The organism is Streptomyces sp. CAU 1734, assembly GCF_039888735.1.
Lineage (GTDB): Bacteria > Actinomycetota > Actinomycetes > Streptomycetales > Streptomycetaceae > Streptomyces.
In genome coordinates, this window is record NZ_JBDQQP010000009.1 from 268,860 (window position 1) to 381,789 (window position 112,930).

Genomic DNA, 112,930 nt, shown 5'->3' on the forward strand with positions numbered 1-112,930 from the left:
GACGGCGGGGCCGGACCCTTCGACGGGTCCGGCCCCGCCGTCGTACGCGCTCAGCGTCTGAAGCCGGCCGGTTCCTCGGGCTCGGTCGTCGTGGTGGTCGTCGGGGTCGGCCGGCCGGTCGGGCTCTGGCTCACCGGCGGCTTCGCCGAGGACGGCGGCGGGGTCGGCGTGGCGGGCGGCTCGGTGGCCGGAGCGGACGACGACTGGCTGCTGCTCGGGGCGGACGGCTCCTGGGAGGCGCTCTTCGACGGCGTCTCCTCGGCCGTGGCGGTCGACGAAGCCGTCGGATCCGGCAGATCCCGCGCGGGCTCCTTGACCTTCAGATCGAAGCGGGCGTCCGCGTCGCCGCCGATCGCACCCGTGGTGTACGCCCTCCAGATGGCGGCCGGTACGCCACCGCCATTGGCGCGGCCCTCGTTGACCGTGTTGTTGAGGGTGACCTGGCGGCCGTCCTCCGGGTGCTCGCCGTACAGCGCGACCGCCGTGACCAGCTTGGGCGTGAATCCCACGTACCAGGCCGAGCGGTTGTTCTCGGAGGTGCCGGTCTTGCCGGCCGCGTCATAGGGGCCGGCCGCGGCCCGGCCGGTGCCGGTCGGCTTCTCCACCACACCCTCCAGGGCGGCGGTCACGGTGTCCGCGGTGTCCCGGTCGAGCACCTGCCCGCCGACCGACTTCACCGGCGCCACCTCGCGGAGCTGGTGCTCGGCGGATTTCACGATGGACGGCGTGACCTTCTTGCCGTGGTTGTCGAAGGTCGCGTAGACCCCCGCCATGTCCCAGGTGGAGGCGCCCATCGTGCCCAGCGACATGGCGGGCTGCTCCACCCACGTCGGCTCGTCCCGCATGCCCAGGTCGAGCGCGGTCTCCTTGGTCTCCTTCGGCCCGACGTCCACGATCATCTGCGCGTAGACGGAGTTGACGGAGCCCTCGGTGGCGCGGGCGACGGTGATCGGGCCGAAGCTGCGGTCGCCGTCGTTGCGGGGGTTGAAGGGGATGTCGCTGCCCTTGACCGGAGTCTTGGTGTCACCGTCGTAGACGGTGTTGAGATTGATCGGGCGGGCGTCCTGGGTCCGCGCCTCGTTCTCCAGGGCGGCGGCGAACACCACGGGCTTGAAGGTGGAGGCGGGCTGGTAGTCGCGGCGCGTGGCGTTGGAGAGCCAGTGCTCGGTGGCGCCGATTCCGCCGTACAGCGCGACGACCTCACCGGTCTCCGGGTCCACGGAGGTGGCCCCGGCCTGGACGGTGGCGTCCTTCTTGTCCGCCTTGCGGTCGAGCTTGGTCTCCAGCTCCCGGTCGACAGCCTTCTCCAGCGTCCGCTGCCGCTTCTTGTCGATGTTGAGGGTGATCGTCCAGCCGCCGGCCTTGATGTCCTCCTCGCTCACCCCCTGGCGGGCCAGCTCATTGTTGGCCGCCTCCACGAGATAGCCGATCTGGCCGGCCATGCCGGGCGCCGCCCTGGGGGCCCTGGGCTCGGGGAAGGTGAGGGGCTCGCGGGCGGACGCGTCCAGCCAGTTCTCCTCGACCATGTTGTCCAGGACGTAGTGCCAGCGCTCGGTGACCAGTTTCTTCCCGGTCGGCGAGGCTATCGCCCAGTCGTACTGGTTGGGGGCCTGGAGCAGCGCCGCGAGGTAGGCGCCCTGGGCGACGTTCAGCTTGGCGGCGTCGATGCCGTAGTACGCCTGGGCCGCGGCCTGGATGCCGTAGGCGCCGCGGCCGTAGTAGCTGGTGTTGATGTAACCGGCGAGGATTTCCTCCTTGCTCCGGTTCCCGTCCACCTTCAGCGAGATGACCAGCTCGCGGAGTTTGCGGCTGAGCGTCTGGTCCTGGTTCAGGTAGTAGTTCTTGACGTACTGCTGGGTGATCGTGGAGCCGCCCTGCTTGCCCTTGCCGGTGACGGTGTTGAACACACCGCGGGCCGTGCCCTTGAAGTCGATGCCGCTGTCCTGGAAGAACGTCTTGTTCTCCGCCGCGACGAAGGTGTCCCGGACCTGCTCGGGGATCTCCTCCAGCGGGATGATCTCCCGGTTGACCGTTCCGGTGCGGGTGAGGATCGAGCCGTCGCTGTACTTGTAGACATTGCTCTGGAGCTGCGCCTGGGCATTGGCCTTGGGCACCGGGACCATCAGATAGACGACATAGAACGCGCCCAGGGCGAGCAGGCAGAGGCCGAGGAAGGTGCCCAGCATCTTCTTCCAGGTGAAGAGGCGCCGTATGCCCTTGCGTTTCCTGGACTGGCGGGCATCGCGCGCCCGCTCCCGTCGCGCTTCCGCTCGGCCCATCGCTCGTTCCGCTCCGCTCTCGGTTCTCGGTCTCTGCCCGCCGGCCCGTTTCGCGCCGCGCCGTCGCCCGCCCGGCCGTTCCGCGGCGCGGTCCGGCCCTGTCACCGGGGACGCCTCGCGGCCGGCGTCATGTCTTCCGATGCCCTCCCCCTGCCGGAGGCAGCTCAGAAAACTAACACCGGCCGGTATGACAAAGATCCATCGATCCGGACTTTCCGGACGTGAGAATCAGCACCCCCCGCACTGGAACCGACTCCCGACGGGTGCACATGGTTGCGAGAGCGATTAATGTGTAATCACATTGCTAGCCAATGAGCGGCGCGGATCCGGCCGGATCCCTGTGTCATGGCCAAATCCGGTCTCATGACACGTGTCCGCGCAGAGAACGAGTGCGGCCGAGGAAGGCCGCACACCCGCGCACATCCCTGCGCGGGTACGGAGAAGAGCGGGGGAACCACATGTCTGCGAGCACCACCAAGGCGGCGGTCCAGGACATACCGGCGATGCCGGAGCCGAGAGTCCGCGAGTTCGCGGCCCACAGCATCGGCGGCGGGCTCGCCCTGCTGCTCGGGCTGGGCGGGCTGGGCGCCGGGGTGGCGCTGATCGTCCTCGGCGGCATCGCCGAGTCCGGCGGCGCCAAGGCGGCCGGGATCGTCGGCGGAATCATCGTGATCCTCGCCGCGACCTTCGCCATGTGCGGGCTGAACATGGTCGCGCCGGGCGAGGCCCGGGTGGTCCAGCTCTTCGGCCGGTACCGGGGCACCATCCGCGCCGACGGCCTGCGCTATGTCAATCCGCTCACCTCGCGGGCGAAGATCTCCACCCGGGTGCGCAACCACGAGACGCCCGTCATGAAGGTCAACGACGCCTACGGCAACCCGATCGAGCTGGCCGCCGTGGTGGTCTGGAAGGTCGAGGACACCGCACAGGCCCTCTTCGAGGTGGACGACTTCCTGGAGTTCGTCTCCACCCAGACCGAGGCGGCCGTCCGGCACATCGCCATCGAGTACCCCTACGACGCCCATGACGAGGACGGTCTCTCGCTGCGCGGCAACGCCGAGGAGATCACCGAGAAGCTCGCGGACGAGCTGCGGCTGCGGGTCGAGGCGGCGGGTGTGAACATCATCGAGTCCCGCTTCACCCACCTCGCGTACGCCCCCGAGATCGCCTCCGCCATGCTCCAGCGCCAGCAGGCGGGCGCGGTGGTCGCCGCCCGGCGGCTGATCGTGGACGGCGCGGTCGGCATGGTCGAGGAGGCCATCGACCGGATAACGGAACGCGACATCGTCGAACTGGACACGGAGCGGAAGGCCGCGATGGTCTCCAATCTGCTGGTGGTGCTCTGTGGCGACCGCTCGGCGCAGCCGGTGCTGAACACGGGCACGCTCTACCAGTGACACCCCCCTCCGAGCGCAAACAGGTACTGCTGCGGCTGGACCCCGTGGTCCACGAGGCACTGGCCCGGTGGGCGTCGGACGAGCTGCGCAGCGCGAACGCGCAGATCGAGTTCCTGCTGCGGCGGGCGCTGGCGGAGGCCGGACGCCTGCCGGGCGGGGTGGCCCCGATCGCCAGACGGGGCCGGCCGCCGAGGGAGCCGCGCGCCGGGGCCGAATCCGGGGGCGCATCCGGGCCCGGCCCGGCGGACGGGGGCGGGCCGGGCGGCCCGCCCGGCCCCGATGACGCGGAGGCCTCGGAGACCGCGGACTGACGGCGGATGACAGAGGTGCGGCCCACCCGGCGGTGCACGGGCGGGCCGCACCGCGTCCGGGGTCGTACGAGCGGGCCGCGCCGCGTCCCGGGTCCGTACACACGGGCCGTCCCGGATCCCCGGTCCGTACACACGGGCCGCGCGGTCCGCCCGCCGCCGCATACACAGAACGTATACACACCGCGTACAGTGCTGAGCATGTCCATCGGTCACACCCTCCTCGCGCTCCTGGAGTCCGGACCGCGCCACGGCTACGACCTGAAGCGCGCCTTCGACGAGAAGTTCGGTCACGACCGGCCGCTGCACTACGGGCAGGTCTACTCGACCATGTCCCGGCTGCTGAAGAACGGCCTGGTCGAGGTCGACGGGCTGGAGGCGGGCGGCGGTCCCGAGCGCAAGCGCTACGCCATCACCGAGGCCGGGATCACCGATGTCGAGCGCTGGCTGGCGCAGCCGGAGAAACCCGAGCCGTATCTCCAGTCCACGCTCTACACCAAGGTCGTGCTCGCGCTGCTCACCGAGCGCAGCGCCGCCGATCTGCTCGACACCCAGCGGACCGAGCATCTGCGGATGATGCGCGCCCTCACCGAGCGCAAGCGCGGCGGCGACCTCGCGGACCAGCTCATCTGCGACCACGCCCTGTTCCATCTGGAGGCGGATCTGCGCTGGCTGGAGCTGACCTCCGCGCGGCTCGGCAGGCTGGCGCAGGAGCTCAGGGGTACGGACACGGCGGCACCGGCGCGCGGCCGGGAGGACGGCGGAGCATGATCCCCGCCGGTTCCCTCCTCGTCGCCGAGGATCTGCACAAGACGTACGGCCGGAGCGCCGCCCTCGACGGCGCCTCCTTCTCGATCCACCCCGGTGAGGTGGTCGCGGTCCTCGGCCCCTCCGGGTCCGGGAAGTCGACCCTGCTGCACTGCCTCGCCGGCATCGTCACCCCGGACTCGGGCCGGATCACCTACGACGGCCGCGATCTCACCGCCATGACGGACGCGGAGCGCAGCGCCCTGCGCCGCACCGAATTCGGCTTTGTCTTCCAGTTCGGCCAGCTCGTGCCCGAACTGACCTGTACGGAGAATGTCGCCCTGCCGCTCCGGCTCGCCGGGGTCCGGCGCCGGGCCGCCGAGCGGACCGCCCTGGAGTGGATGGAGCGGCTGGAGGTCGCGGACACCGGTGACCAGCGGCCCGGTGAGGTCTCCGGCGGTCAGGGCCAGCGGGTCGCGGTCGCCCGGTCGCTGGTCACCTCGCCGCGGGTGGTCTTCGCCGACGAGCCGACCGGTGCCCTGGACTCCTACAGCGGCGAGCGGGTGATGGAGCTGCTGACGGAGGCCGCCCGCTCCGCCAACACCGCCGTCGTACTGGTCACCCATGAGCCCAGGGTCGCCGCCTACTCGGACCGGGACATCATCGTGCGCGACGGGCGGACCCGAGACCCGGACCACACCCTGTGACGCTGCTCTCCGAGAACCGCGACCGGCGCGACGGTCTGCGCGGCCCGCCCGCCGCACCCGCGCCGTCCGGCCGGTGGCCGCGGTCCTGGGGCCGTGATCTCGCGCTCGGGATCCGGTTCGGGATCCGCGGCGGCCGGGAGGGCTGGATCCGCACCTCGCTCGCCGGGCTCGGCGTCGGGCTGGGGGTGACGCTGCTGCTGCTCGCCGCGTCCGTACCGCAGATCATCGAACGGCAGGACGCCCGGCTGGCGGACCGAACCCCCGCGGGGCTCGGCCTCGGGGAACGCGTTCCCCCCACCGCGTCCAGCGTGGTGGTCGCGGACACCGGCACCGTCTACCAGAACCTCAGGGTGACGGGGACCCTGATCCGCGCGGACGGGCCGGACCCCGTCCTGCCGCCCGGTGTCGACCGGCTTCCCGGGCCGGGCGAGATGGTGGTCTCCCCCGGTCTGGCGGAGCTCCTCGCCGGCCCCGGGGGCGAGCGGCTGGCGGCCCGGCTCGATGCCCGGGTGACCGGCACCGTCGGGGACGCGGGCCTGCTCGATCCGGGCGAGTACCTCTACTACAAGGGCAGCGGGTCGCTGAAGGTCGGGCAGAACACCTACCGCACCGACGGCTTCGGCGCGGAGACCGTCGGAATCGGCGAGATCGATCCGGTTCTCCATGTGCTGGGCTGGCTGATCTGCGTCGTTCTCCTCGTCCCGGTCTCCGTCTTCATCGCCACCGCCGTGCGTTTCGGCGGCGAGCGCCGGGACCGCAGACTGGCCGCGCTCCGGCTGATCGGCGCCGGCATCGGGTCCACCCGCCGGATCGCGGCCGGGGAGGCGCTCTGCGGGACGGTGCTGGGGCTGCTCATCGGCGGAGTCCTCTTCGCCGCGGCACGGCTGTTCGCCGGGTCGGTACGGATCTGGGATCTCAGCGCCTTCCCCTCGGACGTGGTCCCGGTGCCCGGGCTCGCCGTGCTGACCGCGGTGGCCGTGCCGGTGCTGTCGGTGCTGGTCACCGTCTTCTCGATGCGCGCGCTGACGATCGAGCCGCTGGGGGTCAGCCGGAACGCCCGTCCCCGCCGGCGCCGGCTCTGGTGGCGGCTGCTGCTGCCCGTGGCCGGTGTGGTGCTGCTGCTCGGCACGGACATGGTCTCCGACACCGGGGACGCGGTGCCGGCCGGCCCGATCCGGCTGACCGCCGGTGCGGTGCTGATCCTGCTCGGGGTCTCGGCGCTGCTGCCGTGGCTGGTCCAGGCGGTGGTGAACCGGCTGCGCGGCGGCCCGGTCTCCTGGCAGCTGGCGATCCGCGGAATCCAGCTCAGAAGTGACGCCGCGGCCCGCGCGGTGAGCGGGATCATGGTGGCCGTGGCCGGGGTGATCGCCCTCCAGATGGTCTTCGCCGGAATGCTGGCCGACTTCCGCGAGGCCCAGAAGCGTTCCCCGGCCTGGGGCAAGATCCAGGTCTCCGCCCCCGCTCCGGAGAGCTCGCTGGTGGAGCGGATGGAGCGGGAGTTCGGCCGGACTCCGGGGGTGCGTGATGTGGTCGTCACGATCGAGTCGTCGGCGCAGCGCCCGCCGTCCGCGGTGCCGGACGACCGCCCGAGGATGACCCATCTGGGGATCGCCGGCTGTCCGGCCCTGCGGAAGCTGCTGCGCCTCGCCTCCTGCGCGGACGGCGACGTCTTCGTGGCGCACACCGGCGAGAAGTGGGAGGACGAGTGGGTCGACGAGATCGCCCGCAAGGGCGAGGAGATCATGATCGACTCCTTCGGTCCGCGGCCGTGGCGGTGGACCCTGCCCGCGGACACCGAGACGGTGCGCACCATCGGCCGCTCCACGCCCTGGGGTCAGGCAGGCGTGTTCGCGACACCCGGGGCGATCTCCCCGGAGCGGGTGTCCGACGGCAACACCACCGCGACGATCCATGTGGACGGGGATGATCCGCTGATCCACGACCGGGTGCGCGACGCGGCGGCCAGGATCGGTCCCGCCCTGTCGTCGTGGTCGATGGAGTCCTCCGAGCGCGACCGGCAGTACGCGAGCATGCAGACCGGGCTGCGCGCGGGGATGACCGGCACCCTGGCGCTGATCGCGGCCTCGATGCTGATCTCCCAGACCGAGCAGCTCAGGGACCGGCGGCGGCTGCTGTCGGCGCTGATGGCCTTCGGCACCCGGCGTTCCACACTGGCCTGGTCGCTGCTGTGGCAGTCGGCGGTGCCGGTGGTCCTCGGCACGGTGGTCGCGGTGGCCGGCGGGCTGACCCTGGGATCGGTGATTCTGCGGCTGCTCGAGAAGAAGGTCGCCGACTGGTGGCTCTTCCTCCCGGTCGCGGGTACGACGGCGGCGATGATCCTGCTGGTCACGGCCTTGAGCCTGCCGCCGCTGCGGCGGATGACCCAGCCGGACGGACTGCGGTCGGAGTAGTCCCGGACGGATACGGGGAGGTCAGCGCGGCCGGTCCGGTACGCGCACGGAGACGTCGGCGCGGCCGGTCCGGCACGCGCACGGAGACGTCAGCGAGACCGCTCCAGTACGCGTACGGGGAGCGGGCGCAGCGCCTCCCGGAGGGCGTCGGCGAACTCCTCGAACTCCCCCTGCCGGGCCGCGCCGGTGCGCATCGCGAGGGCGATCCGCCGGGTGGGCGCGGGGTCCGCGAAGTATCCGGTGCGCAGCCCGCCGCCGCGTCCGGTCTCCACCGCCACGGCGGTGCGCGGCAGCAGGGTGACCCCGAGTCCGCCCGCCACCAGCTGGACGAGAGTGGCGAGTCCGGCGGCGGTGGTGGTCACCGGGATCCCGTCGGCACGGCCCGCCTCGCGGCAGATGTCGAGTGCCTGGTCCCGCAGGCAGTGTCCTTCGTCGAGCAGCAGCAGCGGCAGCTCGCGCAGTGCCTCGCGGGGCAGGTCGTCGCGTCCGCCGAGCGGGTGGCCGGCCGGGGTGACCAGCACGAAGTCCTCGTCGAAGAGTTCGAGCTCGGTGACGCCGGGGACGCCGAGGGGCACCGCGAGGAGCAGCAGATCGAGCCGCCCCGAGGTCAGTCCGTCGATGAGCGAGGAGGTCTGTTCCTCGTGGACCTGGATGTCGAGCTCCGGATAGCTGCCGTGGACCAGGTGGAGCACCTTGGGCAGCAGATAGGGCGCGACGGTGGGGATGACACCGAGCCGGAGCACTCCGGTGAAGGGGGCGAGGACCGCCTCGGCCTCCTCCATCAGATCGCCGACCGCGTCCAGCACGGCCTTGGCCCGGACGGCGAGCCGCTCCCCGGCCGGCGAGAGCAGCACCTTGCGGGTGGTCCGTTCCAGCAGCTGTACGCCGAGGACGTCCTCCAGCGCGGAGACGGCGCCGGAGAGCGCGGGCTGGCTCATGCCGATGGCCGCCGCTGCGTCCCGGAAGTGCAGATGCTCGGCGACGGCGGCGAAGGCGCGCAGCTGCACGATGCTGGGCTGTCTGCCCCGGCTCATTCCGCTCATGGATACTTCCTCCGATCGGAATGTCTGATTCCCAGCATAGGAGCACGGGCGGGACCCGCCGGGACCCGCCCGTACCGGCCGGGGCATCCGGTCAGGAGCCGGCGGGCGGGGTTTCGCGCTCCGGGGTCTCGTACAGGGCGGCCGTGCCGGTGACCCGGATCCCGGCCGCGTCTCCCGGGCGGACGGCGGGCGGGCCGGGGACGCGGACGGTGACCGGTGTGCCGGCGCCCGGGACATCCACCAGGACCAGGGCGTCATGGCCGTGGAAGCGGACCTCCGTCACCGTGCCGGGGACGGCGTCCGCGGCGGTCGGCGAGGTGAGCCGGAGCTGTTCGGGGCGGAGCACGACCGTGCCCTCGCGGCGTCCGCCGGCCGCCGGACCGGTCAGCGGGATCCGGCCGAGGGCGGTCGTCGCCCCGTCGCCGCCGGCGGTCGCGGCCAGTACGACCGCCTCGCCCACGAAGGAGGCCACCCAGGCGTCGGCGGGCCGGTCGTAGAGCTCCTGCGGGGTGCCGGACTGCACCACCTCGCCGCCGCGCATGACGGCGATCCGGTCGGCGGTCGACAGCGCCTCCTCCTGGTCGTGGGTGACCAGGACGGCGGTGGTCCCGGCGGCCCGCAGCGCGGCGCGGATGTCCGAGCGCAGGCCCGCGCGGAGTCCGCTGTCGAGTGCGTTGAAGGGCTCGTCGAGCAGCACCAGCGCGGGGCGGGGGGCGAGCGCGCGGGCGAGCGCCACCCGCTGCTGCTGGCCGCCGGAGAGCTCGTGCGGCATCCGGTCGCCGAGGTCGCCGAGACCGACCAGGGCGAGGAGTTCGGCGGTGCGCGCCCGGCGTTCGGCGCGGCCGGTGCCCGCGAGGCCGAAGGCCACATTGCGGGCGACGCTCAGATGCGGGAAGAGCGCGCCCTCCTGGGCCATGATGCCGATGCCCCGGCGCTCCGGCGGCAGCCGCACCCCCGGCCCGGTGACGACGCGCCCGCCGACCGCGATCTCGCCCGCGTCGGGGGTGAGGAAGCCCGCGATGATCCGCAGCAGGGTCGTCTTGCCGCAGCCGGAGGGGCCGAGCAGGGCGGCGAGTTCCCCTTGCGGGACGGTGAGGCCGAGCCGGTCGAGCACGGGTGCGCCGCGCCCGTACGAGCTGCTCACCCCGGTCACCCGGAGTCCGGGCACGAGTCCGCCGAGGTGGGTCATGAGCGCCTTCCGAGCAGATAGGAGGGGACAGCGGCGAGCAGGACGATGGCCGCCGCGTACGGTGCGGCACCGGCGAAGGCGCCCGCGCCGGTCTCGGTCCACAGCCGGGTCGCGAGGGTGTCGGTTCCGGTGGGGCGGAGCAGCAGGGTGGCCGGCAGCTCCTTCATGATCACCACAAAGGTGAGCGCGGCGCCCGCGCCGATGCCGGGCGCGGCGAGCGGGACGGTGATCTCGCGCAGCACCCGCAGCGGTGACCGGCCGAGCGAGCGGGCGACCTCCTCCAGGACGGGCGGGGCCTGGAGGACGGCGGCGCGGGCGGAGGCGACCGCGACGGGGAGGAAGAGCACCGCGTAGGCGGCGATGAGGAGCGGGAGTTCCTGGTAGAGCGGGTAGGCGTAGCGGACCGAGAAGAAGACCAGGGCGAGCCCGACGGTGATCCCGGGCACGGCGTGACCCGCCCAGACGGACTGTTCGAGCAGCCGGGCGGCGCGGCCCCGGTGGCGGGCGGAGAGCACTCCGACGGGCAGCGCGAGCAGGGTGGTGACGGCGGCTCCGGCGGCGGCGAGCAGCAGGGTGGCCGAGGCCGCGTCCAGGAGCCGCTGCGGGTCCCGGTCCGCGGAGGTGCCGATGGTGAGCCAGTAGCCGAGGGTGGCCAGCGGGAAGGCCACGGTGACGGCGGCGACGCCGGCGCACCAGGCCAGGGCGGGGGCGGTCAGCGCGCCGAGCCGCAGCCGGACCGGGGGGCGGGCACTGCCCCGTCCGGTACGGGAGTGTCCGGCGCGGCCCCGGGTGCGGTTCTCCGCCAGGACCAGCAGCACGGTGAGGGTGACCAGGACACAGCCGAGCACGGCGGCGGGGGTGCGGTCGAAACTGGCCTGGTAGGAGCTGTGGATGGCGCGGGTGAAGGTGTCGTAGCGGGTGATCGACACGGATCCGAAGTCGGAGAGGACATAGAGCGCGACCAGGATCGAGCCGCCGGCCGCGGCGGGCCGCAGCTGGGGTGCGGTGACCTTCACGAAGGTGCGGACCGGGCCGGCGCCGAGCGAGCGGGCGGCTTCCTCCTGGGCGGGGTCGACACCGCGCAGGGCGGCGGCCACCGGCAGGAAGACATAGGGGAAGCAGGCGCAGGTGAGGGTGATCGCGGCGCCGGTGAAGCCGGCCAGCGACGGCACGGCGGAGATCCAGGTGAAGGCGGCGACATAGCTGGGCACGGCGAGCGGGAGGGTCGCCAGCACCGCCCAGACCCCGCGTCCGGGCAGATCGGTGCGGACGGTCAGCCAGGCGAGCGAGACTCCGAGCACCAGCGACGCGGCGACCACGACGGCGGCCAGCCGGAGGCTGTTGCCGAGGAGTTCGAGGGTGCGGGCCTCGGTGGCGATCTCCCAGGCATGGGCCCAGCCGTGCTCCATGGCGCGCACGCCGAGGTAGCCGAGCGGCAGCAGGGCCAGCAGGGCCGCGGCGCCGGCGGGGAGCAGCAGGACCAGGGGCGGCATGCGCCGGCGCCCGGCCGGCGCGGGGAGCGCGCGGGCCGGGCGGGCGGAACGGATTCTCGTCATGGGGAGGTGACGGAGCGGGATCCGGGTGGGATCAGACCATCCCGGCTTCCTTGAGGAGCTCCAGGGTCTTCTGGAGGGACTCCAGCTTGCCGAGGTCGATCTCGGGGGCCTGGAGGGAGTCGAGCGCCGGGAGGTCCTTGACGGAGCTGGTGACTCCGGCGGCCAGCGGGTACTCCTTGGTCTCGTCGGCGAAGTAGCTCTGGGCCTCGGCGGAGAGCAGGTAGTCCACGGCCTTCTCGGCGGCCTCGCCCTGGCCGCCGTTCTTCAGCACACCGACACCGGCGGCGTTGATGAGCGCGCCCGGGTCGCCGCCCGGCAGGAAGTGGATCTTCGCCTTGACCTTGTCGGCGCCGAGCTCGGCGACCTTCTCGTACCAGTAGTAGTGGTTGATCAGGCCGAGGGAGACCTCGCCCTTGTCGACCGCGTCCAGGACGACGCCGTTCTTGGCGTAGGGCTTGGCGTTGGCCTTGAGGCCCTTCAGCCACGTGAGGGTGGCCTCGTCGCCCTCGATCACGCGCATGCCGGTGACGAAGGCCTGGAAGGAGGCGTTGGTGGGCGCGTAGCCGACCTTGCCCTTCCACTCCGGCTTCACCAGGTCGTGGATGCTGTCCGGCGCCTTCTCGGTCTTGTCGGGGTTGTAGGCGATGACGCGGGAGCGGCCGGAGACGCCGACCCAGTCGCCCTCGCCGCCGCGGAAGGCGGGGTCGACCTTCTCCAGGGACTTCTGCGGCAGCTTCGCCAGCAGGCCGGCCTGGGAGAGCGCGCCGAGGGCACCGGCGTCCTGGGAGAAGAAGAGACCGGCCTTGGTGCGGTCGCCCTCCTCCAGGATCTGGGCGGCGAGCTCGGCGGAGTCGCCGTAGCGGACCTCGACCTTCGTCCCGGTGGCCTTCTCCAGCTTGGCGAGGATCGGGGAGATGAGCTCCTCGTTGCGGCCGGAGTAGATGACGAGCTCGGACGCGCCCTTGGGCTTGTCCGCCTTCTTCTCCGCCGTCTTCTTCTCGTCCTTGTCGCCTCCGCAGGCGGCGAGGACGGGTATCAGCATGGCGGCCGCGGCGAGCGCGGCGGTACGGCGGACGATCGGGCGTGACATCGGGATGCCTCCTGGTGGAACCCGCTGCCGTTGCCGTCTGCGTCGGATGTTGCGGGGAACTGGGGGTGCGTGAACGCCCCTATAGGTATGGGAAGGCTCGCCTAAGTGTCAAGAATCAGCCAAATGACCATACGCAGGATGGCGAGACGCCTCGTCCCGGCTGTAATAGATCATTGCAGTTCAGAAGCATTACGGAGGATTTAATTCCGGTACGGATGATGGGGCTATTGCCTATTTTCAGCCACCTTTCGCGCCGCCGCCGCACGGCTTTCCCGAAGCCGCCGGCCACCCGCCGGTATGACCAGCGCCACGCCCGCGGGGCCGGGCGCGGGGTGCGGAAGAGGCGCCCGGCCGGTGATCCACCGGGGAGCACCGGCGGCCCGCACCCCCCGGGCGTCAGCCCTTCATCGCCACCACCTGCCGGGCCCGCTCATCGAGCTCCCGGACCGCCCGCACCCGGCGGTAGGGGCCGATGCGGCGCCGCATCCGCTCGAAGTGCTCGTCGCCGCGCGCCGTCGACAGCACGCAGTAGTCGTCCAGGAAATCGCCCCAGGTCGCGCAGGCCTCCTCGACGTGCCCGTACTCGAACTGCCGCTGCGCCAGTACGGCATTGAAGTGGAGCCGCCCCTGCCGCTCCCGCGCCGGCTGCGCGCGGATCGACGCCTTCACGGCCTTGATCGATCCGGCGAGATCACGCCCCTCGTAGAGCACATGGGCCACCTGGAACTGATACGCGGAGTGGTTGTACCCCCCGACGGAATCACGCCGTGAATCCGCCTTCCCCAGCGCCGCCTCGGCCTGGGCGAGATGGGCGAAGGCGGTCCGCCGGTCCCCCACCATGGCGGCGGCATGCGCCTGCTGCCCCCGGAGGAAGGCGACCAGCCGCGGCCCGGCGGCGGGCGCGGCCTCGGCCGCGGAATCGGCGAGCTCCAGCGCCTTGGGGCCGTGGCGCAGGCTGGTCGCCTGGAGGCTCATCCCGCGCAGCGTCCGGCAGTACGCCAGATGGTCCTGGGCCTCGCGGGCCAGCCGCAGCGCCTGGACGCAGTACCCCTGGCCGACGCCGTGCGCCCGCTCGTACATCGCCATCCACCCGGTGAGATAGGTGAGATCGGCGGCGGCCGAGAGCATGTCGCGGTGCACCTCCGGGGGCGCGGCGGCCTTCAGATATCCGGCGACGGTGTTGACCAGGAAGGCGGCGGCCATCGGGCGGGCATGTCCGCCGCCCAGCTCGTCCAGGATGTCGGCGACCTTGTCCGTCATCCGCCGCACGGTCTCGACCTCGCCCTGCCCGATCCGGACGGTGGGCCTGGCCGCCCTGACGGCCCGCCCGCCGTCCTCGGCGCGGGCCGTGTCGGCGAAGAGCGGCACCGCCAGCACCGCGGAGTAGACCCCGGCCGCCACGACCCCGCGCCGGGACGGATCCATGTCCGCCCTGCCCAGCGTGAGCAGGGACTCCACCGCGTCACAGCCGTCCCGCCCCGCCTGCGCGGCGGGCCGCCGGAGCCCGGCCTCCGCATAGGAGACCGGGCGCCGGAGTCTGCGCTGGAACGCCTCCACGATCAGCGGCCGGGCCTTCTCGTGCGGCTGTGCGCCGCGCACCCAGTGCGCCACCGACGACTGGCCGTACGTCAGCGCTATTCCGGCCTCGGCGCCCAGCCGGTTCACCACCTGAGCCAGCTTCGACTCCGACCATTGCGCCTGACCAAGGAGGTTCTTGAGCCCCGTGTTGCGCTGATTCTGCGAAGTGTGAGTCACATCAACTCCCCGCGAATTCATGGGATTCATACTGTGCTCTCCCCTTCAACGGTACCGGTCCCGCATCGCACGCGGTTATCTCTGCACATGCCGCTCTCAACGCGCCCGGGGCGCGCGGGGATACGCGGGCGCGGAATGCCGGGAGGGCCGAACATTGCATCGAATCGACATCTCGTTCCTTCCCGATCCGATACATGTTCAGCACATGCGGAGACTCGCGGTCGCGGTCTGCCGCCACAACGGGCTCGACGAGCCCGAGGTGATCGATTCCGTACGGCTGGTGGTCACCGAGATCATCACCAATGCGATCGTGCACGGCGAGGGGCACGACATCCGATTCACCATGATCTGCGACCCGCCGACCGAGGTCGTGGTGGAAGTCGACGACCATGCCATGGGAATACCCGTGCTGAAAGTGTCGGATATCGAGGACGAACAGGGGCGGGGGCTCTTTCTGATCGACGCGCTGTCGAGCGCCTGGGGCCGCAAGGGCACGGCCACCTGGTGCGTGATCCCGGCCCGCACCGGCGCCCCGCGCCCCGCCCGCCGGGGCTCGTCGCCGCCCCGCCTCCCCTGCCCCCGCCGGGGCGAAGGACCCCCGCCGGCCGCCTGACATCCCCCGGCGAATCCGGGACCGGCAAAGCCGTATTCGGGCACCCCGGGGCACGGAATATTCGCGTCCGCATATTGCCGCCGACCCGCGCCGGGACCCGTCCGCCGCCCCTCCGGAATCACCCGGCTCCCGTGTACGCCGCCGAATGCCCGTCGGATACCCGATCGGCACCGCGCGCACGTTCGAAAGCGCTTCCCGGATTGCGGCGGCCGAAGGAGAAGCCGCCCGCGCGAATCGGAGCCGGACCCGGGCGCGGCACCTCCGATTCCGGTACGGAAAGAAATGGGGCCGCCGCCCCGGATATCCCGTGCGGCGGCCGGCCGGCGCAGCCCGGTCGCGCCCGGCATTCCGGGGAACGGTGTGCGGCCCGCGAGGGCCCGCGCCGCGCACCGCGCCCGGTCTACGCTCGGCACCATGACCAACTCCGAGCCCGCCGTACCGGCCAGCCCCGGGCATGTCGTCCTGACCACCACCGCGAACAGCGAGGAGAAGGCCGCCGCCCTCGCCGAGGCGGCCGTCGGCGAACGGCTGGCCGCCTGTGCGCAGATCCACCCCGTCGCCTCCGTCTACCGCTGGGAGGGCGAGGTGGAGCACGAACGGGAGTGGCGCATCGACTTCAAGACACGCGGCGAGCTGACCCGGGCGCTCTCCGCCTTCATCACGGAACGCCACGACTACAAGACCCCGGAGATCATCGCGGTTCCCGTGGTGGCGGGCTCGGCGGCCTATCTCTCCTGGCTGACGGCGGAGACGGCGCAGCCCGTCACAGGTGAGCGGCGGCGCGCACATTCGGTCGATTGATAGGCGCAGCGAATCACACTGACCCGATTGATCGATTTCACCGGAGATCACCTCTGTGACAGGGTGGATTTGTCCAGCCCCTCATGCATCCCTGGAGTAACACCGTGCTCACTGTCGGCGACCAGTTCCCCACCTTCGAGCTCACTGCCTGCGTCTCCCTGGAGACCGGCAAGGAGTTCGAGGTCATCAACCACAAGTCCTACGAGGGCAAGTGGAAGGTCGTCTTCGCGTGGCCGAAGGACTTCACCTTCGTCTGCCCGACCGAGATCGCCGCGTTCGGCAAGCTGAACGACGAGTTCGCCGACCGTGACGCCCAGGTCCTCGGCTTCTCGGGTGACTCCGAGTTCGTGCACCACGCCTGGCGCAAGGACCACGCCGACCTGCGTGACCTGCCCTTCCCGATGCTGGCCGACTCCAAGCACGAGCTGATGCGCGACCTCGGCATCGAGGGTGCGGACGGCTTCGCGCAGCGCGCCGTCTTCATCGTCGACCCGAACAACGAGATCCAGTTCACCATGGTGACCGCCGGATCCGTCGGCCGTAACCCCAAGGAGGTCCTCCGGGTCCTCGACGCCCTCCAGACGGACGAGCTGTGCCCGTGCAACTGGACCAAGGGCGAGACCACCCTGGACCCGGTCGCGCTGCTGGCCGGTGAGTGACCCATGGCCCTCGACACGCTGAAGTCCGCCATACCGGACTACGCCAAGGACCTGAAGCTCAACCTGGGCTCGGTCATCGGCAACAATGACAAGCTCTCGCAGCAGCAGCTGTGGGGCACCGTCCTCGCCACCGCGATCGCGTCGCGCAGCGCCATCGTGCTGCGGGAGCTGGAGCCCGAGGCGAAGGCGAACCTGTCGCCCGAGGCGTACACCGCCGCCAAGGCCGCCGCCGCCGTGATGGCGATGAACAACGTCTTCTACCGGACGCGCCATCTGCTCTCCGACCCGGAGTACGGCACGCTCCGTGCCGGGCTGCGGATGAACGTCATCGGCAACCCGGGCGTGGAGAAGGTCGACTTCGAGCTGTGGTCGCTCGCCGTCTCCGCCGTCAACGGCTGCGGCCAGTGCCTCGACTCGCACGAGCAGGTGCTCCGCAAGGCCGGCGTGGACCGCGAGACGATCCAGGAGTCGTTCAAGATCGCGGCCGTGGTGACGGCCGTGGGCGCCACCCTCGACGCCGAGGCCGCGCTCGCGCAGTAGAGCGGTACAGGATGGACGAGAGCCCCGCCGGTCGGCCGACCGGCGGGGCTCTCGTCCATCCGTGCTGCCGTCAATCCGTTCTGTCGTCACCCTTCAGCCGGGTCATCAGCGACCGCAGATCCGCCAGCAGGGGCTCCCGGACCCCGGTGAGATCCGCCGGCTTCCCCCTGGCCCGGGAGCTCATGAGACCGCCCTGATGGAGCTCCAGCTCGAAGACCGCCTGGCCGTCGAGCACCCGCAGCTTCCCGCCGCCGTCACCCCAGCTGTGGCCGAGCGTCCGCTCGCCGAGCCCGTCGATCCGCTCCAGCAGGGCGCTGTCGCCGTCGAGCGCCATCTCGGTGAGTACGGCCGCCTCGAACTCCGGGCCGGGGTCGGTCTTCTTGTGCAGGGTGTACATCAAGGAGAGGCTCGGCCCGTCGAAGTCCGGGCTCGTCACGATGGCGGGAAAGCTGTACCAGCAGGTCGCCGTGTCACGCGCCTCGTGCTTCCGGCTCCTCGGCTGATTGTCCACGGCCTCGCCGAGAATCGCCGTCAGCCCCTTCATCGGGGCCTCCAGACACAGATTCCCGGTGGACCGGTAGCCGCCGGGATCCGGATCACCCGCGTCGTACACCGAGATGCCGCCCGCCCAGACCGCCGAGGCCACCACCGCTCCACCGAGCGCCCACAGCCAGCGGACCCGGGCCGGAGCGGGTTCCGGGTCGAGGACGAAGCCGGCATCGGGGTCGAAGTCGATCAGATCCGGCTCGCGCCGCGCGCCGGGGAGCTGTGGCGGCCCGGCGGACCCACCGTCCGCGCCGATCAGTTCCGGTTCGGATATCACCGTTGTTCCTCTGTCTCGTCGTCGATCCGCGCCGCCGGGGAGGCACCCACCGCGGTCGCGCCGTGCGGGCGGGGGGTTCCGCGCAGGGCCTGTTCCCTCCCGTACGCGCGGAGGTAGCCGACGACCGTATTGGTGACGGCGACCAGCGGCACCGCCACCACCGCGCCGCCGATACCGGCGGTCATCCCGCCCACCGCGACCGAGAGCACCACCGCGAGGGGATGCACCCGGACCGCGCGGCCCAGGATGAAGGGCTGGAGCACATGGCCCTCGATCTGCTGGACGGCGAGCACCACGATCAGCACCATCAGCGCGGTGAACACGCCCTGGGTGACCAGGGCGACGACCACCGCGAGGGCGCCCGAGATGACCGCGCCGACCAGCGGGATGAAGGCGAAGAGGAAGATGAAGACGGCGAGCGGCACCGCCATCGGGACATCGAGGAACCAGATGCCCAGGCCGATGAAGATGGCGTCGATCAGGGCCACGAGGACCGTGCCGCGCACATAGGCGGTGAGGGTGCGCCAGGCGCGCGGGCCCGCTCCGGCGACGCCCTCGCGGGCCTGGGCCGGGACGAGCTTGAGGGTCCACTGCCAGATGCGCTTCCCGTCGTGGAGCAGGAAGAGCGTGGAGAACATCGCCAGCAGTATCCCGGTCAGCACCTCCACCATCACGGTGACGCCTTGGAGCCCGGCGCTGGTGATCTCCTCGGTGTTGGTGCCGATGGTGTCGCTGAGATTCTGCGCGATGTCGTTGATCTGGCTCTCGGTGACATGGAAGGGGCTGTCGAGCAGCCAGCGCTTCAGCTCCTCGATACCGTCCCTGACCCGGTCGGAGAGATCGCCGATGTTCTCCAGGACCTGCCAGACGACGAACCAGCCGACCAGGCCCATCACCACGAATCCGGCGATGGCGGTGACCGCGGTGGCGAGCCCGTGCGGCAGACCGGCGCGGCGCAGCCGGGCCACGGTGGGCTGGAGCAGTGCGGTGATCAGCAGGGCGGCGAAGAAGGCCAGCACCACGAGCTGAACGGCGCTGATGACCCGCATCAGCACCCAGAGCATGCCCGCCAGCACCAGCAGCCGCCAGGCCGCCTCGGCGGCGACCCGCATGCCCCAGGGGATGGCGGCGACCGGGTCGGGACGGGGCAGGACATCGGGGGCGTAGTCGGGCGGCGGCGGGACGCTTCTGGGGGTGGCTGATTCCGTGTCCCGCTCCCGGCCGTTTCCGGCCGTCATCCCGGCGTCGCGGTCCTCGCGCTCGTCCTGCTCCTCGCGGCGCTCGTCCAGGCGTTCGGAGAACTTCGCGAGCCGCCCGCCCGCGTCCGCCCTCAGCCGGGTGAACCACCCTGGCAGTCGTGACATGTGACTTCCTCTTCCCCCATTGCTCCCCCGGGGACTTCTCGGAGTCCCGGACCGCTGACGCTACACGGGCGGACGCGACGGAGCCTCACACCATGGGGACGGTGTGAGGCTCCGGGGAGTTGAGCGGTATGACTAGTACCAGTTGTTGCCCTGCCAGAAGGTCCATGCCTCGCACGGGCTGCCGTAGCGCTCGTTCATGTACTTCAGGCCCCACTTGATCTGCGTCGCGGGGTTGGTCCGCCAGTCGGCGCCGACCGAGGACATCTTCGAGCCGGGCAGCGCCTGCATCAGGCCGTACGCGCCCGAGGACGGGTTCACGGCCTTGTAGTTCCAGGTCGATTCCTTCTGCACGATGGTGCTGAAGCACTGGAACTGACCGGCGGGGATGATCGACCGGGCGAGGGCCTGGACCTCGGCGACGGTGTACGAGGACTTGCCGCCCATGTTGGCGACGTCGCGGGCGGCTTCGCGGCTGGCGCGCTCGGCCTTCCGCTTCTCCTCGGCCTTGCGCTCCGCCTTGGCCTTCGCCTCGGCGGCGGCCTTCTTCTCCTTGGCGTTCTCCGCGGCCTGGAGACGGGCGGATTCCTCCGCCGCCTTGCGGGCGGCCGAGTCCGCGGCGGCGGCCTGGGCGTCGGCCTGCTCCGTCAGAGAGGCGACCTGGGCCTGCTGGCCCAGGGGGATTTCCGCGAGGAGGGTCGCGTCGGAGGCGGCCGTCTCAAGGGTGTCGCTCGACGACTGGGGGTTGCCGGAGGCGACTCCCACAACAGCTCCGACGGTGGTGACCGCGGTGGCTGACGCCACGGCGAACCCCCGGACCGAGATCCGGCTCACACGCTTTCCTTCCAGCATCGTCCGCACAGGTGACCCCGCGGACGAATCGCGCCCCTGGCACTGGCCTCCACTGCAATGGGTCACAGGAGGCACTGGCCCGTGGTCAACTCCCGGAGGAGCGGCCGGTCACAGCCGGCGGGCGGCACACGACGTCGGTTCTTGAGTTGTTCAATGACGCGGTGCACCACGGATGGTGCGGGTGTGTCGTGTGCGGGGCCTGACGGAAGCAAGACTTTGCCGGACCGGCACACCGCAAGGCAATTCTCTGTTGCGTGGGATAGGTCACACCCGGTTGGGTCAAGGAGTTTTGACCAACCTCCCCCACAACACGGCGCCGCCCCACTACGCTGCTGCGCTCGCGGGGCGGCGTACAACACTCCGTTTCCGTGCTAAATCTGTCCCTCTTCCAGCATTTCGGTCACCAGTGCGGCGATCTGCGAGCGCTCGGAGCGGTTGAGGGTGACATGCGCGAAGAGCGGATGCCCCTTCAGCTTCTCGACCACGGCGACGACTCCGTCGTACCTGCCGACGCGCAGATTGTCCCGCTGGGCCACATCGTGGGTGAGCACCACCCGCGAGTTGGCCCCGATCCGGGAGAGCACCGTCAGCAGCACATTCCGCTCCAGCGACTGTGCCTCGTCGACGATGACGAAGGCGTCGTGCAGCGAACGGCCGCGGATATGGGTGAGCGGCAGGACTTCGAGCATGCCGCGCCCGAGCACCTCCTCGATCACCTCGCGGCCCGCCACGGCGGAGAGGGTGTCGAAGACGGCCTGCGCCCAGGGGCTCATCTTCTCGGCCTCGGTGCCGGGGAGATAGCCGAGCTCCTGGCCGCCCACCGCGTACAGCGGGCGGAAGACCATCACCTTCTGGTGCTGCCTGCGCTCCAGTACGGCTTCGAGCCCGGCGCAGAGCGCGAGTGCCGACTTGCCGGTGCCGGCCCGGCCGCCGAGGGAGACGATGCCGACGTCGGGGTCGAGCAGCAGATCGAGACCGATGCGCTGTTCGGCGCTGCGGCCGTGGATGCCGAACGCCTCCCGGTCGCCGCGGACCAGCCTGACCTGGCCGTCCGGGGTGACCCTGCCGAGCGCCTTGCCGCGCTCGGACTGGAGGACCAGACCCGTGTGGACGGGGAGTTCGGCGGCCTCCGGGACATACAGCCGCTCCTCGGTGTAGAGGAGGTCCACCTGTTCGGCGGAGAGCGAGAGCTCCGCCATCCCCGTCCAGCCGGAGTCGGTGATGGCGAGCTCGGCCCGGTACTCCTCGGCGAGGAGACCGACCGCCGACGCCTTGATCCGCAGTGGCAGATCCTTGGAGACGACGGTGACGTCATACCCCTCGGCCTGGAGATTTCTCGCCACCGCCAGGATCCGCGAGTCGTTGTCCCCCAGCCTGAATCCGGCGGGCAGGACCCCCGGATCGGAGTGGTTGAGTTCGACGCGGAGCGTGCCGCCGAGATCGCCCAGGGCGATGGGGTCGTCGAGACGTCCGTACCGGACACGGAAGTCGTCCAGCAGGCGCAGCGCCTGTCGGGCGAAGTAGCCGAGTTCCGGATGGTGCCTCTTGGCCTCCAGTTCCGTGATGACCACGATCGGGAGCACGACTTCGTGCTCCTCGAAACGGGTCAGGGCGTTCGGGTCGGCCAGCAGAACGCTGGTGTCGAGAACATAAGTGCGCCTGTCGGGCATCCGGCGCTTGGTGCTGTTCACCACGGAAGGACGTACCCCCTCGGATGAGGTCGGCGGTGCGACGCCGTCGCGGGCCAGAGAGTCCACCTGCCAGGGTGCGGCAGGGGACCTCCCCGCCTGGGGCGGGGGAAGGACCGGGCTTCAGGCCACGATGCGCGGGCCGAGCACCGGCCCTCCGCGTGGTCCGCACGGGGGGTGCGTTCCGTCGTGTGCAAAGGGCCTCCCGGGTGAGCGGAAACGGCCGCTCACTGAGATACGACGTTCGTGGATCGGACGTCGACCTGGAAGGGATATGCCCTCGAACACCCGTCACCATGCCGGAACGAGCCACGACACCTGGATGAACAGCGTGTGACCGGGTGGTGTGACCGGCTGTTCATCAGGTGTACGGGGGGGCGGGAGGGGCGGGAAGGCGCTTCCGCGATGGGGTGTGATGCCCCGTAATACGTGTGATGACGCGTGACGGTCCCGCGATCGGGCGGGGGCGGGGCGCGGGTGCCCCCGGGGTTCAGCTTCCGTAACGCCGGTGCCGGGCCGCGTAGTCGCGCAGGGCGCGCAGGAAGTCGACCTTGCGGAAGGCGGGCCAGAAGACCTCGCAGAAGTAGTACTCGGAGTGCGCGCTCTGCCAGAGCATGAAGCCCGACAGCCGCTGCTCCCCGCTGGTGCGGATGACAAGATCCGGGTCGGGCTGGCCCCGGGTGTAGAGGTGTTCGGAGATGTGCTCGACATCGATGATCTCGGCCAGCTCCTCGAAGCTGGTTCCCCGGTCCGCGTGTTCCAGCAGCAGGGAGCGGACCGCGTCGGCGATCTCCTGCCGGCCGCCGTAGCCGACCGCGACATTGACGATTATTCCGGTGTGCCCGTGGGTGGCCTCTTGGGCCTCCTTGAGCACGGTCTGGGTGCGGGCGGGGAGGAGATCGAGGGTGCCCACGTGGTTGACGCGCCAGCGGCCGTCCGACGCGAGGGCGCGGACCGCGTCCTCGATGATGCCGAGGAGGGGGATCAGCTCCACATCGGGGCGGTCCAGGTTGTCGGTGGAGAGCATCCAGAGCGTGACGACCTCGACATCGGTCTCCGCGCACCAGCCGAGCAGCTCCTGGATCTTGCTGGCACCGGCCTTGTGGCCCGCCTCGGGGGTGCTGCCGGCGGCCCTGGCCCAGCGGCGGTTGCCGTCGAGGATGACTCCGATGTGCTTGGGCACCTGGGTGTGGTCCAGTCGGCCTTCCACCCGGCGTGCGTAGAGCCTGTACACCAGGTCACGCAGGTTCACGGAGTCCACCTCTCGGTTCTGTCGGCTCGCCGCCCCGGGCGCCGGGGACGCCGGTGCCATGGCGGGGTTCGCCGGGTTCGTGGTCCAGGGGGTGTGGTGCCGGGGTGCTGCGGCCGGCCGGGGTCCGGCGGCGCGGCGCCGGAAGCGGCGCCCGCCGTGCGGCGATGCTCCGCGCCATGCGGAATCCCCTGAGATCGCCACACTACTGCGCACGGGGCGCGGCGGCCCAACCCGGTCTGTCACAAGTCCGTGATAAGAGGGATCTGTGACTGATTCCTCTTACCACCGCGCCTCACCCGACCGCTACGACTCGATGGAGTACCGCCGCAGCGGGCGCTCCGGCCTCCGCCTCCCGGCGGTCTCGCTGGGTCTGTGGCACAACTTCGGCGACGACCGCACCCTTGATTCCCAGCGCGCGATCCTGCGCCGCGCCTTCGATCTGGGGGTGACCCACTTCGATCTGGCGAACAACTACGGGCCCCCGCCCGGTTCGGCCGAGCTGAATTTCGGGAAGATCTTCGCCCAGGACTTCGCCCCGTACCGCGATGAGCTGATCATCTCCACCAAGGCCGGGTATCTGATGCACCCCGGTCCCTACGGCGAATGGGGCTCGCGCAAGTATCTGCTCTCCTCCCTGGACGCCTCGCTGAAGCGGATGGGCCTGGAGTACGTCGACATCTTCTACTCCCACCGCTTCGACCCGGACACTCCGCTGGAGGAGACGATGGGCGCGCTGGCCTCGGCGGTGCGGCAGGGGAAGGCGCTGTACGCGGGTGTCTCCTCGTACAACGCCGAGCAGACGGCGGAGGCGGCCCGGCTGCTGCGGGAGATGGGCGTACCGGCACTGATCCACCAGCCGTCCTATTCGATGATCAACCGCTGGATCGAGGACGACGGGCTGCTCGACACGCTGGAGCGGGAGGGGATGGGCTGCATCTCCTTCGTCCCGCTGGCCCAGGGCCTGCTCACCAACAAGTATCTGAACGGCATTCCGGAGGGCTCCCGGGCCACTCAGGGGAAGTCGCTGGACCCGGCGCTGCTCTCGGGCGAGGTCGTGCGCCGGCTGAACGGACTCAACGACATCGCGGCGGCCCGCGGGCAGTCGCTGGCGCAGCTGGCGCTGAGCTGGGTGCTGCGGGACTCCCGGATGACCTCCGCGCTGATCGGCGCGTCGAGCGTGCGCCAGCTGGAGGAGAACATCGCGGCTCTGGCGGCTGCCCCGCTGAGCGCGGCGGAGCTGAAGGAGATCGACACCCTGGCCGTGGACACGGCGGGGGCGAACATCTGGGCCGACCGGGGCTGAGCGCCGCCGGTGTCCCCCCGGGGGGGGCTCCCCCGGGCCGGGAAATGAAAACCGGGCCGGTCCGTGGGGGGGGGATACGGACCGGCCCGAGGGGGGGTTTCCACCATAACGCGAGACCGGCGCCCGCGCGCGTCACCGGTGCGGGGGCCGCGTGTCGCCGGTGCCGGGCGGCCCGGCGCGGTGGCCGGCCGGCCTGCCGCCGCACCACCGCCGGGCCCGGGAGCAGGGGCTTTCCCCGGATCCGGGGGCGGTGTGCGGCGGCCTCACTCACGGGTGAACGCGAAGGGGGGCGCGAGGTTGACACGCCGGGGAGCGGCATCCGGGTGACGGGGTCGGGAGCGGCGTCGAGCGGGTGGCGGGCGGTGCACCCCGCGCAGCCGTGGCGGGGGCGGACGGGGCCGGGGTCAGGCGGATTCCTTCTTCTTGTTGGCGATGATCTGCTCCATATAGGTCTCGCCCCACGCGCCGAGCGGCTCCAGTGCGGTGTCGAGCGCGCGGCCGAGCTCGGTGAGGGAGTACTCGACGCGCGGCGGGACCTCCCGGAAGACCTCGCGGTGAACCACCCGGTCCGACTCCAGCTCGCGCAACTGCTGGATCAGCACCTTCTCGCTGACTCCGGCCACCTCCCGCCTCAGCTCACCGAAGCGCAGGGTCCCCCTGCTGCTCAGGGCCCACAGGATCAGCGGCTTCCACTTCCCGCCGACCACATCCACCGCGGCGTCCAGTCCGCACTGGTACTCGGGCTCGGGCGGCTTGCTCCGGGGCACGGCAACTCCTCTGTCTCCACGTTCACTTACCTTTCGGCCAGTACACCATTCGGGGGAGGTGAGAGCCGGGAAAGAGGACAGATTCCGTCCTGGGGCGATCTGTCGTCGGATCATGACGACACCCGAGGTGACCTGGACCGAGAGCAACGCCCGGACGCTGGAGCGACAGGGCCCGGGCTCCCCGGAGGGGCGCGCGGCGACCCCGGCGGCGGCCTGCTCGGCGATGCTCGGCACCCATGCCCAGGTGCTCTCGGCGGCCGAGCTCTCGGTGGCGCTGCGGACGGCCCCCGGCACGACCCGGACCAGGAGCTGTGGCCCCGGTGGCGGCAGATCACCCATCTCGCCGCGCACCGGGGTGTACGCGCCTTCGCGCCGAACCGGGGCCGCCGGGTCGCCTGGACCAACCCGGGCGTCACCCCCATGGCCGGACCGGCCGCCGCGGCCCAGCTCGTACAGCGGTATCTCGGGGCGTACGGGCCCGCGACCCCGCGGCGCTTCGCCAGATGGCCGGCGGTGCGGCCGGGGTGGGCGACGGAGCTCTTCACCCGGCCGGCGGGCGAGGGGCGGATCGAGGAGGTGCGGTACGCGGGAGGCGAGCCGGCCCGGGTCGCGGCGGGCGACACCGGTTTCCCCGGGGACGGGCCCCGGGGGGTGCGGCTGCTGCCCTACTTCGACGCGTACGCCATCGCCTCCCAGCCGCGTGAGCTGCTCTTCCCCGGCGCGGCGGGGCAGCGGGCGCCGGGCCGCGGCCAGGCGGGGAACTATCCGGTGGTGCTGGTGGACGGGACGGTGTGCGGGGTCTGGCACCAGAAGCGCTCCGGGCGGCGGATCGCCGTGACGGTGGAGCCGATCGGCGGCGCGCTGGAGCGGCCCGCCGCCCGGCGCGGGCTGGAGGAGCAGGTGGAGCGGGTGGCGGAGATCCTGGAGGGGCGCGCGGAGCTCACGGTGGGGCTGGTCGCGGTCGGGGCGCATGCGTAGGAGGCGCGTCCGCGCGGGTCACGGTCACGGCCGGGGGGCGCGGTGGAGCAGGGTGATGCCGTCGCGGACGGCGACGCGCCGGTAGCCGTGGGAGCGCTGCGCTGCGGCGAGTTCGGCGGCCTGCTTCTCGGCCGGATAGGGCCAGTGGCCGGTGCGGTACGGCCAGGCCGCGGGTGCCTCGCTGTCGTGGATGATCCACTCGGCGGTGGGACGGGGCAGCTCGGCGCGGTCGTACGCGTACAGCCGCGAGTCGACCGGGAAGGCCGGGAAGAGCACCACATCGCAGCGGGCGGTGAGCTGGGGCACCAGCCGGTTGGAGGCGGCGACCGATGCGCCGTCCGGGATCCGTGCCAGCAGGGTGCGGGCGGCCACCAGATGCGGGGTGTCGGCCCGCCAGGTGGCGCGCTGGGCGAGCAGCGCCAGCGGGAAGGACGGCACCATCACGGCGGTCACCGCGAGCGCGGTGACGAGGGAGGCCCGCACCTCGCGCCGGGCGGTGGGGCACGGGTGGCCGGGGGTGCGCCGGCGCCGCAGTGTGTCGATCATCCCGGCGATCACGATCGGCATCAGCACGGCGCTGTAGTGGAAGGAGGTTCCCCAGTGGAAACCGTTCTGGGAGAGCATCCGCCAGGCCAGGGTGGGCACGGCGAGCAGCGCCAGCGGTGAGCGCAGGGCGAGCAGCGCGGACGGGGCGAAGACCAGGACGAGGGTCATCGCCTTGATGTCCGGCCGGAGCGCGTCGAGGGGCGCGAAGGCGATGGTGGTGAGAAGCGAGGTGTGGGTGCCCTCGCCGAGGTTGCCGCCGTGGGCGTAGCCGCCGGCCGGGTGGAAGGCGGGCAGCAGGACTTTGATCTCGACGGCGGAGGCGAGCACTCCGGCGGCGGCGGTGAGCACCCCCAGCCGCCGGGGCCGTTTCCCCCACCCCCGCCAGGCGATGACACAGCCGACGGCGGCGAGGGTGAGTCCCAGATCCTCCTTGATCAGTACGAGGGGTGCGGCCCAGGCCACGGCGGCGCGCGGGTGGTGCCGGCCGAGCGCCGCGGCCGAGCAGGCGATCAGGGGCACGGCGAGGGCGACCTCGTGGAAGTCGAAGGCGGCGGCCGATGCGATGCCCCAGCTCATGCCGTAGACGGCGGCGACGGCATGGGCGGCGCGGGTGCCCAGTACGGTCCGTGCCCAGCCGGCCAGGGGTACGACGGCGACGGCGAGCAGCGCCGACTGCGCGACGAGCAGTGCCAGGGGTGAGGGCCAGAGGCGGTAGAGGGGGGCGAGAACGGCGAGCGCCGGGTGGAAGTGGTCGCCGAGGAGATGGAAGTTCTCGCCGCGCAGGGGGACCACGGGGGCGCGCAGTTCGGCGTAGGCGCGGACGGCCTGTTCGAAGATGCCCAGGTCGTACCCCGTGGTGCGGAGCAGGAGATGACGGCGGACGGCGACGGTGGCGTAGAGCAGGAAGAGCACCGCCGCCCAGCTCCAGGGGAGCAGGGCGGCGGATCGGGAGCCGGTACCCGGGGCGGCGGCGGGCGGGGTCTCCGGTGCCGGGGCGGGGGCGGGGAGCCGGGGGGTGCTCGCGGTCCGGGCGGCGATGGCGTGCCGGGCGCCGCGCAGGGCCGTGGTGAGGGCCGTCGGCGAGCTTGGCGATTTGTCAGAAAATGTCGGCATGGATGCGGATGCTAGACGGGGGTCGCGGCCCCTCCCCCTCAGCCGGGGGCGTGTCCCGGGGCGGGTCGGGACGGCCCGGGTGCGTACGGCCCGGGTGCGCGTACGGCCCGGGCGCGTACACCCGGACGCGTGCGGCTCAGGCGCGTGCGGCTCAGGCGCGTGCGGCTCAGGCGCGTGCGGCCAGTGCTCCGAGCAGTACGCCGGTGAACGCGCCGGAGACCATGAACGGCCCGAACGGAATCGCCGACTTGCGGGTCGCGCGGCCGAGGATCATCAGCCCGCCCCCGTACAGCGAACCGAGGAGGAAACCGGCGAAGGCGCCGGTGAAGAGCACCCCCCAGCCGTACCAGCCGAGGACCGTGCCGAGGGAGAGGGCGAGTTTCACATCGCCGAAGCCCATGCCGTTCGGATGGATGACGAAGAGGAGGAAGTAGACCGCGCCCAGGGCGAGACCGCCGAGCAGCGCCGCCGGCCAGGACCCGGCGGGGTCCGGGAGCAGCGCCGCCGCGCCGAGCAGCAGGGCCGCCGCCCCGGCGAGCGGGAGGGTGAGCCGGTCCGGGAGCCGGTGGACCCGCAGATCGATGACGGCCAGCAGTACCGCGACGGGGGTGAGCAGCAGCCACACCGCCAGTTCGGGGCGCGGACCCGTGGCGGCGGCGAGGGCCGCGCAGGCCGTGACGGTCACGGCGACGGCGGCGGGCGCGGCGGGGCCCGCCGCGCGGTGCGCTCCGTCCCCCGGCGCCTCGTCCGCGCACCCCCGGCACCGCGCGACACCCAGCCAGCCGCGCGCGGGCCCGGTGAACGGATGCCCGGCGGGGCAGGCGTCGAGCCGCTCCCGGCCCGGTTCGACGGCGAGCCGGTACGCGGCCCGGGGCACGAACAGGCCCGCGGCGGCGCCCCACAGGGCGGAGACGGCGATGAGTGTGGCGTACACGGCCCCGAGGGTAGGCGGTGGCGCCGGGCGGGGTCATGGGCCCGGGGACCCACTCCCCGCACACCGGGCCCCATCGCCGGGGTTCCGCTGCGCGGGCTCCGGGCCGGGCGCTACCGTCACGGCCATGGCACGAGGCGAGCGGTGGCGGGACGGCGGCGGGACCCTGTGGATCGAGGACGGGCCGGCGGTGCCGCTGGAGATCGCGGCGGGGTACGCGGCACGGCGGCGCGGGCTGCTCGGCCGGACCGGACTGGAAGGGGCGATCCTGCTGACCCCGTGCAGCGGAGTGCACACCTTCCGGATGGGCTTCACCATCGATGTGGCCTATCTGGACCGCGCCCTGCGGGTGGTCGACGTCCACACCCTGCGGCCGGGCCGGCTGGGCAGGCCCCGGCTGAGGGCGCGTCATGTGCTGGAGTCGGCGGGCGGGGCGATGGCGCAGTGGGGACTGCGGCCGGGGGTGACGGTACGGATCGAGAACACCTGAGGCCGCCGCGCAGCCTACAGGGGTGAGGGGGAGGCGTGCCGCCCGCGGCGCCGGCGGCCCCGGCCGCCCCGCCGCGCCAGCGCCGTCCACCCGCCGAGGAACAGCAGCAGCGCGCTCCCCAGGCCGACACCCGCGTAGCCGACCGCCCGCATCAGCACTGCCCCGGTCTCCCCGGCCTGCCGTGCCGCCGCGAACTCCTCCGGGGTGGCGCCGAATCCGGCGCCGAGGGCGTCACCGTCGTACAGGGGCCCGCTCTGCGGCTCACCCTCCACGCCCACCCGCAGGGTCAGCGGCAGCGGTTCGCGTACCGCCCGGTCGGCCGTGAGCCGGATGTAGTACCAGCCGGAGAACCGCATCGCGCTGGTGGCGTCCAGTTTCGACAGCCGGTTGACGAAGGCGACCGGGACGCTGCCCAGCGAGACCCGGGTGGCGGTGCCCCGGTAGTCGTTCGCGGCGTTGTCGACGAATCCGCGGGCGGTGTTGAAGAGGCTCAGCCGCACACTCCCGGTCGCCCCGCGGGACTTCGCGGCCGGCACGGCGGGGAAGTCCGCGTCGACGAAGAGCTGCTGTCCCCAGTCGACCGGAACCCGGTAGAAACGGCTCTCGCCCGGCCGGAGGGTGTCGTTCCACACCCCGTACCCGACCTTCGCCGCGTCATTGAACCCGGTTCCGCCGCGGGCCCGCCGCGCCGCGCCCTTCACATGCCCCGGAAGGTGGTGGTGCCAGTCGGCCGGCGGCACCGCGGCGGGAGCCGGCGCTCCGGGCTTCAACCCCGGCTCGGCCATGTACTTCAGCTCCACGGGCCAGCCGTCGGCGCGGGAGCCGCCGGGGCCGCCCAGCCACTCCACGCTGTAGTAGTAGTCCCCCGCGTCCTGGCACTTGCGCCCGGCCCCGATGCGCCGGGTGGAGTAGTCGGCGCTGGGCAGTGCGGTGCCCCCGCCGAAGGTGATCGCGTTGCTCACACTGCACTTGGCGCCGTCGGACGACTTCAGGGTGACCTTGATGCCCTCGCCGGCCGCCACCTTGATCCCGGGCGGCGGGGCGAGTACGGCCGACACATAGGCGTTGGACCGGTCGTCGAGGGCGACCCGGTAGAACTTCCGCTCCCCCGCCGAGATCGTGTCGACATAGGTGCCGGGTTCCAGCCTCGGCGCGTCGGCTCCGGCGGTGGAACCGCCGCTGACCGCACGCGCGGTGGGGTCGACCGTGTACGCGGTGAAGAGATCCGGATTCATCTCGGCCGAGGCCGGCGCGGGGAGCTGAGCCGGCCAGAGGAAGGCGGCCATGAGGGTCAACCCCGCCCGGAGCGCCGTCACCCGGGCCATCGGCCCTCCGGCCGCCGGCCGCCCGGCCGTCACCGTCCCGCCCCGCCTCATCCGCGCGCTCCTCAGCCGACTGCTCCGACAGTGAGTCGGCCCGCAGCGTACTGCGGGCCGGCCACGTCACGTATAGCAGGCGTCACACAGATGGGCCGCACCCCGGAACCGGCCGGGCGCACCGGCACCGTCACCGGCGCGCCGGACCGCCGGATCACCGGAACGCCACCGCCGCCGGTCAGCCGCCGCCCGAGGTCGGGAAGGAGACCTCGACCCTGCGGTTCTTCCGGCGCCCGTCCTCGGTGGAGTTGTCCGCGATCGGGTAGTCCTCGCTGTAGCCGCGTACCTCGTACGAGATGGTGCCGTCGTTCAGCTGTTCGCTGAGTACGCCGTGGACCGCGTCGGCCCGCTTCTTGGAGAGCACCCGGCCGCTCTGGTAGGAGCCGAGATTGTCGGTGAACCCGAAGACCCGGACCTTCCCCGGCTTGTTCCGCTTGATCTCCGCGACGATGGCGGCGACCCGGCTGTTGGCCAGGGGGGAGAGGTCGGCGCTGTTCCGGCCGAAGAGCACCTCGGCCTGGAGCGCGAACTTCAGCGATGTGGTGGTCTCCTCGCGGCGCTCCTCACCGCCCTCGGTCTCCACGATGGAGACGATGTCCAGGACCCGGGAGGCGGCGAGCTGGGCACCGTCGCGCATCCGCAGTCCGGAGCTGTTGCCGTCGATCTCGGGCGGGGTGTAGACCGCCTGGCTCCCCGGCGGCAGGGTGGGGTCGTCCACGGCCGGGGCGCCCGCGGCGGTGGAGGCGAAGGAGACGGCGGTGAGCTGGAAGCCGGTGAGCAGCAGCACCACCGCGAGGGAGGCCGCCGCCGAGGGCCGCTGGGGGGCACGCCGCTGCGTGTTCCCGCTCCCCATCAGGAGATCTCGATCGTCGTGCTGGGCATGAGCGGGATCTGGACCTCGACGGAGGTGGTGGCCTCGGGCGGGGCGGGGAACTGGGCGAAGAAGTCCACGCTCTCGCCGGCACCGAACGGGGTGAGCCCCGTGGTGGTCAGCGGATATCCATCGGTGTCCCGGAGGACGTAGTAGCGCTTCTTGTCCTTCTTGTCCACCAGCGTCATACCCGCGAACGACCGGCCGGTCCGCTTGACCTGGCTCTCCTGGCCGTTCCACTGGATCGGCGGAACCTGGCTCTTCCCACTGGTGTTCGCGACCGTGCCGGAGATGGTGAGGAATCCGCCTTCGTCGCGGGCGGCACCGGTGATGGTGAACTCGAACCCGTTGCTGCCCTTCACCGTGCCCAGCGTCTTGACGTCGGCGGGTGCCTCGATCCCGCCGTCGGGATCGTCCGCCGGACGGTCGGAACCTCCCGAAGTCCCCGGCGGGACGGCGGTCGAGCCGACGTTCTTCTTGTCGGCGCCGCCGTCACCGTCGTCACCGCACGCCGTCAGCGAGAGCGACAGTGCCGCCGCCACAAGGACCGCCGTCACTGCCCTGCGGGTCTTCGCTCCTTGCCGAGTACTCATCAGTGCTGTTCCTTTGCGTTCGGTCGCGGTCAGTCCCCGTCCAACCGGACGGTGAAGAGGTCGGACAGGTCGGGGAGAGGGTCCGGGTCCTGTGGGTCGAGGATGAAGTCGTCCCCGCCGTCGCAGTGGAAAGTGCCCCAGGAGTCGGGCTTCTCGGGCTCGGAGGGCGTCGGGGCCGGTGTCGGGGTCGGGGTCGGCGACTCCGGGCCGGGTGACGGCAGGGACACGTCGGCGGGCTCGAAGGTGCAGCGGAACTCCACCACCGCGGTCGCCGTGGCCGAGGCGTGCTCGCTCTCGGTGCCGGGAAGGATGGTGTCGCCCACCGGGTCCAGGGTGACCACACCGACGGCGAAGCCCCAGCGGCCGTCCCCCAGCGGGACGCAACTGCCCGGCGGCCGGCTCGTCGTCGTCCCATTGGTCTGGGCGAGGCTCTCCGCCGCTGCACAGCCCTCACCGGGTGCGCCGACGAGCTTGCCGCCGAGCAGGTCACGGAGGGAATCGGGGTCGAAGCCGGGGGCCAGGATCCGCTTCAGCAGTTCGTCCCCGAAGTCGTCACGGGACTCCAGCGCCGCGGCGAGCGCGGCGGCGTCCGCACCCGACTGGGCGCCATTGCGGGTGGCCCCCGCCTGTCCGACCGCGAAGAACGCGAGCGCGAGAAAGAGCAGACCGACCACCATCGCGATATAGATGGGGGCCGCCTGCCCTGACTCACGAGTGGGCCCTGAGGTCAGTGCGGCTACTCGCCGCCACCGCCCAGGATCGCCTGGACCTGGTTGGAGAGACCCGAGGCGATGTCGTCCGCCACTCCCGAGCCCACCAGCGCCGCGATGATCGCCGCCACCAGCACGATCACTCCGACGTACTCGACGGAGTCCTGTCCGGCGTCGCGGCGGTCCTGCATCGCGCGCGCCGCGGACGCCATGCGTGCCGCGACGTGGAGACGGATTCTGACCACGGCCTTGAGCGTCACGTTCGACATCGGCTTCCCCTCCGGCACCGGCGGTCCGATCACCGTCCGGCTCGTACGAATTCATGACGCCACCTGCCGTATCGGCGCCATGACGGCCGGTGCGGATGGCAGCGTGAGAAATGTACGCCGCGGGAGCGCTGCCGGGAATGGGCCCCTGGGCCCAACTCCGGGCCCAAACAGGGCGATGACGGCACAGAAGGCGGAGGACGCGCGGGACACGGCGGGCGCGGGCCGCCGCGGGATCACTGCTCATGCCGGACGCACCCCCTCACGCGTCAGACCATGCCAGATCGCGATGGCCTCACCCCTGCTCGCCGCGTTCAGCTTGGCGAAGATCCGGTTGATGTGGTTCTTGACCGTCTTCAGGCTGATGAAGCAGCAGGCGGCGATCTGCTGATTGGTCAGGCCGGACGCGATCAGCTCCATCACCTCCGCCTCCCGCGGGCTCAGCTCCTCGGTCACCCCGCGCGCCGTGCCGGTGGCGGCGGGCTCCATGAAAGAATGTCCCACATTCGCTTCCGCAAGCGAAGAAGGTTGAGCAAACTTTCGAACTTCCGGAACTGATCGCACATCAGCATCCTTTACGGGTAAAGGGTGTACCGAATCGGGTATACGCCCAGGAATCTCCGTGTCGTCACCGTCGATCACCCGGGTTTCGGTACGCGAATTCCAGCGCAGCTCGGATATCCGGCGCGCCGAGCCCAGTCCGCCGGGCAGCGGTCCGGCGTCCGGACGGGCCGCGGGGTCTCCGCGCACTCCGGCGAGAAGCGCCCCGGCGGCCGAGTGGGTGAAGACCGCCCGCCCCTCGCCGATGTCCCGCACGGCCGAGACGAGTTCGGCGGCGGTGAACTCACCGTGCACCAGATACCCTCCGGCACCCAGCCGCAGCGCCCGGTGGACGATCTCGCTCTCGCTGCTGTACGTCATCATCAGCACCGGTGCGAGCCGGACCAGATACGGCAGGGCGGAGATGCCGTCCACCTCCGGCATCCGGACATCGAGCAGCACCACATCCGGCCGGTGCCGCACCGCCTCCTCGTACGCCCGGCGCCCGTCGGCCGCCTCGGCGACGACCCGGAGGCCCGACCGGCCCTGAAGGAGCGCGGTCAGTCCCGCCCGTACGACCGGGTTGTCGTCGGCGACCATGACCCGCAGCGGTTCCGGCGGGGGTGCGGGGAGGGCGGGGGCCGGTGGGGAGCTCCACTCCGGGGGATGGGGGCGGGGGGTGCGCTGGGGAGGGCTGTCCGGCACTGTCGCGGCCTCCTCTCGGGAGACGGGGTACGGGGCTGTCATGTGAGCAGGGACATGCGGTACGGGGCGGGCGGCGCGGGCAGAGCCGGGAGCGGTGCGGTGGCGGCCGGCGGCGGCGGGCCGGATTCCGGTTCGGGGGACGGCACGGGGAGGGGAGCGGGAGCCGGTGCGGTGGATGCTTCGGGCGACGGCACGGGGAGAGGTTCGGGAGCCGGTGCGGTGGATGCTTCGGGCGACGGCACGGGGAGAGGTTCGGGAGCCGGTGCGGTGGATGCTTCGGGCGACGGCACGGGAGCCGGCACGGGGAGAGGCTCGGGAGCGTCCGGCCGGTGCGGTGCCAAGGGCCCGGCGGAGCCGGCCGTGTCGCCGCGCCCCGCCGCCCGTGTCCCGCCCCCGCCCCCGCCCCATGGCAGTTCCAGGCGTACCTCCGTGCCCGCCGCCGCCTCGCCCCGCCCGATCCGGAGACGGGCGCCGATCGAGGCCGCGCGTTCCACCATGCCCACCAGCCCGAAGTGGCCCGAGCGGCGCAGTCCGTCGAGGGTGGTGCCGGCCGGCAGCCCGGCGCCGTCGTCGTACACGCTGATCAGCAGGACATCGCCGGTCACCCCGGCCGTGACGGCGATCTCCGAGGGGCGGCCGTGCCGGTGGGCGTTGTCCAGCGCCTCCGCCGCGATGGTGAGCGCCTGGCGGGCGACGGGGTACGGCACCAGGGGGGCCGGGCCCGTGCCGACGGCGCGGAAGCGGGTGGCCGCTCCGGTGCGGCGGGCGAATTCCTCCGTACGGGAGCGGAGTCCGGCGACCAGATCGGTCCCCGCCCCGGCGGCCGGGCCGGTGTCCCGGCGCAGGTCGGAGAGGAGCTCCCGCGACTCGGCGGCGGCCCGGCGCGCCGAGCGGGCCACCAGTTCGGCCCGGCCGCGTACGGCGACGGGGTCCATCCGGTCGGCGGAGTGGGCGAGTCCGTCGGCGGCCAGTGCGAGGCCGTGCAGGGTCTTGGCGACCGAGTCGTGCATCTCGCGGGCGAGACGGGCGCGTTCCTCCTCGATCGCGCCGGCCACCGCGAGGCGGGCACGGGCCTCGGTGAGCGCCTGTCCGGCCGCTCCGAAGCCGAGCATGAGACCGCGCAGCGTACTGCCCAGCGCTCCGGCCAGCACGCAGAGTCCGGGCAGGAAAAGAGCAGTAAACGGGGCGCCGGCGAGGTCGTGGACGGCATGGGCGCCGACCACGATCAGGGACTGGAGGACGGCGAAGACGGCCGCGCCGCGCCGGCCGGTGATCAGACCGGCCAGCAGCGGGGTGCAGATGGTGACATGGGCCAGGGTGGAGCCGGGTGACGCGGTGACCAGCAGCAGCGCGCCGCAGGCCATGTCCGCGCCGAGCAGCCAGGGGTGGCGGAGCAGCACCGGGCCGAAGCGTTCCCAGTCGCGGAACAGGACGTACGAGGCCATGAAGGTGACCAGGACGGCGGCGCCGACCAGCCAGCTCGCGGGGCCGGGCCGGGTGCCCGCGAGCGCGAAGGGCGCGGCCAGGACGATCATGGCCAGCCGGAAGCCGAAGACCTGGCGGCAGAGTGCCTGGAGGGCGTTGACCTGGATGGGGAGAGCGGGGAGAGCGCCGCCCGCTTCCGCCGCCGGCGGGAGGCCCGGCAGCGGGGGCGCGTCCGAGTCCGCGCCGGGGCGCGTCGCTCCGTCCGGCCGGCTCATCCCGCCACCTCCGTACGCTCCTCGGCCGCCCTGCTCGTCATGTCCGGGCGGACAGCTCCGCCGTTCACTCCCCCAGGACCTCTCCCAGATCGACTCCGGAGCCGTAGTAGAAGCTCATCACGATGAGGATCATGGTCGCCGGGAGCATGATCAGCGTGACGACCAAGGTGGACTTGGGTACGGCGCGGGCGGCGTTCCGGCGGGCGTTCTGGGCGTCGGTGCGGCGCATGTCGGTGGCGATCTGGATGAGGGTGTCGACGATCGGCGCCCCGAGCTCCTCGCCCTGCTGGAGGGCGGTGACGAACATCGACACCTGGTCCGAGTCATTGCGCAGGCGGAGCTGTTCGAAGGCGTCGCGGCGGCTGACGCCCATGTCCATCTGGCGCAGGGTGATCCGCAGCTCATCGGCCCAGGGGCCCTGGTACTTCTCGGCGACGCGCTCCAGGGCCTGGCGGAAGCCGAGGCCGGCGGAGACCACGACGGCGAGGACGTCGAGGAAGTCGGGGAGGGTGCGCTCGATGTCGGCGCGGCGGCGGCGGATGGCGGCCTTGATGATCACATCGGTCCAGAACACTCCGAAGACCAGGAGCAGGATCGCGATGACGAACTGGCCGCGCATCAGCATGGAGAGAAACGCGAGCACGCCGAGGAAGCCGTAGACGGCGCGCCGGGCGGCGTAGCGGTCGACGGTCATGCCGCCGGGGTTTCCGGCCATGTCCAGACGGCGGCGGAGGGCGTCCACCCGCCGGGGGCCCATGGCCCGGAGGATGGCGGGGGCGTAGCGGATGCCGAGCCGGTCGATGCCGGAGCCGACGGCGGTGGTGCGGGTGGCGCCGGACTCCAGGGCGAGGGCGAGGTCGCCGGGGAGTCTGGCGTCGGCGCGGTACATCCGGATGCCGTGGAAGATCCCGTACACGGATATGGCGAGAGCGGCGGCGAGCAGCAGTCCCATGGGTGTCTCTCCTTTCTCTTCCTCGTCCTCAGACCTGGATCCGGGAGACCCGGCGGATCAGGAAGGCGCCCAGGACATAGAGCCCGAAGGCGATGACGGTGGCGGTCTGGCCGACGACCGAGCCGGTCATCTTGTCGAGCGCGCCCGGCGTCATGCCGTTGATCATCAGCAGGAAGCCGAGGCCGAGGAGGGGCACGGCCATCGCGGTGACCTTGATCTGGGAGAGGGTGGTGGTGACCTCGCGCCGGGTCTCCTTGCGCTCCTCCAGGGATTCGGTGAGGTTGCGCAGCGAGGAGACGACCTGGCCGCCGGCCCGGTTGGCGAGGATCAGGGTGGTGACGAGGACGACGAGTTCGCGGGAGGGCAGCCGGTCGGCGAGCTCGCCCAGCGCCTCGTCCAGGCTGCGGCCGACGGCGAGCTGATCGGCGACGATGCCGAGTTCGCGGCCGGCCGGGTCGTCCAGCTCCTCGGCCGCCATGGCGAGCGCGGTGCGCAGGGCGAGGCCGGCCTGGGTGGCGTTGGCGAGGACGCGGGTCAGTTCGGGGAGCTGGTTGATGAACGCCTCGGTGCGCTTGACGCGCTGCCAGGTGAGGAAGGCGTTGGCGCCCCAGAGTCCGGCGATGACGGCGAGGCCGCCGAAGAAGGGGGCGAAGACCGCGCCGATGATGAAGTAGAGGGCGACCAGGACGGCGACGACATAAACCACGTACTCGCCGGCGGTCAGATCGAGGCCGGTGGTGGCGATCCGGCGCTCGACCCGGAGTCCGAGCCGGGTGCCGCGCAGCCGCCGGTCGACGCCGCCGAAGCGCCGGCGGCGGCCGGGAAGCGCCGCGAGCCCGCCGCCCTGGGCCATGCGCTCGACGAGTGCCTGTCGCTGCGCCCGGCCCGAGGCCAGGAGGTGCACGCCGATGACGGCGAGCACACCGGCGAGCAGGGTGACTCCGGCTGTCAGAAGCGGGAGATTGTCCATGTCGGGCGGAGACCTTTTCCGTGAGCGTGGGCGGGAGCCCCTCGGGGGCGGCGGCGGTACGGGGCGGGCCCGTACCGGCGCTCAGACGACTGATCTGCGGACGGCGAGCTGATCGTCGGACTCGGCGACGCCGAAGACCAGCGGCAGGCTCTCGTTCTTCATGTAGAGCCGTTCCGCGATCCGGCGCGGCACCGGGTAGTAGGCGAACCGGCCGTGTATCCGTCCGTCGCCGGACATCGGCTGGGCGTCGAAACGGCAGACGGAGACGATCCGGTAGTCCTCGCGGCCGTGGCTGTCGACCACCGCGACCTCGGTGACCCGGCGGGTGCCGTCCGCGTGGCGGGTGAGCTGGACGATGACATCGACGGCGCTGTTGATCTGGTCCTTGATGGCGGCGAAGGGGATGTCGACCTCGGCCATGGACGCCAGGGTCTGGAGCCGCATCAGCGCGTCCTCGGCGCTGTTGGCGTGCACGGTGGCGAGGGAGCCGTCGTGGCCGGTGGACATCGCCTGGAGCATGTCCAGGGTCTCCCCGCCGCGGACCTCGCCGACGATGATGCGGTCGGGGCGCATGCGCAGGGAGTTGCGCACCAGGTCGCGGATGCTGACATGGCCCTTGCCCTCGACATTGGGCGGGCGGCTCTCCAGGGTGATCACATGCGGCTGCTGGAGCTGGAGCTCGGCGGAGTCCTCGATGGTGACGATGCGCTCGCCCTCGGGGATGAGACCGGAGAGGGAGTTCAGCAGGGTGGTCTTCCCGGTGCCGGTCGCGCCGGAGACGATCACATTGAACTTGGCCCGAACGAGACCCGCCAGCAGCAGGGTCATCTGCTCGTCCAGGGAGCCGATGGCGATCATTTCCTGGAGGGTGAAGGCGCGCGGGAAGCGGCGGATGGTGAGGATGGGGCCGGTGAGGGAGAGCGGCGGGATGATGACATTGACCCGCTCCCCGGAGGGCAGCCGGGCGTCGACCATCGGATTGGCCTCGTCCACGCGCCGGTTGACGGTGGAGACGATGCGCTCGATGGTCTGCATCAGCTGTTCGTTGGAGGAGAAGCGCAGCGGCAGCAGCTCCAGCCGGCCGCCGCGCTCGACATAGACCTGTTCCGGGCCGTTGACCATGATCTCGCTGATGGAGGCGTCCTCGAGGAGCGGTTCGAGGATGCCGAGGCCGAGCGCCTCGTCGACGACCCGGCGGATCAGCTGCGAGCGCTCGGCGGTGGAGAGGACCGGGCCCTCGCGGCTGAGGATGTGGCCGAGGACGCGTTCGAGCCGGGCCCTGCGCTCGGCGGCGGCCAGCGCGGACATCTCGGCGAGGTCGATCTCTTCCAGGAGCTTGGCGCGGTAGACCATGACGAGGCGGTTCTCCTCGCTGTGGCCCTTGGCCGGCTCGGGGCTGCTGATGCGCGCCCGCAGGCTCATGTGCTCATCTCCCGGGTGTCGTTCTGTTCCGTACGGGGCGGCGCGTCGGCGGATGGGTCGCGTCCGGCCGTGTCGGTCGGGTCGGTGGCTCGGTCGGGTCGGTGGTGCGGGGGTCAGTGGTGCGGTCGGGTCAGTGGTCGCAGGGCATGGTGACCGTCCTCGTCGCCGCGTCGAAGCTGAAGAGCGGGATCACCGAGGGCACACTGATCCGGGCCACCGCGGTGACCTCACCGCCGCCGCCACAGCCGCCGACCTCCACCCCGCCGTCGAGCCATTCGCTCATCGCGGCCCGTCCCGCCGCCCCCGCGTACTCGGCGCCGTCCTCCTGCGAGGCCGTCCGGGCGGCGGCGCGCGCGGCGGTGCCGGCCTGCTGGGCGGTGTAGGCGACGAGTCCGAGCTGGATGGCGGCGAGCCCGGCGATGAGCAGCAGGGTGATCAGGCCGGCGAACTCGACGGCCGCCTGGCCCCGGTCGGCGCGGCATGTCATCGCTCGGCCTCCTCGTAGTGGGCTGCGGCGTTCCCGGGTACGGGGATGGGGAGGCTGAGGCTGCCCGGGAAGAGCACCGGGAGGGAGATCTCCAGATCCGCGCGGTAGAGCTCGCCCGCACGGCCGCAGTCGATTTCGGTGAGGCGCCAGGCCGCCGGCAGGTTCTGGCGGGCCGCCTGCCGGCAGGCGGCGTCGCCGCCGACGGCACCCGCCCTGGCCCCCTCGTCGGCCGCGTTCCCGGCGAGGGAGAAGGTGTAGCCGACCAGGGCCGCCTGCCAGAGCAGCGCGAGGGTGGCCAGGATGACCGGGATGGTGCCGGTGAACTCGACGGCCGCCTGGCCCCGGTCCGACCGCAGCCGTGCGAAGGCGCGCTTCACCGCGACGGTGTGCTCCATCGCGACGGTGCGTTTCATCACGAACCCCCTCTCATCGCGGACCCTCCTCATCGCGGCCTCTCACCCGGTCACTTCGACCGGTTCCGGCGGAGGCCGACCGAGCCCCGGTCGCCGCGGAAGCGGCCCGTCTTCTGATCGGGTTCCGCCGGCCGGATCAGTCCCAGCTCGCCCGCGAGGCCCCACAGGGCCTGCTTGACGGACGACTTGTTCTCCAGATCCTGCATCCGCCCGGCGTCCACCACCGGCTGAAGCTCCTTGAACCCGGCGGGAACGGAGGTCTTGGCGACTCTGGTGCCGGTGATCTTCTCGATCAGCGGCGGCTGGATCTCGGTGCCCCTGGTGTGCCGGTTGACCACCACCACGGTCTCCTCCGCCTTGCGGATCTGGAGCCGGTCCCACATCCGGATCATCCGCTTCGCCGCGCGCACGGAGACGACGTCCGGAGTGGTCACCAGTAGTGTGATATCGGCCATTTCAATGGCGGCGGCATTCGCTCCGTGCATCTGGGTGCCGCAGTCGATGATCACGACCTCGTGGCGGTTGCGGAGCGCGCTGACGATCTGGCGTACGGAACGGTCGTTGACCTCCTCGCCCCGCTCCCCCTCCCCCGGCGCGAGGAGCAGCCCGATCCCGGTCTGGTGGGCGAAGAGGGCGTCCTGGAGCACTCGGGGTGATATGTCCTGGATGCCGGAGAGATCGGCGACGGAGCGGCGGAACTGCACATCCAGATAGGAGGCGATGTCCCCGGCCTGGAGATCGAGGTCGGCGAGGGCGACCGTGCGGCCGGACGCCTGGGCGGCCAGGGCCAGCTGTACGGCGGTGACGGTGGCGCCCACCCCGCCCTTGGCGCCGCTGACGGTGACGACGGTGCCGCCGGGCCCGGTGAGCACATCGGCGCCGTGCCCCAGGTGCTTGCGCACCCCGGTGGACCAGCCCGCCGCCGCCTGGACCCGCTGGGCCAGTTCCTCGTACGAGATGGGCAGCGGGACCAGTCCGCGGGCGCCGGAGTCCATCGCGGCCGAGTAGAGGCCGGGACCGGAGTCGACGGTGACCAGGATGACGCCGACGGCCGGGAAGCGGAGGGCGATTTCCCGGATCAGTTCGAGGGCGGGAACCGGGCCGATGCGCTCATGGACGAGGACGACCTCGGGGAGCTCGTCGAGCGATTCGGCGGCGTACCGGGCCAGCAGGTCGAGCAGGGAAGTGGAATCGGCCACCGGGGCCGCGGGCTCCGCGTCGGGGAGCTGGCTGAGGAGGGTGGTGATGGCCCGGGCAGCGTCGGCGTCACCGACGGCCGGAAGGATGCGTGTGGTCATACAGCCCTCACCTGTTCTTGTCTTCGTCGAGGGTGTAGGTGCTGTCGCCGGGGCGCAATGTGGTGGGGGTGCCCTTGGCCAGAAGGGCCAGGCGCACATTCTCGGCGAAGGACTCCGCGTGGGCGACGCGCTGCGCGTCCGCGGTCTTGAGGGCGAACGTGATCGGCACGGCCTCGCGCCGGGTGCCGCGGCGGTCGTCCTCCCTGGCGTCGAGCGGTGTCAGCCTGCCGACATCGATGACCCGGGCACCGGGGACGATGATCCGGGACTCGTCGGGGTCTTTCTCGGCCTTTCCCGCGAAGGTGGCGAAGATATTCACCAGATCGCCCGGGGTGATCTTTCCGGCGACCCCGGTGGCCGCGTCGACCATGATGGCGATCTCCTGCTCCCCGGCGGCCAGTTGGGGACGGTCGACAATCATGTCCTCCTGGAGCAGGGACCCCTTTTTGAGCTGGGTGACCGCGATCTTCCCGGTCACTGCGGCGATATCCGTGACGGCGCTGTCGGAGAGCCAGCGCTTGGGAATGCGGACCTTCTTGAACTGGGCCGGGCGCAGGGCGGTGTAGGGCGTCACATCGGCGGTGAGCCGGTAGGCGGTGACCTCGGGTCCGACCTTTGAATTCACATCATTGATCACCGATATCACGCCGGCGAACGCACCGAGCGCGCACAGCACCGAGACGAGCAGAAGGACGACGCCGCGGCGTTGGCGTGAATTCATGGGCTGGACGACCTCGTTCGCAGACTTCGCAGACTTCGCTGCAGACTTCGCTGGCTGACAGGGACTTGCCGACAGAAACGTGCGGAGCGGGCTTGCCGAAAGGGTTCGGCGAACAGCGGGGCCGGCAGCGGGAAGGGCCGCGGCGCGGGACGGAGCGGGGTGCGGAGGAGAGATCGGGGAGGCGGGACGCGGAGGGGCCGCGGATGGACGGTGCCCCGGACGGGGCCGGGAGCACGGGGCCGCGCGACCGGTCCGGCGGGGGTGACCGCCGCGATCCGCGGTCCCCGCCGGTCGCGGCGGGTGGCCGGACGGGCGGAGCGGGCGGGGTGCCGTACGGGCGCACCGGGTGTCCCCGGGGGCTCACGGTCCGCGGCGCGCGGATGTTCCCCGGCCCCGGGGACCCGCGTCCAGGGCACGCGGCCCGGCGCCGCGGCCCGCCGTGATCTGCCGCGCCGCCGTGCCGCCCGGGGCCGCGATCTGCCGGCCCGGGGGCGCTTCGGCCGCGGCGAGCGGGGCGGCACAGAATCCGCAGCGGTCACCGATGATGTCAATTCCGCACCAGGTGCACACCTCTCTCCGCACGGATGCGACGAGTTGGTAGAGGACCGAGATATCGGGGAGGAAGGCGGCGAACTCGATGAGTTTGCCGGTTCCCCACCAGCGTGGTGAATCGGCGGGGAGCCCCGCCTCCTCCAGACTCTGTGTCTGCCATTCGGGGGCCAGGGTCTCGGCCGGCCAGTCCGATTGCAGCTGTCCTTTCGCCGTCACCAGCCGGGTGGCGAATCCGGGCCCGCCCAGGCTGCCGTTCCCGATTCTGATCAACTCGGGATTCGGATGGGCCAGTACCCCGAACTGTGATCCGGGAACCCAGGATTTGGCATGGGATTTCAGACTCACCGGGACCCGGTCCAGCTTGGTCACCGAATTGAGCAGCGCGCCCGCGTAGATGTAGTGGGAGAGCAGCCGGGCCGCGGAAGCCACGACTCCGGCGCCGAAGTCACAGATGGACAACTGCCTGAGCTGGCGCACGAGTACGGCGACGGCGAGCGGCGGAAGATCCAGTTTCAGCAGCGCGATGCGATTGCTCTCCAGTACGGATCTGACCGTGTGGAGCCGGCGCTCATGCGCAAGCGGAATCGTCGCGGGGTAGAGCGCGATCACCGATCCGTGCTGTTCCAGGAGGACGGCCATGGCGGACAGGGCGGCATCGAGCGGATGACCGCCCGGTGCCGGGAGAACGGCCGCCGTGGGTGTGTGCTGATCCATTGCCGGAAGCACCAGATCGGCGCTGGTGACAGCTATTGCGGTGGGCACGCTGGTTCCCCGTTCGGCTCCGGCCGCCGGGAATCCCGTGACCGCAGTGACGTACTGCTCGCTGCTCCTGAACGAGCACTTTATCCGCGACCCCCCGGGCAGAGAACACCTTCCGGAACTCAGTGCCGCGCGGTGCGCACGCTCCGCACAGGCCAAAGCGGAACAAAGGATGACGATCCATTACACCCATGGCGGAGCTCCACTGGACGCCTCATACCCCGCTATGGCCGAAAATCGACGGCACCTTCGCACCGGGAATACCTGCCCCGGGTCTTGACAACCCCATTGGTCTGGACCAGTTTTGGCTCAGCGGTGGCCACCGTTTTACCCCTCCTCCCCCCTCAACCCCCACACTGGAGGCAGCAAGTGGACCGCACCACACGCTCGCGCAGATGGATCGGCGGTGCCCTGGCCCTGGCGGTCGGCACCGGACTGTCCATTACCGGTATGACAGGAACCGCGCAGGCTGCCGACATCAACAACGCCAAGAACGGCGGGTTCGAGAACGGCCTCACCAACTGGACCTGCTCCGGGGCGTCCGGCGTGAATGTCTCCACCCCCGTGCGCACCGGCGCCTCCGCGCTGAAGGCGACCCCGGGCGGCCTGGACAACGCCCGCTGTTCGCAGACGGTCGCCGTGCAGCCGAACTCCACCTACACCCTGAGCGCCTGGACGCAGGGCGGCTACGCCTACCTCGGCGCGACCGGCACCGGCACCACCGACGTCTCCACCTGGACGCCGGGCGGCGGCAGCGCCTGGACTCAGCTCCAGACCACCTTCCGCACCGGCGCCACCACCAAGTCGGTCACCGTCTACACCCACGGCTGGTACGGGACCCCCGCGTACCACGTCGACGACGTGAGCGTCTTCGGACCCGACGGCGGCGGTGGCGGCGAGGAGCCGGTCACCGTCCCGCCGACCCCCACCGGGTTCGCGGCCGGCACGATCGGCCACACCTCCGTCTCGCTCAACTGGGCCGCCGCGGCCCGGGCGACCGGCTACAACGTCTACCGCGACGGCGTCAAGGTCCAGGCGGTGAGCGGCACCTCCGCGACCGTGACCGGACTGACCGCGGACACCGCGTACACCTTCCAGGTGACCGCGACCAACACCGCGGGCGAGTCCGCGAGGACGGCCCCGCCGCTGCCCGTCCGCACCGCCAAGGAACCGATCACCCCCGATGTGCCGAAGCACGCGGTGACCGGCTACTGGCAGAACTTCAACAACGGCGCGACCGTCCAGAAGCTGCGTGACGTCCAGAACGCCTACGACATCATCGCGGTCGCCTTCGCCGACTCGACCAACACGCCGGGCGAGATCACCTTCAACCTCAGCTCCGCGCTCGGCTACGCCAATGTCGCCGAGTTCAAGGCCGACATCCAGGCCAAGCGCGCGGCGGGCAAGTCGGTCATCATCTCCATCGGCGGCGAGCTGGGCAATGTCACCATCAACAGTGACGCGTCCGCCACCGCCTTCGCCAACAGCGCCTGGGCGCTGATGCAGGAGTACGGCTTCAACGGGGTCGACGTCGACCTGGAGCACGGCATCAACTCCACCTACCTGACGAAGGCGCTCCGGCAGCTCTCCGCCAAGGCGGGCCCGAAGATGGTGCTGACGATGGCCCCCCAGACCATCGACATGCAGTCCACGTCCACCGAGTACTTCAAGCTCGCGCTGAACGTCAAGGACATCCTGACCGTCGTCAACACCCAGTACTACAACAGCGGCGCGATGCTCGGCTGCGACGGCAAGGTCTACTCGCAGGGCTCGGTGGACTTCCTCACCGGTCTGGCCTGCATCATGCTGGAGGGCGGCCTCGACGCCTCCCAGGTCGGCCTCGGGGTTCCCGCCTCGCCGCGCGGCGCCGGCGGCGGCTATGTCGCCCCGAGCGTGGTCAACAACGCGCTCGACTGCCTCACCAAGCTCACCAACTGCGGCGCCTTCAAGCCCGCGAAGGCCTACCCGAACCTGCGCGGTGCGATGACCTGGTCCACCAACTGGGACGCGCTCGCCGGCAACGCCTGGTCGAACGCGGTCGGCCCGCACGTCAAGAGCCTCCCGTAGCGATCGGCGCCACCTCCGGACGGTGACCGGCGGCCCCTGGGCCGGCGGTCACCGGAACCGCCGGCCGGCCAGCCGGCACCGGAGGGGGCGCGCCCCGGCCCCCGGACAGACCCGCGGGGCCGTGCGAACAGCCTGTCGTACGCACCATCCACCCCCACGCCACGGTCGTACGGCATCAGCGGCAGCGTCACCGAATCCCCGGTGGCGCTGCTGTGCGTTTTCCGGCGGTCCGGCCCGGCGGAGGTTCCCCCGGCGGGTGTTCCCCCGGCAGGTGTTCTCCCGGCGCCCCTGCCCGTACGCCCGCCCGTACGCCGTGCACCCGTGCGTCCGCGCGCCCCGTACGCCCTGGTCGGGCATCCGGCACGACCCCGGTCCCGGCCCCCGCTCCGCGCCTCCGGACGGCTCCGCCGCGGAGTGCCTCTTGACCGTGCCATGTCAGGGACGCACGATGTGTGCCCACACGAACCAAGCGGCGCACGGATAGCGAACACCCCTCCGTACGCACCCGCCGGCATGACCGAGTCCACCCGGCGGGGAGACACCGTCCGAGACCGCGCGCCACCGCACCCGGTACCCCGTACCGGCCATCCGCACCGGATGGGTCGCACTGAGCACCTGAGCAACCCCCCACTCCACTCCCGGGAGACAGCATGCGACTTCGGATACGCGGCAGCGGCCGCAAGGCCGCCGCGCTCAGCGCCCTGCTGGCGCTCGCCCTGGCGGCGCCCCTCTCCGCCAGCGCCGCGCCACCGGATCCCCAGGCATCGATCACGGCCCCCGCCGGGGACGAGGAGATCCGGCAGTACGAGATCAAGGGCAAGGCCACCTACACCAGCCGGAGCGAGATCGCCGGCACCGGTGTCGCGATCGACGAGGCGGACGCCCATGCCACCGTCGTCAGCGCCGACCGGATGCAGGCCAAGCGGCTGCGCGCGCTCGGCTATGAACTCGCCGCCCTGCCCGCGCCGCCGGACCGCTCCGGCGGCAAGGCGGTCAAGCCGCTCGACTTCCCGCCCGCCGACTCCCGGTACCACAACTACGCCGAGATGACGGCGGCGATCAATCAGCGGGTGGCGGCCAATCCGTCCATCATGAGCCGCCAGGTCATCGGCCGGAGCCACCAGGGCCGGGAGATCGTCGCCATCAAGGTCAGCGACAACGTCGGCACCGACGAGAACGAGCCCGAGGTTCTCTTCACCGCCCATCAGCACGCGCGCGAGCACCTCACCGTGGAGATGGCGCTCTATCTGCTGCGGGAGTTCGCCGAGGACTACGGCACCGACCAGCGGATCACCAACGCGGTGAACGGCCGGGAGATCTGGATCATCCCGGATGTGAACCCGGACGGCGGCGAGTACGACATCGCCACCGGCACCTACCGCAGCTGGCGCAAGAACCGGCAGCCCAACACCGGTTCCACGGCCGTCGGCACCGACCTCAACCGCAACTGGAACTACCGCTGGGGCTGCTGTGGCGGCTCCTCCGGCACCACCAGCTCGGAGACCTACCGGGGCCGGGCGGCCGAGTCGGCGCCCGAGGTGAAGGTCGTCGCCGACTTCGTCCGCGGCCGGGTCGTCGGCGGTGTCCAGCAGATCAGGACGGGCATCGACTTCCACACCTACAGCGAGCTGGTCCTCTGGCCGTTCGGCTACACCACGGCCGACACCGCTCCCGGAATGACCCAGGACGACCGGAACGCCTTCGCCGCCGTCGGACAGCGGATGGCGGCCAGCAATGGCTACACGGCCGAGCAGGCGAGCGATCTGTACATCACGGACGGCTCGATAGACGACTGGCTGTGGGGCAATCAGCGGATCTTCGGCTACACCTTCGAGCTCTACCCGACCGGATTCGGGGGCGGCGGCTTCTACCCGCCCGACGAGGTGATCGAGCGCGAGACCAGCCGCAACCGGGACGCCGTGCTCCAGCTCCTGGAGAACTCGGACTGCATGTACCGGTCCATCGGCAAGGAAGCGCAGTACTGCTGAGCCACGACTCCCGGTGCGGCCCTCCGGACGGGCCGGCACCGGGACCCGGCGGCCGGTACGGGACGGTACGGCCGCCGGAAGGCCGGGCCGGCCCGGGCACCCCCCTCCCCCCGGGCCGCCCGGCCCCCCGCGTCGTATCAGCGCCCGCGTGGTGTCACGCGCCGTATCGCTAGACGACCAGGCTCAGCGCCGCCGCGACCGCGAAGCCCGCGACCGAGAGCACCGACTCCAGCACGGTCCAGGTCTTCAGCGTGTCCCGCTCCGAGATGCCGAAGTACTTGGCCACGATCCAGAATCCGCCGTCGTTGACGTGCGAGGCGAAGATCGAACCGGCCGAGATGGCCATGATGACCAGCGCCAGGAACGCCTGCGAGTGGTCCGCGTTCTCCACCAGCGGCAGCACGATTCCCGCCGTGGTGACGATCGCGACCGTGGCCGAGCCCTGCGCCACGCGCAGCACCAGCGAGATCAGATAGGCCAGGACGATGATCGGCAGGCCGACGTCCTCGAAGGTGTCGGAGAGCGCCTGCGCCACCCCGCTCGCCTTCAGCACCGCGCCGAAGACCCCGCCCGCGCCGACCACCAGCAGGATGTTGCCGACCGGCTTCAGCGACGAGGTCGACACCTGCTCCAGGGACTTGCGCGACCAGCCGCGCCTGATGCCCAGCAGGTAGTACGCGAGGATCAGCGCGATCGTGAGCGCCACGAACGGGTTGCCGAAGAACTCGATCACCGAGCGGAGCGTGGACGGGTCCAGCGCGATGGAGGAGAAGGTCGCGGCGAGGATCAGCACCAGCGGGGTGCCGATGATGAAGAGCACGGTGGAGAGCGAGACCGGGGCCTCGGCGGCGGTCCGGCCGTCCCGCTCGCGCTCGGCGGCGACCGCGGCCTTGGCCTCCTCGGCGGCCTCCAGCATGTCCTGCGGGACCTCGACGAAGATCCGCCTGCCGATCCAGTCGGAGAAGACCCAGGCGGCGGCGACCGCGGGGAGTCCGACCACGACGCCCATCAGGATGACCCAGCCGAGCGAGACGTCGAGCAGTCCGGCGGCGGCCACCGGGCCGGGGTGCGGCGGCAGGAAGGCGTGGGTCATGGAGAGGCCGGCGAGCAGCGGCATCGCGTACAGGATGATCGACTTGCCGGAACGTTTCGCCGCCGCATAGACGATCGGTGCGAGCACGAAGATGCCGACATCGAAGAAGACCGGGATACCGAAGATCAGTCCGGTGATGCCCATGGCGAGCGGTGCGCGCTTCTCGCCGAAGAGATTCAGCAGCCGGGTGCTCAGCACCTCGGCGCCGCCGGAGACTTCGAGGATCGCGCCCAGCATGGTGCCGAGGCCGATGATGATCGCGACATGGCCCAGGATGCCGCCCATGCCGTCCTCGATGACCGAGGAGGCGGCGGAGCGCTGGATGGTGCCGAAGAGTTCGGTGACGGAGAGACCGGCGGCGAGGCCGACGGATATGGAGACGGCGAGCAGCGCGACGAACGGCTGGAGCCGGATCTTGATGATCAGCAGGAGGAGCAGCGCGATACCGAGGGCGGCGACGGTCAGCAGACCGGCGGTGCCGTCGATCAGGAGGAGCAGTCCTCCGGTGTGCGGCGGTGCCTCCGGCGGTGCGTCAGCGGCGAGGAGCATGGATCGACAACCCTTGCGTCGGTGGAGGGTTTTGGGTGTGGCGGAGCGCGGCACGGCGGCCCACAGGGGCGCGCCGTGCCGTGCGCTGTGTTGCGTGGTGAAGAAAGTGGTGACAAAGGGGTCAGTGCGGCTTCAGTGGAGAAGGGGTGTGCGGCGGGGGTACGGGGAAGGGCGGCGCTTCCCGCGGGGTACGGGAAGCGGCGCCGCGCGCTCTCAGCCCAGGACGGCGAGGGCGTCGATCTCGATCAGCAGCCCGGCCGGGAGGCCGACGTAGACCGTGGTGCGGGCGGAGGCCGGGGCCTTGAGACCCTGCTCCTCGAAGTACGCGTTGTAGATCTCGTTCATCTCGGCGAAGTGGTCCACATCGGTGAGGTAGACGCGCATCATCATCACGTCGTCCCAGCTCGCGCCGCCCTCCTCCAGGATCGCCTTGACATTGGCGAAGGTCTGGAGGGTCTGCTCGCGCAGGGTGGGCCCGGCGACGGTGGGGCCCTGGCCCTCGACGGCCGGGAGAAAGCCGACCTGGCCGGCGACCTGGAGGATGTTGCCCTTCCTCACGCCGTGCGAGAACTTCGCGGGCGGGGCGGTGTGGGTGGCCGGGGTGATCGCGGTCTTCTCGGTCATGATCTTCCTCTGTGCTGCGGGTGGTTGGTGTTCGGATTCGGTATCGGTGCGGGCTCAGTGGGGCGTCGCGGCGCCCGAGTACTCCCGGCTGATGGTGTCGGCGGTGCGGCGCACCAGCGGGAGCAGGGTGAGCAGTTCCTCGGCGGAGACGACGACATTGGGCGCGGAGACCGACATCGCGGCCACGACCCGGCCGCCGGCGCCCCGGATGGGCGCGCCGATGCAGTTGATGGACTCCTCGTGGCCGCCGAGGTCGGTGGCCCAGCCCTGTTCCCGGACGGTGGCGAGTTCCTTGAGGAAGGCCGCGGCGTTCGGGGTGGAGCGGGCCGTGTACATCGGATAGTCGAGCTTCTCGGCGATGGCGCGGCGCTCGTGCTCGGGCAGATCGCCGAGGAGGAGTTTGGCGACCGCGGCGACGGTGATGGCGACCGGCTTGCCGATCCGGGAGTACATCCGGACCGGGTAGCGGCTCTCCACCTTGTCGATGTAGAGGACCTCGCCCTCCTCGTGGACGGCGAGATGGACGGTGTGCCCGATCTGCTCGTTGAGGGTGACCAGATGCGGGTGGGCGATGTCGCGGACGTCCAGATTCTCGACGGCCTCCTGCGCGAGCGCGAACAGCCGGGCGCCGAGGCGGTACCGCTGGTCCTGCTGGCGGTAGACGAGTCCGTGGTCGTGGAGCGTACGCAGCAGTCGCAGCGCGGTGGATTTGTGGACGCCGAGGCGCTCGGCGACCTGGCCGAGGTCGGCGGGTCCCTGGGCGAGCAGCGGCAGGATGCTCAGCGCGCGGTCGACGGTCTGGCTCATGGTGTGCGTACCTCCTCATCCCCGGCGGTGGTCCACCCGGGGCCGAGACGAAGTGTCTCCCAGGCCGCGTCGCCGAGAGCCACCAGGCGGTCGGCGTGGCCGGCGGCGGGCGGGACGGCGACATCACCGGGGACGGTGAGGGCGGCGGCGGCCATCAGATGCCCGTGGCGGATGCGGTCGCGGGGCGGGAGGGCGCGGAGGGTGGCGGAGAGGTAGCCGGCGGCGAAGGCGTCGCCGGCGCCGGTGGGAGCGGTGACGCTCACGCGGGGGGCGGGCTGGAAGGTGGTGCGCTCGGGTCCGCGGTCCGGCGCGGGTCCCTTGTCGGGGCTCCGCCCCGAACCCCGCGCGCCGAACGCCGGGAGGGCCGGATGGCCGCCGTCGGAAGCGGAGTGGATGTCGGCCCGCTCGAAGACCGTCGCGCCCGCCGCGCCCTGTTTGACCACCAGGACGGACGGCTCCGGCAGGGCCGCGCGGATGGCGGCCGGGCCCCGCAGGCCCCAGGCGTCCTCCGCCTCGTCCTCGCCGACGAAGACCAGGTCGGCGCCGCGGGCGAGGCCGAGCAGGGTCTCGGGGGCGGCCGGGTCGCCGCGCCAGAGGCCGGGGCGGTGGTTGACGTCGAAGGAAACCAGGGGGCGCCCGGGGCGGCGGGTGGTGAGGGCGCGCATCAGGGCGAGGCAGTCGGGCGAGAGGGCCGCGGTGATGCCGGAGAGGTGGAGGATCCGGGTGCCGTCGAGGGTGTCGTACGGGACGGTCTCGGGGGACATCGCGGAGGCCGCCGAGCCGCGCCGGTAGTAGACGACCTCATGGGCGTCGCTGGAGCGGTCGGTGGCGGTGCGGAAGTAGACGCCGGTCGGGCGGTCCGGGTCGCGGGTGACGGCGGAGGTGTCCACGCCGTACGCGCCGATCGCGCGGACGAGATGGTCGCCGAAGCCGTCGGTGCCGACCCGGCTGACCCACTTCACCCGGTGTCCGGCCGCCGCCAGCGCGCAGGCGGCGTTGGACTCGGCGCCGCCGATGGCGCGGTCGAAGGAGGGTACGTCGGCGAGGCGCCCGGGCCGTGCGGGCAGAAAAGTGACCATGGACTCGCCGAGGCAGATGACATCGGTGACATCCGCGGCTGCGGTTCCGGTCCTGCTCACCCTGGGGCTCCTCGCGGGGTCTGGGGCCGTCGGGTCCATTGACCCGATGCTGCGCCGGATGTTAGACAGCATCAAGCGTTATGCGCAATGACCGTTGCAGAGAATGCAACACGCATGCGCCGCATGTGATTGGAACACCGTCTCAACGAGGAGGCCCCATGCCCGGCGATCAGCTCCACCGGCTCCGGCAGGAACGCGTCGACCACCGGTTCAAGGCGCTGCCCCCGGACGCCGATGGCCTGACCGTCGGTGAGCTCGCCGCCGAGCGCCGCGATCTGTTCACCGGTGGCTTCACCACCCCCGTTCTGGCGCTGTCGGCCGAATCCGTGGAGCACAATCTCACCCTGCTCCAGACATACTCCGAGCGGCACGGCCTCAGTTTCGCGCCGCACGGCAAGACCTCGATGTCTCCGCAGCTCTTCGCCCGGCAGCTGGAGCACGGCGCCTGGGGCATCACCGCGGCCGTACCCCACCAGGCCCGGGTCTACCGCGCCCACGGCATCCGGCGGATCTTCCTCGCCAATGAGGTGGTGGACCCCGCCGCGCTGCGCTGGATCGCCGGCGAACTGGCCGACCCCGAGTTCCGCTTCCTCTGCTACGCGGACTCGGTGCGCGGTGTCGAGCTGATGAACGAGGCGCTCACCGCGGCGGGCGCGCCCCGGCCGCTCGATGTGGTGATCGAGCTCGGCGCCGGGGAGGGTGCCCGCACCGGCGCGCGCACCGAGGCGGAGTGCGCCGCCGTCGCCGACGCGGTGGCCGCCGCGCCCGCGCTGCGGCTGGTCGGGGTCGCCGGGTACGAGGGCGAGGTCCCGCGGGCCGACGGCGGCCGGGTGCGCGCCTGGCTGCGGCTGCTGATCGCGGTGGCCGGGGAGTTCGACCGGGCCGGGCGGTTCTCGGCGCTGGCGGAGTCCGAGGAGATCGTGATCAGCGCGGGCGGCAGCGCCTGGTTCGACGCGGTCGCCGATGTCTTCGCCGAGATCCCCGAGCTGTCGCGGCCGGTGCTGAAGCTGCTGCGCTCGGGCGCGTATGTCTCCCACGACGACGGGCACTACCGCCATCTGACCCCCTTCAACCGGGTCCCCGAGGAGGGCGCGCTCCAGCCGGCGTTCCGGCTCTGGGCCCAGGTGGTCTCCCGCCCCAGCGCGGAGCAGGCGTTCGTCAACGCGGGCAAGCGGGACGCCGCGTACGACCTCGATCTCCCCGAGGCCCAGGTGGTCCGCGACGGACGCACCGGCGAGATCCGCCCTGCCACCGGCATCACCGTGAGCGCCCTCTCCGACCAGCACGGCTGGGTGCGCACCGGCCCGGAGGCCGACTTGGAGGTCGGCGACTGGATCGGCATGGGCCTCTCGCACCCCTGCACCGCCTTCGACAAGTGGCAGCTGATCCCGCTGGTCGAGGCGGACGGCACGGTCACCGACTACATCCGCACCTTCTTCTGAGCCGAGGAGAGCCGGCCATCATGGATCTCGTCATCCGGGACACCCGCGTCATCGACGGCGGCGGCGGTCCCTCCTTCCGCGCCGATGTCGGCATACGCGAGGGGCGGATCACCGCCATCCGCCGCGAGGGCGACCCCGCCCTCTCCGGCACCCGCACCCTGGACGCCGCCGGGCTCGCCCTCGCCCCCGGCTTCATCGACATGCACGCCCACAGCGATCTCGCCCTGCTGCGCGACCCCGCCCACGAGGCGAAGGCCGCCCAGGGGGTCACCCTGGAGGTGCTGGGCCAGGACGGACTCTCGTACGCCCCCGTCGACGACACCACCCTCGAAGCGGTCCGCCGCTCCATCAACGGCTGGAACGGCGGCGGACCGGGCGACGACTCGGTCGACTTCGACTGGCGCACCGTCGGCGAGTATCTGGACCGCCTCGACCGGGGCATCGCCGTCAACGCCGCCTATCTCATCCCCCAGGGCACCGTCCGGATGCAGGTCGTCGGCTGGGACGACCGCCCGGCGACCGGGGCCGAGACCGACCGGATGAAGCAGCTCGTCGCCGAGGGCCTGGAACAGGGCGCGGTCGGCATGTCGTCCGGGCTGACGTACACCCCCGGGATGTACGCGAAGGACGCCGAGCTGACCGAGCTGTGCCGGGTGGTGGCGGAGTACGGCGGCTACTACTGCCCGCACCACCGCTCGTACGGGGCCGGGGCGCTCCGGGCGTACGAGGAGATGGTCACCCTCACCGGGGAGGCCGGGTGCGCGCTCCACCTCGCCCACGCCACCATGAACTTCGGCGTCAACAAGGGCCGGGCGGGCGATCTGCTCGCCCTGATCGACCGAGCCCTCGCGGACGGCGCGGACATCTCCCTGGACACCTACCCCTACACCCCCGGCGCCACCACACTCGCCGCGGTGCTGCCGAGCTGGGCGAGTGAGGGCGGTCCGGACGCGCTGCTGGCCCGGCTCGCCGACGACGGGACGGCCGAGCGGATCCGCCACCATCTGGAGGAGATCGGCTCGGACGGCTGCCACGGTGTGACCATGGAGTGGGAGACCATCGAGATCTCCGGGGTGGCGGACCCGGCCCTCGGCTCCTATGTGGGCAGGACCGTCGAGGAGTCCGCGAAGGAGCGGGGCGAGGCCCCGTGGGTGACCGCGCGGCGGCTGCTGATCGAGGACCGGCTCGGCTCGACCATCCTCCAGCACGTCGGCCACGAGGAGAACGTCCGGGCGATCATGCGCCACGGGGTGCACACCGGCGGCAGCGACGGCATCCTCCAGGGCGCCAAGCCGCATCCGCGCGCCTACGGCACCTTCCCGCAGTATCTGGGGAAGTACGCCCGGGAGCTGGGGATCCTCTCGCTGGAGGAGACGGTCGCCCATCTCACCTCGCGCCCGGCGGCGCGGCTGCGGCTGCCGGACCGGGGTCTGGTGCGTCCGGGATACCGCGCCGATCTGGTGCTCTTCGACCCGGAGACGGTCGCGGCGGGTTCGACCTTCGAGGCCCCGCGCACCCTTCCGTTCGGCATCCCGCATGTCCTGATCGACGGCCGGTTCGTGATCGAGGACGGCGTGCGGACGGATGTCCTGGCGGGCCGTTCCGTCCGCCGCACGCCCCTGTCCTGACCGGGGCGGTCAGGAGGCCGGGAAGAGCTTTCCGGCCGTGTCGGTCACCGGAGCGAGCATTCCGGCCGGGGACTGGTGGAGCAGATTGCGGTCGACCTCCCCGGCGGAGCCCTTCGGGGCGGGCGGCTCGACGGTGACGGCGTGCGCGCTGCTCATTCCGGCGACGGCGGCGGCGATGGCACAGGCGGCGGCCGCGACGGCGGCGGCGTTGCGGTATCGGATCATGCGCTGTGCAACGCCGCGACGGGCCGCCCGGTCACGCTCCCGCCCCGGGGCCCGCCCATCCGGGCGGCCCCGGGCGCACGGAAGAGGAACAGCCGTACGAGACCGGCCCCGGTCCCGGGCCGGTACCCGGGCGGCGACGGCCGCGGGCCGCTCACCGCGATCCCCGCACTACGGCAACGGCGGTCACTTTCCCCGCGATCCGTTACCGCCCACGGGTTGCGGCGTTGAAGGAGCGTGAAGGCCGCAAGCCCTGTGGCCGATTCTGATCTGCGAGGAGAACTGATGTCGCGTATCGCGAAGGCCGCTGCTGTTATCGCCGGTTCGGGTGCACTGCTGGCCGGCGGTGCCGGGCTGGCCGTCGCCGACGCCGGGGCGAACGCCGCCGCCGTGGGCTCCCCCGGCGTCATCTCGGGCAACGCCGTCCAGGTGCCGGTGCACGTCCCGATCAACCTGTGCGGCAACACCGTCAACATCATCGCCCTGCTGAACCCCGCGTTCGGCAACACCTGCGTCAACGCCGACGGTGGCGCCCCGGCCGCGTACTGAGCACCACCGCCCCGAGCGCCGCGGCCTCTCCTCTTCCGTCCGAAGGGGGAGGCCGCGGTCGCGTTCCCCCGCCCGCCGTCCGCTACTGGTAGCGGTAGTGCCGGCGGTGGTCCAGCAGTTCGGCGGGCGGCACGTCCCACGGCGGCATCGGATCGCGCAGGCCGAAGACCAGTCCGGCATGCGGATGCGCCGGGTGCAGCGGCTCCCGGGGCAGATATCCGGCCTTCGGATGGGCCCGCTGCCAGCGGATCCAGAGCAGGTCCATGAAGGCGTGGTGGAGCCAGAACACCGGATCGTTGGGCGAGGCCGCCCCCAGCATCAGCCCGCCCACCCAGCGGTGCACCCGGTTGTGGTTGCCGAACCGCTCCCCGCCCCCCGGATTCCAGCCCTCCATGGCGTTGCGGAACCCGCTCCGGCTGGTGGAGTCCCACGGGGAGGCGTCGTAGACCGGCGCCCGCACCGCCCTGGCCACGTCCTCCTTGGTGGGCAGCGAGATCGGGTCGGCGGGCCGGCCGAGATTGCGGGTGAGATACCCGGCGTCGGTGATCCGCGAGTTGATCGGCCAGCCGCCGTTGCCGTGCGCGAAGGGCCCGGTCATCACCCGCCGGTCGCCCGCCCGGCCGGTGCCGCCGAGGAAGTCGTCCGCCCAGAGCGACGCGCCGGGGGTGTTGTCGGTGGTCCAGTCCCAGTACGGAATCGTCACCGCGGGATCGACCGACTGGAGCGCCTGCTCGAACTCCCACAGATAGCGCCGGTGCCAGGGGAAGAAGGACGGCGTCATATGGGCCGCGCGCGGCCTGCCCTCCGCGTCCGTGACAAAGAAATCAGCATGCATCCGGACGAATTCATCGTACTGGCCGGTGCGTTTGAGCCGCAGCAGCGCGTCAATCAGCCGCCGCTTCTCCGTACGGGTGAGATTCCGCTGGTTCCTGCGGGTGTACACGGTCCGCTCCTCCCGGGGCCGCCGGCCGGGATCCCGTGCGGTCAGACGGGATCCACTCCTCCGTGGCCGTGCAGGGGCTCCCGCGCGAGCTGCGCGGAGCCCAGTTCGTCGACCGCCGCGCGGGCCACTTCACGCAGGGTCGCAAATGACTCATAATGGTGCACAGTGCTCAAATAGCTGCCATCGGCGCGCCGCATCACCGGCAGCGGACGCCCGTCGATCCGGACCTCCACCCGGGGCACACCCGCCCCCGCCCGCGCTCCCCCCAGCGGGATCAGCACCGTCGCGGAGCCCTGGATGTGGCGCCCCCGGTACATCTCAGCGAACCGCTCCCGCCGTGGCCCGGCCCCCGGAGCCGCCGCCGGGCCGGGGGCGGGCGCGTCCGGTGCGTCCGGGGCCGCGGCGAGCCGGCTCAGCAGCGGCGCCAGCGCCCCGGCCGCGCCCGCGACCACTCCGAGCGTGAAGAGCCCGCGCAGGGCGATCCGGCGATTGAGCGGGCGGCTGAGGATGCGCATGCGGGATCGCTCCGTCCTGCTTCGGGGTGGTGGGTGCCGACCCTGTCAACGAGGCCGGACGGAAAGGGTTGCTCGTCCGAGTGGCCCTCACCCGTATGACTGTCATTCCGGCGAGTGGGGTGTGGCGCAAGGGGGGCGAAAACCTATATACGGGTCGTATCGCCTCCCGCCGGCCGGCGGGACGAACCGCCCGGCCCACCTCGCCGCCCGAACCCGTCCCCCGGAGCCGCCGCATGGAATCCGCCGCCGTCCCGCTCCGCCGCGAAGAGGTCGATCTCGCCGATCCGGCGTTCTGGCGGCTGCCGCGCGCCCGGCGGCTGGCCGCCTTCGCCCTGCTCCGCACCCTGGAATCCCCGGTCCGCTTCGGATCGGGGCCGGGCTTCCACGCCCTCGTCCGGCATGCCGATGTCCGCGAGGCCAGCCGCACGCCCGATCACTTCGCCAGCGCGCCGGGGGCCACCACCCCCGAGCCGGCCGCCTGGGCGAAGGCCGTCTTCGGCAACTCCATGGTCAATATGGACGGCCCCGAACACGCCCGGCTGCGCCGGATCGTCGCCCGCGCCTTCACACCCCGGCTGCTGGCGGCGGCCGAGGAGAATGTGCGGGAGACCGCCCGGCGGATCGTCACCGAGATGGCCCGCGACCGTCCGGAGGACTTCGTCACCTCGGCCGCCTCCCGGATGCCCTTCGAGATCATCTGCGATCTGATGGGCATTCCGGCCGGAGACCGGGCCGAGATCGCCCGCCGGATCGACGAGGCGTCCGAGAATGTCGGGGTGGCCCGCCGCCGGCTGCGGATGCCGGGGCGCGGCCTGCGCGGCCTGGCCCATATGCAGCTGGTGATGGCGCGGCTGGCCCGGGAGCGCCGGCGCCGTCCGGCCGGTGATCTCGTCTCGGCCCTGGTCCGCGCCGACATCGACGGGCAGACGCTCTCCGCCCGGCAGCTGGGGGCCTTCTTCTCACTGCTGCTGGTGGCCGGGGTGGAGACCACCCGGAATGCCATCGCCCATGGGCTGGTGCTGCTCACCGGCCATCCCGATCAGCTCGCGCTGCTGGAATCCGACTTCGACCGGTACGCGGACGGCGCGGTGGACGAAATCGTGCGCCATTCGACGCCGATCATTCAGTTCCGGCGGACCGTGACGGCCGAATACGAGCTGGGCGGGCGGGTTTTCCGGCCGGGCGAGAAAGTCGTTCTCCTCTATGCCTCGGCCAACCGCGATGAAAATGTGTTCGAGAATCCGGATGTCTTCGACATCACCCGGGACCCCAATCCGCATCTGGGGTACGGGGGCGGCGGGCCGCACTACTGCCTCGGCGCGCATCTGGCCCGGCAGGAGATGAAGGCGCTCTTCCGGGAGCTGCTCACCGGGCCCGTCCGGGTCCGTACGGTGGGCGCGGCCGAGCTGGTGGACTCCAGTTTCGACAACCGCGTCCGGTCGCTGCCCTTCGTCCTCGGGCCGCCGGCGCCGGCCGTCCCGCCCGAGGGGGCGCCCGGCCCGGCCCGGGTGTTCTGACCGGGCCGCCGGCGCTCCCGGGGGTTCCGGTGGGAGGGGCCGGACCCCCCGGGGGCGGTACGGGGGCGCGGCCGTCAGCCGCGCAGCCGGCTCACCGGCAGCAGTGCGTGTCCGGCGGCCAGCAGGGTGGCCTCGTCGCCGAGATACGCCTGGACGACCTCCTCGGTGACGGGCCGGCCCGGGGTGGCCGCGGGCCAGGGCAGGGTGCCGATCATCAGATGGGCGTGGCCGCGGGCCTCCGCCGCGGCCAGCCACTCCGGCGGGGCCGGGCACTGAGCGCTGAGATACGGCATGTTGAGGACCGCCTGGCCGCCCTCGACCAGGAGCCGGATCGGGGAGTTGACCGCGCCGGCGGTCGCGTCGGTCATCTCGTGGCCGACCCTGAGTCCGGCCTCCTCGATCACCCCGGTCAGTGCCGCCACCCCGGCGGCGGGGCCCCCGTCGCCGTCGCCGAGGGAGTAGACGAGGAGATACGGCATGTCGTGTCCGGCTGCGGGATCACCCGTCCAGGCGAGCATGGACAGAGTGCCCAAGTGGCTGCGGTGCACGGTGTTCTTCGCTGCCCTGGTGGAATTCGCGGAGGTCATGAATCGGCACCCTAGTGCCCTGACGGCCGCGTTCCCCGCATGCGTTCACCTGATCGGGGGAAAGCCCAACTGCCATACCAGAGTGCGTTTTCCCACGGCCACATGGAGGGTATTGACCCGCGATTTCTCCGGCAGTTCGAAAACCAGCCAGCCAGCCCTGTGTTCACCCGCCGCGACGGTGTTCCATTTCAGCGGGGCGCCGGTGGTGAGGGCGCGGGTCACCACCGCCGGATGGCGCTTCCCCCCGGCGTCGAGGACCCAACTGGCACCGGCCGAGGCGTCATAGGGCTTTCCGCCGATATTGATCAGGGCGACATCGACGCCGACACGGCGCTCGCCGGCGGCGGGCCGGTCGGTGGCGCGGGCCGGGTCCCCGGGGTCCGCCGGCACCGCGGGATCGACGTATCCGAGCACCGAGACCCGCAGACGCTCGCCGAAGACCCGCCCGCCGATGTCCACCGAGTCGCCCACCCAGGCGGCCCCGCCCCCGGCCGCCTTGGCGTCGCTCCGGACCGGCGTCCCGGAACCGCCCGCGGCCCGGTGTTCCTTCCCGGCCGGGAAGCCGGGAAGGACACTCCGGCAGGCGGTGGCACTCACCGCGAGCGTCACCACCAGCAGCACGGAAGCCATCTGTCGCATCGGTCCCCCTTCGGCAGGCCGTTTTCCGTATGATCACCCTCTTTTGCCCGCATGCCCCGCCCTGGGGCACGTGTCGCGGCGGTATCGCCCGGAGGGCGCCACGGGCGTACGCGGAAGGGTGACCGACGGGGAGCGCGCGGCCGATGGGCACACGCCCCGGGGGCGTGCGCCATGTCGTGCTCCGGGCGTGAACCGCGGCGGGCGTGGGCGGGGTGCCCGGCCCGACCGAAATATCGTTCCTGCCTTACTCCGCACGGAGCTCTCCGGAGTGACCTCGCCCGGCGGGCGGCCGTTGGCCGTCTCATGGGAAGCACTTCCGCGGCTGCTCGATGGCAGCGCGTCCAGACGCAGTCGGAGCGGACGGGGCATGCCGGACAGGCCCCGCCACCGCATCCGCACGCCCGGGGCCGGCGCCCGGCGGGCCAGGGGGAGCAGCAACGGACGGAGCCACCGGCGGACCAGAGCCCGATCTACGACGGACTGGCCCAGGAGTGGGCCGCCGCGGGCCGCTCCCTCCCGGGGGCGCCCGATCCGGACCACCCGCCCCGCCCGGCCCGCCGGCCCCCGCCGGCCCCTTGGAGGGACTGGTTCCAGACCGCCCGCCGCCCGGCTCCGGACACCCCCGCCGAGGACACCGGAGCGGGCTGACACCGCTCTCGGACCGGGGCCGGGCGGCACGGGCGGCGGACGCGACGGTGAGGGGGGCGTCCCGGCTCGCGGGGCCGGCCCGCGAGACGGCGCGCCGTCCCGGGGACGTACCACCGGCCGACGGGCCGGGCCCGCGCCGTGCGGACGCGGCGCGCCCGGCCCTGCGCCGTCAGTTCCGGACGCCCCGCGCGGGCGCCTGCCGGGTGGGGTCGGTGGGGCGGGGAAGGCGGGGCGGGAGGAAGGAAGCGCGCAGGCGGGTGCGGAGGCCGGAGACCAGGCGGTGGGCGGTGAAGGCCGCGCCGTGGACGAAGCGCATGGACGGGCCGAAGGTGGGCGCGGTCAGCAGGCCGGCGAAGAAGAGGCCGGGGTGGGTGGATTCGAAGCGGGAGTTCAGCCGGGGGGCGCGGCCGGTGCCCACGGTGGCGAGTGCGCCGCGCAGGGCCGGGTCGAGCAGGGTCAGCCGGTCGAGGTCCGGGGTGAATCCGGTCGCGGCGATGACATGCTCGGTGTCGATGGTGGGGGTCGCGCCGCCGGCCTCGTACAGGGGCAGCTGAATCCGCCCGTCGCGGTAGGTGCCGCCGCGCAGCTCGTGGCCGAGCAGGGCGGGCACCTGGCGTTCGTAGCGCTCGCGGAGCCACCAGGCGCCCGCCGGGCCCAGCGCGGTGCGGGCGATGTGCTCGCGCGTGGCGGCGGGCAGCCGGCTCACCGCGCCGGGCAGTTCGGACCAGACCCAGCTGCTCCAGCCGGTGCCGAGGCCGCTGTGCGGCGCCCGGAGCGAGCGGAGCGCGCCGCGCCCGAGCGGCTCGGGCGGGGTGTTCCAGTTCAGCCTGGCCGCGCGGGCCACCAGCCGGGGGCGGGCGCCCTGTTCGGCCAGGAGGGTCGCGGTCTCCAGGGCGGCCTGCCCGGCGCCGATGACGGTGACATGGCGGTGCCGGAAGACCCCGAGGTCGCGGTGGCCGCTGCTGTGGGAGACCCGGGTGTCCGGCAGCCCGGCGAGCTCGCCGGGCACATGGACGAACGGCATCACCCCGACCGCGAGGACGACGGTACGGGCGCGGAACTCCTCGCCGTCCTCGGTGCGGAGCAGAAAGCCGCCCCCGGCGGGGGCGACCCGGGTGACGGTCCGCTCGTCGACCGCGGGCACCGCGCGCCGGGCGAACCACATGCCGTACTCGGTGAACGACTCGATCGGAATCGGCGAGCCGTGAACGGCCTCGAAGCCGTGTTCCGCGCCGAACCGTCCGAGGGTGTGCTCACCGGAGGGGTCGGAGAGATGGGAGGCCCAGGGTTCGGACTTGAGGAACATGCCCGCGGGCATGTGGTCCCGCCAGGACGCCATGGTGCGGCCGAAGACCCTCAGCCGCAGCCCTGCGGCGGCGGCATGGGCCGCGACGGAGAGTCCGTAGGGGCCTGCGCCGATCACTGCCACGTCGTACATGGTTTCGGTGCTCCTTAGGGGGAGGGTGGGAAGCGGGGTCAGGGGGCCGGGGTGGTGGCGCTCTCCGGCGTACGGGGAGCGGGCGCGGGAACCGCCGGGCGGCGGGGCGGTACGGCGCGGGCGGGGCGGCGGATCCGGCGGGCCGCCTTGGCCAGGCCCCGGGCGAGCCAGGCGAGGGCCATCGCGAGGAACGGCAGGAGGTCGTCGGAGGCGTACCAGGCGGTCTCGACGCCGGGCCGCCGCCCCGGGGGCCGGTCCCGCGCGGGGCCAGCGGGTGTCCGGGCGGGCCGGTGCGGGCCGCCCGCCCCGGCGAGGACGGAGAGCAGGGCGTAGTTCTCGGCGACGAAGACCCGGCCGGGGCCGCCGGAGCCCCGGGGCACGGGCTGTCCGGTGAGATCGAGGTAGAGGGCGCGCACGACATCGAGTCCGGTGGTGTCGGTGAAGAGCCGGAACTGCGCGCCGGGCCGGGGGTTGGCGTCCAGCAGCCGGTACCGGCCGGTGTGGTCGCGGCGGAAGTCGAGATCGAGGATGCCCCGGTAGCCGACATGCGCGGCGAACCGCAGCGCCGCCGCCTCCACCTCGGGATTCGGCAGCCAACTGCCCTTCGCGGTGAGCCCGGTCCGTACCGGCCAGGAGAGCTCCTTGCGGCCGCTGCCGCCCACCGGGCAGTGGACGCCCGCCGGGCCGGCGGTGAAGCAGCCGTGGAAGAACCAGTCGCTGTGCGGACGGGCCGGGTCGTCCGGGAGGTAGCGCTGGAGCAGCAGCCGGCCGCCCGCGCCCCGGCCGCGCTCGAAGAGCGCCCGCGCCTCCTGCGGGGAGTGGACGAGGGTGGTGCTGCGCAGTCCGCCGCCGGGGGGCAGCAGCCAGGGGCGGCTCCACTTCGCCACCAGCGGCAGCCCGAGACTCCGGACCGCGTCGGCGGCCTCGGCGGCGCTCTCCGGGATGACGGTACGGGGGTGGGGGATGCCCGTCTCGGCGCAGATCCTGGCGAGTTCGGCCTTGTCGGCGAGGCGCAGCGGGAGGCCGGGAGGCTGCTGGGGGAGGTGGAAGCGGCCGGTGAGGCGGGCGGCGTGGGCGGCGGTGTGGATCGCGCCGATGTCGTCCATGGCGATCAGCACGGCCGGGCGGCCGATCCGGTCGGAGACCCGCAGCAGCAGTTCCAGCACATTCCCGGGGGTGACGGGGCCGTCCGGCCGGGGGTGGGCCCGGTGCAGATAACGGGAGCGGGCGACGGGGCTGTCGGCCGCCTCGACCACGGCGTGCACCTCGGCCCCGGCGCGGCCGAGGGAGCGGACGGCGCCGAGGGTGCCGTGGTGGAAGGGGTTGCGGTCCAGCCGGAGCACCAGGGCGGGGACCGTCGTGTCGAAGGGGGCCCGGTGGGCGGCCGGAACCGCGTTGGCCGCGGCGGGGGTTCCCGCTTCCGCGGCTGTGTTCCCGGCGCGTCCGGTGTACCCGGCGTGCGCGCCGTGCCCCGCCGGCCTTCCGTTCCCGGTATGACGGGGGGTGATTCCGGTGAATTCCCCGGCATCGATCGGTGGCATCAACGTCACAACTTTCACCTGAATGGTCCTGAATATCGCTTCCCATCTCATGAATTGCGGACTGACGGGCCGTCAATCAGCTCATTCATAAGACTTTATGCCTACGGTCGTGTACGCCGCCGACGCGGTGGCGGACTCACTCGGACAGCACGAACATCTCTCTCCTGGAGGAGTCATGAAGCCTCGGCGCGGTATTACCGGAACCTGTGTCGGAACGGTCGCCGCCGGCCTCCTCGTCTCCCTCGGCGTATTCGGAGAACAGGCCGCCGGCGCCGGCCCGGCCGAGGACACCGATCCGGTGCGGACCGGTCTCGCGTCGGTCGCCTCGGGGGCGTATCTCGATTACGGTCCGGCCGGTGTGCAGCGGATGGACCAGCTCTCCCAGTGGCTCGGCGGCGCACAACTCCGGGTGGGGCACACCTATCTGCCGGGCGACCGGTGGAGCAATATCGAGGGACACCCGGCATTCCTCGCGGACTGGGCCCGCTGGCGGCGGGCCGGGACCGACCGGATGCTGGTGCTCAATGTGCCGATGCTGGAGCGCAGCGAGGCACGGCTGGCCGACTGGCATGTGGGAATGCTGCTGCGAATGGGGGCGGTGGGCCACTACGACCGGCACTTCCGGACGCTGGCGTCGCGGCTGGTGCAGCTCGGGATCCCGGACACGGTGATCGTGCTCGGCTGGGAGATGAACGGCACCACCTACACCCACCGCTGCGGTCCGGACCCGCGCTCGTGGAAGGCGTACTGGAATCGCATTGTCGCCGCCATGCGTTCCGTGCCGGGGCAGGCGTTCCGCTTCGATTTCGCGCCCAACCGGGGCAGGGACGCGATTCCGTGGACCGAGTGCTACCCGGGCGACAGCGTGGTGGACATCATCGGGATGGACTCGTACGACCAGGCCCCGGGAAAGACCTTCGAGGAGCAGGCGACGGCCCCGTACGGACTCCAGGCGCAGATCGATTTCGCGGCGGCTCACAACAAGCAGATCTCGTACCCCGAGTGGGGTCTTTTCCGGAATGGCGACAATCCGGAGTACATGCGCGGGATGCTCGAATGGATCGCGCGCCACCGGCCGCTCTATCAGACCATCACGGATTACTGTCCGCACGGTGTCTGGCAGTGTGATGACAACCCCAAATCGTCGAGTGTCTACCGCTCGCTTCTGTTCGCCCAGCCGGCCCCGCAGGTGCCGGGGGTCCCGCAGAATCCGGAGATTCCGCAGGTCCCGGCCGTGCCCGCGCCGCCGGTGCCGACCGGAGTGCCGGGGGTGCCGGAGCCGACTCCGACGGCCTCCGTATCGGCTCCGGCGCCCGCTCCCACCCCGGCCGGCTCGACGCCCACACCGACGCCCACACCGACTCCGGCCGCGACCGTGGCGCCGACTCCGACTCCGGCCGCGACCGTGGCGCCGGTGCCGACTCCGGTCGTGACCGCACCGGTTCCGCCGCCGGCTCCCGTGTCCACGCCGACGCCGACACCGACACCGGCCCGGACAGAGACACCGACCGCCGCTCCGACTCCCGTGTCGACACCGACACCGACACCGACACCGCCGGCGCCCGCTCCCGAACCGCCGGAGGTCACCCCGCCGGCGGCACCCCCGACCCCCGATCCCGCCCCCACCCCGGCGCCGAAGCCGCCGCTCCTGGTGCCGACCGGGCCGGTCAATTCCGCGGAGTGGTGTGTGCCGATGGATCTCGGCGAGTGGGTCAACCGGTGGGTCGAGAAGCGGAAGTACTGCGTCAATCTCCCCTGGCCGCTGAGTCCGGGGTTCGGCTCGTCCCCGGCGGAGTGAGCGCCGGGGCTCGCGGGGCGGCGGGCGGGGCGTGGCGGTCCCGCCCGTGGTTCACCCCGGCCCGCCAGTGGTTGACCCCGGCCCGCCAGTCCTTCAGCCGGGCGCGCCAGCGGCGGCCGGCGGGGAGCCGGGCGTTCAGGGCCCCCGCCGCGCGGTCGCGCCAGGCCGCCCGAGCCGTGTGCAGCCGCAGCGGGATCTCCAGGGCCGCCGGGGCCAGCAGCAGCCGCTGATTGACGACCGCCTCCGGACGCCAGTGGTTCTTGTACGGCTCCGCCCCGCGCAGCAGGCTCAGGCGCTGCCGGCCGGTGCGCGCGGTGAGGTTGGCGTCGTGCCGCAGCAGCATGGTGGCGACGTCGACCTTCCGCTCGCGCAGGCCCGGATCGGATCCGTAGAGATAGCTGCCCGTCATCGTGGACGAGAGCAGCGCCACACTCGCGGCGACCACCTCGCCCTCGTACCGGTACTCCACCAGCGCGGCGCTGCCGTCCGCGACCATCCGGCGGGTGGCCCGGGCCAGATGCTCGGCGAACCGGGGCCGCAGATGCTCGACCGTCACCCCGCGTCCGCGCCACTGGAGTTCATGGAGCCGCAGCAGCTCGGCGACGGCCCCGGGCACCTCGGGTTCGGGCACCACCCGCTCCTCGATCCCCAGGGCGTTGATCTTGCGCAGTTTGGCCCGCACCCGCTGGGCGCGGCCCGCCTGGAGCCGTTTCACCAGCTCGTCCAGGGGCACCGGCGGCAGCTCCAGACAGACCGAATCGGCCAGCCGGCGCCGGCCGCCGCGCCACCGCTCGTACAGCCGCTCGGCGGCGGCCCCCGGCCGGACCTCGCGCAGATCGATCACGGCCCGGCGGGCGGCGCGGTGCAGCCCGTGCTCCAGTGCCGCGACGGCCCGGTCCGCGTGGTCGTCGTGGACCAGGATGTCGCCGTAGTCGGAGATGGTGCCGCCGAGGAGGACCAGCAGCGGCACCGGCCGGTGGACCAGCATCAGCGGCGCGGCGGCGATCAGCCGCCCGTCCAGCCGCACCAGCACGGTGCGCAGCCTCCCCGGTACTCCGTACGAGCGCCACCAGGAGTCCAGCCAGGCATGGCTCTGGAAGGGGGTGGCGGCGGAACAGGCCCGGTGCAGCTCCTCCCAGTCGGGGCGGAGCCGGGAGAACTCGCGCGGGTCGCGGCAGAGCGAGACGGTCACACCGCCCGGCGGACGCCCCATCAGACCCGCTCCCGTTCGGCCGCGTCCGCCGCGCCGGCCGGCGCGGGCACGGCGGCGCCGGCCGCGGCCCCGGCCGTGCGGGCCCGCCGCCGGGGCCGGACCAGCAGCAGGATGCCGCCGAGCAGCCCGCCCGCGCTGGCGCCGACCGCCGTGGTGATCCGCGCGGACGGCGAGACCGGCGAGGTGGGCGGGATCGCCTGGGAGAAGCTGAGCAGCCGCACCCCGGTGCTCTTGGCGACCTGATTACTGCTGACGAAGACGGCGTCCGCGACCGCGTTGGCGATGTCGGCGGCCTCCCCCGGGCGGTGCGAGGTGCCGGTGATCGCGATCATCGGCGAGTCGGGCGAGGTCTCGGTACGGACCTGGCGGCGCAGCGCCCGCGCCGGCATGCCGACGGCGACCCGGGCATAGGCGATGGTGGACTCGCTGGTGGCGACGCGCCCGTACGCCTGGGCGAAGCCGAGCGCCGCACCGGGCTGGGCGTCCTTGTCGGGTACGGCGACGGCGTAACTGGTCGCGGTGTACTGGGGGGTGGCGAGCTCTCCGTACGCGCCGCCGGCCACCGCGCCCGCCAGCACACAGGCCGGCAGCGTCCACCAGCGCGGCAGCCGGAGGGCCCGGCGGAGGGAACGGCGGAACCGGCGGTCCCGGACGGGGGCTTCGGCCTCCTGGGCGGGGTTCGCGGGCTTCGAGTCGGTCATGGGCGTGCTCTCCCGATCGGCGTTGTGCTGGGGGTGGGCGGTTCCGTGGTGGTTCGGGCGGCGGCGACCTCCGCGTACACGGCCATGAGCCGCGCGCCGCTCCGGGCGATGTCGTAGTGCCGGACGATGGGCGGCTGCCGCAGCCGTGACTCCGGCGGTACGGGTCCGGCGGCCCGCTGCCGGTACAGGGCGGTGGTCAGGGACTCCGCGGTGCCGTCGAAGCGGCGCGCGCCGGGGGCGCTGCTCGCGGGGAGGTCGTCCACGGCGGGGCAGGTGCTGTGGAGCACGGGCAGTCCGGCGGCGAGGGCCTCGACCACCGCGAGCCCGAAGGCCTCCGCGCGGGAGGCGGAGACCAGGACATCGACGGCGGAGAGCAGCGCGGGCACACCGACGGGGCCGGCGGGGGCGGACTCCGCCCGGGCCCCGGGCGGGCCGGCGGGCGGGCCACCCGCCCCGTCACCGGCGACCGGCAGGGCCCGGCTCCCGGGGACGGGGACCGCCCCGGGCCCGGTGGCGAGCGCCCCGGCCGGCCGGGGACGGGATCCCGCGGCCGTGGCGGTGGCGGTGGCGGTGGACGGCACGTCACAGGAAGCGGGCACGGGGCATTCGCCCGGCGGCGGACGGACGCCGGGCGCGGCATCCGCCCCGGCACCCTCGCCCGGCCGGGGAACGGACCCGGACCCCGGCCAGGGCTCCGTGACCGGCACGGAACCGGAACCCGTCCCGAACCCGGAACCGGAACCCGTGACCCGCACGGAATCGAACCCGGAACCGAACCCCGTGACCGGCACGGAACCGGAACCCGGGCCGGAACCGAGCGCCGAACCGTCACCCGCCCCCGGACCCCCGTCGCACTCCCCCAGGAAGTGCATCCGGTCCGCCGCGCCCAGCCGGGCCGCGAGCGCCGTCAGGGCGGGGCGTTCCGGGCCGTCACCTGCGATCAGCAGCCGGACCCCGGGCAGCGCCGCCACCGCCCGCACCAGGACATCGAAGCGCTTTCCGGGCACCAGCCGCCCCACCGCGCCGACGATGAACTCCTCGGGCGGAATCCCGAACCGGGCGCGGACCGCCGCCCGCGCCGCCGGGTCGAAGGCGAAACCGGCGGCGTCGATGCCGTTGGGCACCACCCGGACGCGCCCGCCCGGCACCCCCCACTCCCGCAGCCGCCCGGCCACCGTCTCCGAGACCGCGACCGTGGCCGCGCCGAGCCGTTCCGTCCCCAGATACAGGGCCCGGGTCGGGCGGGTCAGCGGGCGGCCCTCGATCTCCGTGTCGCCCAGTGAGTGCTCGGTGGCCACCACCGCCCGCACCCCGGCCAGCCGGGCCGCGATCCGCCCGTACACACAGGCCCGGTAGAGATGGGTGTGGACCAGGTCGTAACCGCCGTCCCGGATCAGCCGGGTCAGCCGGGGCAGCGCCCGCAGATCCCGGTTGCCGCGCATGCCGAGGTGATGGACGCGCACCCCGTCCGCGCGCAGCCCCTCGGCGACCGCCCCCGGGTGGGTGAGGGTCACCACCTCGCACTCCACCGGGAGATGACGCAGCAGCAGCCGCAGCTGCTGCTCCGCGCCGCCGACACCGAGACCGGTGATCACCTGGAGGACCCGCATCGGCCGGTTCACCCGCCCAGCCGGTGGCGCAGCCGCTTGACCGTCAGCCGTGCGCCCAGGTCGGCCTGGCTGATGTGGGTACGCGGCAGGGCGTACGGCCCGGCCAGGCCGGCCGGGGGCCGGATGGCACAGGCGTAGGCGTATCCGGCCGCGCGCACCGCCCGCACCGCCCGCCGGTCGACGGCTCCGTAGGGGTAGCAGAATCCCTCGGGCGGCCGGCCGGTCAGCTCCGTCAGCAGGGCCCGGCTCTCCCGGGTCTCCCGCTCCAGTTCGGCGTCCCCGGTCACGGTCGGATCGAGATGGCGCAGACCGTGCGAGCCGATCTCCGTGCCGGCCTCGGCGGCCGTGCGGATGCCGCGCTCGTCCAGCAGCGGGCGGCGCGGGCCCTCGGGATCCCAGTCGTTGCTCCCGCCGAGGCGGCCGGGGAGGACGAAGAGGGTGGCGGTGCAGCCGTGCCGGCGCAGTACGGGCAGGGCGGCCTCGGTGAAGTCGGCGTAGCCGTCGTCGAAGGTGAGCCCGACGAGCCCGCGGGCACCGCCCCGCGCGCGGGCGCGGAGCAGGGTGGCGACCGCGACCCCGGTCAGCCCCCGGCGCCGCAGCAGCGCGAGCTGCCGGTCGAGCCGGCCGGGACCGACCGTGATGCCGTACGGGTCGTCGGAGGGGTCGGCGACGGAGTGGTACATCAGGATCCACGGCCGCCCCGCGGCGAGGGGAGCGGCGGGGGCGCGGGTGGTCACCGTGTCAGCGGACAGGACGGAACCTCCGTCGGGCGAGGGCCAGCGTTCGGACGATCTCCGGGGACCCGAGGGCGAGACCGGTGGCGGCGAAGACGGCGGGCACCAGCAGCACCCCGGCGGCGAGGGCCGGCAGCGGGCCGGGCAGCAGCGCGCCGGTGAGCGCCCCCGCGCCGGCCGCCGCCCCGGCGGCGGCGGCGAGCCGGCCCAGGGCCCGGCTGACGGCGCGCACCTCGATCCGGACGATCCGCGAGCCGAGGCCGCTGAGCAGCAGCAGCGCGGTGACGCAGATCCCGGCGGCGTTGCCCGCGGCGATCCCGTACACCCCCCAGGGAGTCACCGCCGCGGCGCCCGCCGCGATGGTGACGGCGAGTCCGGCGGCCATGGCGGCGGCCGGGTACCAGGTGGGCCGCCCGGAGGAGAAGAAGGGCCGCCCCAGCGCGCCGACGAGGGTGTGGCCGAGCAGCCCGACGGCGTACACCCGCATGACCGCGGCGGTGGTGGCGGTGTCCCCGGCGTCGAAGGCGCCCCGCTGGAAGAGGACTTCGATGATCTGCGGCGCGCAGCCGAGGATCAGCGCGGTGCCGAGGAGGACGACGAGACCGGCGAGGACGAGATCGTGTTCGACCCGGCGGCGGGCGGTCTCCCGGTCGCCGCCGGCGATGGCCCTGGCGACGACGGGGAGGGTGACGGTGCAGAACATCAGCGAGAGCACCATCGGCATCTGCGCCACCTTCTGCGCGTAGTTGAGATGGGAGATGGCGCCGCCGGGGAGCGAGGAGGCGAGAAAGCGCTCGACCAGCACCTGTGACTGGCGGCTGAGCGCGAAGACGGCGATCGGCGCGAGGACGGAGAGCCCGACCAGCGGTGTGGCGATCCGGGCCTCGCGGCGGGGAGCGGCGGCGGGCCGGGGCCGGCCGACCCGGCGCAGGAAGACGGGGAGCTGGACGAGGACCATCAGCAGCCCGCCGACGGCGACTCCGGCGGCGGCGGCGCGCACCCCCCAGAGCGAGTGCAGCAGCAGGGTGGTGGCGACGATGCCGGTGTTGTACGCGAGATAGACGGCGGCCGGGGGGAGGAAATGGCCGTGGGCGCGCAGGGCCGCGCTGAAGTAACCGGCGACACCGAAGGTGAGGACGGTGAGGGCGGTGAGCCGGGTGCAGTCGACGGCGAGTGCCGGATCGGCGAGTCCGGGCGCGAGCACGGCCACGAACTGAGGTGCGCACAGGGCGAGGAGTCCGGTGACAAAGGCGAGGGCGGCGACCAGCCGGGGCAGGGTGGCGGAGACGAGATCGCGCACCGGGTCCCCGGCGGTCCGGTGCCGGGCCGCGCGGTGGGCGAGGGCATGGCTGAAGGCCGGTACGAGGAGCAGGGCCATCGCGTCCTCGATGAGGAGGGTGGCGGCCATCTCGGGCACGGTCCAGGCGATGAGGAAGGCGTCGCTCTCGGTGCCCGCGCCGTAGATCCGGGCGATGGCCTGATCGCGTACGAGACCGAGGAGCGCGCCGGCCACGGTCAGCCCGGCGGTGACGGCGGCGGCGCGGGCGAGGAAGGTCCCCAGCCGGGAGGGGGGCCGGGGCGGGCCGGGGAGCTCGCCGCCGGGGGCGGCGGCCGGTGCCGGGCCGGCGGGGACCCGGTGCGCGGCGGCGACGGCGGCCGACACCACCACCGCGGCCGCGGCGGCGGACATCACCACCGCGCCCCGCCGGGCGGGTCCGGACTTCCCCGTACCGGTGTCGTTCACTTCGCGGTCGCCCCGCCGGGCGGTGCCGTGCGCGCGTCCGGCACCCGCGCCCGGACCGGGCTCGTGGTGCTCCCCGGCCCGAAGGCCCACCAGGCGGCCAGTCCGAGCACCACCCCGGTCAGCACGGTCGACGGCCCGCCGATGTCCGCGTACAGGAAGTCGACCGTCTGCCAGAGCATCAGCGCGACGGCGGCGAGCCCGCAGTCCACGGCGGTGCGGCGGCCGTCGCGGGCCCGCAGCAGCCGGCGCACCGCCCCGGCCAGGATCACCGCCCAGCTCGCGGCGAAGGCGGTCGCCCCGATCAGGCCCTGCTCGCTGAGGATCAGCAGATACATGTTGTGCGGCGAGAGCAGTGGCTGCTTCCGGTAGGCCCGGCCCGCGCCCGCCGTGTCGCCGCCGGAGGAGAGGCCGATGCCGGAGTGGCCGTCCCGGTGGGCCGGGAAGCCCTTCATCCCGACCCCGGTGAGCGGCTGTTCGCGCCACATGCCGGTGGCCGCGGCCCACATGGTGTAGCGGTCGGTGACGGATCGGTCGGGGGCCGAGGAGACCTGGGTGATGCTGCTGAGCCGCTGGGAGATCAGCTCCGTGCCGACGCCCGGGCCGCCGACCAGCACCACCACGAGCGCGGTGAGCACGGCCAGGGCGGACAGGGCCCGGCGCGCGCCGGTCAGCAGGATCATCACCAGCGCGGCGAGCGCGGTGGCGATCCACGCACCCCGGCTGAAGGAGAGTGCCAGCGGCACCACCAGCAGTACGGCGGCGGCCCCGGCGGCGGCGCGGAGCGCGCGGCGGGTGCCGGGCGGCGGGCTCAGGGCGAGCGCGGCGGCGGCGAGCAGCCCGTACGCCACCACGGTGGCCATCCCCATGACGTCGGTGGGGCCGAAGGTGCCGACGGCCCGGATGTCCTCGCCCATGTAGGAGGCGCCGGTTCCGGTGGCGTACTGGTGGACTCCGAGCGCGCCCTGCGCCAGCGCCAGCAGGGTGAGCGAGCCCGCGGCGATCCGGAAGTCGCCCGCGTCCCGGAGCAGCAGCAGCACGGCGGCCGGGACGAGGACGAAGACCTGGAGATAGCGGACGAAGCCGGGGAGCGTGGCGAGCGGGTCGACGGCGGTGGCCGTGGCGACGGCGATCCCGATCACGGGGAGGCCGAGTACGGCGGCGGCGGCCCGGGTGAGCGGGCGGGAGCGGGAGCGCACCACGCGCACCAGGCAGAAGAGGACCAGTCCGGCCGAGGCCGCGTCGGCGGGGGCGAGCCCGCCGGAGCCCGCCTCGCTGCCCGCCGGGAGCGGCGCGGCCAGCAGCAGTACGGTGCCGAGCAGCGGCAGCAGCGGCCACCGGCGCGCGACGAACCGGACCACCGCACTCCGGTCCGGTTCCGAAGAGGCCACCGCGGGTTCGGCCCACAACACCGTCATGCTCAACTGCCTCCGAACCGGAAGAGCGACGCGGCGGTGCGCGCCAGGATGCACACGTCCTGCCAGGGCGACCAGGTGTCGATGTAGTGGTTGTCGAAACGGGCGCGCTCCTCGATGGAGGTGTCGCCGCGCAATCCGTTGATCTGGGCGAGCCCGGTGATGCCCGCGGGCATCCGGTGCCGGGCCTGGTAGCCGGGATGGGCATGGCTGAATTTCGCCACGAAATAGGGCCGTTCCGGTCGCGGGCCCACCAGGCTCATGTCGCCGCGCAGCACATTCCAGAGCTGGGGCAGTTCGTCGAGCGAGGTGCGGCGCAGGAGATTCCCGGTGGGCGACATCCGGCGGTCGAAGGCGACATTCCAGCGGGTGGCGGACTCGTGTTCGCTGGCCGGGCGCAGGGTGCGGAACTTCAGCAGGGTGAAGGGGCGGCCGTGCAGTCCGACGCGTTCCTGACGGAAGATCACGCCCGGCCCGTCCGCGAGGCGTACGGCGAGGGCGCAGACGGCCATCACCGGCGCGCCGAGCACCAGCGCGACGGCGGCCAGCAGGGCGTCACCGGCCCGTTTGACGGCGCGGGCCAGCGGCCGGTGCGGATCGCGGTGGAGGGGCCGCACGGAGAAGCCCCACAGATGGTCGCGCCCGCCGGCGGCGGCCCCGCCGTCCACCAGCCAGAGCCGGCAGCCGTGCCGGGTGAGCAGGGCCAGCAGCGCCGCGGTCTCCGGATCCGCGCCGGGCCGCTGGGTGAAGACCGCGTGGCGCACGGTGTTGCGCAGGACGGCGCGGCTGACGTCCTGCCGGGTGGTGAGGACGGGCAGCGTGCCCGTGCCGGGGCCGGGATCGGCACCGCCGGCGGAGGCGGGCGGCAGGGCGGGGACGGCGGCGTCGATCAGGGCGATGGGCCGCATCCCGTACTCCCGGTGGTCGTGGAGGACACCGGTCACCTGCCGGGCGACCGGGCCGCGCCCGATCACCAGCGCGGGCTGCGGCCGGCGGCCGGCCGCCCGCCGCCGGGCGCGGTGCGCCACGGCCCGGCCGGTGACACAGAGGGCGGTCTGGACGGCCACGGCGAGGGCGAGTTCGACCCAGCCCGTCGAGTACCGGGGGTCGTACACGGTCAGCGCCTCGGCGATGACGAACCACTGCACCAGGGCCATCGCGGTGATCGCGGGCACCTCGGCGAGGGCGGAGGGGGTGAGCGCGGGCCGGTAGAGGCCGCGGCAGGCGTGCAGCAGGGGCGGGATGAGCGCGAGCAGCAGCAGCAGGGCCGGGGGCGGGCCGAGCGGCGGCAGCAGCGCGGGGGTGAGCAGGGCGGCCAGCAGATCGGCGGTGAGCAGGGCGGTGACGGAGGCCCGGCGGGCGGCGTCCCTCCGGCGGGGGTGGGGCGCGGGCCGGCGCGCGGGGCCGCGCGGCGGCCGGAGCGGCCTGGTGGGGATGGCCGTCCGGTCTGCCATGGTCCGGGCGGAGTGGGGCGCTGGAACACTCTCCGTCGTCATCGCGTGGCGCTCTTCCTCGTCAGGGGGTGGGGCGGGAGAAGGTCCTGGTAGAGGCCGGAGACGGCGGCGGCGGTGGTCCGTACGTCGCAGGTCGCCCGCGTATGGGTGCGTGCCTCGCCGCCGAGGCGGGCGCGCAGGGGTGCGTCCGCCAGCAGCGCGGTGAGGGCCGCGGCGAGGGCCGGTGGATCGTCGGGGGGTACGAGGCTGTGGGTGTGATGGCCGGGCGGCAGGCTCTCCCGCGCCCCGCTCACATCGGTGAGGACGACGGGCCGTCCGCAGGCCATCGCTTCGAGCGGGGCGAGTGCCATGCCCTCCCAGCGGGACGGCAGTACGACGAGATCGGCGGCGCGCAGCCAGGCCCGGGGGTCGGGGAGCGCCCCGGTGAAGTGGACCCGAGGCGGGGCGGTACGGGTGAGCCGCTCCCGGTCGGGGCCGTCGCCGACCAGGACGAGCCGGGCGGCGGGAAGCGCGGCGAGCACCCGGGGCCAGGCGCCGAGCAGGATGTCCTGGCCCTTCTGGCGGCAGAGCCGTCCGACACAGACGACGAGCGGGGTGTGGTCCGCCACGCCGTGCGCCGGTCCGGCGATCTCGGCGCGGGCCCGTGCCCGGGCGGGGTCGCGGACGGGCGTGAAGACGGCTTCGCCGCCCGGGGTACGGGAGGGTCCGCCCGGCCCCGCGGTGTGGCCGGCCGCGTCCCGGGGGCCGGTCCCGCCGAGGACACCGGGGAGCGGCGGGGCGGGCGGCTCATCGGCCGGGTCGTCGTAGTGACCGAGGTCGATCCCGTTGCGGATCACGGCCCAGCGGGCGGCGATCCCGGCCCGCTCCCCCGCCTGGCGCTCGGTCTCGCTGACGCAGAGGGTCCGGGTGCTCCAGCGGGTTCCGTACCGCTCCCAGGTGAGGGCGTACCGGGCGGCGCGGCCCTCGACGGCGTCGAAGGACCAGGCGTGCGGCTGGAAGACGGTCGGCACCCGGCCGCGCACCGCGAGACGGGCCACGAGTCCGGCCTTGGCGCTGTGCGCGTGGACGAGCTGGGGCCGCAGCCGGCGGATCAGCCGGGCGGCGGCGAGGAGTTCGAGGGGAAGCCGGGGGCCGGGTTCGCGGACCGCGTTCCAGATGTGCACCTGTGCCCCGGCCGCCCGGGCGCGGTCGGCGAGTTCGCCGCCGGAGGGGCAGGCCACGACCGCCCGCAGCCCCTCGGCGCTCTGCGCCCGGACCAGATCGACGACGACACGCGCGACCCCGCCCTCCACCGGCTGCACCAGATGGAGAACCGTCAGTGGGCTGGGAGCGGTCCGGCTTCGTTGCGGCACGTGCGGCTCTCTTGTCGCGAAATGGGGGGTGGGTCCGGCGGAGGTCAGCGACGGGTGTCGGCCTGCACGAAGAGAACGCCGAGGTGGTATCCGCCGTCCGCCTGCGAGCCGGCGGCCCCGGCCGTCCCGGCGTCCTCGGCGGTCCCGCCGGCCTTGGTGGTTTCGACGTCCTCGGCCGTCCCGCCGGCCTTGGCGGTCTCGGGTTCGAACCGGAAGGCCAGACTGGTGGCCCCGGCCGTCAGCGCGGGCGCGATGTCGAACACATCGGAGTCGTAGCCGAGGGTGTTCCCGTGCGCGGGTTGTCGTCTCATCGTCCCGTCGGGACCGTTGATGGTGGAATTCATCAGATCGGCGGCCGGATCGCCCGGGCCGCTGAGCCCGAACACCTTTCCGTTCCCCGCCCGTACGCTCACCGAGTCTCCCGTGAAGCCGCGGTCGCCGTCGTAGCCCACCAGCCCGGCCCGGCCTTTCGCCCCGGCCGGAATTCGTACTCCGGGGAGGGTGATCTCATGGCTTTTCCGGTCGGCTTCCAGGGTTTCGAAACCGTCCCACACCGAGATGGTGCGCAGGGGTTCCGTGGCGTTCTCATACGCGGCCACAAGGGTCCAGCCGCCCCAGGCACCGGCCCTGGAATTCCCCATGGCCACATTGATCTGAGCGACGGTGTAGATCCCGGCCCCGCTCCGGCGGATCAGCGGGGTGATGTCGGCGGATGCCTGAAAGGCGTCCTCGCCCGTCACATCCCGGTGCGCGATCCGGGTATCGGCGAGGACTTCCTTGTACTCACCGCCGTTCTCGGCGATGAGAACCCTTCCGTTGTCCTCGGGCGGCTTCTGTTCCCCGGCAAGGAGATTGCCGCCCCAGTAGAGCCTGGCATAGGTCACCGTCGAGCTCTTCGGCAGGCTGAGTTCGCCGCGGCTGGAGTTGTAGGTGTTGGAGTCCTCGTCCTCGTCGATGTAGTACATCTCGAAGTCGCCGTTGACCCCGGCGGCCCCGTCCCGCACCGAGGAACAGGAGCGGGCGGAGTCGGACTTCGGCGTACGGCAGGTGATCACGGAGTTCGCCGTTCTGGTGACTCCGCCGTGCTGGACGGCCTGATAGCGCTGGCCGAAGGGAATGCGTTCGGACTGCTGCTGACCGGAGACATCGTCCACGCCGAGAGGCGCGGCCGTGAGCGGAGCGGCGGAAAGCGCCAAGAGCAGGACCGCACTGAGGAATCCCCGCGCGGCGAGGCCCGCCGGCTTCGGCATGACCCGGCCCTCCCGTCCTCGATCAACATGACAAAAACAGGAGTGCAGTTTGTCAGAAGTGCGTTGAAAAACACGTGAGACGCGCTTGTGCGTCCATCTGGCCGCCGATCCCGCCGAGCCCGCCGAATGAATGGCTCAGGGCCGGTTCAGCAGCGCGGGCGACGGCCGGATGCACCGGATCGGCGGCGGGGGAAACAATCCTTCGGGTGATCCGGCACATCCCGGCGGGGAAATGCTCGTTGAATACGCCCGGACCGGCCGGAAAGAATGGGTCCGAATGAGACGAACAGCCCTTTCGGCGGCTTTCGTTCGGCGGACGGCGGGGGTGACCGGCCGCCCGCATCACCACATGGACGGTCGAGCAGCCGATCGTTTCATCCGATCATCCGCTGATACGAGAATCCCCAGAAGGGGCTCGAAGGGTTTCCCGTGAAGCGGCACTCTCGTTAACCGGGGGACGGCGGCGACGATCGCCGCCGGAGAAAGGGATCCGAAGACATGAAGTACACAAGGGTTGCCGCGGTCATCGCCGGTTCGCTCGCGGCGCTCGGCGCCGGCTCGCCCGCGCTGGCGGCGGACGCGACCATGCCCACACCCACCAGCCTCAACGGCGGCCTGGACAGCGCCATCCGGCAGATGCCGCTGCTCAACGGCGGCAGCGGCGACGCGGTGCGGGACGTGACCACCACCGCGACCGAGCTGAACAGTGTCCGGGGCCAGGCGCCCCAGCACGTGCTCCAGCAGGCCACCAAGCTGACGCCGATGCTCGGCGGCGTGTCCCTGGGTGGCTGAGCGGCCTTCGGATCATCGCCCGCGCGGCGACCGGAAGGGGGTGCGGCCCGAGGGCCGCGCCCCCTTCCGCATGCCCTCGCCCGCCTTCACCCTCGCCTGCCCGCCCTCTCCCCGCCGCACATCGCACCCGGTGAACGCCCGCGACCGAGACCCCGTTCGGATCAATTGGCCTATGAGTTCGGCTCATGGATCCATTGGAGTGAACCGGCGGAACCAAAGTCGCGGGGGTCAGTTGCTCAGGGCGCTCCGGTAGCGGACATCCACGAAGACAGAAGGACACATCATGCTGAAGAAGGTTATGGCGACCGCGGTGGTCACCCTCTCCGCAGTGGGCGCGGGCGCGGCAATGGCTCCGCAGGCTATGGCCATCGGCGACCACCAGGGCACGACGTCGCTGAGCGGCAACGGTGCCTCGCAGGCGTTCGGCAACGCCGCCACCCACGGCGACATGAGCCCCCAGCTCAGCGCCGTGCAGGGCTCCGTCAACAAGCTGTGCGCCGGAATCCCGCTCAAGGCGAACGTCGGCTCGCTCATCGGTCTCATCCCGGTCACCGTCCAGGACGTCAATGTCCTCGCGTCGCCGCAGAACCAGCAGTGCACCGAGAACTCCACCCAGGCCAAGGGTGACGAGCCGCTGTCGCACATCCTCAGCAACATCCCGGTCCTCTCGGGCAACGGCGTCGCCAACAGCTGATCGTGATGTCCGCCGCCGCACTCCGCACGGAGCCGCGGCGGCGGGCCGGATCCGCGACCGGACGACACCGGCGCACACGCACGGCGAACGCAGCGAACACCCCGGCATCCGCGCTCGATGCCGGGGTGTTCGCGCTGTCCGGGCGGTGCGGGGAACCCGGGTCGCCGGCACCGGCCGGGGGCGGGCACGAATCCCCGTCCGCCATCGGCATTCCGTGCGAAATGCGCCGGCGGCCATTCGTGCATTCGGGTGAATGCACGGAACCAAACGGGTCGTGGGCAGTTGACCAGTCTGCTCCACGATCGATCGTTCATAGCGAAAAGGAACACCAAGTGATCAAGAAGATTCTGGCAACCGCTGCGGTCACCGCTTCGATGGTGGGCGCCGGCGCCGCGATGGCCCCGCAGGCCATGGCCATCGGCAACGACAACGGCACGACCTCCTTCAGCGGCAACGGCGCCTCGCAGGCGTACGGCAACGCCGCCACCTACGGCAACATGAGCCCGCAGATGGCCCTGGTCCAGGGTTCCCTGAACAAGCCCTGCATCGGCCTGCCCGCGAAGGCGAACGTCGGCTCGCTCATCGGTCTCATCCCGGTCACCGTCCAGGACATCAACGTCCTGTCGTCGCCGCAGAACCAGCAGTGTGTCGAGAACTCCACCCAGGCCAAGGGTGACGAGCCGCTGTCGCACATCCTCAGCAACATCCCGGTCCTCTCGGGCAACGGCGCCGGCAACAACTGATCACGGACGCCATGAGTGTGCCCCTGAGCGCGGCGCGTTCGGGGGCACCCCCATGCGGCCGGCCCCTGGCATTCCCGGGCCGGGCTGTTCGAATCACCGGTATCCACAACTGAACAACCGCCGGCACCGCCGTCCGGCCCGATTTCCCGGGGGACGGCGCAATATCGCCGCCGGTCCCTCCGTCAATTCACCGTGCTGCATCCGAGTGACTTGTCGAACTGGCGGCCATATGAACGTTTCCCGGCGGGAACCCCATCGTTAATAAATCTGCGGGGGCGCGTATGTACAGGCGACTGTCGACGCAGCGCGAAGGCCGCGGCTGCGTACAGCACCACCGCTGAAAGGATCAATCACAATGAAGCACACCAAGGCTGCTGCCGTCATCACGGGTGTCATCATGGCGCTGGGCACCGCCGCTCCGGCCATGGCCGACGCGGGGGCCAACGGTGCCGCCATCGGTTCGCCCGGCGTGCTCTCCGGGAACCTGGTCCAGGTTCCCGTACACGTGCCGATCAACGTCTGTGGCAACTCGATCAATGTCATCGGGCTGCTCAACCCGGCCTTCGGCAACACCTGCGTCAACGCCTGACTTCTCCTCGGCCGCCCCGGACGCACGGAAGTGCGCCCGGGGCGGTTCCGTGTGCCCGGGCGGATGCCCTGGGCACGGTACGGACGCCCGGCCCCGGGCCCGCCGGGGAGGCACGGAGTGACGAGGGCAACACCGATTCGGCGTTCCGGTCCCGCCACGGTGGAAACCCCAGGCAACAGCCCGGCCCCGGGATCGCATTCCAAGGGCGGAAAGCACCGCCACCATCCCGAAGCTGCGATGCCCGCCATTCCCGTACACCCGCACGGGCGGTAAACACCCGGCGGCGCCGGATTGCCGCCCGTAAGCTCACGACATGCAGGTGATCCAGTCGACGAAGCTCGCAAATGTCTGTTACGAGATCCGTGGCCCGGTCCTTGAGGAGGCGATGCGGCTGGAGGCAGCAGGCCACCGCATCCTCAAACTCAACACCGGAAACCCGGCGGCGTTCGGGTTCGAGTGCCCGCCCGAAATCCTGGAGGACATTCTCCGCAACCTCGGTGGCGCACACGGCTACGGTGATGCGAAAGGGCTGCTCTCGGCACGCCGTGCGGTGATGCAGCACTATCAGACCAAGGGCATCGATCTCGATGTCGAGGACGTCTATATCGGCAACGGCGTTTCCGAGCTGATCCAGATGTCGATGCAGGCACTGCTGGACGACGGCGACGAGGTCCTCGTACCGGCGCCGGACTATCCGCTGTGGACCGCCTCGGTGTCACTGGCGGGCGGCACCGCCGTGCACTACCGCTGCGACGAGCAGTCCGACTGGATGCCCGACCTCGCCGACCTGGAGCGGAAGATCACCGACCGCACCAAGGCGCTGGTGATCATCAACCCGAACAACCCCACCGGGGCGGTGTACGGCGAGGAGATGCTCCGCGCGCTCACCGAGATCGCCCGCCGGCACCATCTCATCGTCTGCTCCGACGAGATCTACGACAAGATCCTCTATGACGGCGCCACCCACACCCCGACCGCCGCGCTCGCCCCCGATCTGATGGTGCTCACCTTCAACGGGCTCTCCAAGAACTACCGAGTGGCCGGATATCGCTCCGGTTGGATGGCGGTCTGCGGACCGAAGGCCCATGCCTCCTCGTACATCGAGGGGCTGACCATCCTGGCCAATATGCGGCTCTGCGCGAATATGCCGTCGCAGCACGCCGTGGCCACCGCGCTCGGCGGGCGCCAGTCGATCGAGGAGCTGGTCCTGCCGGGCGGCCGGATTCTGGAGCAGCGGGACACCGCCTATGACCTGCTCACCCGGATTCCCGGTGTGACCTGTGTGAAGCCCAAGGGTGCGCTCTATCTCTTCCCCCGGCTCGACCCGAAGGTCTACAAGATCAAGGACGACCGGCAGATGGTGCTCGATCTGCTCCGCGCCGAGAAGATCATGGTGGTCCACGGCACCGGTTTCAACTGGCCGGAGCCCGATCACTTCCGGATCGTCACCCTGCCCGCGGCCCCGGAACTGGCGGACGCGGTGACCCGCATCGGCTCTTTCCTGGACGGCTACGGCCAGCACTGATCCCGCCAAGATCCGACTGAACCCAACTTTGGACTCAATCCAATGTAGGATGGCCTCCTGACAGCGAGCAGGAGGTCATCCGCATGTACGAGCCGATACGCACCAAGTCCGTCCACACGATGGCCGACGACGCCGGTTTCCCGCACCGCTCCCGCGAGGAGGAGCTGGACATCCAGCTCGCCGGGCATCTCTCGGCGCTGCTGGCCGTCACCGACGAGCTCTCCCTGGACGAGGCGGCCGAGCGCATCGCCGCCCAGATCACCCGGCTGCGGGGCGCACCGCCGGTGCGCCGCGCGGGCCGCGGCACGGGCGACACCGGAGCACTGCACCGGCGGGGTCACACCCTGGCCGGCCGCACCCTGGTCGTGGCCGCCGCCCGCGCCGACACCACCGTCGCCGTCCTCGCCGCCGGGCGGATGGACGCGCACGCCGCCGCCCTGGCCGGTTCCCGGCTGGTCGGCGCCCACTGACGGCCCCGGTCCACGGGCCGCCGAGGCGCGTGGACCGGGTGCCATCCACCCCGCCCCCGCGCGGAGGAACGCGTCGGCCCCCGGAGTCCTGAGGGTGGACTCCGGGGGCCGCGGCGCGACGGGGCCGGCGGGGACCCCACAGGTCAGGGCGGATGTCGGTCCGGCCCGTCGCGACGTTTCACGCTCCCGCCCGGCGGCCGGAGTGCGGCCCGCGGCGGACCCGGCCGAGCCATGACCGGGTCCTTCGCGCGCAGCCCTCCGAGCCGCCCGCGGTCTCACCGCCCCAGGCGCTCGACCAGGGCGTGGTACTCGTCCCACAGCTCCTTCGGCGTGTGGTCGCCGAAGGTGTTCAGGTGGTCGGGGACCAGCGCCGCCTCCTCGCGCCAGACCTCCTTGTCGACCTTCAGCAGGAAGTCGAGGTCACCGGCGGAGAGCTCCAGCCCGTCCGTGTCGAGCGACCCGGCCGCCGGCAGAATGCCGATCGGCGTCTCGACGCCCTCGGCGCGGCTCTCCAGCCGCTCCACGATCCACTTCAGCACCCGGCTGTTCTCGCCGAAGCCGGGCCAGACGAACTTGCCCGCGTCGTTCTTGCGGAACCAGTTGACGTAGTAGATCTTCGGCAGCTTCGACTGGTCCGCCTGCTTGCCGACCTTGATCCAGTGGGCCATGTAGTCGCCCATGTTGTAGCCGCAGAACGGCAGCATCGCGAAGGGGTCGCGACGCAGCTCGCCGACCTTGCCCTCGGCGGCGGCCGTCTTCTCGCTGGCGACATTGGCGCCGAGGAAGACTCCGTGCTGCCAGGTGAAGGACTCGGTGACCAGCGGTACGGCGGAGGCGCGCCGGCCGCCGAAGAGGATGGCCGAGATCGGTACGCCCCGGGGGTCCTCCCACTCGGGGGCGATGGTCGGGCACTGCGAGGCGGGCACGGTGAAGCGGGCGTTCGGGTGGGCGGCCGGGACGCCGGACTCGGGGGTCCAGTCGTTGCCCTTCCAGTCCGTGAGGCGGGCCGGGGGCTCCTCGGTCATGCCTTCCCACCACACGTCGTTGTCCTCGGTGAGGGCGACATTGGTGAAGACGGAGTTGCCCCAGAGGGTCTTCATGGCGTTGGCGTTGGTGTGCTCGCCGGTGCCGGGCGCGACACCGAAGAAGCCGGCCTCGGGGTTGATCGCGTAGAGCTGCCCGTCCTCGCCGAACCGCATCCAGGCGATGTCGTCGCCGATGGTCTCCACGGTCCAGCCGGGGATGGTGGGCTCCAGCATGGCGAGGTTGGTCTTGCCGCAGGCGGAGGGGAAGGCCGCCGCCACGTACTTGGCGTCACCGGTGGGCGGGGTGAGCTTGAGGATCAGCATGTGCTCGGCGAGCCAGCCCTCGTCCCGCGCCATGACGGAGGCGATGCGCAGGGCGTAGCACTTCTTGCCGAGCAGGGCGTTGCCGCCGTAGCCCGAACCGTACGACCAGATCTCGCGGGACTCGGGGAAGTGCGAGATGTACTTGGTGGAGTTGCACGGCCACGGCACGTCCTGCTCGCCCTCGGCGAGGGGGGCGCCGAGGGTGTGGACGGCCTTGACGAAGAAGCCGTCGGAGCCGAGCTCGTCCAGGACGGCCTGGCCCATCCGGGTCATGGTGCGCATGGCGACCGCGACATAGGCGGAGTCGGTGATCTCGACGCCGATGGCGGAGAGCGGGGAGCCGAGCGGGCCCATGCAGAAGGGCACGACGTACATGGTCCGGCCGCGCATGGAGCCGCGGAAGATGCCCTCTTCGCCGGAGAAGATGTCCCGCATCTCGGCGGGGGCCTTCCAGTGGTTGGTGGGGCCCGCGTCCTCCTCCTTCTCGGAGCAGATGAAGGTGCGGTCCTCGACGCGTGCGACGTCGGTGGGGTCGGAGGCGGCGTAGTACGAGTTCGGGCGCTTCACCGGGTCGAGCTTCCGGAAGGTTCCCCTGGCCACCAGCTCCCCGGCCAGCCGGTCGTACTCGGCCTCGGATCCGTCGCACCACACGACGCGGTCGGGCTGGGTGATCGCCGCGATCTCGTCGACCCAGGCGATCAGCTCTTTGTGATCGGTGGGGAGGGTGGTGGTGCCGGTGCCGGGAGCCGCGTTGTCGCGCGCCACGATCGCTCCTAAATGAGGGGTTTGTTTTTGTTGCCCTGCGTTGCCCTGTGTCACCCCGTGGGGGCTGCGACCCGGATGCTTCGTAGCCGCTCATCCGGTGCCGTCTGCACTCATCTGATCATCCGTGGCTCGCGCCCATATGTCCAGAGGGCCTCTCACGTGAGCATCGCCACTCGTGTCGCGCCTCCCCCGGGGCACCGTCTGCGGCTAAATGCCCTGAATTGATACCACTCGATGGAGCCCCGAGAGACCGCTTTCCCGCCGGGAGGGCGTTCCGCACCCCGCACAGATGAGCGCACACCCCCGCACACCCCGGCCCCCGCAGGCGGAGAACGGGTTCCGGGCGTCTCGGACCGTACGGGGCGCATCGGAGTGCGTCAGGGCGCGCGGGCCGGATCCCGGGACGCGGCCGAGTGGCGATGTTCAGCCATCCGGCCGATCAGCGGCCATTGAGCCGCTACCTACGGTGCCGTAGGTACCATCCAGACATGACTGCTGCCGCGCCCGAAGTGACCGAGCTGGATCCGCCCCCGGTGAAGCCGAGGCTGCGCGGCTGGCTGCATGCGGGCATGTTCCCCGCGGTGGTGGTCGCCGGGCTGGTGCTGACCCTGCTCGCGGACTCCACTCGGGCCCGGGTGGCCTGCGGCATCTATGTGGTCACCGCCTGTCTGCTCTTCGGTGTCAGCGCGGTCTACCACCGGGGCAACTGGGGCCCGCGCGGCGAGGCCGTGCTGCGGCGGCTCGACCACGCCAATATCTTCCTGATCATCGCGGGCACCTACACGCCCCTGACGATGCTCCTGCTGCCGGACTCCACCGCCCGGCCGCTCATGTGGGCGATCTGGATCGCGGCGACCGCCGGAATCGCCTTCCGGGTCTTCTGGGTCGGCGCCCCGCGCTGGCTCTACACCCCCTGTTACATCGCGATGGGGTGGACGGCGGTCTTCTTCCTCCCCGACTTCCTGCGGACGGGCGGGATCGCGGTCCTGGTCCTGGTGATCGCGGGCGGGCTGCTCTACAGCGCGGGCGGCGTGGTGTACGGCATCAAGCGGCCGAATCCGTCACCGCGCTGGTTCGGCTTCCACGAGGTCTTCCACTCGCTGACGCTGGCGGCGTTCGCCGCCCACTATGTCGGCATCTCGCTGGTGGTCTACCAGAACTGACGCGGCGACCGCGTCCCGGGCCAGCGCGCCGCGCGTGCCGCGGAGATGGCTCCGCGCGCCATTGATGCAGGACAATGACGACATGGCCGCCATCACGCCCCTCGCCAGCCCTCCCCGCGCCGCCGTCCCCTCCGGCGCCGCCGAGCGGCCCATGGGTCTGCGCGAGCGGAAGAAGCTGAGGACCCGGGTCGCCATCCGGCGGGCGACCTACCGGCTGATCGCGGAGCAGGGGTACGAGGCGGCCACGGTCGAGCAGATCGCGGAGGCGGCGGAGGTCTCCCCCTCGACGGTGTTCCGCTACTTCCCGGCCAAGGAGGACATCGTCCTCAGCGACGAGTACGATGCCCGCCTCGACGCGGAGTTGCGGGCCCGGCCGGCCGGCGAGGACCCGCTGGACTCGATGCGGCACGTGCTGTGCGCCGCGCTGGCCCGCGCGGTGGCCGAGGCGCCGGACGAGGTCGCCCAGCGCACCCGGCTGATGGCGGAGGTCCCGGCGCTCCGCGCGCGGATGACCGAATCCCTCGCCGCCACCTCGGAGCTCCTGATCCGCGCCCTGGCCGACCGCACCGGCCGCTCCCCCGACGATCTGGGCGTACGGGTCTTCACGGCGGCGGTCCTGGGAGCGGTCCGCGAGGCGATGCTCCACTGGGCCGCCGACAGCCGCCGGGAGGAGCCGGCCGACCCGGCCGGCCTGCCCGGGCTGGCGGACCGGGCGCTGCGGATGCTCGGGGACGGAATGCGGCTCCGCACACCCCGCTGACCGTGCGCATGCCCTCGCCCCGCTGACCGCCCGCTCCGGCCCGCGCCGCTCCGGTCAGGGCTGGATCAGCTCCGTCATCAGCGTGTCCGGGTCGGTGACCGGCATCCGGCAGACGAAGCCCCGGCAGACATACGCCGCCGCCCGCCCCTCCACCAGCGTCCGGTCCCGCAGCAGCGGGAACTCCCCGCTGTCCGGCGTCCCGGCCGCCACCACGGCACCGGGCGCCCCGGCCAGCAGCGCCGTACGGTGCAGCTCCCGTACCGCCGGATCGCCGCCGGCCCCCACCACCGCGATCTCGCGCGGCCCGTCGAGCAGCGCCTCGGCGACGGCGAGCCCCCACCCGATGAAGCGGGGAGCGCGCGGCCCGAGGGCCTTCACCACCCCCAGCGCACCCTCGGCGGCGGTGCGGTGCGCCTCGGAGCCGGTGTGCGCGGCGTACGAGAGCAGCGCACCGGCCGCGGCGGTCCAGCCGGACGGCGCGGCGTTGTCGGTGGGGTCCTGCGGACGCCTGATCAGCCGCTCGGCGTCATGGGCGGTGTCGAAGAAGGTGCCGTCCCCGCCCGCGAACCGGTCGATGACCATGTCCAGCAGCAGCCCGGCGAATTCCAGCCATACGCCCTCTCCGGTGACCCCGGCGAGCGCGAGAAAGCCCTCGGCGACATCCGCGTAGTCCTCCAGCACCCCGGAGTTCGCACCCGCCAGGCCGTCCCGGGAGGTACGGGCGAGCCGGGCCCCGTCGTCCAGATGGACCCGGACCAGCAGATCGGCCGCCTCGGTGGCCCGCTCGATCAGATCGGGCCGGTCGAAGTACGCGCCGGCCTCGGCGAGCGCGGCGATGGCGAGCCCGTTCCACGCGGCGACCACCTTGTCGTCCCGCTCCGGCCGCACCCGCCGCTCCCGGGCGGCGAACAGCCGCTCCCGCAGCCCCTCGTCCGGCTCACCCGCCGGAAGCCGGAGCACCGAGCTCCCCTCCTCGAAGGTGCCGGCCGCGGTCACCCCGTACAGCTCCTCGGCACGCCGCCCGTCCTCCTCCCCCAGCGCGTCGCGGAGCTGCTTGGGCGTCCAGGCGTAGAAGGCGCCCTCGGCGCGCCGGCCGGTGCCGTCGTCGCTGTCGGCGTCGAGCGCGGAGGCGAATCCGCCCTCGGCGGTGCGCAGTTCCCGCACCATGAAGTCGGCGGTCTCCAGCGCGACCCGGCGCGCGAGCGAGGACCCCGTGGTCCGCCAGAGATGCGCGTACACCCGGCAGAGCAGGGCATTGTCGTACAGCATCTTCTCGAAGTGCGGCACGACCCACTCGCGGTCCACGGAGTAGCGCGCGAACCCGCCGCCGAGCTGGTCGTAGATCCCGCCCCGGGCCATGGCCTCACAGGTGCCCTCGGCCATCTCCAGCGCCCCCTCGGCCCCGGTGCGCGCATGGTGCCGCAGCAGAAACTCCAGCACCATGGAGGGCGGGAACTTGGGCGCGCCCCCGAACCCGCCGTGCGGCTCGTCGTACTCCCGGATGAGCCCCAGCAGCGCCTGCGCCTGCTGCTCGTCCTCGGGCACCCCCTGCCCGCCATGAGTCAGCGCCCGCCCGGCCAGATCCCGGGTGATCTTCGCGGCCACCTCCCCGACCTCCTCGCGCCGCTCACTCCAGGCGGCGCTCACCCCTTCCAGCACCTGCCGGAAGGACGCCATGCCGTGACGGGGCTCGGGCGGGAAGTAGGTACCGAAGTAGAAGGGCTCCCCCTCCGCGGTCATGAAGACGGACATCGGCCACCCGCCGTGTCCCGTGGCGGCCTGCACGGCCTCCATGTACACCGTGTCCACATCGGGCCGCTCCTCGCGGTCGACCTTGATGTTGACGAAGTGTTCGTTCATGTAGGCGGCCGTCGCCCCGTCCTCGAAGGACTCGTGCGCCATCACATGACACCAGTGGCAGGAGCTGTACCCCACGCTCAGGAACACCGGCACATCGCGCTCGCGCGCGGCTTCGAAGGCCGCCGGTTCCCAGGGCCACCAGTCGACGGGATTGTCGGCATGCTGGAGGAGATAGGGGGACGTGGCGCGCGCGAGTCGGTTGGGCATGGCCACATCTTTACGCACCGGGCGAAGCACTGCCCAGCTGCCACGAGGGGGCGGCGGGCGAGGCGGGACGGGCCGGACCCGGATGTGCGGAAGATCCGCCTCGCACCGCGTGCCTTTCTCAGGCAATGGCCGCGATGTCGCCGTCGTCGAAGTAAATGGCCTGATGCAGCCGCCCGCCCAGAGCAGCGGCGAAGCGGGCGAGGACGTCCTGGCCGGAGATGTGTCCTCGTTCGATCTGCGACACCCGCCCCTTGGTGACACCCATGCGGTCGGCCACCTCCTGCTGGGTCAGTTTCCGGGCCCGTCGCAGTTCCGCGAGGCGGTGGCCGGTCACCTCCGCGAGAAGTTCCTCCCTGCCCTTCCGCACGGCTTCCTCACCGCCGGCGCGGGCGACATGCTCGGCGCGGATGTCCTGCCAGCGCGTGTAACCGCTCATGACCGTTCTCCTTCTTCCCGGGTCCGTTCCTTCACATAGGTTTCATAGCGCTGCTCGGCGAGGGGGATCGCCTGCTGATACCACTCATTCCACCGCCCCGCCTTGTCGCCCGCCACGAGCAGGATGCTGCACCGCCACGGGTCGAAGACGAACAGAATCCGCACCGTGCCGGGGCGCAGCTCCTTGAGATTCGCCAAGGACGAACCGTGGATCGTGTCCACGAGCGGACGCCCCAGTCCTGGACCGCCTCCGCCAGTGCGTCGAGGGCCTGGACCACACGGGCGAGCGCCTGCCCCTCCAGTCCGTCGATCCATTCGCGCACCTCGTCGACGAGGAAGATCTCCCACTCATCAGCCACGGATGAAGTATAGCGAAAGCTATACCTCTCCCGCCGGAACCGCCCCCGCCCCGCCCCGCGTCTCTCCCCTCCGTGAAACCGCGAACAGACCCCGCGACACCCGAGCGGCCACAGCCGCCCTGGACCGCGGGGTGTCTGGTCCTGATCGCCGGCGGGCTCACGGGGTACGGCGCGGCGCGGCTCTCGCAAGCGGCGCGGCGGGCGTGCCGGGTGATTCCGCGGGAGTTTCCCGGCCTGTTCGACTGGTGGACCTGGGAGACGCCGCTGACCGTGCTCGCCGGAGCGTTCACCGCCCTGGCCGCCTGGGGGATCCCCGCCGGGATCGTCCGGCGGCGGCGGGGGCGGCTGCTGATCCCCGCCACGGTGCTCGGATGCGCGCTCACCACCCTGGCCCTCTGGCACATGGCCTGGCTGGGCACTCCCGTCGGGGACTCGACGATGGGCAGCGACGGCGGTGGCTGCGCCGCCGATCACCGGCCGCCGTGGTGGCCGGATCCGCTGCCCTCGTGAGGCCGGAAGCACCCGGCGCGTACAGCGCGCGAAAATGACATGGACGCCACAGGAACGATCTCCGCACTCCCTCGCGCCGGGGGCTCCCGCACAGGACACTTGGCAGCGGAACGGAAGCGGACCATGGAGGGGGACCCTATGCGGGACAGCCACCGGACCGAAGCCGAGCGGCTGTTGGTGCGCGCCGTGGAGGAGGAGGCGCGGCGCGCGGGCGGGGCGGTCGACACGAGTGTGCTGCTCACCCGGGGGCGGGCGGCGCTCGACGCGATGGCGGCGAGTGCCGCCGAGGAGTACGCGGCGTACGAGGGGGCGACGGCGGAGGCGGAGGCCGGGCGGCAGCCCCTGTCCGCGCGGTTCAGCCGGGCGAATCTGTCGACTCCCGCGCTGGTGACGGTCGTTGCCGCGGTCGCCGCGGCCGGCGTGGATCTCGCGCTCGGCACCGGCGGCGGCACCGCGCTCGGCGCGGGAGCGGTGGTGGCCGGCGCGGGGGCCGCCGCCACGGTGCTCAAGGTGACCGCCTCGCACTGGCCCGCCGCCCACCGCAGGGCGGGCGAGCTCGGCCGGCCGGGCGGGGCGGATCAGCTGCGGCTCCAGTGGCTGGCGGCGCTGGAGGTGCGCGGCATCCGCCCCTTCATCGACCAGCAGCGAATGCTCACCGCCTCGGCCCGTACCGCGCAGAAACCCGCCGCCGCGGGTCAGTTGCGCGGGCGGGACCGCAGCGCCGCCGCCCGCAGGCGTTCGGTGCTCGCCCAGTCCTTCGGGCATCTGCCGGAGCCGGAGGGGCCGTTCACCGGCCGCCGGGAGGCGATGGCCAGGATCACCCAGTGGGTGCACGCCGCCCGCGCCTCCACCGAGACCCGGCCGACCGTGGTGGTGCTGCACGGCGCGCGGGGCTCGGGGCGCACCACTCTCGCGGTACGCGCCTCGCACCATCTGAAGGACCAGTTCCGGGGCGCCTGTGTGGTCGATCTGCGCAGCGACAGCGGGCGCCCGCTCACCACCCGGGACGCGCTGCTGCATCTGCTGAACCGCCTCGGCGCCCCTCGTGAGCAGCTGCTCTTCCGTGAGCGATCGTCGCCCGAGCAGCAGGTGCGGCGGCTGAGCGAGCTCTACCACCAGCATCTGACGGGGCTGCCGGTGACGGTGATCCTGGACGACGCGGCCGACCCGGAACAGGTGCGGACGCTGATACCGCGGGGCTCCGAGAGTCTGGTGCTGGTGACCGCCCGAGGCCCGCTGGAGCTCTCCGGCGACGATCTCGGGGCCTGGGTGCACCAGCTTCCGGTGACGGCGCTGGACGAGGCGGGCGCCGAGGAGCTGCTGCGGGCCGCGGGCGGGGAGGCGGCGGCCGGGCTCTACGACGGCCAGGGCGCCGACCGGGTGCGCGAGCTCTGCGGCGGACTGCCGCTGGCGCTGCGGGTCGCGGGTTCCTCGCTCGGTTCCCGCACCGCGCAGCAGCTCGCGGCGGAGCTGGCGGAGTACGCCCCGTACGAGCCGGTCGAGCGCGCGCTGTGGGTGCGCTACACCGACCAGCCCGAGCAGGCCCGGCGGCTGCTGCGGCGGCTCGCGCTGGCCGGGCGGGCGTCACTGGGCGCGGCCGCCGCCGCGGCGCTGCTGGCCACCGATGAGCAGGAGTCGCAGCGGCTGCTGACCCAGCTCGCGGACGCGGGCCTGATCAACCGGGTGCGCGCCAGCCGGTACCGGCTGCACGACGCGGTGCGCGCCTTCGCCCGCGCCCGGCTGGCGGACGAGGAGGAGGCGGCGGAGCGCACGGCCGCGCAGGAGCGGCTGATCCGCAATTACGCGGATCTCGCCGGGGCGGTGATCCGGATGGTGGACGGCAAGATGTCCACCCGGGCCGGGCAGTTCGGGGCGCACGGTTTCTCCTCCCTCGACTCGGCGCTGCGGTGGCTGGACGACGAGTCCAGCTTCATCACCTCGGCGCTGCGGCACTCGGAGGGCGTCGACCAGCAGGCGGTGCTCGGGCTGCTGGGCGCGCTGGCGGACTACTGCCTGCTGCGGGGTGATCTCTACCGGCTGGGCGAGATCAGCGAGCTCTCCCAGGCGGTGGACCAGGGTCTGCTGGAACGTTCCGTGCGGTGGCGCACGGGTATCGCGGCCCGGCAGCTCGGCGAGCTGGACAAGGCGCGTACGACGCTGTCGTCGGTGGTCGGCCTCTACCGGGAGGCGCAGAACGACGCGGGTGCGGCGCTGGCGCTCTGCTCGCTCGGGATCACCCTGCACCACCAGGGAAATCTCACCGAGGCGGCGGCGAAGCTGACCGAGGCGATCGAGCTCCAGGGCTCGGCGGAGCAGGACGAGGACCGGGCCTGGTCGCTGCATGCGCTGGCCGCCGTCCGCCGGGACCAGGCCAATCTGGCCGAGGCGCTGACGCTGCTGGCGACGGCCCTGACGCTGCACCGCGAGGGCGAGTCGCTGCACGGCGAGGCGTGGACCCACTTCCAGCTCGGCCAGGTCTGTCTGCGGATGGGCGATGTGCCGCGCGCGGAGTCGGAGCTGCGGGCGGCGCTGGAGCTGTACGGGCAGACCCGGGACGGCCGGGGCGGGGCATGGGCGCTGACCCAGCTCGCGCGGGCCCGGCTGGTGGACGGCGACCCGGCCCCGGCGGTGGAGCAGCTGAACGAGGCGCTGGCCCGGCACCGGGAGAACGAGGACGCGCGCGGCGAGGCGTGGACGCTCTACTACCTGGGCCAGGCGCTGGAGGAGACCGGCGACCGCGACCGGGCGGTGCGGGAGCTGGAACGCGCCCGGACGATGTTCTCCCGGATGCGCGATGTGTACGGGCTGGCCTGCGCCCGGCACCACTCGGGCCGGGTCACCCGTGATCAGCGGGCGGCACAGACCGGCAATCTGCGCAATTCCGGTTTCGCCCGTCAGCTGCTGGTGGACGCGCGGGCGGACTTCCGCCGTATCGGGGTGGCCCACGGCGATGCCTGGACCTGTCTGGAGCTGGCGCTGATCGACGCGGGGAACAGCCGCGCGGGGCAGGCGCTGGGGCTCTGCGACGAGGCGGTGGAGCTGTTCGCCTCGTACGGGGACGACCGGGGCGGGGACTGGGCGCGCTTCCTGCGGTGCACGCTGCTGCCGTTCGCCTCGCCGGGCGGGGTGGAGGTGGGCACGGTGGTGGCGCAGGAGGAGCTGTCCCGGCTGCTGGCCGGCGGGCATCCGACCCGGGACGGGAAGCTGGAGGAGTGCGCGGAGGCGCTGCGGGTGATCCTGGAGCGGGGCGTACGCCTGGAGGACGGCTGGCAGGCGTGGAGCCTGGGGCTGGTGCCGAACCGGCATGCGCGGGAGGTCATGGGGGTACCGGTGGGTACGGCGGGCCGCTAGGCCGTGCTGTCCCGGGTCCCGGGGCAGCACGGAGCCGGCGGCCCCGTCGGGGGACCGCCGGCCGGGCCGTCGCTCAGGCGCGGGGCTTCGTCACCTTCACGGACTCCGCGGGCCCGTCCGGGGCGACCTCCGGAGCCTCCTCGAAGTTGACCCGTCCCATGTGGGTGTTCAGCGACTTCATCAGGATCCACACGCCCACGGCCAGCGCCGCGAAGACCAGGAAGCCGAGAACACCGGGGGTGACCTTGTTCTCGTCCAGCTCCTTGGCCAGGGTGGCCACGTGCGTCATTGCGAGGTTTGCGCTTGCGCTCATATCACGCATTCTCCCGGATGCCCGCGAAGAGGTCGTCCTCGGGGAGGGATGTGTCGACCAGAGACTTCGCCAGCTCGTACTCCTCCGTGGGCCAGACCTCCCGCTGGAGCTCCAGCGGCACCCGGAACCAGCCGCCGTCCGGGTCGATCTGGGTGGCGTGCGCGATCAGCGCCTTGTCCCGGATCTCGAAGAACTCGCCGCACGGGACATGCGTGGTCAGGATCCGCTCCACGCGCTCGAACTCCGACCAGCGCTCCAGCCACTCCCCGTACGGCGACTCCAGCCCGCGCGCCAGCAGCGCCTCGTGCAGCGCGACGGTGCGGGGACGGTTGAAGCCCTGGTTGTAGTAGAGCTTCCGGGGCTGGTACACCGGGCCGAACTCGGCCTCGGGGAAGCGCTCGGCGTCCGCCGCGCCCTCGAACGCCACCATCGTGATCTTGTGGGTCATGATGTGGTCGGGGTGCGGATAGCCGCCGTTCTCGTCGTACGTGGTGATCACCTGCGGCCGGAAGGAGCGGATGGACCGCACCAGCCGTCCCGCGGCGGTCTCGACGTCCTCCAGGGCGAAGCAGCCCTCCGGCAGCGGGGGCAGCGGGTCGCCCTCGGGCAGCCCGGAGTCGACGAAGCCGAGCCACTCCTGGCCGACCCCGAGGATCTCGCGGGCCTCGTCCATCTCCTTGCGGCGGACCTCGTGGATGTTCTTCTCGATATAGGCGTCGCCCTGGAGCTTGGGGTTGAGGATGGAGCCGCGCTCGCCTCCCGTGCAGGTGACCACGAGCACGTCCACCCCCTCGGACACATACTTCGCCATTGTGGCCGCGCCCTTGCTCGACTCGTCGTCGGGGTGCGCGTGGACGGCCATCAGTCGCAGCTGCTCAGTCAAGACTCGATCCTCAGTGAATTCGGGCGTTCGTCGCGAATGGTCGTTGCCGTCCTGCGGTGACGCCGTTACGGGACGGCGGCGCGGGCCGGCGATCGGGTGGTGAGGGCGACTTCTATAGTGACCGAACCGGGGGGTGGAAAATTCCGCTGTCTTGCTGCCTGAGAGGATTGGCGGACGCGTGACGGCGATCACCGCTCCGACAAGCGGTGACAGACCGCCCGAAACGGCCCGAGAGGAAGATCATGAGCGATGTGCGGGAGCAGCCGCCCACGGAGCGTTACGGCCGCTCGGCCGACCAGCGCGCCGACCGCCGCCTCAAGATCCTCGGTGCCGTGCTCGGAGCGGGATTCGTCGCGATGGTCGGCTGGTTCGGCTACGACTACATCTCCGAGCAGCGGATCAGCGCCGAGATCATCAAGTCCTCGGTCGTCTCCGGCGACGAGGTCCAGATCCATCTGGAGATCCGCAAGGAGGGCGGCGCGACCGGCACCTGTACGGTCCGCTCCCGCTCGGAGGACGGTGTCGAGGTGGGACGCCGCGATGTCGCCGTGGACCAGCGGGGCGAGACCCGGATCGACCAGGTCGTCAAGCTCCGGACCACGGCCCGGGCGACCAGCGCCGAACTGGTGCGCTGCGAGGCCCGCTGACCTCTCCGGGTGCGGTGGTACACGCCCCTGAGCCCCCTTCCGGGCCCTTCCGCCCGGCGGACGCGAACCAAGTCCTCCGCGCTGACCAGCACTGACGCGGTTCTGATGGTTTTTGTCCTCCCCCTCGGGCCCCGAAATTGTTAGGCTCGTGGTTTCGCCCATCCATGAAGACACCATGCTTCTGGGTAGGGCGATGCTTTGTATTCCCAGTACCTACGAGGAGCACCTGTGACCCAGACCAGCGAAAACGTCACCTGGCTCACCCAGGAGGCGTACAACCAGCTGAAGGCCGAGCTGGAGTACCTGTCTGGTCCCGCGCGCACCGAGATCGCCAAGAAGATCGAGGCTGCTCGCGAGGAGGGGGACCTGCGGGAGAACGGCGGGTACCACGCGGCCAAGGAGGAGCAGGGCAAGCAGGAGCTCCGTGTGCGCCAGCTGACCCAGCTCCTCGACACCGCGAAGGTCGGCGAGGCCCCGGCGGACGACGGCATCGTCGAGCCGGGCATGGTCGTGACGATCGCCTTCGACGGCGACGAGGACGACACGCTGACCTTCCTGATGGCGTCCCGCGAATACGCCAGCACGGAGATCGAGACCTATTCCCCCCAGTCCCCGCTGGGCCGGGGAGTGAACGGCAAGAAGGTCGGCGACGACGCCCAGTACGAGCTGCCGAACGGCAAGTCGGCCTCGGTGAAGATCCTCGCGGCCAAGCCCTACCAGGGCTGACGGACGACGGCGGGGCCCCCGGTGCCGGGCACCGGGGGCCCCGTCGTGTGCCGGCGCCTCAGGCGTCGAAGCCGGGCATCGTCGGCTCCTGCCCCCGCTAGGGAATGTCGTACTCGGCGGAGAGCCTGCGCCCCGGCCCGAACAGGTCCACCGCGTACTCCGTCACGGACCCCTGCTGGTCCCAGTAGTGGTTGGACATGACCAGCACCGGCGTGTCCGCCGCGGCTCCGAGCAGTGCGGCCTCCTCCGCCGGCGCGGGCAGCAGGGTGACGGCGTCCCTTCGGCGCACCGCCCGCCGGCCCGATCGCTGCTCCACGAAGCCGAAGGTCATCAGGGGCAGGGGCTCCGGGATCAGCAGCTCGGGTGCGGACTCGGCGAGTTCGCCGGGGAGCCAGGAGGTGGAGAGGGCGATCACGCCCTCGTCGTCCTCGTATCGGCGCCGCCGCCGGATGACCGGTATGCCGGGGTCCACCCCGAGTGCTTCGGCGACCTCCTCCGGCGCGGGGACGAGGCCGGCGTCCAGGATCTCGACGCGCTCGCCGGGGCGCATTCCGGTCCCGCCGACGCGCAGCATTCCCAGCCGGTCCGGGCCGGTGGTCTGCTTCCGTCCGAGGTCGGCGAAGGTGCCCTGGGTGGAGGAGCGGACATACCCCTCGGCCTGCAACTGCTTGATGCCCTTCGCGGCCGTCGCGGTGGCCACACCCCACTCGGCGGAGATTTCCGCGATTGAGGGCAACCTCGCGTCCGGACCGATCTCCCCGTCGATGATCCGCTGCCGGAAGTGATTCGCGATCTGCATGAACGGCGGCAGTTCGCGCTGGATCCGTGGTGCCATTTCCGCCTCCCGTATTCGCCTGCTAGCTCGCGCCAAGAGCGTACCCACAGGCTGACTTGACGCACGCAAGCGAGCACGCGGAGACTTATCCGTGAGCTAGCATACGTACTCTCGTCAGGGGCACCGTCATGCCATCCGCGACGCCGCGCCACCGCCCTCCAGTGCCGTACATCGCCGCTTGGAGCTCCGAGCAGGCACTTCGCCCCCTCGTGGTCGTCCGGGGCATGGGCATCGGATACGCCGACGAGACGCCGTACGACCGGGATCCGGACGGGGTGCTGTGGAGCCGGATCACGTCCAGTCCCGGCCGGGGGCGGCCCGAGTTCGGGCGGATTCACTTTCTCCGGCAGCGGCGGGCCATGTGGCGGACGCTGTGCCAGGTGTGCGGCGGACCCGCCGACCGGACCGGGGACGGGGTCCTCTGGCTGCTGGGCGGGGACGGAGGCGACCTGACCACCACCCATCCGCCGCTCTGCATGGCCTGCGCCGTGCAGAGCGTGCGCGCCTGCCCGCACCTGCGGGAGGGGTACACCGCCGTACGGGCGCGCACCCGCACACCCATCGGCGTACACGGTGTGATCTACCGCCCTTCCCGGCCGTACCCCGCCGTCGACACGCACGACGACGTCCTCCACGGGGATTGGCGTATGCCCTGGACGCGGGCCGCACAGCTCATCGTGCGACGGGAAGGGTGCACCCCCGCCGTACTGGAAACGCCGGTGCCCACCCGCCACGGGTGGGCACCGGCGTCGGCACAAGGGGTGAGGGGTGAGCGCGGTCAGCCCGCCGCCCTGCGGTACTTGCGAACCGCCAGCGTGCGGAAGACCACCAGGATCAGCAGCGACCAGAGCAGCGAGGCGATCACCGGATGCTGCATCGGCCAGGCGTCCGGGGTCTGATAGCCCGGCGGGAAGTTGCCGAAGAGTTCGCGGCACGCCTGGACCGTGGCGCTGAAGGGGTTCCATTCGGCGATGTGCCGCAGGAAGGACGGCATCTGGTTCGGGTCCACGAAGGCGTTCGAGATGAACGTCAGCGGGAAGAGCCAGATCAGGCCGCCCGAGGTGGCCGCCTCCGGGGTGCGGACCGAGAGGCCGATCAGGGCCCCGATCCAGGAGAAGGCGTACCCCAGGAAGAGCAGCAGGACAAAGCCGAAGAGCACCTTGCCGATGTTCTCGTGGGTGCGCCAGCCGACCAGCAGGGCCACGCCCGCCAGGACCAGCAGGGTGAGAGCGGTCTGGACGAGGTCGGCCAGGGTGCGGCCGGTGAGGACCGCGCCGCGGCTCATCGGCAGTGAGCGGAACCGGTCGACCAGCCCCTTCTGCATGTCGTCCGCGATGCCCGCGCTCGCGCCCGCCGTGGCGAAGGTGACCGTCTGGGCGAAGATGCCGGCCATCAGGAATTCGCGGTACGCCTGGGCCGAGATGGTGCCGCCGACCTGGATGGACCCGCCGAAGACATAGGTGAACAGCACGACGAACATGATCGGCTGGACCAGTCCGAAGATGACCACTTCGGGGATCCGGGTCATCCGGATCAGATTGCGGCGCGCCACGACGAGCGAATCGCCGACCGACTGCGCGATGCCGCCGCGCGGGACGGGAGCCGCGATTCCGGCGGTCTCGGTGGTGGCGCTCATCCGGCTGCCTCCTGGTGCGGGTTGGGGTCCTGGCCCGCCTTGCGCGGCCGGCCCTTCCGGCCGCCGGCGGGATCGTCCGGCGAGCCGCCCTCGGTCTCCTCCGGTGCCACCTCGGCGACATGGCCGGTGAGGGAGATGAAGACATCGTCGAGGGTGGGGCGGCGCAGGCCGATGTCGTCGATCTCCACGCCCCGGGAGTCGAGTTCGCGGATCACCTCGGCGAGGAGCTTCGCGCCGCCGCTGACCGGGACGGTCAGCTGGCGGGTGTGCTCGATGATGGCGATCCCGCCCTTGCCGAAGCGCTGAAGGATCTCGCTCGCCTCGGGGATCCGGGCCGCGTCGTGGACCACCACCTCGACGCGTTCGCCGCCGGTGCGGGCCTTGAGCTGGTCGGCGGTGCCCCGGGCGATCACCCGGCCGTGGTCGATGACGCAGATGGTGTCGGCGAGGCGGTCGGCCTCCTCCAGATACTGGGTGGTGAGGAGCAGGGTGGTGCCGCCCCGGACCAATTCCTCGATGACCTCCCACAGCAGCTGCCGGTTGCGCGGGTCGAGGCCGGTGGTGGGCTCGTCCATGAACATCACGGGCGGCGAGACCACCAGCGCCGCCGCCAGGTCGAGCCGGCGGCGCATACCGCCGGAGTAGGTCTTCGCGGGGCGGTCGGCGGCCTCCGCGAGGTCGAAACGCTCCAGCAGCCGGCCCGCCCGGGCCTTCGCGTCGCGGGAGCTGAGCTGATAGAGCTGCCCGACCATCTGGAGGTTCTCGCGGCCGGTCAGATACTCGTCCACGGCCGCGAACTGGCCGGAGAGGCCGATCGAGCGGCGGACGTCATTGGGCCGGTCGAGAACATCGATTCCGGCGACGACAGCCCTTCCGCTGTCGGGCTGGAGCAGGGTGGTCAGTACGCGCACGGCCGTGGTCTTCCCGGCGCCGTTGGGGCCGAGAAGTCCGAGGACGGTGCCTTCGGGGACGTCGAGATCGACGCCGTCCAGTGCCCTTACGTCGCCGAAGGTCTTGACCAGTCCTTCGGCGTAAATGGCGCCTGGCATAGAGGTCTCCCAGAGTGGCTGGTGGATCGTTTCCCTCAGTGGGCCGCGGATGCCCCATACCGAAATGCCCAGATTATTAGTGTTTGCCGAATTATCCATCACCTGGCGGGACATGGCAGGCCATCGGCGCGCTCGAAGGTATCGCGATGTATCGCGATACCTCAAGGGGCGGGTCCGGGAAATCCCCCGGAGATCGGGGCCGTGGGCCGGGTACCGGTGGACCAGGGGCTCAGCCCACGACCGAGACCGTGTACCCGGAGGAGCGCAGCACCCCCGCGACCTCCTCGCAGTGCCCCGGCCCCTTCGTCTCCAGCTGAAGCTCCACCTCCACCTCGGTGAGCCCGAGCCGGGGATCGGTCCGCACATGACTCACATCGAGAACATTGACGTCGAGCACCGACAGCGAACCCAGCAGCCCGGCCAGCGCACCCGGGCGGTCCGTCAGCCGCAGCCGCAGCGACAGATAACGGCCCGCCGCGGCCATGCCGTGCCGCAGGATGCGCTGCATCAGCAGCGGGTCCACATTGCCGCCCGAGAGCACCGCGACCACCGGCCCCCGGAATGCCCGGGGATCGCTCAGCAGGGCGGCCACCGGGGACGCCCCCGCGGGCTCCACCACCAGCTTCGCCCGCTCCAGGCAGAGCAGCAGCGCGCTGGAGAGCTCGTCCTCGGACACCGTACGGACCTCGTCGACCAGATCGCCAATGATTTTGAAGGGGATGTCGCCCGGCCGTCCCACCCTGATGCCGTCCGCCATGGTCACCGGCGTCCGGACGCTGACCGGACGGCCCGCCGCCAGCGAGGGCGGGTACGCGGCGGCGCCCTCCGCCTGGACGCCGATCACCCGCACATCCGGGCGTACCGCCTTCACCGCCACCGCGATGCCCGCCGCGAGCCCCCCGCCGCCGATGCCGACGACGATCGTCCGCACCTCCGGGCACTGCTCCAGGATCTCCAGCCCCACGGTGCCCTGGCCCGCGATGATGTCGGGATGGTCGAAGGGGTGGATGAAGACCGCCCCGGTGCGCTCGGCGTACTCCTCGGCCGCCGCCAGGGTCTCCTCTATCACCTGTCCGTGCAGCCGGACATCCGCGCCGTACTCCCGGGTCGCGGCCGTCTTCGGCAGTGGCGCGCCGACCGGCATGAAGACGGTGGAACGCACTCCGAGCAGGGACGACGCCAGCGCCACCCCCTGCGCGTGGTTCCCGGCGGACGCCGCGACCACCCCGGCCGCCCGCTCCTCCGGGCGGAGCCCGGATATCCGCACATAGGCGCCGCGCAGCTTGAAGGAACCGGTCCGCTGGAGGTTCTCGCACTTGAGATGGACGGGTGAGCCCACCAGCCCGGTCAGATACCGGCTCCCCTCCATCGCGGTGGCGCGCGCGACCCCGGACAGCATCTTCTGGGCCCCTCGGATGTCGTCGAGGATGACCGGGCGAAAGGTGTCACGCGCACTGAAGCTCATGACCTCAAGTCTCGCAGCTCACAAGGCGGACGGCTCGCCGGATACCCCTGCGGAAAACCGCTTGTTATGGGTTTCCCCAAGCCCGTCCGGACCGCCCCGCCGCCGCGTACTCTTTCCCCCACCAATCGACCACCGCACGAGAGAGCCACCGGCCATGCCCACTTCTCAGGACATGACAACTCATTTGGACCCGGGCCTCCTCGATGCTCTCCAGCACCAGGTCGCCCTGTTCGCCCGCCGCGCGGAACAGACCCGGCTCGGCGGGGTCGGACAGGTCCGCAATTCCATGGACCGCGCCGCGTATCTGCTGCTCAACCGGCTCGACCGGGAGGGCCCGATGGGGGTCAAGGCACTCGCGGCGGGGATGGGCATCGACTCGTCGACCGTCACCCGCCAGGTCGCCCCGCTCGTCGACACCGGTCTGGTGAAACGGACTTCGCACCCGGAGGACGGCCGGGCGGTGGTGCTTCAGCTCTCGCCGCGCGGACAGGCCCGGCTCGAAGAGGTCCGCTCCTCGCGGCGCGAACTGATGGCGCAGGTGACGGACGGCTGGACGGAGACCGAGCGGGAATCGTTCTGCACCCTGCTCACCCGATTCAACACCGCCCTCTCGGCCCGCCAGGCGGGACTGCCGCCGATCGACCAGGCGGGCGGCCTGGCATCGGTGCCCCAGGCCGGCGGCGGCAGGGAGGCCCCGCCGAATCCCTCGTAACCGCGCACGGGCCCGCCCCGGCGCACAAAGAAATGCGATCAACCGAATTCATCGGTGCCATACGGATCTATCCTGGAACAAGCGGTATGCAAACAGCACCGAGGAGGTCGTCATGACCAGAAAAGTCGCTGACTGCCGCAAATTCCCGAGCGAGTCGAACTGCACCCTCACCATCGCCGGCGAGGAAGAGGAAGTCGTACGGGCCGCGTCCGAGCATGCGGTCTCCGTGCACCGGCACGAGGACTCCCCCGAGCTCCGGGAACAGGTGAGAGCAACACTGGAGGACGAGAAGGTCCCCGCCTGACGGAACACACGGCGCCGGTCCCGCGCCCACGGGCATCCGGCACAGGAGCATCCGGCGCGCACGGGGACACGAGCGGGCACGCGAAGAACGGCACACCGGCGCCGCCGGACGGCCGCTCCATACCTCCGGGCAGGGGTGCGCCACCGGCAGCGCGCCCCGCACCGGCTGTCCGTGCACACCCACTGTCCGTACATGTGAGCCGGCGCCTGCCCGGGCGTCGGCTCAGGGCGTTCCCAGGGCTTCCGCTCCGGTTCTCACCGGGGCTCGCGTGCCCTGTCCGATCCGTGGATCCGGAACAGCGGCGCTAGCCGAGCGCCTGCTGAAGGTCGGCCAGCAGATCATCGATCGCCTCGATGCCGACCGAGAGCCGCACCAGGTCGGCGGGCACCTCCAGCGCCGAGCCGGCCACGGAGGCATGCGTCATCCTGCCCGGGTGTTCGATCAGGGACTCCACCCCGCCCAGGGACTCTCCCAGGGTGAACAGCTCGGAACGGTTGCAGACCTCCACCGCCGCCTCCTCGCCTCCCGCGACCCGGAAGGAGACCATGCCGCCGAAGGACTTCATCTGCTTGGCGGCGATCTCGTGACCGGGGTGGTCGGGCAGCCCCGGGTAGAGCACCTGGCTGACCCGGGGATGACGGGAGAGCATCTCGGCGACCCGGCCGGCGTTGACACTGTGCCGGTCCATCCGGACGGGAAGGGTCTTGATGCCGCGCAGCACCAGCCAGGAATCGAAGGGACCCGCGACGGCCCCCATCGCGTTCTGGTGGTACGCCAGTTCCTCCCCGACCGACGCGTCCGCCGCGATCAGCGCACCGCCGACGACATCGGAGTGGCCGCCCATGTACTTGGTGAGGGAGTGCACGACGATATCGGCGCCGAGGGCGATCGGCTGCTGGAGGTAAGGACTGGCGAAGGTGTTGTCGACCACCAGCCGGATCCCCGCGCTGCGGGCGACCTCGGCCAGCGCGGTGATGTCGGTGATGTTGAGCAGCGGATTCGACGGGGTCTCCACCCAGATCAGCTTGGTGCTGGGCGTGATCGCGGCACGCACGGCGGCCGGATCGGAGGTGTCGGCCACGGACCAGTCGACTCCCCAGCGCGCAACCACCTTCGCGAAGAGCCGAAAAGTACCGCCGTAGGCGTCGTTGGGGATCACCACATGGTCACCCGGTGACAGCAGTGCGCGCAGCAGGCAGTCCTCGGCGGCGAGACCGGAGGCGAAGGCGAGTCCGCGCCGTCCGCCCTCCAGAGCCGCGAGGTTCTCCTCCAGCGCGGTACGGGTCGGGTTGGCGCTGCGGCTGTATTCATAGCCGCCGCGCAGCCCGCCGACACCGTCCTGCTTGTACGTGGAGACCTGATAGATGGGCGGGACGACCGCGCCGGTCAGTGGATCGGCGGTGTTCCCCGCATGGATGGCGAGGGTCTCAAGGTTGTGGAAACTGTGCTGGTCGGTCATGAGGCCGAGGGTAGCTCCGTGGACGCGCCAGGCGCTTTTCCGTTCTTGCGCAGGTTACAAACCGCGTGGGCGGCGGTGGTGAGAACCGCACGGGCGAAGGGCATGGAGGCCGGTCCCCACAGGGCCGGAGCGGGTCCGGGACCCGGCCGCCGGGGCCGACCGCATGGCGGACAGTCGCCAGGGCGTGGCCCGATTGCGCCGGTGTCCGGGAGAATGGCCTCATGGAGATTCTCTGGTTCCTGATCGCGACGGCTCTGCTGGTCGCGATCGTCGGTCCTTTCGTCATGCGCCGCCGGAGTGCCGGTATCCACCAGGTCGCACCGGGGTCACCGGATGCCGCCGATCCGGATGCCTATGGGTTCGTCCGCCAGGAAGAGCTGGACATCCGCCTCCCGGGCCCCGACCAGGATCTTCTCGATGTGCTCAATGTGGTGCAGCAGACCGGGAGCTGGCGGGCGGCGGCCCAGCTGCTCGCCGGGACCCCGAAGGAGGGCGAGGTCCGCTGGCAGCGGGTCCAGGCATTCGCCGGCGCGGCCTCACTGGAGCTCCAGCAGCGGCCCGGGATCGGCGGGGCCTGGCTGCGGGACTGGCGGTCGGAGTCACCGAAGGACACCGGCGCCGCGCAGGTGCACGCGGAGTTCCTGGTGCAGCAGGCGTGGCGGTCGTCGAGCGTCGGCTCGGACGACTTCCGGATCATCCTGGAGGAGGCGCGCACCGTCTGCGAGGAGGCCGCCCTCCTCGATGCCGAGGACCCGATCCCGTACATCGTCGAGCTGGCGGTGGCGCGCGGTCTGGCCTATCCGCACGAGCGGTTCGACCAGGTGTGGGCCAAGGTGATCGACCGGGCGCCGCAGCACATGGGGGCGCATCTTGCGGCCCTGAGGTACTGGTGCGAGAGCTGGCACGGCAGCCGTGAGGAGGCGGACCACTTCGCGACCACCGCCGCGGCCCGCGCCCCGCGCGGCTCACTGCTGGCGGCGCTGCCGCTCTTCGCGGTGTACGAGCACATCCCCGACCTGGTCATGGTTCAGAATTTCCACCGCACCGAGGTGGTCTCCAAGGCCGTCGGGGGCGCGCTCCACGCGGTGCACTCGGCGCGCGCGGGCGACCCGATGCTCGCCCATGTACGGCATCTGCTGGTGATGTTCCTGGTGCGCTCGGAGCGCTGGGGCGAGGCGATGCACGAGCTGGTGCGGGTGGACGGCCATGTCGGCGCGCTGCCCTGGACCCTCAGTGACGACCCGGCGGCGGAGTACACGGTGTACCGGAATCTGGCGGTCGCCGGGTACGAGGCGAATGGCGGGAGCCCTGCCTCGCTGCCCCGGTAGTCCCTCCGTCCGGCACGGCCGCGCCCCCCGACCCGCGCCGGTCGGGGGGCGCGGCTGTCCCCCGTTCCGGGCCCGGAACCGTTTTTCATGGCTGTATCACGTACGCGGAGTTGCGGCACGGTGACACATACGGTGATACTCCGACTCCCCTACGCAGCCTTGCCCTGTTCGGGACATGCCTGAAACAGCCGGCCGCAGGGACCCCGACATGCTCACTCCTGGGGGGACAGGCACATGGGCATCATCGCGCGGCCACCGCGGCCGGCCGAGGCACCGGCCGGGAGACGCTTCCATGGAGCCGCTCGGGCGGCGCGCACGACAGCGGCGGCGGCGATGACCCGGGCGGTGCGGACGCACCGGGCCGCGCGACCGGTCCGGGAGACACGGACGACCGGGCGGCGCGGCGGGCGGGACAGGCGGCACGGACGGGGCGGCCGGGGCGGGTGAGATCCCCCGCCGCCCGCCACCGGTCCGGGGCCGCGGAGGCCCGCCGGACAGAGCCTGTTCCGTGCATCACCCGCCCGCTGAAAGGTCTGGCGCCATGGCTCATCTCTCCCGCCGCATCTCCCGCCGCTGGAAATCGGGATCCGGGCTCCGGCTGAGGCTCGGCCGCGACCCCGACCGCCCGGTCACGGCGGCGCGCCTCGCCGAGCTGGGCATGCTCCCCCGGGACCGCCAGAACGCCCGGCGCCCCGGGCCGGACCCCCGGGCGGATCTCGTCGTGGCCGCGGCCAGGTCGGGCAGATGGCGGCCCGGCGCCGAGCTGCTGGAGGCCATCGGCACCGACTGGGAGCGCCGGACGGCGGTGATCGGCGAGCTCGCCGGGGCGGCTGCGGTGGACGACGCCTGGCTGGAGCGCTGGCGCGCCGAACGGCCCGACGATCCCGGGTCGGCCGGGGTCCAGGCGATGGCGATGATCGAACTGGCCTGGCGCATCCGCGGCGGCAACCACCCCTCCCGTACGGAACAGGAGCGGTCCGAGGGCTTCTTCCGGATCCTGAACCGCTCCGGGCGGGCCATCGCCCGGGCGCGGGAGCTGGGCGAGCGGGACCCGTCGCCGGATGTCGCGGACATCTGGCGCGGTATCGGCCTCAGCCGCTCCCACGAGGACATGCACCGGCTCTGGGCGCAGACCAGCGCCCGCGACCCGTACCACCATCTGGCACACCGCGGCGCGCTGGAGTACTGGAGCGCCCACTGGCACGGCTCCCGCGAGCGGGCCGCCGCCTTCGCGGCGGAGTCGGCCGGCGCGGCGCCGCCGGGCGCGCTGCTCAGCTCGCTCCGGCTGGCCGCCTGGTGGTACCACCTCCCCGCGGAGCCGCACGACCGGGAGTTCCGCACCGGGGAGCCGGCGGAGGCCGTCGACCTCCTCCGGGAGGATGTCGCCGCCGCCCGCCCGAACCACCCGTATCTGCCGGAGGCCCGGCACATGCTGGCGTACTTCCTGATACGCCAGGGCAGGGCGGCACTCGCCCTGGAACAGTTCCGGCTGGTGGACGGCTGGGTCGGCGCGTTCCCCTGGAACGAGACCGAGCACCCCGCGGAGCTGTACGGAACGCTCCGTGACCGGGCGGTCAATCTGACCGGCGGCTGACACCCGGCTCGGCTCGCGAACCACCTGCGGACACCGGACCCGGGCCCGCTCCCGGACCGCTGACCAGCGGGTATCTCCCGCCGAGCGGGCCGGCGCCGGCCGGGCGGGCGGCCGAGAGGGGGATGGCCCGAAAGCGCCCGGCGGACGGGCCGCGGGGAATGCCCGGGCCGCCCCGTACGTTCTCCCGAGGCCGGCAATCCTGAGGAGCAACAGTATGTTTCTGTCCCGTCGCGTCCCCGAGCTCCCCACCCCCGACCAGGCGCTGAAGGGCCGCCCGGAGCCGTCCTTCACGGTCCCGGACCGCCACACCGTCCTGGGCAATCCGCTGCTCGGCCCCTATCCGGACGGCCTGGAGGTCGCGGATTTCGGCCTCGGCTGTTTCTGGGGCGCGGAGCGCAAGTTCTGGCAGATCCCGGGCGTCTGGACGACCCTGGTGGGCTACCAGGGCGGCCACACCCAGCACCCGACGTACGAAGAGGCGTGTTCCGGCATGACCGGCCACACCGAGGCGGTCCGGGTGGTGTTCGACCCGTCGGTGGTCTCCTACGAGGAGCTGCTGAAGGTGTTCTGGGAGTCCCACAACCCGACCCAGGGCTTCCGCCAGGGCAATGACGTGGGCACGCAGTACCGCTCGGCGGTCTACACCCACTCCCCGGAGCAGGAGGCCGCCGCCAAGGCGTCCCGCGACGCCTACCAGAAGGTGCTGACCGGCTCCGGCTACTCCCCGATCACCACGGAGATCCTCCCGGCGGACGGCCGCCCGTTCTATCCGGCGGAGGCGTACCACCAGCAGTATCTCGACAAGAACCCCGCCGGGTACTGCGGTATCGGGGGCACGGGAGTGAGCTGCCCGATCGGTGTCGCCAAGGCACCGCAGGCCGACGCCTGACCCTCCGGCCCTTCCGGGGACCGGCCCCGGGTGCCCGGTGTGCCCGGGCGGAGACGTCTCCCGCCACCCGCTCTACAGTCCCTCCATGGACTGGATCGAGCGGGTGGGCAATCTGCGTCAGTGGAGCGCCGGGGGCGAGCGCGCCCCGCACAAGCCGCTGTTGATGCTGTACGCCCTCGCGCGGTTCCAGCAGCGGCCCGACGGGGCCCTGCGGTATTCCGATGTCGAACAGGACCTGCGGGAACTCCTGCGCGAGTACGGTCCCCCGCGCCGCACCTCGCCCTCGTACCCCTTTCACCATCTCGTCAGTGACGGTGTCTGGGAGGTGTCCACCCGGGACGGCGCGGTGAGCCCGGGCACGGGTGTGGGGGTGCTGCGGGAGAGTCTCGCCGAGGGACGGCTGGCTCCGGGGCTGCGCGCCGCGCTCACCGCAGATCCGGCGCTGCTCGGCAGACTGGCCCAGCTGCTGCTGGAGCTGCACTTCCCGCCCTCGTTGCACTCGGACATAGCCGCCCACACCGGTCTCGACCTGGAGTCGGCCGACGGCGCCGCTCGTGTGACCCGGACCGTGCGCGAGCGCAAGCGGGCGGCCCGGCTGCGTGCCGAGGTGCTGATCGCCTATGAGTACCGCTGTGCCTTCTGCGGTTTCGACGGGGCGATCGGGCGCGTCCCGGTAGGGCTGGAGGCCGCTCATGTCCGCTGGTGGGCGCAGCGCGGGCCGGATGAGCTGAGCAATGCCCTCTGTCTCTGCTCGCTCCACCACAAACTCTTCGACCGGGGTGTGCTGGGGCTGGACGGGCGGCGGCGGATCATGGTCTCGCGGGAGTTCACCGGCCACGGCACCACCGCGCGGACCCAGGTGCTCGATCTCGTCGGCGGCACTCTCACCGGCCCGCGAAGGGGCAGTGCCCAGGTGGCGCCCGAGCACATCGACTGGCACACGGGCCAGGTGTTCCGCGGCGGGGCGCGGGTGGCCGAAGCCGTCTGAACGGCGCGAATGCCGGCGCTTCCACCGGCTCTGCCGTGAGCAGATCTGCTGAGGGGCGAGATCGGGGCCGGGGCGGCGTGCCCGGGGCAACAGTGGTGACAGCAAACGACCTTGCTCATCGAGGAGGCACCATGTCACCGCTCACCGCCCCCGGCACCCTGTGGGATCCCGGCGCCGCCCCGCGCGCCTCGGAGGGGGAGACCGTCCCGACGCGCTTCGACGACCAGCTCGCCGGACAGCTGCTGATGCAGCGGATCATCTTCCTGGGGACCCAGGTGGACGAGGTGTCCGCGAACCGGATCTGCGCACAGCTGCTGTTGCTGTCCGCGGAGGATCCGAAGACCGATATCGCGCTCTGCATCAACAGTCCGGGCGGTTCGGTGACCGCCGGGCTGGCGATCTACGACACCATGCGGCTGATCCCCAACGATGTCTCCACCCTCGCCATGGGATTCGCGGCGAGCATGGGGCAGTTCCTGCTCACCGTGGGGACGGCGGGCAAGCGGTACGCCCTGCCGAACGCGCGGATCATGATGCACCAGCCGTCGGCCGGTATCGGCGGGACGACGGCCGACATCGCGATCCAGGCGGAGAACCTGGAGTTCACCAAGCGGACCATCGAACGGATCACCGCGCTCCACACCGGCCGGACCGAGGAGACGATCTCCCGGGACGGTGACCGGGACCGGTGGTTCACGGCCGAACAGGCGAGGGAGTACGGGATGGTCGACCGGGTGGTCGAGTCGCTCACCGACATCCGCCCGGCCGGGCCGCGCCGGAAGGCGGGTCTCTGACATGGGCCAGTACACGATTCCGACGGTGGTCGAACGCACCCCGCAGGGTGAGCGCGCCTATGACATCTACAGCAAGCTGCTCTCCGAGCGGATCATCTTCCTCGGCACCGAGATCGACGACGGGGTGGCCAATGTGGTCATCGCGCAGCTCCTGCACCTGGAGTCGGCGAGCCCGGAGAGCGAGATCGCGATCTACATCAACTCACCGGGCGGATCGTTCACTTCGCTGATGGCGATCTACGACACGATGAGCTTCGTCCGCGCCCCGATCTCCACCTTCTGTGTGGGGCAGGCAGCCTCGACCGCCGCGATTCTGCTGGCCGGCGGGGACCCGGGGCGGCGTTTCGTGCTGGAGCACTCCCGGCTGCTGCTGGGACAGCCCGCGAGCCGGGGACGGCAGGGAGTGGTGACCGATCTCGCCCTGGAGGCGAAGGAGATGCTCCGGATCCGCTCCCAGGTGGAGGAGGTACTGGCCCGGCACACCCGTCACGACATCGCGACCCTGCGCGCGGACATGGACCGCGACAAGGTGTTCACGGCCCAAGAGGCGGTGGCCTACGGGCTCGCGGACGAGGTGCTCAGCCGCCGGATGGCACAGTTCTGACGGCCGGGCGTGACCCGGCCGGCCGGGCCGGCGACGGGACGGCCGGGTCGGCGGCGGGACGGCCCGTGATCCGTACGGCCGCGAGCGGTGTCGTACGGGCCACGGGCCATGGCGGAGGAGCGCGTACGCCTCAGGCCGCGAGCCGGACCTCGCTCCGGGGCGGGGCCGTGCGGTGCGGGGCGCTCAATCCGCTCAGCGCGCGGGCGGCATCCCGGACACCCGTCGTGGGGCGGTGCGGGCGCGCGGCGGGACGGGTGCGCGTCAACTCGCCTTGTACGAGGGTGAGCAGATCCACCAGTTCGAGTCCGAGGGCGTGCGCGGCTGCCGCGAGCACCTCGGAGGAGGGCTCCTTTCGGCCGCGTTCGATCTCGGACAGATAGGGCATCGAGATCCGCGCGGCGTCGGCCACGTCCTTCAGCGTCCGCTCCTGATCGAGCCGCTCACGGCGGAGTACGCCGCCGACGACATGGCGCCAGAGCGGCTCCCTGGCGGCGGGGGCGGGCCCGGAGGGCGCCGGGCGCAGGGGGATGACACGGGCTTCCTTCGGAACACGGCTGCTGCTCACTCCCCCAGCCTAGGAGGCAGGGCCGTCAGGGGAAGGGAGTTGCGTTCCGCCACCGGCGAAACCCCCGCTCCGGACGGCCGCCGATCCGATGGCCGGTTCCATGGCCGAATCCTTGTGGGACGCGGGGCGGGGTCCACATGCTCGGGCGATGGACGGGGATGCTCCGGGTGCGCGGGGCGTGGAGATGCTCATAGGGTGCGTATCCGGCGTCAGCAGTCGAGGCAGGCAGAAGGAGGCGACCCGCCGTGCTCCATGGGGTGCCGCGACGGAAGCGGACCATTCGGGTCCTGGCGGTGGCGGTGATCGCCGCCGCGCTCGTACCGGTCACGGCGACCGCCGCCACGGCGGCCTCGGCCGCTCGGGAACACTGCCGCCGACATGGGCAGGCCCTCTACGACTCCCCTCCCGGCGGCGGGAGCACCGGCACCCCGCCCACCACCGGCGGGACTCCGGCCGACCCCGCGAACGGGGACCCCGGACCGGGTACCGGTACGGGTACGGAACCGGGTGCCGCTCCGAGCCCGGAGCCGGGCACCGAGCCGGGTACGGAACCGGGTACGAGTACGGCCACCCCTGCCGCCGGACCCGCCCCCGCCACCGCACCCGAGCCGCGAGCTCCGGGAAGCCGGTCGGCGCAGCGGCACAACCTCGCCCTGCTCTGTCTGATCAACGAGGAGCGGGCACTCGCCGGCGCCCCCGAGCTCAGCTGGAACAGCGCCCTCGCCCGGGCCGCCGACGGCCACGCCCGTGCGGCCGTCGAGCAGAAGTGGTGGGGTCCCGGACAGGACTCGCACACCAATCCGAGGACGGGCTCGACCATGGCGAGCCGGGTCGACGAGGAGAACTACTGCCCGGGCCGGGCGGCCTGGAAGGCGAAAGAGGTCACCTACACCGGCTGGGGCGGCGCGGGCACGCCCCGGGAGGCGGTGCACTGGTGGCTCCATGTGAGCACGGCCGGGCATCGCGAGGTCATCCTCGACCCCGACCTCAGGGAACTGGGTTCCATGGCGCTCGGCGGCGCGGCCGACCCGGCCGGAGCCGACCGGGACGACGCGGGCACCTTCGTCGTCGATCTCGGGATCTGCGGGCAGTAGGACCGGGACCGCGCCCCGGGCGCCCGGACGTCACGCGCCGGCCCGCCGCGCCCGTATCCCGCTCCCCCGCGGATATCCGGATGCGGCGAGGCGGCGCGTCTCGTTAGACTCTCTCCCATGGGTGCACACAAGCCGTACTTCTTCATCTGATCCGGGCGCGGACCCGGCGTCGCAGTCCAGGACAGCCGTCCATGGACTCCGCCGGTGTCCCCTTCTCCCACCCGGCCCCGGGCCCACCGGCCCGCACCTTTCCCTGCCGTGCTCCGTCGCGCCGCGCTCGCCCCCTGTCCCGCGAGCGGGCGGCGCCCCCGCGCACCGGCAGGTCGTTCCCAGGGATACCGACATGCGCAAAGAAACCACGAGGGAAACCTCGCGCGAGCGCGCCCAGCTCGCCTTGAACGACGTCTCCAAGGCGTATGGCACCCGCGCCGTCCTCGACCGGGTGACCCTCACCGTCCGGCCCGGTGAGCGTGCCTGTGTCATCGGGGAGAACGGCTCCGGCAAATCCACCCTGCTGCGGCTCATCGCCCGGGCGGAGACGCCGGACACCGGCCGGATCACCGTCCAAGCCCCCGGCGGCACCGGACATCTCGCCCAGACCCTCGGTCTGACCTTCGGGCTCGGCCCCGGCCACACCGTGCGCGACACCATCGACGCCGCCCTCGCCGAGGTGCGGGAGATCGAGCGGCGGCTGCGCCTGGCCGAGCGGGAGCTGGAGACCGACTCCGGCGATAGGGCGCTCGCCGAGTACGGGCAGCTCCTGACCGCCTTCGAGGAGCGCGGCGGCTATGAGGCGGACGCCCGGGCCGATGCCGCCCTGCACGGTCTCGGACTCGGCGGCATCGGCCGGGAGCGCCCGCTCGCCACACTCTCCGGCGGGGAGCGGTCGCGCCTGGCACTCGCCGGGGTGCTGGCCTCGGCGCCCGAACTGCTGCTGCTGGACGAGCCGACCAACCATCTCGACCAGCGGGCCGTGGAGTGGCTGGAGGACCGGCTGCGCGCCCATCGCGGCACGGTGGTCGCCGTCACCCACGACCGGGCCTTTCTCGAACGTGTCGCGACCACCGTCCTCGAAGTCGACCGGGACACCCGGACGGTGGTCCGGTACGGCGACGGCTGGGCCGGATACCGCACCGCCAGGGCCGCCGCCCGCCGCCGCTGGGCGCAGGACCATCAGGAGTGGCTGGCGGATGTGGCCCGTACGGAGGAGCTGGTCGCGGCGGCCGGGCAGCGGCTCGCCGGCAGCGGCCGGGATCCGGGCGAGGGGTTCGGCAAACACCGCCGCTCGCACGAGGCCAAGCTGTCCGGGCAGGTCAGAGCCGCCAGGCTGCGGCTGGAGCGGCTGCGGCGGGAGCCGGTGACCTCGCCGCCGGAGCCGCTGCGATTCCGGGCGCCCGCGCTCACCGCGCCCACCGGAGGCACGGAGGGTGCTGAGGGCGCTGAGGGTGCTGAGGACACGATCGCCCGGCTGGCCGGGATCGCCGTCGGTGACCGGCTGCGGCTGGACGGACTGCGGGTGGCGGCCGGCCGGCGGCTCCTGGTGACCGGCCCGAACGGCGCCGGCAAGACGACCCTGCTGCGGGTGCTCGCGGGTGAGCTCCGCCCCGACCGGGGCACCGTGCACCACCGGGCCCGGGTCCGGATCGGCTATCTGCCGCAGGAACTCCCCGCCGCGCCGCCGCCCGGCACCCTGCTGGAGGCCTACGCGGCGGGCCGTCCCGGAGCGCCCGAGGAGTACACGGACGAACTCCTCGCCCTCGGGCTCTTCCGCGCCGACGATCTGGAGGCTCCGGCGGCGGCGCTGTCGATCGGTCAGCGGCGGCGGCTGGAGCTGGCCCGGCTGCTGCGTACGCCGGTGGATCTGCTCGTACTCGACGAGCCGACCAACCATGTGGCGCTGAGTCTGGTGGAGGAGCTGGAGGAGGCGCTGGCCGCGTACCGGGGGGCGATCGTGGCGGTGTCGCACGACCGCCGCTTCCGGTCCGGTTTCGCGGGTGAGCGGCTGGAGCTGCGGGCGGGCCGGGCGCTGGCCGGGCAGCCCGGCTGAGGCGCTGCGCTTCCCCGACGGGCGGGTTTCCGGCGGTCCGGGGCCTCCCGGTCCCGTACCGCCGGCCCCGCACCACCGCTCCCGTACCGTCGGCCCCGCACCGTCGCTCCCGCACCGCCGGCCCGCACCGCCGCTCACCGCACCACCGCTCCCGCACCGCCGACAGGGCCCGCGGGGAGTGCCCGGCGGCCCGCACGTAGGGTTCGGGCGTGGGGATCAGTGGACAGCGGACAGAGCGGGCCCGGGGCGGGGCGGACACCGGGCGGACGGGGGCGGCGTCACCCGTCCGGCCGTGGTGGCGCGACCCGCTCATCGCCACCGGCGCGATGGTTCCGCTCTATGTGCTGTGGGCGGGGTGGCTGGGCACCGGCGGCGGCGATCTCGCGGCGCAGGTGGCGTGGACCGGCTTCGTGGAGCGGCATCCGTCGTCCGCGTACAACCTCTCCTGGTACGGCGGAACACACACCGCCAACTACAGCGTGCTGGCCCCTCCGCTGATGGCGGTGTTCGGGGTGCGGGCGGTCTCGGTGGCCGCCGGGCTCGGCGCGACCTGGGCGCTCTCCTGCCTTCTGACGCGCGCCCTGCGGACGTCCGGCGGGGTGCGGCCGCTCTGGCCCGCGCTGCTGGGCGCGTTCGCCATCTGGTGCAACATCGCCTCCGGGCGGACCACCTTCGCCCTCGGTGTCGC

The 112,930-nt window shown here is 72.2% G+C and carries 102 protein-coding genes and 2 pseudogenes (1 of these 104 running past the window's edge); 43 read left to right on the plus strand and 61 right to left on the minus strand.

Annotation, left to right across the window (positions count from 1 at the left end; genetic code table 11):
- Positions 1-50: 50 nt before the first annotated feature.
- Positions 51-2,279 carry a transglycosylase domain-containing protein gene (locus tag AAFN69_RS19310; RefSeq protein ID WP_347729799.1) on the minus strand — a complete coding sequence of 743 codons (2,229 nt, stop codon included), beginning with the start codon at positions 2,277-2,279 and terminating at the stop codon, positions 51-53.
- A gap of 458 nt (positions 2,280-2,737) precedes the next feature.
- Between AAFN69_RS19310 and AAFN69_RS19315 the strand changes: the two genes are divergently transcribed.
- The 5 genes from AAFN69_RS19315 (at position 2,738) to AAFN69_RS19335 (ending at position 7,849) form a co-directional block, all read left to right on the plus strand.
- Entirely contained in the window at positions 2,738-3,676 is a 939-nt protein-coding gene (locus AAFN69_RS19315) for an SPFH domain-containing protein (protein WP_347729800.1), read from the plus strand.
- Positions 3,673-3,987: a hypothetical protein gene (locus tag AAFN69_RS19320; protein ID WP_347729801.1), complete on the plus strand. Its 315-nt coding sequence runs from the start codon at positions 3,673-3,675 to the stop codon at positions 3,985-3,987. Before AAFN69_RS19315 ends, AAFN69_RS19320 begins: the two co-directional genes overlap by 4 nt.
- Positions 3,988-4,185: 198 nt before the next feature.
- Complete coding sequence (locus tag AAFN69_RS19325) at positions 4,186-4,755, plus strand: PadR family transcriptional regulator (protein ID WP_347729802.1); 570 nt, start codon at positions 4,186-4,188, stop codon at positions 4,753-4,755.
- The gene (locus AAFN69_RS19330) at positions 4,752-5,438 is read left to right on the plus strand and encodes an ABC transporter ATP-binding protein (protein WP_347729803.1); all 687 of its coding nucleotides are present in this window, start codon (positions 4,752-4,754) and stop codon (positions 5,436-5,438) included. The genes AAFN69_RS19325 and AAFN69_RS19330 overlap by 4 nt, the downstream gene beginning before the upstream one ends.
- The gene (locus AAFN69_RS19335) at positions 5,435-7,849 is read left to right on the plus strand and encodes an FtsX-like permease family protein (protein WP_347729804.1); all 2,415 of its coding nucleotides are present in this window, start codon (positions 5,435-5,437) and stop codon (positions 7,847-7,849) included. Before AAFN69_RS19330 ends, AAFN69_RS19335 begins: the two co-directional genes overlap by 4 nt.
- 89 nt (positions 7,850-7,938) lie before the next feature.
- Here the strand turns inward: AAFN69_RS19335 and AAFN69_RS19340 are convergent, their stop codons facing one another.
- The 5 genes from AAFN69_RS19340 to AAFN69_RS19360 all read right to left on the minus strand — a co-directional run bounded on the left by AAFN69_RS19340 (position 7,939) and on the right by AAFN69_RS19360 (position 14,503).
- Positions 7,939-8,892, minus strand: a complete 954-nt coding sequence (locus AAFN69_RS19340; protein WP_347729805.1) for a LysR substrate-binding domain-containing protein — start codon at positions 8,890-8,892, stop codon at positions 7,939-7,941.
- A 91-nt stretch (positions 8,893-8,983) separates the two neighbouring features.
- Entirely contained in the window at positions 8,984-10,060 is a 1,077-nt protein-coding gene (locus AAFN69_RS19345; protein ID WP_347729922.1) for an ABC transporter ATP-binding protein, read from the minus strand.
- A gap of 17 nt (positions 10,061-10,077) precedes the next feature.
- A complete protein-coding gene (locus AAFN69_RS19350; protein WP_347729806.1) occupies positions 10,078-11,637 on the minus strand; it encodes an iron ABC transporter permease in 1,560 nt (519 codons plus the stop codon).
- Between the two features lie 31 nt (positions 11,638-11,668).
- A complete protein-coding gene (locus AAFN69_RS19355; RefSeq protein WP_347729807.1) occupies positions 11,669-12,727 on the minus strand; it encodes an iron ABC transporter substrate-binding protein in 1,059 nt (352 codons plus the stop codon).
- 396 nt (positions 12,728-13,123) lie between these two features.
- On the minus strand, positions 13,124-14,503 hold the full coding sequence (locus tag AAFN69_RS19360; protein WP_347729808.1) for a hypothetical protein: 1,380 nt from the start codon (positions 14,501-14,503) through the stop codon (positions 13,124-13,126).
- On the opposite strand from AAFN69_RS19360, the gene AAFN69_RS19365 reads away from it, so the two are divergent.
- The 4 genes from AAFN69_RS19365 (at position 14,502) to AAFN69_RS19380 (ending at position 17,095) form a co-directional block, all read left to right on the plus strand.
- Entirely contained in the window at positions 14,502-15,095 is a 594-nt protein-coding gene (locus AAFN69_RS19365) for an ATP-binding protein (RefSeq protein ID WP_347729809.1), read from the plus strand. The two genes, AAFN69_RS19360 and AAFN69_RS19365, sit on opposite strands and share 2 nt — an antisense overlap.
- A gap of 414 nt (positions 15,096-15,509) precedes the next feature.
- Positions 15,510-15,896 carry a divalent-cation tolerance protein CutA gene (gene cutA, locus AAFN69_RS19370; protein WP_347729810.1) on the plus strand — a complete coding sequence of 129 codons (387 nt, stop codon included), beginning with the start codon at positions 15,510-15,512 and terminating at the stop codon, positions 15,894-15,896.
- A 104-nt stretch (positions 15,897-16,000) separates the two neighbouring features.
- On the plus strand, positions 16,001-16,555 hold the full coding sequence (locus AAFN69_RS19375; protein WP_347729811.1) for a peroxiredoxin: 555 nt from the start codon (positions 16,001-16,003) through the stop codon (positions 16,553-16,555).
- 3 nt (positions 16,556-16,558) lie between these two features.
- Complete coding sequence (locus tag AAFN69_RS19380) at positions 16,559-17,095, plus strand: alkyl hydroperoxide reductase (protein WP_347729812.1); 537 nt, start codon at positions 16,559-16,561, stop codon at positions 17,093-17,095.
- A 70-nt stretch (positions 17,096-17,165) separates the two neighbouring features.
- On the opposite strand, the gene AAFN69_RS19385 is transcribed toward AAFN69_RS19380, so the two are convergent.
- From AAFN69_RS19385 to AAFN69_RS19405, 5 genes are all read right to left on the minus strand, one after another.
- Positions 17,166-17,918: a hypothetical protein gene (locus AAFN69_RS19385; protein ID WP_347729813.1), complete on the minus strand. Its 753-nt coding sequence runs from the start codon at positions 17,916-17,918 to the stop codon at positions 17,166-17,168.
- Positions 17,915-19,282 carry an AI-2E family transporter gene (locus AAFN69_RS19390; RefSeq protein WP_347729814.1) on the minus strand — a complete coding sequence of 456 codons (1,368 nt, stop codon included), beginning with the start codon at positions 19,280-19,282 and terminating at the stop codon, positions 17,915-17,917. Before AAFN69_RS19390 ends, AAFN69_RS19385 begins: the two co-directional genes overlap by 4 nt.
- 132 nt (positions 19,283-19,414) lie before the next feature.
- Positions 19,415-20,131 carry a transglycosylase SLT domain-containing protein gene (locus tag AAFN69_RS19395; protein ID WP_347729815.1) on the minus strand — a complete coding sequence of 239 codons (717 nt, stop codon included), beginning with the start codon at positions 20,129-20,131 and terminating at the stop codon, positions 19,415-19,417.
- 371 nt (positions 20,132-20,502) lie between these two features.
- Positions 20,503-21,825 (minus strand): PhoH family protein, encoded by a 1,323-nt coding sequence (locus AAFN69_RS19400; protein ID WP_347729816.1) that lies wholly within the window; start codon positions 21,823-21,825, stop codon positions 20,503-20,505.
- Positions 21,826-22,309: 484 nt separating this feature from the next.
- Positions 22,310-23,071 carry an isoprenyl transferase gene (locus AAFN69_RS19405; protein WP_347729817.1) on the minus strand — a complete coding sequence of 254 codons (762 nt, stop codon included), beginning with the start codon at positions 23,069-23,071 and terminating at the stop codon, positions 22,310-22,312.
- A gap of 265 nt (positions 23,072-23,336) precedes the next feature.
- Between AAFN69_RS19405 and mgrA the strand changes: the two genes are divergently transcribed.
- Positions 23,337-24,374, plus strand: a complete 1,038-nt coding sequence (mgrA, locus tag AAFN69_RS19410) for an L-glyceraldehyde 3-phosphate reductase (protein ID WP_347729818.1) — start codon at positions 23,337-23,339, stop codon at positions 24,372-24,374.
- A gap of 404 nt (positions 24,375-24,778) precedes the next feature.
- Here the strand turns inward: mgrA and AAFN69_RS19415 are convergent, their stop codons facing one another.
- Positions 24,779-25,141, minus strand: coding sequence for a helix-turn-helix domain-containing protein (locus AAFN69_RS19415; protein ID WP_347729819.1), 363 nt, complete (start codon positions 25,139-25,141; stop codon positions 24,779-24,781).
- A 112-nt stretch (positions 25,142-25,253) separates the two neighbouring features.
- Here AAFN69_RS19415 and AAFN69_RS19420 point away from each other — a divergent pair.
- A pseudogene (locus AAFN69_RS19420) lies at positions 25,254-26,119 on the plus strand (crosslink repair DNA glycosylase YcaQ family protein).
- A gap of 24 nt (positions 26,120-26,143) precedes the next feature.
- Here AAFN69_RS19420 and AAFN69_RS19425 read toward each other — a convergent pair.
- Together AAFN69_RS19425 and AAFN69_RS19430 are read right to left on the minus strand one after the other, a co-directional pair.
- On the minus strand, positions 26,144-27,778 hold the full coding sequence (locus tag AAFN69_RS19425; RefSeq protein ID WP_347729820.1) for a DUF2079 domain-containing protein: 1,635 nt from the start codon (positions 27,776-27,778) through the stop codon (positions 26,144-26,146).
- A 166-nt stretch (positions 27,779-27,944) separates the two neighbouring features.
- Positions 27,945-28,712 carry an A24 family peptidase gene (locus AAFN69_RS19430; RefSeq protein WP_347729821.1) on the minus strand — a complete coding sequence of 256 codons (768 nt, stop codon included), beginning with the start codon at positions 28,710-28,712 and terminating at the stop codon, positions 27,945-27,947.
- A gap of 124 nt (positions 28,713-28,836) precedes the next feature.
- Between AAFN69_RS19430 and AAFN69_RS19435 the strand changes: the two genes are divergently transcribed.
- Positions 28,837-29,199, plus strand: a complete 363-nt coding sequence (locus AAFN69_RS19435) for a DUF192 domain-containing protein (RefSeq protein ID WP_347729822.1) — start codon at positions 28,837-28,839, stop codon at positions 29,197-29,199.
- A 14-nt stretch (positions 29,200-29,213) separates the two neighbouring features.
- Here the strand turns inward: AAFN69_RS19435 and AAFN69_RS19440 are convergent, their stop codons facing one another.
- Entirely contained in the window at positions 29,214-30,485 is a 1,272-nt protein-coding gene (locus AAFN69_RS19440) for a hypothetical protein (RefSeq protein WP_347729823.1), read from the minus strand.
- On the opposite strand from AAFN69_RS19440, the gene AAFN69_RS19445 reads away from it, so the two are divergent.
- Complete coding sequence (locus tag AAFN69_RS19445; protein WP_347729824.1) at positions 30,484-30,609, plus strand: hypothetical protein; 126 nt, start codon at positions 30,484-30,486, stop codon at positions 30,607-30,609. The genes AAFN69_RS19440 and AAFN69_RS19445 overlap by 2 nt on opposite strands.
- A 144-nt stretch (positions 30,610-30,753) precedes the next feature.
- Here the strand turns inward: AAFN69_RS19445 and AAFN69_RS19450 are convergent, their stop codons facing one another.
- The 14 genes from AAFN69_RS19450 to AAFN69_RS19515 form a co-directional block, all read right to left on the minus strand.
- Positions 30,754-31,428 (minus strand): OmpA family protein, encoded by a 675-nt coding sequence (locus AAFN69_RS19450; RefSeq protein WP_347729825.1) that lies wholly within the window; start codon positions 31,426-31,428, stop codon positions 30,754-30,756.
- Positions 31,428-32,039 (minus strand): hypothetical protein, encoded by a 612-nt coding sequence (locus tag AAFN69_RS19455; protein ID WP_347729826.1) that lies wholly within the window; start codon positions 32,037-32,039, stop codon positions 31,428-31,430. Before AAFN69_RS19455 ends, AAFN69_RS19450 begins: the two co-directional genes overlap by 1 nt.
- A 29-nt stretch (positions 32,040-32,068) precedes the next feature.
- The gene (locus AAFN69_RS19460) at positions 32,069-32,770 is read right to left on the minus strand and encodes a pilus assembly protein TadG-related protein (RefSeq protein WP_347729923.1); all 702 of its coding nucleotides are present in this window, start codon (positions 32,768-32,770) and stop codon (positions 32,069-32,071) included.
- Between the two features lie 5 nt (positions 32,771-32,775).
- Positions 32,776-33,018: a hypothetical protein gene (locus AAFN69_RS19465; RefSeq protein WP_347729827.1), complete on the minus strand. Its 243-nt coding sequence runs from the start codon at positions 33,016-33,018 to the stop codon at positions 32,776-32,778.
- A gap of 240 nt (positions 33,019-33,258) precedes the next feature.
- Positions 33,259-34,155 (minus strand): response regulator transcription factor, encoded by an 897-nt coding sequence (locus AAFN69_RS19470; RefSeq protein ID WP_347729924.1) that lies wholly within the window; start codon positions 34,153-34,155, stop codon positions 33,259-33,261.
- A gap of 143 nt (positions 34,156-34,298) precedes the next feature.
- Positions 34,299-35,906, minus strand: a complete 1,608-nt coding sequence (locus AAFN69_RS19475; RefSeq protein WP_347729925.1) for a histidine kinase — start codon at positions 35,904-35,906, stop codon at positions 34,299-34,301.
- 118 nt (positions 35,907-36,024) lie between these two features.
- Positions 36,025-36,912 (minus strand): DUF5936 domain-containing protein, encoded by an 888-nt coding sequence (locus AAFN69_RS19480; RefSeq protein WP_347729828.1) that lies wholly within the window; start codon positions 36,910-36,912, stop codon positions 36,025-36,027.
- A gap of 28 nt (positions 36,913-36,940) precedes the next feature.
- Entirely contained in the window at positions 36,941-37,882 is a 942-nt protein-coding gene (locus AAFN69_RS19485; RefSeq protein WP_347729829.1) for a type II secretion system F family protein, read from the minus strand.
- A gap of 81 nt (positions 37,883-37,963) precedes the next feature.
- Positions 37,964-39,304: a CpaF family protein gene (locus AAFN69_RS19490; RefSeq protein WP_347729830.1), complete on the minus strand. Its 1,341-nt coding sequence runs from the start codon at positions 39,302-39,304 to the stop codon at positions 37,964-37,966.
- A gap of 130 nt (positions 39,305-39,434) precedes the next feature.
- A complete protein-coding gene (locus tag AAFN69_RS19495; protein WP_347729831.1) occupies positions 39,435-39,791 on the minus strand; it encodes a TadE/TadG family type IV pilus assembly protein in 357 nt (118 codons plus the stop codon).
- On the minus strand, positions 39,788-40,204 hold the full coding sequence (locus tag AAFN69_RS19500) for a TadE family protein (protein WP_347729832.1): 417 nt from the start codon (positions 40,202-40,204) through the stop codon (positions 39,788-39,790). Before AAFN69_RS19500 ends, AAFN69_RS19495 begins: the two co-directional genes overlap by 4 nt.
- A gap of 50 nt (positions 40,205-40,254) precedes the next feature.
- A complete protein-coding gene (locus tag AAFN69_RS19505) occupies positions 40,255-41,502 on the minus strand; it encodes an AAA family ATPase (protein WP_347729833.1) in 1,248 nt (415 codons plus the stop codon).
- 7 nt (positions 41,503-41,509) lie between these two features.
- The gene (cpaB, locus tag AAFN69_RS19510) at positions 41,510-42,223 is read right to left on the minus strand and encodes a Flp pilus assembly protein CpaB (RefSeq protein ID WP_347729834.1); all 714 of its coding nucleotides are present in this window, start codon (positions 42,221-42,223) and stop codon (positions 41,510-41,512) included.
- A 360-nt stretch (positions 42,224-42,583) separates the two neighbouring features.
- Positions 42,584-43,489, minus strand: coding sequence for a hypothetical protein (locus tag AAFN69_RS19515; RefSeq protein ID WP_347729926.1), 906 nt, complete (start codon positions 43,487-43,489; stop codon positions 42,584-42,586).
- A gap of 414 nt (positions 43,490-43,903) precedes the next feature.
- Here AAFN69_RS19515 and AAFN69_RS19520 point away from each other — a divergent pair, with 414 nt between their 5' ends.
- The gene (locus AAFN69_RS19520; protein ID WP_347729835.1) at positions 43,904-45,601 is read left to right on the plus strand and encodes a glycoside hydrolase family 18 protein; all 1,698 of its coding nucleotides are present in this window, start codon (positions 43,904-43,906) and stop codon (positions 45,599-45,601) included.
- Positions 45,602-46,251: 650 nt separating this feature from the next.
- Positions 46,252-47,589 (plus strand): M14 family metallopeptidase, encoded by a 1,338-nt coding sequence (locus tag AAFN69_RS19525; RefSeq protein WP_347729836.1) that lies wholly within the window; start codon positions 46,252-46,254, stop codon positions 47,587-47,589.
- A 169-nt stretch (positions 47,590-47,758) separates the two neighbouring features.
- On the opposite strand, the gene AAFN69_RS19530 is transcribed toward AAFN69_RS19525, so the two are convergent.
- From AAFN69_RS19530 to AAFN69_RS19545, 4 genes are all read right to left on the minus strand, one after another.
- Positions 47,759-49,231: a gluconate:H+ symporter gene (locus AAFN69_RS19530; protein WP_347729837.1), complete on the minus strand. Its 1,473-nt coding sequence runs from the start codon at positions 49,229-49,231 to the stop codon at positions 47,759-47,761.
- Positions 49,232-49,444: 213 nt separating this feature from the next.
- Complete coding sequence (locus AAFN69_RS19535) at positions 49,445-49,855, minus strand: RidA family protein (RefSeq protein ID WP_347729838.1); 411 nt, start codon at positions 49,853-49,855, stop codon at positions 49,445-49,447.
- 54 nt (positions 49,856-49,909) lie between these two features.
- Positions 49,910-50,662, minus strand: a complete 753-nt coding sequence (locus tag AAFN69_RS19540; RefSeq protein ID WP_347729839.1) for an IclR family transcriptional regulator — start codon at positions 50,660-50,662, stop codon at positions 49,910-49,912.
- Positions 50,659-51,741, minus strand: a complete 1,083-nt coding sequence (locus AAFN69_RS19545) for a sugar kinase (protein WP_347729927.1) — start codon at positions 51,739-51,741, stop codon at positions 50,659-50,661. Before AAFN69_RS19545 ends, AAFN69_RS19540 begins: the two co-directional genes overlap by 4 nt.
- A 218-nt stretch (positions 51,742-51,959) precedes the next feature.
- Between AAFN69_RS19545 and AAFN69_RS19550 the strand changes: the two genes are divergently transcribed.
- Together AAFN69_RS19550 and AAFN69_RS19555 are read left to right on the plus strand one after the other, a co-directional pair.
- The gene (locus tag AAFN69_RS19550) at positions 51,960-53,243 is read left to right on the plus strand and encodes an amino acid deaminase (RefSeq protein ID WP_347729840.1); all 1,284 of its coding nucleotides are present in this window, start codon (positions 51,960-51,962) and stop codon (positions 53,241-53,243) included.
- 20 nt (positions 53,244-53,263) lie between these two features.
- The gene (locus AAFN69_RS19555) at positions 53,264-54,871 is read left to right on the plus strand and encodes a D-aminoacylase (RefSeq protein WP_347729841.1); all 1,608 of its coding nucleotides are present in this window, start codon (positions 53,264-53,266) and stop codon (positions 54,869-54,871) included.
- 9 nt (positions 54,872-54,880) lie between these two features.
- On the opposite strand, the gene AAFN69_RS19560 is transcribed toward AAFN69_RS19555, so the two are convergent.
- Positions 54,881-55,096 carry a hypothetical protein gene (locus AAFN69_RS19560; RefSeq protein ID WP_347729842.1) on the minus strand — a complete coding sequence of 72 codons (216 nt, stop codon included), beginning with the start codon at positions 55,094-55,096 and terminating at the stop codon, positions 54,881-54,883.
- A 282-nt stretch (positions 55,097-55,378) separates the two neighbouring features.
- On the opposite strand from AAFN69_RS19560, the gene AAFN69_RS19565 reads away from it, so the two are divergent.
- Positions 55,379-55,642 (plus strand): chaplin, encoded by a 264-nt coding sequence (locus AAFN69_RS19565; protein ID WP_347729843.1) that lies wholly within the window; start codon positions 55,379-55,381, stop codon positions 55,640-55,642.
- Between the two features lie 82 nt (positions 55,643-55,724).
- Here the strand turns inward: AAFN69_RS19565 and AAFN69_RS19570 are convergent, their stop codons facing one another.
- Both AAFN69_RS19570 and AAFN69_RS19575 read right to left on the minus strand, forming a co-directional pair.
- Positions 55,725-56,585: a tyrosinase family protein gene (locus AAFN69_RS19570; RefSeq protein ID WP_347729844.1), complete on the minus strand. Its 861-nt coding sequence runs from the start codon at positions 56,583-56,585 to the stop codon at positions 55,725-55,727.
- A gap of 41 nt (positions 56,586-56,626) precedes the next feature.
- Positions 56,627-57,100, minus strand: a complete 474-nt coding sequence (locus AAFN69_RS19575; protein WP_347729845.1) for a tyrosinase family oxidase copper chaperone — start codon at positions 57,098-57,100, stop codon at positions 56,627-56,629.
- 233 nt (positions 57,101-57,333) lie between these two features.
- Here AAFN69_RS19575 and AAFN69_RS19580 point away from each other — a divergent pair, with 233 nt between their 5' ends.
- Positions 57,334-58,617 carry a cytochrome P450 gene (locus tag AAFN69_RS19580; RefSeq protein WP_347729846.1) on the plus strand — a complete coding sequence of 428 codons (1,284 nt, stop codon included), beginning with the start codon at positions 57,334-57,336 and terminating at the stop codon, positions 58,615-58,617.
- 74 nt (positions 58,618-58,691) lie between these two features.
- Here AAFN69_RS19580 and AAFN69_RS19585 read toward each other — a convergent pair whose 3' ends face one another.
- From AAFN69_RS19585 to AAFN69_RS19600, 4 genes are all read right to left on the minus strand, one after another.
- Positions 58,692-59,204, minus strand: a complete 513-nt coding sequence (locus AAFN69_RS19585; RefSeq protein ID WP_347729847.1) for a DUF5949 family protein — start codon at positions 59,202-59,204, stop codon at positions 58,692-58,694.
- A 45-nt stretch (positions 59,205-59,249) separates the two neighbouring features.
- On the minus strand, positions 59,250-59,843 hold the full coding sequence (locus AAFN69_RS19590) for a DUF4352 domain-containing protein (RefSeq protein ID WP_347729848.1): 594 nt from the start codon (positions 59,841-59,843) through the stop codon (positions 59,250-59,252).
- An 817-nt stretch (positions 59,844-60,660) separates the two neighbouring features.
- On the minus strand, positions 60,661-61,929 hold the full coding sequence (locus tag AAFN69_RS19595) for an NAD(P)-binding domain-containing protein (RefSeq protein ID WP_347729849.1): 1,269 nt from the start codon (positions 61,927-61,929) through the stop codon (positions 60,661-60,663).
- A gap of 38 nt (positions 61,930-61,967) precedes the next feature.
- Positions 61,968-63,470, minus strand: a complete 1,503-nt coding sequence (locus AAFN69_RS19600; RefSeq protein WP_347729928.1) for an ATP-grasp domain-containing protein — start codon at positions 63,468-63,470, stop codon at positions 61,968-61,970.
- Positions 63,471-63,645: 175 nt separating this feature from the next.
- Between AAFN69_RS19600 and AAFN69_RS19605 the strand changes: the two genes are divergently transcribed.
- On the plus strand, positions 63,646-65,268 hold the full coding sequence (locus AAFN69_RS19605) for a glycosyl hydrolase (protein ID WP_347729850.1): 1,623 nt from the start codon (positions 63,646-63,648) through the stop codon (positions 65,266-65,268).
- Here AAFN69_RS19605 and AAFN69_RS19610 read toward each other — a convergent pair.
- Genes AAFN69_RS19610 through AAFN69_RS19650 form a run of 9 tightly spaced genes read right to left on the minus strand, consistent with a single transcriptional unit; the run spans position 65,216 to position 76,738 of the window.
- Complete coding sequence (locus tag AAFN69_RS19610) at positions 65,216-66,481, minus strand: GNAT family N-acetyltransferase (protein ID WP_347729851.1); 1,266 nt, start codon at positions 66,479-66,481, stop codon at positions 65,216-65,218. The two genes, AAFN69_RS19605 and AAFN69_RS19610, sit on opposite strands and share 53 nt — an antisense overlap.
- Positions 66,481-67,182: a lipopolysaccharide biosynthesis protein gene (locus AAFN69_RS19615; RefSeq protein WP_347729852.1), complete on the minus strand. Its 702-nt coding sequence runs from the start codon at positions 67,180-67,182 to the stop codon at positions 66,481-66,483. The genes AAFN69_RS19610 and AAFN69_RS19615 overlap by 1 nt, the downstream gene beginning before the upstream one ends.
- Positions 67,179-68,792 (minus strand): glycosyltransferase, encoded by a 1,614-nt coding sequence (locus tag AAFN69_RS19620; RefSeq protein ID WP_347729929.1) that lies wholly within the window; start codon positions 68,790-68,792, stop codon positions 67,179-67,181. Before AAFN69_RS19620 ends, AAFN69_RS19615 begins: the two co-directional genes overlap by 4 nt.
- 8 nt (positions 68,793-68,800) lie before the next feature.
- Positions 68,801-69,544: a polysaccharide deacetylase family protein gene (locus tag AAFN69_RS19625; protein ID WP_347729930.1), complete on the minus strand. Its 744-nt coding sequence runs from the start codon at positions 69,542-69,544 to the stop codon at positions 68,801-68,803.
- On the minus strand, positions 69,534-71,216 hold the full coding sequence (locus AAFN69_RS19630; protein WP_347729931.1) for a lipid II flippase MurJ: 1,683 nt from the start codon (positions 71,214-71,216) through the stop codon (positions 69,534-69,536). Before AAFN69_RS19630 ends, AAFN69_RS19625 begins: the two co-directional genes overlap by 11 nt.
- Before the next feature lie 50 nt (positions 71,217-71,266).
- Positions 71,267-72,685: an O-antigen ligase family protein gene (locus AAFN69_RS19635; protein ID WP_347729853.1), complete on the minus strand. Its 1,419-nt coding sequence runs from the start codon at positions 72,683-72,685 to the stop codon at positions 71,267-71,269.
- A 2-nt stretch (positions 72,686-72,687) separates the two neighbouring features.
- Positions 72,688-74,178: an exopolysaccharide biosynthesis polyprenyl glycosylphosphotransferase gene (locus AAFN69_RS19640; RefSeq protein WP_347729854.1), complete on the minus strand. Its 1,491-nt coding sequence runs from the start codon at positions 74,176-74,178 to the stop codon at positions 72,688-72,690.
- Positions 74,175-75,488, minus strand: a complete 1,314-nt coding sequence (locus tag AAFN69_RS19645; RefSeq protein ID WP_347729855.1) for a glycosyltransferase — start codon at positions 75,486-75,488, stop codon at positions 74,175-74,177. Before AAFN69_RS19645 ends, AAFN69_RS19640 begins: the two co-directional genes overlap by 4 nt.
- 44 nt (positions 75,489-75,532) lie before the next feature.
- Positions 75,533-76,738, minus strand: a complete 1,206-nt coding sequence (locus AAFN69_RS19650; protein WP_347729856.1) for a DUF3344 domain-containing protein — start codon at positions 76,736-76,738, stop codon at positions 75,533-75,535.
- Positions 76,739-77,236: 498 nt separating this feature from the next.
- Here AAFN69_RS19650 and AAFN69_RS19655 point away from each other — a divergent pair, with 498 nt between their 5' ends.
- The 6 genes from AAFN69_RS19655 (at position 77,237) to AAFN69_RS19680 (ending at position 81,551) form a co-directional block, all read left to right on the plus strand.
- Entirely contained in the window at positions 77,237-77,530 is a 294-nt protein-coding gene (locus AAFN69_RS19655; protein ID WP_347729857.1) for a hypothetical protein, read from the plus strand.
- A 283-nt stretch (positions 77,531-77,813) separates the two neighbouring features.
- A complete protein-coding gene (locus AAFN69_RS19660) occupies positions 77,814-78,224 on the plus strand; it encodes a rodlin (protein WP_347729858.1) in 411 nt (136 codons plus the stop codon).
- A 332-nt stretch (positions 78,225-78,556) separates the two neighbouring features.
- Positions 78,557-78,967: a rodlin gene (locus AAFN69_RS19665; RefSeq protein WP_347729859.1), complete on the plus strand. Its 411-nt coding sequence runs from the start codon at positions 78,557-78,559 to the stop codon at positions 78,965-78,967.
- Positions 78,968-79,322: 355 nt separating this feature from the next.
- A complete protein-coding gene (locus AAFN69_RS19670; protein ID WP_347729860.1) occupies positions 79,323-79,556 on the plus strand; it encodes a chaplin in 234 nt (77 codons plus the stop codon).
- Positions 79,557-79,869: 313 nt separating this feature from the next.
- Entirely contained in the window at positions 79,870-81,081 is a 1,212-nt protein-coding gene (locus AAFN69_RS19675) for a pyridoxal phosphate-dependent aminotransferase (RefSeq protein WP_347729861.1), read from the plus strand.
- An 83-nt stretch (positions 81,082-81,164) separates the two neighbouring features.
- Positions 81,165-81,551 carry a hypothetical protein gene (locus AAFN69_RS19680; protein ID WP_347729862.1) on the plus strand — a complete coding sequence of 129 codons (387 nt, stop codon included), beginning with the start codon at positions 81,165-81,167 and terminating at the stop codon, positions 81,549-81,551.
- Between the two features lie 275 nt (positions 81,552-81,826).
- Here the strand turns inward: AAFN69_RS19680 and AAFN69_RS19685 are convergent, their stop codons facing one another.
- Entirely contained in the window at positions 81,827-83,665 is a 1,839-nt protein-coding gene (locus AAFN69_RS19685; protein WP_347729863.1) for a phosphoenolpyruvate carboxykinase (GTP), read from the minus strand.
- Positions 83,666-84,153: 488 nt separating this feature from the next.
- Between AAFN69_RS19685 and AAFN69_RS19690 the strand changes: the two genes are divergently transcribed.
- Together AAFN69_RS19690 and AAFN69_RS19695 are read left to right on the plus strand one after the other, a co-directional pair.
- Positions 84,154-84,828 (plus strand): hemolysin III family protein, encoded by a 675-nt coding sequence (locus AAFN69_RS19690; protein ID WP_347729864.1) that lies wholly within the window; start codon positions 84,154-84,156, stop codon positions 84,826-84,828.
- A 151-nt stretch (positions 84,829-84,979) separates the two neighbouring features.
- Complete coding sequence (locus AAFN69_RS19695) at positions 84,980-85,588, plus strand: TetR family transcriptional regulator (protein ID WP_347729932.1); 609 nt, start codon at positions 84,980-84,982, stop codon at positions 85,586-85,588.
- Positions 85,589-85,642: 54 nt separating this feature from the next.
- Here AAFN69_RS19695 and AAFN69_RS19700 read toward each other — a convergent pair whose 3' ends face one another.
- The 3 genes and pseudogenes from AAFN69_RS19700 to AAFN69_RS19710 all read right to left on the minus strand — a co-directional run bounded on the left by AAFN69_RS19700 (position 85,643) and on the right by AAFN69_RS19710 (position 88,449).
- On the minus strand, positions 85,643-87,655 hold the full coding sequence (locus AAFN69_RS19700; RefSeq protein WP_347729865.1) for a thioredoxin domain-containing protein: 2,013 nt from the start codon (positions 87,653-87,655) through the stop codon (positions 85,643-85,645).
- Between the two features lie 118 nt (positions 87,656-87,773).
- Positions 87,774-88,091: a helix-turn-helix transcriptional regulator gene (locus tag AAFN69_RS19705; RefSeq protein WP_347729866.1), complete on the minus strand. Its 318-nt coding sequence runs from the start codon at positions 88,089-88,091 to the stop codon at positions 87,774-87,776.
- Positions 88,088-88,449 (minus strand): annotated as a pseudogene (locus tag AAFN69_RS19710) (type II toxin-antitoxin system RelE/ParE family toxin). The gene AAFN69_RS19705 and the pseudogene AAFN69_RS19710 overlap by 4 nt, the downstream one beginning before the upstream one ends.
- A gap of 72 nt (positions 88,450-88,521) precedes the next feature.
- On the opposite strand from AAFN69_RS19710, the gene AAFN69_RS19715 reads away from it, so the two are divergent.
- Both AAFN69_RS19715 and AAFN69_RS19720 read left to right on the plus strand, forming a co-directional pair.
- On the plus strand, positions 88,522-88,959 hold the full coding sequence (locus AAFN69_RS19715; RefSeq protein WP_347729867.1) for a hypothetical protein: 438 nt from the start codon (positions 88,522-88,524) through the stop codon (positions 88,957-88,959).
- A gap of 138 nt (positions 88,960-89,097) precedes the next feature.
- Positions 89,098-92,310, plus strand: coding sequence for a tetratricopeptide repeat protein (locus AAFN69_RS19720; RefSeq protein WP_347729933.1), 3,213 nt, complete (start codon positions 89,098-89,100; stop codon positions 92,308-92,310).
- A gap of 73 nt (positions 92,311-92,383) precedes the next feature.
- Here AAFN69_RS19720 and AAFN69_RS19725 read toward each other — a convergent pair whose 3' ends face one another.
- Together AAFN69_RS19725 and mca are read right to left on the minus strand one after the other, a co-directional pair.
- Entirely contained in the window at positions 92,384-92,632 is a 249-nt protein-coding gene (locus tag AAFN69_RS19725) for a hypothetical protein (protein ID WP_347729868.1), read from the minus strand.
- On the minus strand, positions 92,625-93,506 hold the full coding sequence (gene mca / locus AAFN69_RS19730) for a mycothiol conjugate amidase Mca (protein WP_347729869.1): 882 nt from the start codon (positions 93,504-93,506) through the stop codon (positions 92,625-92,627). Before mca ends, AAFN69_RS19725 begins: the two co-directional genes overlap by 8 nt.
- A gap of 242 nt (positions 93,507-93,748) precedes the next feature.
- Here mca and AAFN69_RS19735 point away from each other — a divergent pair, with 242 nt between their 5' ends.
- Positions 93,749-94,153: a DUF4307 domain-containing protein gene (locus tag AAFN69_RS19735; RefSeq protein ID WP_347729870.1), complete on the plus strand. Its 405-nt coding sequence runs from the start codon at positions 93,749-93,751 to the stop codon at positions 94,151-94,153.
- Between the two features lie 228 nt (positions 94,154-94,381).
- Complete coding sequence (greA, locus tag AAFN69_RS19740) at positions 94,382-94,879, plus strand: transcription elongation factor GreA (protein ID WP_347729871.1); 498 nt, start codon at positions 94,382-94,384, stop codon at positions 94,877-94,879.
- A 97-nt stretch (positions 94,880-94,976) separates the two neighbouring features.
- Here greA and AAFN69_RS19745 read toward each other — a convergent pair whose 3' ends face one another.
- The 4 genes from AAFN69_RS19745 to ilvA all read right to left on the minus strand — a co-directional run bounded on the left by AAFN69_RS19745 (position 94,977) and on the right by ilvA (position 99,864).
- Entirely contained in the window at positions 94,977-95,714 is a 738-nt protein-coding gene (locus AAFN69_RS19745; RefSeq protein WP_347729872.1) for a UTRA domain-containing protein, read from the minus strand.
- A gap of 778 nt (positions 95,715-96,492) precedes the next feature.
- On the minus strand, positions 96,493-97,350 hold the full coding sequence (locus tag AAFN69_RS19750; RefSeq protein ID WP_347729873.1) for an ABC transporter permease: 858 nt from the start codon (positions 97,348-97,350) through the stop codon (positions 96,493-96,495).
- Complete coding sequence (locus tag AAFN69_RS19755; RefSeq protein ID WP_347729874.1) at positions 97,347-98,399, minus strand: ATP-binding cassette domain-containing protein; 1,053 nt, start codon at positions 98,397-98,399, stop codon at positions 97,347-97,349. Before AAFN69_RS19755 ends, AAFN69_RS19750 begins: the two co-directional genes overlap by 4 nt.
- A gap of 229 nt (positions 98,400-98,628) precedes the next feature.
- Entirely contained in the window at positions 98,629-99,864 is a 1,236-nt protein-coding gene (ilvA, locus tag AAFN69_RS19760; protein ID WP_347729875.1) for a threonine ammonia-lyase, read from the minus strand.
- A 154-nt stretch (positions 99,865-100,018) separates the two neighbouring features.
- Between ilvA and AAFN69_RS19765 the strand changes: the two genes are divergently transcribed.
- Together AAFN69_RS19765 and AAFN69_RS19770 are read left to right on the plus strand one after the other, a co-directional pair.
- On the plus strand, positions 100,019-100,576 hold the full coding sequence (locus AAFN69_RS19765) for a MarR family transcriptional regulator (RefSeq protein WP_347729876.1): 558 nt from the start codon (positions 100,019-100,021) through the stop codon (positions 100,574-100,576).
- A 112-nt stretch (positions 100,577-100,688) separates the two neighbouring features.
- Positions 100,689-100,880: a DUF1059 domain-containing protein gene (locus AAFN69_RS19770; RefSeq protein WP_347729877.1), complete on the plus strand. Its 192-nt coding sequence runs from the start codon at positions 100,689-100,691 to the stop codon at positions 100,878-100,880.
- Between the two features lie 304 nt (positions 100,881-101,184).
- On the opposite strand, the gene AAFN69_RS19775 is transcribed toward AAFN69_RS19770, so the two are convergent.
- Positions 101,185-102,339: a cystathionine gamma-synthase gene (locus AAFN69_RS19775; protein WP_347729878.1), complete on the minus strand. Its 1,155-nt coding sequence runs from the start codon at positions 102,337-102,339 to the stop codon at positions 101,185-101,187.
- Between the two features lie 221 nt (positions 102,340-102,560).
- Between AAFN69_RS19775 and AAFN69_RS19780 the strand changes: the two genes are divergently transcribed.
- The 6 genes from AAFN69_RS19780 to AAFN69_RS19805 all read left to right on the plus strand — a co-directional run bounded on the left by AAFN69_RS19780 (position 102,561) and on the right by AAFN69_RS19805 (position 108,536).
- Positions 102,561-103,667 carry a hypothetical protein gene (locus AAFN69_RS19780; RefSeq protein WP_347729879.1) on the plus strand — a complete coding sequence of 369 codons (1,107 nt, stop codon included), beginning with the start codon at positions 102,561-102,563 and terminating at the stop codon, positions 103,665-103,667.
- 541 nt (positions 103,668-104,208) lie between these two features.
- Positions 104,209-105,261: a hypothetical protein gene (locus tag AAFN69_RS19785; RefSeq protein WP_347729880.1), complete on the plus strand. Its 1,053-nt coding sequence runs from the start codon at positions 104,209-104,211 to the stop codon at positions 105,259-105,261.
- Positions 105,262-105,475: 214 nt separating this feature from the next.
- Positions 105,476-106,150 carry a peptide-methionine (S)-S-oxide reductase MsrA gene (msrA, locus tag AAFN69_RS19790; RefSeq protein ID WP_347729881.1) on the plus strand — a complete coding sequence of 225 codons (675 nt, stop codon included), beginning with the start codon at positions 105,476-105,478 and terminating at the stop codon, positions 106,148-106,150.
- 85 nt (positions 106,151-106,235) lie between these two features.
- Positions 106,236-107,138, plus strand: a complete 903-nt coding sequence (locus tag AAFN69_RS19795; RefSeq protein WP_347729882.1) for a phosphorothioated DNA-binding restriction endonuclease — start codon at positions 106,236-106,238, stop codon at positions 107,136-107,138.
- 131 nt (positions 107,139-107,269) lie between these two features.
- Positions 107,270-107,932, plus strand: coding sequence for an ATP-dependent Clp protease proteolytic subunit (locus tag AAFN69_RS19800; protein ID WP_347729883.1), 663 nt, complete (start codon positions 107,270-107,272; stop codon positions 107,930-107,932).
- A gap of 1 nt (position 107,933) precedes the next feature.
- Positions 107,934-108,536, plus strand: coding sequence for an ATP-dependent Clp protease proteolytic subunit (locus AAFN69_RS19805; RefSeq protein WP_347729884.1), 603 nt, complete (start codon positions 107,934-107,936; stop codon positions 108,534-108,536).
- Between the two features lie 130 nt (positions 108,537-108,666).
- Here AAFN69_RS19805 and AAFN69_RS19810 read toward each other — a convergent pair whose 3' ends face one another.
- A complete protein-coding gene (locus AAFN69_RS19810) occupies positions 108,667-109,101 on the minus strand; it encodes a helix-turn-helix transcriptional regulator (RefSeq protein WP_347729885.1) in 435 nt (144 codons plus the stop codon).
- Positions 109,102-109,346: 245 nt separating this feature from the next.
- Here AAFN69_RS19810 and AAFN69_RS19815 point away from each other — a divergent pair, with 245 nt between their 5' ends.
- The 3 genes from AAFN69_RS19815 to AAFN69_RS19825 all read left to right on the plus strand — a co-directional run.
- Positions 109,347-110,195: a CAP domain-containing protein gene (locus AAFN69_RS19815; protein ID WP_347729886.1), complete on the plus strand. Its 849-nt coding sequence runs from the start codon at positions 109,347-109,349 to the stop codon at positions 110,193-110,195.
- 343 nt (positions 110,196-110,538) lie between these two features.
- Entirely contained in the window at positions 110,539-112,242 is a 1,704-nt protein-coding gene (abc-f, locus tag AAFN69_RS19820) for a ribosomal protection-like ABC-F family protein (protein ID WP_347729887.1), read from the plus strand.
- Between the two features lie 326 nt (positions 112,243-112,568).
- A protein-coding gene (locus tag AAFN69_RS19825; protein WP_347729934.1) for a hypothetical protein crosses the window boundary here: on the plus strand, positions 112,569-112,930 show its beginning. 1,159 nt of this gene lie beyond the right edge of the window; only the first 362 of its 1,521 coding nucleotides appear in the window; the start codon lies at positions 112,569-112,571; its stop codon lies beyond the right edge, outside the window.

Excerpts from the sequence above, each read along its gene's own strand:
- AAFN69_RS19310 (WP_347729799.1), bottom strand. The coding sequence starts at position 2,279 with ATGGGCCGAGCGGAAGCGCGACGGGAGCGGGCGCGCGATGCCCGCCAG.
- AAFN69_RS19315 (WP_347729800.1), top strand. The coding sequence starts at position 2,738 with ATGTCTGCGAGCACCACCAAGGCGGCGGTCCAGGACATACCGGCGATG.
- AAFN69_RS19325 (WP_347729802.1), top strand. The coding sequence starts at position 4,186 with ATGTCCATCGGTCACACCCTCCTCGCGCTCCTGGAGTCCGGACCGCGC.
- AAFN69_RS19330 (WP_347729803.1), top strand. The coding sequence starts at position 4,752 with ATGATCCCCGCCGGTTCCCTCCTCGTCGCCGAGGATCTGCACAAGACG.
- AAFN69_RS19340 (WP_347729805.1), bottom strand. The coding sequence starts at position 8,892 with ATGAGCGGAATGAGCCGGGGCAGACAGCCCAGCATCGTGCAGCTGCGC.
- AAFN69_RS19350 (WP_347729806.1), bottom strand. The coding sequence starts at position 11,637 with ATGACGAGAATCCGTTCCGCCCGCCCGGCCCGCGCGCTCCCCGCGCCG.
- AAFN69_RS19355 (WP_347729807.1), bottom strand. The coding sequence starts at position 12,727 with ATGTCACGCCCGATCGTCCGCCGTACCGCCGCGCTCGCCGCGGCCGCC.
- AAFN69_RS19365 (WP_347729809.1), top strand. The coding sequence starts at position 14,502 with ATGGGATTCATACTGTGCTCTCCCCTTCAACGGTACCGGTCCCGCATC.
- AAFN69_RS19360 (WP_347729808.1), bottom strand. The coding sequence starts at position 14,503 with ATGAATTCGCGGGGAGTTGATGTGACTCACACTTCGCAGAATCAGCGC.
- cutA (WP_347729810.1), top strand. The coding sequence starts at position 15,510 with ATGACCAACTCCGAGCCCGCCGTACCGGCCAGCCCCGGGCATGTCGTC.
- AAFN69_RS19380 (WP_347729812.1), top strand. The coding sequence starts at position 16,559 with ATGGCCCTCGACACGCTGAAGTCCGCCATACCGGACTACGCCAAGGAC.
- AAFN69_RS19390 (WP_347729814.1), bottom strand. The coding sequence starts at position 19,282 with ATGTCACGACTGCCAGGGTGGTTCACCCGGCTGAGGGCGGACGCGGGC.
- AAFN69_RS19395 (WP_347729815.1), bottom strand. The coding sequence starts at position 20,131 with ATGCTGGAAGGAAAGCGTGTGAGCCGGATCTCGGTCCGGGGGTTCGCC.
- AAFN69_RS19425 (WP_347729820.1), bottom strand. The coding sequence starts at position 27,778 with ATGCCGACATTTTCTGACAAATCGCCAAGCTCGCCGACGGCCCTCACC.
- AAFN69_RS19435 (WP_347729822.1), top strand. The coding sequence starts at position 28,837 with ATGGCACGAGGCGAGCGGTGGCGGGACGGCGGCGGGACCCTGTGGATC.
- AAFN69_RS19445 (WP_347729824.1), top strand. The coding sequence starts at position 30,484 with ATGAGGGTCAACCCCGCCCGGAGCGCCGTCACCCGGGCCATCGGCCCT.
- AAFN69_RS19440 (WP_347729823.1), bottom strand. The coding sequence starts at position 30,485 with ATGGCCGCCTTCCTCTGGCCGGCTCAGCTCCCCGCGCCGGCCTCGGCC.
- AAFN69_RS19450 (WP_347729825.1), bottom strand. The coding sequence starts at position 31,428 with ATGGGGAGCGGGAACACGCAGCGGCGTGCCCCCCAGCGGCCCTCGGCG.
- AAFN69_RS19455 (WP_347729826.1), bottom strand. The coding sequence starts at position 32,039 with ATGAGTACTCGGCAAGGAGCGAAGACCCGCAGGGCAGTGACGGCGGTC.
- AAFN69_RS19465 (WP_347729827.1), bottom strand. The coding sequence starts at position 33,018 with ATGTCGAACGTGACGCTCAAGGCCGTGGTCAGAATCCGTCTCCACGTC.
- AAFN69_RS19470 (WP_347729924.1), bottom strand. The coding sequence starts at position 34,155 with ATGGTCGCCGACGACAACCCGGTCGTACGGGCGGGACTGACCGCGCTC.
- AAFN69_RS19480 (WP_347729828.1), bottom strand. The coding sequence starts at position 36,912 with ATGGGACTGCTGCTCGCCGCCGCTCTCGCCATATCCGTGTACGGGATC.
- AAFN69_RS19485 (WP_347729829.1), bottom strand. The coding sequence starts at position 37,882 with ATGGACAATCTCCCGCTTCTGACAGCCGGAGTCACCCTGCTCGCCGGT.
- AAFN69_RS19490 (WP_347729830.1), bottom strand. The coding sequence starts at position 39,304 with ATGAGCCTGCGGGCGCGCATCAGCAGCCCCGAGCCGGCCAAGGGCCAC.
- AAFN69_RS19495 (WP_347729831.1), bottom strand. The coding sequence starts at position 39,791 with ATGACATGCCGCGCCGACCGGGGCCAGGCGGCCGTCGAGTTCGCCGGC.
- AAFN69_RS19500 (WP_347729832.1), bottom strand. The coding sequence starts at position 40,204 with ATGAAACGCACCGTCGCGATGGAGCACACCGTCGCGGTGAAGCGCGCC.
- AAFN69_RS19505 (WP_347729833.1), bottom strand. The coding sequence starts at position 41,502 with ATGACCACACGCATCCTTCCGGCCGTCGGTGACGCCGACGCTGCCCGG.
- cpaB (WP_347729834.1), bottom strand. The coding sequence starts at position 42,223 with ATGAATTCACGCCAACGCCGCGGCGTCGTCCTTCTGCTCGTCTCGGTG.
- AAFN69_RS19515 (WP_347729926.1), bottom strand. The coding sequence starts at position 43,489 with ATGGATCAGCACACACCCACGGCGGCCGTTCTCCCGGCACCGGGCGGT.
- AAFN69_RS19525 (WP_347729836.1), top strand. The coding sequence starts at position 46,252 with ATGCGACTTCGGATACGCGGCAGCGGCCGCAAGGCCGCCGCGCTCAGC.
- AAFN69_RS19530 (WP_347729837.1), bottom strand. The coding sequence starts at position 49,231 with ATGCTCCTCGCCGCTGACGCACCGCCGGAGGCACCGCCGCACACCGGA.
- AAFN69_RS19535 (WP_347729838.1), bottom strand. The coding sequence starts at position 49,855 with ATGACCGAGAAGACCGCGATCACCCCGGCCACCCACACCGCCCCGCCC.
- AAFN69_RS19540 (WP_347729839.1), bottom strand. The coding sequence starts at position 50,662 with ATGAGCCAGACCGTCGACCGCGCGCTGAGCATCCTGCCGCTGCTCGCC.
- AAFN69_RS19545 (WP_347729927.1), bottom strand. The coding sequence starts at position 51,741 with ATGGTCACTTTTCTGCCCGCACGGCCCGGGCGCCTCGCCGACGTACCC.
- AAFN69_RS19550 (WP_347729840.1), top strand. The coding sequence starts at position 51,960 with ATGCCCGGCGATCAGCTCCACCGGCTCCGGCAGGAACGCGTCGACCAC.
- AAFN69_RS19555 (WP_347729841.1), top strand. The coding sequence starts at position 53,264 with ATGGATCTCGTCATCCGGGACACCCGCGTCATCGACGGCGGCGGCGGT.
- AAFN69_RS19560 (WP_347729842.1), bottom strand. The coding sequence starts at position 55,096 with ATGATCCGATACCGCAACGCCGCCGCCGTCGCGGCCGCCGCCTGTGCC.
- AAFN69_RS19565 (WP_347729843.1), top strand. The coding sequence starts at position 55,379 with ATGTCGCGTATCGCGAAGGCCGCTGCTGTTATCGCCGGTTCGGGTGCA.
- AAFN69_RS19575 (WP_347729845.1), bottom strand. The coding sequence starts at position 57,100 with ATGCGCATCCTCAGCCGCCCGCTCAATCGCCGGATCGCCCTGCGCGGG.
- AAFN69_RS19580 (WP_347729846.1), top strand. The coding sequence starts at position 57,334 with ATGGAATCCGCCGCCGTCCCGCTCCGCCGCGAAGAGGTCGATCTCGCC.
- AAFN69_RS19585 (WP_347729847.1), bottom strand. The coding sequence starts at position 59,204 with ATGACCTCCGCGAATTCCACCAGGGCAGCGAAGAACACCGTGCACCGC.
- AAFN69_RS19590 (WP_347729848.1), bottom strand. The coding sequence starts at position 59,843 with ATGCGACAGATGGCTTCCGTGCTGCTGGTGGTGACGCTCGCGGTGAGT.
- AAFN69_RS19595 (WP_347729849.1), bottom strand. The coding sequence starts at position 61,929 with ATGTACGACGTGGCAGTGATCGGCGCAGGCCCCTACGGACTCTCCGTC.
- AAFN69_RS19600 (WP_347729928.1), bottom strand. The coding sequence starts at position 63,470 with ATGCCACCGATCGATGCCGGGGAATTCACCGGAATCACCCCCCGTCAT.
- AAFN69_RS19605 (WP_347729850.1), top strand. The coding sequence starts at position 63,646 with ATGAAGCCTCGGCGCGGTATTACCGGAACCTGTGTCGGAACGGTCGCC.
- AAFN69_RS19610 (WP_347729851.1), bottom strand. The coding sequence starts at position 66,481 with ATGGGGCGTCCGCCGGGCGGTGTGACCGTCTCGCTCTGCCGCGACCCG.
- AAFN69_RS19615 (WP_347729852.1), bottom strand. The coding sequence starts at position 67,182 with ATGACCGACTCGAAGCCCGCGAACCCCGCCCAGGAGGCCGAAGCCCCC.
- AAFN69_RS19620 (WP_347729929.1), bottom strand. The coding sequence starts at position 68,792 with ATGCGGGTCCTCCAGGTGATCACCGGTCTCGGTGTCGGCGGCGCGGAG.
- AAFN69_RS19630 (WP_347729931.1), bottom strand. The coding sequence starts at position 71,216 with ATGTCCGCCGCCGCGGCCGCGGTGGTGGTGTCGGCCGCCGTCGCCGCC.
- AAFN69_RS19635 (WP_347729853.1), bottom strand. The coding sequence starts at position 72,685 with ATGACGGTGTTGTGGGCCGAACCCGCGGTGGCCTCTTCGGAACCGGAC.
- AAFN69_RS19640 (WP_347729854.1), bottom strand. The coding sequence starts at position 74,178 with ATGACGACGGAGAGTGTTCCAGCGCCCCACTCCGCCCGGACCATGGCA.
- AAFN69_RS19650 (WP_347729856.1), bottom strand. The coding sequence starts at position 76,738 with ATGCCGAAGCCGGCGGGCCTCGCCGCGCGGGGATTCCTCAGTGCGGTC.
- AAFN69_RS19655 (WP_347729857.1), top strand. The coding sequence starts at position 77,237 with ATGAAGTACACAAGGGTTGCCGCGGTCATCGCCGGTTCGCTCGCGGCG.
- AAFN69_RS19660 (WP_347729858.1), top strand. The coding sequence starts at position 77,814 with ATGCTGAAGAAGGTTATGGCGACCGCGGTGGTCACCCTCTCCGCAGTG.
- AAFN69_RS19670 (WP_347729860.1), top strand. The coding sequence starts at position 79,323 with ATGAAGCACACCAAGGCTGCTGCCGTCATCACGGGTGTCATCATGGCG.
- AAFN69_RS19675 (WP_347729861.1), top strand. The coding sequence starts at position 79,870 with ATGCAGGTGATCCAGTCGACGAAGCTCGCAAATGTCTGTTACGAGATC.
- AAFN69_RS19680 (WP_347729862.1), top strand. The coding sequence starts at position 81,165 with ATGTACGAGCCGATACGCACCAAGTCCGTCCACACGATGGCCGACGAC.
- AAFN69_RS19690 (WP_347729864.1), top strand. The coding sequence starts at position 84,154 with ATGACTGCTGCCGCGCCCGAAGTGACCGAGCTGGATCCGCCCCCGGTG.
- AAFN69_RS19695 (WP_347729932.1), top strand. The coding sequence starts at position 84,980 with ATGGGTCTGCGCGAGCGGAAGAAGCTGAGGACCCGGGTCGCCATCCGG.
- AAFN69_RS19700 (WP_347729865.1), bottom strand. The coding sequence starts at position 87,655 with ATGCCCAACCGACTCGCGCGCGCCACGTCCCCCTATCTCCTCCAGCAT.
- AAFN69_RS19705 (WP_347729866.1), bottom strand. The coding sequence starts at position 88,091 with ATGAGCGGTTACACGCGCTGGCAGGACATCCGCGCCGAGCATGTCGCC.
- AAFN69_RS19720 (WP_347729933.1), top strand. The coding sequence starts at position 89,098 with ATGCGGGACAGCCACCGGACCGAAGCCGAGCGGCTGTTGGTGCGCGCC.
- AAFN69_RS19725 (WP_347729868.1), bottom strand. The coding sequence starts at position 92,632 with ATGCGTGATATGAGCGCAAGCGCAAACCTCGCAATGACGCACGTGGCC.
- AAFN69_RS19735 (WP_347729870.1), top strand. The coding sequence starts at position 93,749 with ATGAGCGATGTGCGGGAGCAGCCGCCCACGGAGCGTTACGGCCGCTCG.
- AAFN69_RS19745 (WP_347729872.1), bottom strand. The coding sequence starts at position 95,714 with ATGGCACCACGGATCCAGCGCGAACTGCCGCCGTTCATGCAGATCGCG.
- AAFN69_RS19750 (WP_347729873.1), bottom strand. The coding sequence starts at position 97,350 with ATGAGCGCCACCACCGAGACCGCCGGAATCGCGGCTCCCGTCCCGCGC.
- AAFN69_RS19755 (WP_347729874.1), bottom strand. The coding sequence starts at position 98,399 with ATGCCAGGCGCCATTTACGCCGAAGGACTGGTCAAGACCTTCGGCGAC.
- ilvA (WP_347729875.1), bottom strand. The coding sequence starts at position 99,864 with ATGAGCTTCAGTGCGCGTGACACCTTTCGCCCGGTCATCCTCGACGAC.
- AAFN69_RS19765 (WP_347729876.1), top strand. The coding sequence starts at position 100,019 with ATGCCCACTTCTCAGGACATGACAACTCATTTGGACCCGGGCCTCCTC.
- AAFN69_RS19770 (WP_347729877.1), top strand. The coding sequence starts at position 100,689 with ATGACCAGAAAAGTCGCTGACTGCCGCAAATTCCCGAGCGAGTCGAAC.
- AAFN69_RS19775 (WP_347729878.1), bottom strand. The coding sequence starts at position 102,339 with ATGACCGACCAGCACAGTTTCCACAACCTTGAGACCCTCGCCATCCAT.
- AAFN69_RS19780 (WP_347729879.1), top strand. The coding sequence starts at position 102,561 with ATGGAGATTCTCTGGTTCCTGATCGCGACGGCTCTGCTGGTCGCGATC.
- AAFN69_RS19785 (WP_347729880.1), top strand. The coding sequence starts at position 104,209 with ATGGCTCATCTCTCCCGCCGCATCTCCCGCCGCTGGAAATCGGGATCC.
- msrA (WP_347729881.1), top strand. The coding sequence starts at position 105,476 with ATGTTTCTGTCCCGTCGCGTCCCCGAGCTCCCCACCCCCGACCAGGCG.
- AAFN69_RS19795 (WP_347729882.1), top strand. The coding sequence starts at position 106,236 with ATGGACTGGATCGAGCGGGTGGGCAATCTGCGTCAGTGGAGCGCCGGG.
- AAFN69_RS19800 (WP_347729883.1), top strand. The coding sequence starts at position 107,270 with ATGTCACCGCTCACCGCCCCCGGCACCCTGTGGGATCCCGGCGCCGCC.
- AAFN69_RS19805 (WP_347729884.1), top strand. The coding sequence starts at position 107,934 with ATGGGCCAGTACACGATTCCGACGGTGGTCGAACGCACCCCGCAGGGT.
- abc-f (WP_347729887.1), top strand. The coding sequence starts at position 110,539 with ATGCGCAAAGAAACCACGAGGGAAACCTCGCGCGAGCGCGCCCAGCTC.